The organism is Bradyrhizobium prioriisuperbiae (genome assembly GCF_032397745.1).
In the GTDB taxonomy this organism is placed as follows: domain Bacteria; phylum Pseudomonadota; class Alphaproteobacteria; order Rhizobiales; family Xanthobacteraceae; genus Bradyrhizobium_A; species Bradyrhizobium_A prioriisuperbiae.
Window position 1 is genome coordinate 57,672 of record NZ_CP135921.1, and the last position, 113,449, is coordinate 171,120.

Genomic DNA, 113,449 nt, shown 5'->3' on the forward strand with positions numbered 1-113,449 from the left:
GGGACAGACGCAATATTACGTCTCCGGCCGCTATTTCGGCAGCGATATGGGAATCGAAAATCCGACATCGAGCCGCAGCGCAATCCACGACCACACCGATCAGGGCAAGGGCTTCGTCTATCTCTCCACCATCCTTGATTCGACGTCGCGCCTGGTCTTCATCGGTGGCACCTCGACCAGCTCCTATCAGATCCCGAACAATCCGGGACAACCGCCGGGCACCTCCAGCGGCGGCAACAACTTCGTCACCTATCCGTTCGACTCGGCGAACCTCAACGAGCGGCAAACCGAGAACAACCAGTTCGGTGTGCTGGCCTACCAGAAGTCGATCGACGGGCTCGACCTGCAGCTGGCCTATTTCACCCGCTACAGCACGCTGCATTTCATGCCGGATTATGTCGGCGACCTCGCCTTCAACGGCGTGGCGTCCGATGTCTATCGCCGCAGCCTGACCAACGGCATCCAGGCGGATTCCTCCTACAGGCTCACCGACAGCCACACACTGCGGTTCGGCTTCCAGGTCAGCGGCGAGAGATCGTTGGTCAGCAACACCTCCGCCGTGCTGCCGGTCGACGCGGCCGGCAACACCACCACCGACACGCCGTTCATGATCAACGATTCCAGCTCCAAGCTCGGCTGGCTACTCTCCACCTACGCCTCCGACGAGTGGAAGATCACCAACCAGCTCACGCTGAACACCGGCCTGCGCTTCGACCAGATGTATGCGTACACTGATGCGAACCAGCTCTCGCCGCGGGTCAGCGTGACCTACAAGCCGTTCGACGGCACGACATTCCATGCCGGCTACGCGCGCAACTTCACGCCGCCGCCGCAGGTGCTGGCCGCGCCGACCAACCTTGCGCTGGTCAACGGCACCACCCAGCAGCCGGCAACGAGCCAGAACGATCCGGTGCTGCCGGAGCGCTCGAACGTGTTCGACGTCGGCGTGGTGCAGAAACTCGGCCCCGGCCTCGAGGTCGGCATCAGCGCCTATTACAAGACCGCGAAGGACTTGCTGGACGACGGCCAGTTCGGCGCGGCCTACGTGCTCACCGCCTTCAATTACGCCAAAGCCAACAATTTGGGCGTCGAGCTGTCGGCGAAATACGTCAATGGCGGCTTCAGCGCCTATGCAAATTTCGCCGCCGCACGGCAGATCGCCACCAACGTCGTGTCCAACCAGTATCTGTTCGATCCGGACGAACTGGCTTACATTGCCGGCCACTATGTCTATACCGACCACAGCCAGATCATCTCCGGCTCGGCCGGCGCCTCCTATCTGTGGGACGGCACGCGCTTCAGCGCCGACCTGATCTACGGCAGCGGCTTGCGCAGCGGCTTTGCCAACCAGGACTCGCTGCCGTTCTACACCCAGGTCAATCTCGGGGTGTCGCGGGAGTTCTTCACACCAGCCTCGACCAAGCCGCTCACCGTGCGCTTCGACGTGGTCAACCTGTTCGACAAGATCTACGAAATCAGGGACGGCTCCGGCATCGGCGTGTTCGCACCGCAGTTCGGGCCACGTCGCGGATTCTTTGTGGGGTTATCGCAGAAGCTGTGAGGGGTGGGCGAGAGTAGGATGCTGGCGACTCGGCGGAGCCGAGTCGCTGGGGTTAATCCCGCGTATGACGCGGACGCTGGAGCAGCGCGCCGCTACGCTCCCGCGTTCGCTTTCGCCGCCCAGTCCGGACGGACCCTGCCGCTGACGCCGTCGAAAGCGCCCTCAGTGAGTTCGAGCACCAGCAGGCGGTTGTGATCGACCGGGCCCGGCATGGTGGCACGGCCCTTCGGGATCGCCTTGAACTGGAAGCGGCCGTAATACGGCTCGTCGCCGACCAGCACGATCAGTTTGTGGCCCGCATTTTTGGCCTCGGTCACCGCACGCTGCATCAGCGCGGTGGCGATGCCACGGCTGCGGAACGGTGGTTCCACGGTCAGCGGCCCGAGCAGCAGCGCCGGCGTGTCACCGATGCAGATCGGCAGCTGCCGCACCGAGCCGACCAGAAGCGTACCGATCCGCGCCGTGAAGGAAAGTGACAGCGTGTGATCGATATCCTCGCGCAGCCGGTAGGCGCTGAGCACGAAACGTCCGGGTCCGAAGGTGCGTTCCAGCAGCCGCTCGATGGCCTGGGCGTCGTTGGTGGTTTCCGGCAGAATGGTCAGCGAAAGATCGGTCATGGCAGCGCGCAATAGCATCTGGCGGCGGGGTGGTCCATCGTCGAGATGACCGTTTTTTTACCCTTAAGCGCGGGGTTTCCGGCCGACCGGCGACTGCGCCAGATAGGCGAGCAGCTTCATTTCGCGCCGTCCCCGGGTCACGGTATCCAGCACGAGGCCGGAACTGATCGCCAGCATCGCCAGGATCATCAGGCCGGTGGAGAGCACGGCGGTGGGCAGCCGCGGCACGATCCCCTCTTCGAGATATGTCACTGCCAGCGGCACCGCGAGGGCGATCGCGGCCAGCGCCAGCAGCGCGCCGATCAGGCCGAAAAACCGCAGCGGCTTTTCCGAACGATAGAGCCTGACGATGGTGCCGAGAATGCGGAAGCCGTCGCGCCAGGTGTTGAGCTTCGACACCGAGCCTTCATGCCGCGCATAATAGGGTGTCTCGATCTCCGCCACCGGCAACGCCAGTTCGAGCGCATGCACGGTCAGTTCGGTCTCGATCTCGAAACCATCCGACAACACTGGAAAGGATTTCACGAACCGGCGCGAAAACACCCGATAGCCGGAAAGAATGTCGTGACATTGCTGCCCGAACACGCCGGACAGAAAGCCCGTCAGCATCCGGTTGCCGAGCCTGTGGCCGGGACGATAGGCGGCATCGGCCTGCTCGACACGCAGGGCGACCACCATGTCGAGATGCTCATCGCGCAGCCTCGCGATCATCGCCGGCGCGCTGGCCGCATCATAGGTGGCATCGCCATCGACCAGCAGATAGATGTCGGCATCGACATCGGCGAACATGCGGCGCACCACATGGCCTTTGCCCTGGCGTCGCGCTGCGCGCACCGTGGCGCCGGCATCGCGCGCGATCGCACGGGTGCGGTCGGTCGAATTGTTGTCGTAGACATGGATTTCCGCTGTCGGCAGCGCGCTGCGGAAATCCGCGACCACTTGCGCGATCGCCACCTCTTCGTTGAAGCACGGCACCAGCACGGCGATGCGCGGCTGCTCCGCGGCACGCCGTTCGTCCTGCGCGAACTGTTGCAACGCCTGCGCCATGCCGGCGATGTCGCCGCGCAAATCCTGCCGGTTTAAGTCCTGCTGTTTCAGATCCGCCGCTGCAGTCATGGATGCGTCCCGATGATGTCCGCCGGGAGTATAGGGAGCGATGCCTAACGATCCCTAAGCCGGATCCCCCTCATGGTGAGGGGAAAGTCGACGACGGGTCAACTCCAATCGCGGGATGCCTCCGCTTTTTCAAAGACTTCCGCGATCCGTTGCCGGGTGCCTCGGGTGGTGTCCGGGGGCAAATTGTCGAGCGCATAGAAGCCGCAGGCGACGATTTCCCGGTTCGGTTCGGGCTGCCCCTGCTGGCGAAACTGGCGCACCACATAAAGCGCGACATGGTCGCGGCGGGAGATCCGGCGGTTGAAGAAGATGCCGTGCAGCACCGGCGGCCCGGTGAGCTCGATCTGCCCCTCCTCCCACACCTCGCGCTTGAGCGCATCAGCCACGGTTTCGCCGACCTCCACCCCGCCGCCCGGCAGATGCCAGCCCGCCACATAGGTGTGCTTGACCAGGAACACGCGGTTGGTGTCGTCGAGCACCATGGCACGTACGCCCAGCGTCATGCCGCGCGCGAAGCGCCAGTAGAAATGCAGCACGCCGCGAATATACGGCTCGAGCGCGGATCGGAGGTTTTGCAGGTTCATCGCAGCAGCAATCCACCAAGTTCGGCGCGCGCGCAACCCTTTGTCTCATCCCGCAGACTGGTGCTTGCGTCGCCTGCGGCATCTTGCCAAAACCATTGTCATGACTGCCTTCGTGCTCGCCCATTTGTCGGATCCGCATCTCGCGCCGCTGCCGCGGCCGCGGTTGCATGAACTCGCCGGCAAACGCGCGATCGGTTACATGAACTGGACGCGCAACCGGCATCGCATTCACCGCCGCGAGGTGATCGACGCGCTGGTCGGGGATCTGCACGCGCAGGCCACGGACCACATCGCCGTCACCGGCGATCTCGTCAACATCGCGCTGCCGGCGGAAATCGCACAGGCGCGGACGTGGCTGGACTCGGTCGGCCCGCCAGCCGATGTCACTTTGGTGCCCGGCAATCATGACGCCTACGTGCACAGCGCGATCGCGCGCTTTTCCGATGCATGGGGTGACTACATGCGTGGCGACGCCGCATCGGATACGACGTCGCTGTTTCCATTCGTGCGCCGGCGCGGACCACTGACGCTGATCGGCGTGTCATCGGGCGTGCCGACGCGGCCGTTCATCGCCACCGGCACACTCGGGCGCATTCAGCTGGCAGCGCTCGACGCCATCCTGCACGGGCTCGCTGCAGCAACGACGTTTCGCGTGCTGCTGATCCATCATCCGCTGCAATCGCAGGAACGCCGGCGCCATGCGCGGCTGACCGATTCGGATCTGCTGTGCGAGCTGCTGCGCCGCCACGGCGTCGACCTGGTGCTGCACGGCCACGACCACCGCCATGCGGTGACCTGGTTCGACGGCCCCACCAGCCGCATTCCTGCGATCGGTGTCCCCTCCGCCTCGGTCGCGGCCGGCGGCCACCGCGAAGCGGCGGCGTACAACCTGTTCGGAATCGACCACCGCGATGGCCGCTGGCATGTGGAGATGACCACCCGCGGCTTCAGCCGCGCGGGCGAGATCGGTGAGCTGCGGAGAGAGAAGCTCGTCTAGCGGCTGAGCTGCTAGAAGGTCCGCAATGCGGCGAAGAAGGCCACCGCGAACAGTGCGGCCATGCCGGCAACAAAGCCCAGTGCGAAGGTCCAGACGCCCTTGCGGCTGGTCTTCGCCACAGCTTGCACGGGCTGCGCCGGGGCGGCATTGGAATTCGCTGCCGAGGTGGCGGCGGCATAGGCCGCCTCAACCGCCTTGGCAGTCGCGGCGGGCACCGCCGGCATCGGCATGCTGACCAGGGCATGTTCGCGCTCGATGATGCGGCGGGCGACATAGTCGGTCACCGCGCTGACCATGGCTTTGACGTCGTGCGATTCGGCCAGCACGAGGCGGCCGAACCGGGTGTCCTGGACAAAACGGTAGGCCCGCTTGTCGCGGCCCATCACCACATGGGCAACGGCATCGACCCACAGCCGCGGGGTGTCGCCATGGCTGATGCCGCGGTCGAACAGCTCGACATTGCCCGGAATCTCGGAAAACAGCGGATCCAGCGCCTCGTTGAGGATCTCCAGCCGCGCCACCTCGGCGTCGCGCAGATCGACCACCACCGCGGTGCGGTCGGCGGCCTCGATCCGGGCCTTGCGGAGCGCGTCACGCAGCAGCCGTGTCGGGGTACCCTTGGTCTCGCTGTCGAGGTTTGCCACGCCCGAATCCCTCATGTCTGGCTTTCACCCGGTTGGTTTAATTTATCAGTAACCATGCCCCGGGCAAAGGCCTGGACCCTGTCCGGGCGGACAAATCCCTGTCCTAAAACGAGAAACGAGCTGCTGCTCTCACATTCGGTGTCACACCCGTCATCCTGAGGTGCCCGCGCAGCGGGCCTCGAAGGATGAACGGCCGAGGCAGCGCCGTGGCCCGCCCTTCGAGGGCCATGCTGCGCATGGCCACCTCAGGGTGACGGGATTGAGCTGAGCAGGCAGCCCAAACAAGAAAACGGCCCCACCCGGAAACCGGGCGAGACCGTTTTGTGTCCCTCCTTGGCAGGACCTCTCGCCCGACCGCTGCGGCTTTTCTCCGGCGTGTCGGTCAGGCGCTGTTCATCAGGCGGCGAGCAGGCGATCGCGCGACCTTGTCAGGCGATCGCGCGGCGTGGTTCTTCGACGATCGAGAAGCGAACGTTGCAGCGATGCCGGTTCTCTTCCGACACCGAGCGCCAGGCGTCTTCCGCCTCGCGCCTCGTAGGGAACGGGCCCTTCACCTCGGCGCTTCCATGCACGAGCGTGTGGAAGTTCAGAGAGCGAAACTCGCCGCCAACAACCCAAAAATGTGTTCCGTGCATGGTTATCTCCTAAACTTGCGACATTCGTGACATTGCGTCGCGAAACGTGACGCAGAGATAACGCGATAATCGAAAGAACGTATAGATGGCTTGTTTCCAAACAGTGATGTGATGTAACATCCATACTTGTAATAAATGTCACTTTGTAAAAATTGTCACAACCGGATTGTTACAACGAGAGTGTCACATGCCTTCCGAGACCGGTAAAAAGCTGTTTGTGGGACCTCGGTTCCGGCGGATTCGCCAGCAATTGGGGCTGTCGCAGACCCAGATCGCCGAGGGGCTGGGAATTTCGCCCAGCTACATCAACCTGATCGAGCGGAACCAGCGCCCGGTGACGGCGCAGATCCTGCTGCGGCTGGCGGAGACCTACGACCTCGATTTGCGCGACCTCGCCTCCGCCGACGAGGACCGGTTTTTCGCCGAGCTGAACGAGATCTTCTCCGATCCGCTGTTCCGCCAGATCGACCTGCCCAAGCAGGAGCTGCGCGATCTCGCCGAACTTTGCCCCGGCATCACCCACTCCCTGCAGCGGCTCTACGCCGCCTACACCGAGGCGCGCCGCGGCGAGACCATGGTGGCGGCGCAGATCGCCGACCGTGACGAGGGCACGCGGTATGAAGCCAACCCGGTCGAGCGGGTGCGTGACCTGATCGAGGCCAACCGTAATTACTTTCCCGAACTCGAGCAGGCGGCGGAAAGCCTGCGCGACGAACTGAACGTGGCGGCCCAGGAGCTGTTCGCCGCGCTGAGCACACGCCTGCGGGAAAAGCATTCCATCACCGTGCGCATCATGCCGCTCGACGTGATGCGCGAGACGCTGCGCCGGTTCGACCGCCATCGCCGGCAACTGCTGATCTCAGAGCTTGTCGACTACCCCAGCCGCTCCTTCCATCTCGCCTTCCAGATCGCGCTGTCGGAATTCGGCCCCGTTGTGGATTCCATCGTCAACCGCGCCGGCCCGCTGGAGGACGGCACGCGCCGGCTCTATCGCATCACGCTCGCCAATTACTTCGCCGCCGCGGCGATGATGCCGTATCAGGAGGTGCACGGCGCCGCCGAGACGCTGGGCTACGACGTGCACGTCATCGCGCAGCGCTTCAATGCGAGTTTCGAACAGGTCTGCCACCGCCTCACCACTTTGCAGCGCCCGAACGCCCGCGGCATTCCGTTTTTCCTGCTGCGGGTGGACAACGCCGGCAACGTCTCCAAGCGTTTCTCCTCCGGCACGTTTCCGTTTTCGAAATTCGGCGGCACCTGTCCGCTGTGGAATGTGCACTCCACCTTCGACACCCCGGATCGCCTGTTGCGCCAGATCGTGGAGATGCCGGACGGCGGCCGCTATTTCAGCATCGCGCAGATGCTGCGCCGCCCGGTGGCGCCCCATCCTCACCCGCAGCCCCGTTTCGCCCTCGCGCTGGGGTGCGAAATCCGCTACGCGCCAAAGCTCGTCTATGCAGTGGGCACCGACCTGGACAAGGCCGAAGGCACGCCGATCGGCGTCAACTGCCGCCTGTGCGAACGCGAAAACTGCGCCCAGCGCGCGGAGCCGCCGCTGACCAGGACGCTGATTCTGGATGAGACGACGCGGCGGGTGTCGAGCTTTGTGTTCAGCAATGCGCGGGAGTTGTGAAAAGGATGAACGCGCCACTCTCCATCACCGGAATATACCTACTAAGGCCGGCGAACTCATCCTCCACTGAAAGATGTGGATGGCTGGGACAGGCCCGGCCATAACGGAGAAAACCAACAAGCCCCCGATTTTATTCACGGCATTCTGAATCGAACTCAGAGCGCCGCTCCTCACAGCGCACTCCGCGGCAACAACGCCTTCGCCCTTGCCCACCCCTCGCTAATCAACCCCCAGAACAGCGCGATCAATCCCAGCGCCATGATGGTGCCAACGAGGCCGTTCGACCAGAACACGCTGAGGCTGCCCTGCGATCCCAAGAGCGACTGACGGAAGGCTTCTTCCGCGCGGTCGCCCAGCACGATGGCCAGCACCAGCGGCGCCATCGGGTAGTTGCACTTCTTCATCAAATAGCCGATGACACCGAACACCAGCATCAGGACGACGTCGAAAGCGGAGTTGTGGACGCTGTAGGCGCCGATCGCACAGAGCACCAGGATGTTCGGCGCGATGATGCTGAAGGGGACCCGCAGGATCGCGGCGAACAGCGGCACGCAGGTCAGCACCACGATGAGCCCGACCAGATTGCCTACATACATGCTGGCGATCAGGCCCCAGACGAACTCCTTCTGCTCGACAAACAGCAGCGGGCCCGGCTGCAGACCCCAGATCAGCAGCCCGCCGAGCAACACCGCGGCCGTCGGCGATCCCGGCACGCCGAGCGAGAGCATCGGCAACAGCGCCGCGGTGCCGGCGGCATGGGCCGCGGTCTCCGGCGCGATCACGCCCTCGATCTCGCCCTTGCCGAAATTGTCACCGCGCTTCGATGTCCGCTTGGCAATGCCGTAACTCATGAACGACGCCGGCGTCGCGCCCGCGGGCGAGATCCCCATCCAGCAGCCGATCAGGCAGGAGCGGATCGACGTCATCCAGTAGCGCGGCAATTCCTTCCAGGTCTGAATCACGACCTTGAGATTGATGCCGGCGGCACGCCCCCTGAAGGCAAGCCCCTCCTCCATGGTGAGCAGGATTTCGCCGATGCCGAACAGGCCGATCACCGCGATCAGGAAATCGAAACCGTTGAGCATCTCGGTGAACCCGAAGGTCAGCCGCAACTGGCCGGTGACGCTGTCCATGCCGACGGCGGCCAGCGCAAAGCCGATCATCATCGCGGCCACGGTCTTGAAGGGCGGCTCCTTGCCCATACCGATGAAGCTGCAGAAGGCCAGGAAAAACACCGCGAATTTTTCCGCAGGCCCGAACTGCAGCGCGAACTTCGCAACCAGCGGCGCCACGAGCGTAATGACGATGACGGCAAACAGCGCGCCGACGAATGACGAGGTGAAGGCCGCAGTCAGCGCCTCACCGGCCCGGCCCTGCTGCGCCATTGGATGGCCGTCGAAGGTGGTGGCGACCGACCAGGGTTCACCCGGGATGTTGAACAGGATCGAGGTGATGGCGCCGCCGAACAACGCGCCCCAGTAGATGCAGGACAGCATGATGATCGCCGAGGTCGGCGACATGCTGAAGGTGAGCGGCAGCAGGATCGCCACGCCATTGGCCCCGCCGAGCCCCGGCAGCACGCCGATCATGACACCGAGCAGAATGCCGATCACCATCAACAGCAGGTTGAAGGGCTGAACAACAACGGCAAAGCCGTGAAACAGATTGACGATCTCTTCCATTGCGAAATTCCACCGCCCCAAATGTTACAGATTCAGAAATTCTTCCAGCGGCCCCTTCGGCAGGGGCACCAGGAAGAACTTCTCGAACATCAGATAGACCGCGATCGGCACGCCGATTGCGATCGCCGCCGTCAACGGCCAGCGATAGTGGCCGAGCCAGCGCATGAACGAACCGATCAGAGCGACTGAGGCGACGTAGATGCCGATATAGGGGATCGCCACCACATAGATCGCGGTCGGCACCAGCACCGACATGACCTGGCGCAACTGGCCCCAGTCGGCGAAGCGGGAGCGGCGATCCGACGGCCACGCCTGCAGCAGGTTCATCACACTCGACAGGATGATCATCAGCCCGACACAGAACGGGAAGAACCCGGACTTCGGGCCTTCCGACCCCCAGCCGATACCGACCTTCAGGCTGCCGATGATGACGATGGCGCCGAACACGGCCGTCGCCACACAGACGCCGATTTCCATGGTCCGCTGGCTCGGACCCCCGCTATGACCAGGCGAGATATCGCTCATTGCATCACCACCATTGCAAAATCGCTATTTCGAAGCACGCGTCTCATCGCTCGCTCTCTCCTCATGATAAGGAAAACTGCGAAGCCAACTGTTTCAAGCGATATGTCTTCCCGGCCTCATCCCGTCGGGACATCCGCTTTTGCGGGTCCCCAGGATGAGGCGCTCGTATGCCCGCGTGTTACTGTGAGGCCGCCAGGAAATCGGCTTCCTTCATCAGTGCGCGGTGGCGCTCCTCTTCGCTGCCGACCCATTTGGCGTAGTCGGCGCCGGTCATGAAGCTCTGGTTGAAGGCACCATCCTTCATCAGGCTGATCCACTCCGGCGTCTCACGCACCTTTTTCATGAGGTCGACATAGTAGGCGGTCTGCTCGGCGGTGACGCCGGGCGCCATGAAGAAGCCGCGCAGCATCAGGTATCCGACATCGAGGCCCGCCGACTTGCAGGTCGGAATGTCCGCCCAGGCCTTGTCGGCGACCTTGTCGGTGTACGGAAGCGCCTTGCTGTCGAACACGCAGAGCGGCCGCACTGTGCCCGCCCGCCACTGTGCCATCGCCTCGATCGGGTTGTTGACAGTGGAGTCGACGTGCTTGCCGACAAGCTGGACCGCGACTTCACCGCCGCCCTTGTAGGGGATGTAGGTGAACTTGGTGCCGGTCGCCTTCTCGATCGCCACGGTGATGATCTGATCTTCCTGCTTGGAGCCGGTGCCGCCCATCTTGAACTGGCCGGGCGGGGCCGCCTTCACGGCGGCGATGTACTCCTGCACGGTCTTGTAGGGCGTGTCGGCATTCACCCAGAGCACGAATTCGTCGAGCGCCATCATGGCGACCGGGGTCAAGTCCTTCCAGCTGAAGGGAATGCCGGTGGCCAGCGGCGTGGTGAAGAGATTGGACAGCGTGATGATCAGCTTGTGCGGGTTGGCGCGCGAGCCCTTGACGTCGAGAAAGCCTTCGCCGCCGGCGCCGCCGGATTTGTTGACCACCACCAGCGGCTGCTTCATCAGATTGTGCTTGGTGACGATGCCCTGCACCACCCGCGCCATCTGGTCGGCGCCGCCGCCGGTGCCGGCCGGCACAACGATCTCGACGGGCCGGTTCGGCTCCCAGGCTGCCTGCGCCTGTGACAGGCCGATTGCCGACAGCATCGTGGCCGACAGCATCGCCGCGACAAGCGTCGTCACACCCCGACTTTGGTTTTTCATCGGATACCCTCCCTTAATGTCCAGCCCTAGTGTTTTGGCATCATGTCCAGATGCATTTTTATGTGCGCAATCGCCCAGCCCATGGCGTCTTCCGGCAGCGCGGATATGACCGCTGCCGAAACCGCCAAGCCCAGAGCTGAAAAGAGAACGACTACGTCTAACTCTTTGTCCCGCTCATCAGTCGTCCGCATAACGCCTCCGATGTTGGTCGAAGGGGCCATCGGTTGCCCCGATCGGTCTCGCGTCGCTGCTTCTTATTGTGCGGAGCGGTCATCCGGGATGAGGAAGCCCTTTCCGGCTGATTCACCTCCGCCGTGGTATGCCACATACTAGAAAAACTTAGAGGGAATAAAGTATTCGTAACGATCGGGTGGTAGTTCTACGGGTGTGCGATGCAAGGTAGAATGGGCCGTGGGCGCGAAGCAATGAAGCGTCTTGCCGCAGCCAATGTCGTCGCCGTTTTTTAAACGTATCTCCTCATGGTGAGGAGCGCGGCACGCGCGTCTCGAACCATGCGGCCCCCGCGCCTCGGCCTCGTCCTTCGAGACGGCGCCATGGCAGCTGAAGGCTGCGTAAACTTGCCTGCATGCGCCTCCTCAGGATGAGGGATTAAGTTTGTATACGACGCAGTTGCCGCGAGCTCGGAACGCGTCGCGACTCGCCATTGAACTTATTGAACACCCGCTCGACCAAACGATAATCGCGCGAGCGGGCTCATTCTCGACCCGGGCCAAGCCGACATAGCCCCGGCGCGGCCATCCGATGGAGAATGAGATGTTCTGGCGTTGCCTTGTCCTGACCCTGACATTGCTGCCCCTGCTCGCGCCGCCGGCCCGCGCAGCGGACGAGGCGTGGGACGATTGCGGCCAAACCGCCGATCAGGATCGCAAGATCGCCGGATGCACCAAGGTGCTGGCGCGCGGCGCGGCGGAGAGCGAGAAAGGCCGCGTCCACGCCTATATCAATCGCGGCTATGCCTACAGCACGCGCGATTACGATCGCGCCATCAGGGATTTCGACGAGACCATCCGCCTCGATCCGAAATTTGCCGAGGCCTACAGCAATCGCGGCAGTATCTATTCCGACAAGGGCGATTTCGACCGCGCGATCAAGGATCACGACGAGGCCATCCGCCTCGACCCGAGCGATGTAGAGGCCTATTTTAACCGCGGGCTGGCCCACTCCGGCAAGCGCGACTACGACCGCGCTATCAGGGATTACAGCGAGGCGATTCGCCTCGATCCCAAAAATCCGAGCAACTCCTTGCACCGCGGGGGCGCCTACTTCTTCAAGGGCGATTATAACAGCGCCATCAAGGATTACGACGAGGCGATCCGCCTCGATCCGAACTATGCGCTTGCCTATGAGGTTCGCGGACGGGCCTATAAAAGCAAGGGAGACGCCGCCCGGGCCAGGAAAGATTTCGACGAGGCGGCGCGGCGATCCGCCTCGATGCGAAAGAACTCGACCTCAAAGGATACGGGCGCCTACAACAATCGCGGACATGCCTACGCCGCCGAGGGCGATTACGACCGCGCCATCAAGGAATACGACGAGGCCATCCGCCTCGACCCGAAATATGTGATGGCCTATTACAATCGCGGGCTTGCCTACTCCGGCAAGCGCGATTACGACCGCGCCATCAAGGACTACAACGAGGCCATCCGCCTCGACCCGAAATATGCGGCTGCCTACACCAACCGCGGACACGCCTACGCCCACAAGGGCGACAACGACCGTGCCATCACGGATTACGGCGAGGCGATCCGCCTCGACCCGACATATGCGGCCGCTTATTTCAATCGCGGAGCTGCTCACTCCTTCAAGGGGCGATCATGACAGCGCCATCAAGCAGTTCAGCGAAGCGATCCGCCTCAATCCCAGAGATGCGCGGGCCTATTACAATCGCGGCAGCGTCTACTCCAGCAAGGGTGACGATAACAGCGCCATCACGGATCTCGACGAGGCGATCCGCCTCGATCCAAAACATGTGGCTGCCTATACCAATCGCGGGTACGCTTACGCCAACAACGGCGACAACGACCGCGCCATCAAGGATTTCAGCGAGGCGATCCGCCTCGCTCCGAAAGATGTGCGGGGCTATAGCCTTCGCGGCGATGCCTACCGCGGCCAAAACGATTTCGAACGCGCCGCCAGGGATTATACCAGGGCGATCGAGCTCGTCGGCAAGCCGGAGAAGGCGCACTGGACCTACTGGCTTTATCGCGGCGTCAGCTACGATCGGCTCGACAAATGGCCTCAGGCCGAGGCGGATTTCCTCAAGGCGATGGAGCTCGATCCCGATCAGCCCTCGGTTCTCAATCAGCTCGGCTTTAACTGGGTCGACCGGAATCTCAAGCTCAGGGAAGGCTTGGCGCTGCTCGAGAAGGCCGTCAAGCTCAAACCGGACGACGGCAATCTGCTCGACAGCCTCGGCTGGGCGCACTACCGCCTCGGCAGCTATCCGGAGGCGATCAAACACATGGAGCGCGCGGCCGCCCTCGAACCGAAGTACAGCGAGATCAGAGACCATCTCGGCGATGCGTACTGGCAGACGCAACGCCAGGACGATGCGCACAAATCCTGGGAGCAGGCCCTGTCGCTCAAGCCCGAGCCAACTGATGCGGAGAAGATCAAGGGCAAGATCGCGCGGGGGCTGGGGAAATGAGGTGGCTGGCTGGCGTCCTTGCAGGAGACGAAGGCGCCCATCCACTATCGTCATCAGCGGGCTTGACTCAATAGGCGCTAAGTTTCGCTGTTTGTGCGCCGAAGCGCCTCCTCACATTCTGCTGTCATGCCCGCGAACACGAACGCGGGCATCCAGTACGCCCGGTGTGAGTGGCGTAAGCGCGGAGCATATCACAAACGCTTGCGTTTACTGGGTCCCCGGTCAAGCCGGGGACGACACTGAGAGTGGGCGAGACGCTTCAATTCATCACCAGAGATGAGCCCCTCCCTACGGCGTAATCCGCCGTAATCGAATCGCCTGGCGCACCAGCACCGCCACGCTCTCGGCCTGCATCTTTTCCATGATCTCGGCGCGATAGCTCTCCACCGTGCGCACGCTGATCGCAAGCTTGGCGGCAATGGCGTGGCTGGTGAAGCCCTGCACCACCAGATCGAAGATCTCGACTTGCCGCGGTGTCAGCCGCGCGAATTGCAAAGCGAGGGCCTGCTGCGTCTTCTGGATGTCCTGCTGTTCGAACGTGCGCGCCAGCGCGCGGTTGATCGCGGCGACAAGCGCGACGTCATCGATCGGCTTCTCGATGAAATCGTCAGCGCCGGACTTGATCGCCGCAACTGCGGTGGGAATGTCGCCATGGCCGGAGATCAGAACAACCGGCAGCGCGACCTTGCGCCGGCCGAGTTCGCGAACGAGCTCGATGCCGTCGGTGCCGGGCATGCGCACGTCGGCGACCACGCAGCCTCCGCGCGTTTGCCCAACCGTGCGCAGGAAGTCGTCGGCGGATTCATGCGTCTCGACATTGAACCCGAACACCCCGAGCATCTCGCCAAGCGCATGGCGGACCGAGGCCTGATCGTCGATGACAAAGATTTGCGGGCCGGTCATGCTCACCTCTGCAATTGTTCGAGCGGCAATGAAAACCGAAATTCCGTCGTCCCCACCTCGCGCGTCTGCAACCAGACGCGCCCGCCATGGGATTCGACGATCGACATGCAGATCGGCAGGCCGAGGCCAAGCCCCTCATGCTTCGAGGTGGTCAGCGGCTGGAACAGCCGCTCGGTGGATTCGTTGCCGACGCCGGGGCCGTTGTCCGACACGCCGATCTCGATGCGTTGCGGTGCGTCGCAGCGGCAGGCCTTGATGCGAATGCAGCCGTCGCTTTGCCCTGCGTCGACAATCGACTCGATCGCATTACGGATCAAATTAAGAACCACCTGCTGCAATTGGATGCGATCGCCGCGGATGGCAGGCAGATCGTCGGAGACGTCCATGTCGATCCGGATCTGCTTCTCGAACGCTTCGGCGCGAACCAGCGTCAAGGCATCGTCGAGCATGCTGGCGATCTCGATGGCACTGACATCCGGCCGGCCGCGACCGAGAAACTCCCGGACATGGCGAACCACGCCGCTGGCGTGATCGACCTCCGCGATCATGGTGGTCAGATTGCGGTCGGCGCGCTCGAGATCCCCGTTGGGGGTCCGCAGGATATGCTGCGCGGAGCGCGCGAGTGCGCGGGCCGCCGTCATCGGCTGATTGATCTCGTGCGCCAGTGCCGACGCCATGCCGCTGACCAGATTGAAGCGCGCGGCCTGCATCGCCTCGGCTTCCTTTTCTTTCACCCGCGCTTCCGCTTCGCGGACCAGGCGATCGGAGCTCTCGCGCTCGCTGACCACGGCGCCCACGATCAATCCGGTGGCGGTGAGGACCAGCATCAGGGCCTGCAACTCCATCAGCGCCTGCGCATCGTAACCGTGAGGGTGCAACAGCCCGACCAGGCCAAGCTGTGTCACCGCAAGGCTGAGGCAGGCGCCATCGAGCCCGTGCCGAACGGCGGCGACAACGACCGGCGCGAACAGGAGATAGAACAGGCGAAAACCATACGCGCCCTCGCTGCCGATTACGGCCCAGAGCGCAGCACCGATCACGATCACATACAGCAGGCCTTCGGGTGCAAACGACATCAGCCGGCCAACAGCCAAATCGCGCCACCGGAAGGCAAAACGCAACACAAGCGGCGACAGCGCCGCGATGCCGAGGATGTCTCCGACCAGCAGGGGAACGGACGTCGCCAGGATGTCTGTGGTCCCGATCCGCCCGGCCGCGATGAGAAGCGGGTTGACGACGACAGCGACGGTGACGGCTCCGACCAGGCCGGTGCCGAGCAGCACCAGAACATCGCGAAGATGGCTGAGCGCGACGTCAAGCCGCAGCAACCGGCGCGCCGCGAAAGCGATCAGCGTATAGCCCGACGAGGTGATGGCCGCGGTAGCAATGATCAGGACCCACTCGCGCTCGCTCTGCATCACGAAGATTTCAGCGAGAATGATGCCGACAAACAGCACCAGGCCGCCCGGCCAGCCGATCAGCACGATCAGGGCAAACAACACGCCCAGGCCCGGACTCCAGGGCGTGACCGGCAGGCCGTTGTACTGATAGACCGGCCCGCCCCACTCGAGTGCGACATAGGCCGCCAGAAACGCCGCCGCGACAGCGCCCTCCAGGATCAAACGCAACCAGCGGGCCGGCGCGAGCAGGCCCGAGATATGCGGAGAACTCCTGAAAGTATCTCCTCCCCCGAAAATCGACCTCACGGACGGTTGCTCCCGTCTTCGGTGAATAGGCGTTCCTCTTTATTCTCCTAAACTACGATCGAATGGCCGGCCTGGAAAGGGCGGCGGCGGGCCAGATGCCCGATCCGCCGCGCTCAATTGCCGCGTGCCCTATCGCTGCTGCAGCAGTCTCTCGGCGTCCTGCTTGAGCAGATAAACCGACACTGCCAGCAGCACCACATCCTTCATCAGGAAGGGCACGTTGCCGGCCATCGCCGGAAATCCACCGGCCGAGGCGGCCCAGCCGTTCGGCATGAAGGGAATGATGGTGACGGTCATCAGGAAGGTGACGGTCGAGCCGAGCGCGCCAAGAAGACCAAGCCGCGTATCCCAGAAACCCGCCAGCAGCAGCGCGCCAAAAGTCCATTCGGAGACGCCGAGAAACCAGCTGGCGCCGCGGATGCCGAACACCGGATACATCCAGGAGATCAGCGGGCCGTTGCTGATGTAGGGGATCAGCACCTGGGCTTCATAGTCGAACCACTTCTGGTAACCGAAGAAGGCGAAGATGATCACCATCGACGCGCGGACGAGGTGGAGGTCGAGATCCCTGGCGAGCAGGCCAGAGGCCTCCAGGATACGGACGAGTGGAAGCATGGCTCTGTCGATGAGCGTAGACATGGTCTTATCCTTTTTGATGCTGAGGGGCCGAGGAGCGGACGCTGCGTGCGGCAAGCGCCCCGCCCTCGCTCGGGATTACGCAATCGCCGGAAAGTCGACGACAGTGTCGTTGATGCGGTTGAAGACGTTGGTGAAGGTGATGACGGCGAACGCGAGGCTGATGGCGACGAGCTGCTGGTCGGTGTAGCCGGCCTCCTTGATCGCGGCGAAGTCGCCATAGCTCAGCGTGCCGTGGGTCTGCGCCAGGGTGCGCACGAAGAGGATCAGCGCATCGCGCTTGGTGTCACCCGTCGGCTCATCCTCGCGGATCTGCTTCAGCACATCGGGCTTCAGGCCCGCGAGCTTGCCCATCTGGCTGTGCGCGGCGACACAGTAGTCACAGCCGGCGACCTCGCTGACGATCAGCTTGACGGTTTCGCGGTCCTGCTTGCTCAGCGTGCTGCCAGCCAGCGCGGCGTCGGCCGCCAGCATCGCCTTGAGCGCGGCGGGATCGAGCGCGCCGATGGCGGCATAGGCATTCGGCACGGTACCTGCGGCCTTCTTGATCTGGGCGAAGAGTTCGGCAGTGGCGCCGGTGGCGGATTCAACAGTGGGGGTGGAGATGCGGGACATGTGAGGCTCCTTCGGTGGATCGGTACCCGGGATGAGCAACGACGACGATGTGAACCTAGGCGCCGGAAATGAGATTGATAATGCCGATTAAACTCGATTATATGCTCATTCGTCTCATTTACTCGTCTCATTTTCCGGGATCGACATGCCGCCGCCGATCGACTGGCTCAGCCACCTGTTCGAGATGATGCCGGTGCGCGGGCATCTCGACCTGCGCTGCTTCTACGGCGCCCCCTGGCGCATCGATCAGCCGGCCACCGATCCCGGCGAGATCCAGTATCATGTGCTGCTCGGCGGATCGGCGATGCTGGAGGATCCCGATGGCGGTCCGCCGCTGCGGCTGAACGCCGGCGACATCCTGCTGTTGCCGCACAGCGCGGCGCATGTGCTGCATGACGGCAGCGGCAAGCGCGCGAAGCGGGCCACCAATCGCGACGGCCTCAATTTCGTCATCAGCGAGAACGCCGGCAGCGGCAGTCGCCTGGACATGCTGTGCGGCCGCTTCGTGCTGACACCACCGCACGACCGGTTGCTGCAGAGCTACCTGCCGCCGCGCCTCGTGGTGCGCGCGACCGATCACAGCGCGGCACTCGCATCGACCGGCACAGCGACACAGGTGGAGGCCCTGGTGGCGCTGATGCGAACGGAGTCGGCGCAGGACAGTCTCGGCGGCCGCGCCATGCTCAACGCGCTCTCGGCCGCGCTGTTCGCGCTGACGCTGCGGTTGGCCAGTGAAACGGACCAGGCGCCGCACGGGCTGCTCGCCCTCGCCGGCCATCCCCGTCTCGCGCCGGCACTCGCAGTGCTGTTTCATGAACCGGCGAAGCCCTGGTCGCTGCCGGAGCTGGCGAAACTCTGCAACATGTCGCGGGCGACACTGGCGCGGCATTTCCAGGAGAGTCTGGGGCGCTCGGCCAGCGAGCTTCTGACCGACATCCGCATGACACTGGCCGCGCACGAACTGAAGGCCCCCTCGGCATCGACAGGCGCGGTGGCGGAGGCGGTCGGTTATCAATCGGAAGCCGCGTTCCAGCGTGCATTCAAGGCGCACATGGGCGTGACGCCGGCACAGTGGCGACGGGGGGCAAGGGGCGGCGGTGGATAGGGCTTCGTCCGGGCAAGATCGATATACGCTGAAGAATTGAAGCGTCTCACCACTCTCAGTGTCGTCCCCGGCTTGACCGGGGACCCAGGGCGGATTCAAACAGTCGTCGCAACACGAATTGTTTTCCGCTCATGACAGCAGCTCGTCAAGCGCCTCTGCCGGCGTTTTCCAGCCCAACGTCTTTCTCGGTCGGGCATTGAGGGCCGCTGCCACGGCGGATATCTCGTCAGCGCTGTGGATGCTCAGGTCTGTGCCTTTCGGGAAGTACTGCCGCAACAAACCGTTGGTGTTCTCGTTAGTGCCACGCTGCCAAGGGCTTTGCGGGTCGCAGAAGTAGACCTGGATACCCGCATCGATCTTGAGACGATCGTGCTGAGCCATTTCGGCTCCCTGATCCCAGGTTAGCGAGCGGCGCAGCTCTTCGGGCAAGGTGATGATGGTGCGCGTGATCGCGTCGCGCACGGCCTCGGCCCCGTGTCCTGCGAGTGCAGGCCCGTTCTTCGTGCGCGGAGCTTCGCCATGCCCCGCCAACCGGGGAAGGTGCAATAGCATCGTGAAGCGCGTCGTCCGCTCGACCAGCGTGCCGATTGCCGAGCTGCCAAGACCGAGGATAAGGTCTCCCTCCCAATGTCCCGGCACCGCTCGATCGGCCGCTTCAGCAGGGCGCTCACTGATCATAATCTCCGGCGAGACGAAGCCCTTGCCTCGCCTGCGTACGCGCGCCCTGGGCATCCGTAACACACGCCCTGTTCGCAAGCAGGCCGTTAGCTCGCGGCTCAGCGCCCCACGACCCTGAACGAAGAGGGCTTGATAGATCGCTTCGTGGCTGATGCGCATCCTCTCGTCGTCCGGGAAGTCGATCGGCAAGCGTCGGGCAATCTGCTCAGGGCTCCAGGCCTTGGCCCATCGCCGTTCCTTGCGCGGGCCATGCCGGCGGCCCTTCCACGGAACGGCGGGACCATGAACGGGAGCACCGCTCGGGGCCACGACGATGCCGGCAAGTCGCTCTTCCACATAAGTGTGCAAGGCGATGTTGAGCGCAAGCTTCGTCAGCTTGGGGCGACGGGCCGATCGATCTGCATGCCACTGGGCAGTCGTCGCCCGGTACTCCAACCCGCCGCTGCGGGTGGCCGCATTGCGCCGCAGTTCACGGGAGATTGTCGAGGCAGCCCGCCCGAGGCGACGCCCAATCTCCTGTATGGAATGGCCCTGCACTTTGAGAAGCGCGATCTCCTCGCGCTCCACCAATGACAGGTACCGCCCAGAGAGCGGCTTTGCCGAAGATCTAAGCATCGCTGGTCGCATGCCGCCCGCCTGTCGGAACCATCTGGTTCCGACAGTTTGTGACACTCCGGCTTCGAGCGCAGCATCTTGGCTACTCGATCCCGTAGCGATCGCCCGCCAGAATCTGTTTTGTTCATCGCGCCCCGCAACAGGCGGCCGTCCTGGCGATGGCAATGGCGCTCGACCGGACCGGGCTGATCGCCGCTTTCGAATCTTCATCGCAACCTCCAACTTCAGAGTGTTGCGACGACTGTTTGAATCCGCCCAGTAGACGCAGGCGTTTGTGATGTGCTCCACGCTTACCCCACTCACACTGGGCGTACTGGATGCCCGCGGTCCAGGCTGTGTGAGAACTGCGGCAGGGAGAGGCAGGTGGGAAACTGGAGAGGTTAGGGCCGGCTCAAGCCTGTAGCGGGCGTAATCGCTGCAGTAGGGGGAGGACGCCGAGGGCGTTGATCGTGCGCTTGAGGTTGTAGCTCAACACGCCAAGTGCCAGTTCGGCTTTTGCCTTCTTCAGTCCGCGCAGCAGGAACCGGGGGAGACCCATCAGCCATTTCATCGTGCCGAACGGATGTTCGGCGGTCTCCCGCCGCAGCTTCATCCATGTAGGATCGGCGACCGCGCGCCGGTGCATGGCCTCGCGAGCGTCCTCATGGAAGCCGCGCACAACGACCCGGCGTTTTCCACTGGTGCATTGCGGCTTCAGCGCGCAGCCGCGGCAAGCCGCGGTCCAGTATTGATAGTTGCGGTTGGCACGCGAACGTCGGCGCCGCGTCAACATCTCTCCGGCCGGACAGCGCCAACTGTCGGTCTCGCCATCATAGGCGAAGCGCTCGCGGCTGAAGTATTGCTTACCCGCAGGATTGACCGTCTCGGCGTGCGGCACGACAGCCGTGATCCCGTCTTGCTCGCACAGAGCCCCGTGCTCGCCATTCGAATAGCCGACATCGGCGACCACCGTCAGCTCCTCGACGCCAAGGGCCTGCTTGCCCTGCATCGCCATCGGATGAAGCTGCTGATGGTCATTGCCTTCGTTGGTCAGTTCAAAGGCGGCAATCAGATGATGTTTCCCGTCCACCGCAATCTGTGCGTTATAGGCGACCTTGTGCCCCTGCGGGGTACGCATCAGTTTGGCCTCAGGCTCCGTCACCACCAACTGCTTGAGCCCGCTCGCCGCCAATTGCTGGGCCCGAGCCTGCAGCTCGACCTGCCGAGCTTTCAGCGCTTCGATCGCTCCTCTCACGTCGGCCGGCGCCTTTGCCACTGCCGGCTCTTCCCGGTCAGCGGCGTCCATCTCCGCCAGATAGTCCTCAATCTTGCGCTCGATCGCAGCGTTCATCTTCTCAAGCTTCTGCGCAGTGATCACCTGCTTGCGGCTGGCCACCGCCGCAATCTTCGTTCCGTCGATCGCCAGAAATTCGGCACCAAACAAGGCCTGCTCGCGGCAAAAGCCAATGAAAGCCCGGCACACTCCGGCAATCGCCCGCGCATGATCCTTGCGGAAGTCGGCGATCGTCTTGAACGAGGGCGTCAGCCGGTTCAGCAGCCACATCACCTGGATATTGCGGCAGGCTTCCGCTTCCAGCCGTCGGCTCGACCGGACGCGGTTCAAGTAGCCGTAAACATAAAGCTTCAGCAGATCCCCCGGCGCGTAGGGCGGCCGGCCCGTCTCTTCCGCCATCACCTTCGTGAACCCTTGCGCCGCAAGATCCAGCGTATCCACAAAGACATCAACCACCCGCACAGGGTCGTCGGCCGCAACAACCTCATCCAGAACTTCAGGAAAAAGCGCCGTTTGATAGCGCGATTGTCCGCTGACGTGCCCCATCCCAGCCCCGAATCAATTTGGCTCTCGCATAGTTCAGCACATCTGGGTTTTCACACAGCCTGGGTCGCGGGCATGACAGCAGAATGTGGAGAGACACCTCGGCACACAAGCAGGAAATCTTAGCGCCTCGACAATGACGGGAGTAGAGGGACTGCCTATGGCTGCGCCTGCGCCACAACCACCAGCACTTCGGCCTTCTGCTTGCCAAGGCTGCGCAACTCGTGCGGGGTCTCGCCGGAGAAATACAGGCAATCGCCCTTCTCCATCACGATCTCCTCGCCATCGAGCTTGATGGCGATGCGGCCGCTGACCACGAACAGCATCTCCTCGCCGGGATGCGACGCGCGGGTCGCGGCCTTCATCGGCGGGGTCAGCAAAAACGGCTCCATCATCTTGCGGGTGCGGGCGGCGGCAAGTGCGGACAGACCGAAGGTGCCGTCCCTGACCTGCTGCGCGCCCTGCTCGTTCTGGCGGAACAACGTGTAGCGCGGCTCGGGACTGGCATCGGGGTCGAACAGGTAAGTCACGTTGATCTCAAGCGCGGCGGCGAGACGCAACAGCGCCGCAATCGACGGCACTTTAAGGCCACGTTCGACCAGCGAAATGTAGCCGCGCGTCAGCTTGCTCGCGCCGGCCAGCCGGTCCAGCGTCAGGCCCTTCTCCATGCGTACCCGGCGCAGATTGAGGCCGACCCCCGCGGTCTTGCTGATATCGAGCAAAGCAACTCTCTCCGTCCTGCGCAGCTCTCCTCGCCGTGAGGGCCCGGCTGTGCGCCAGGGCCCTGAGTCGCGCCGCCCGCCAGCTATAGCACCAAATCGCGGGAGCGCTCATCGGGCGGCAAGAATGCATCCAACAGTAAACATGCCTGCGGAAATGTCAGGCAGCGCCGAAAATAATATAGGCAAATCCGGATCAAAATCAATGAAATCAGCGGTTTAATTGGGCATTTCACACATCTTGCCGATTTTGCCGCCAGATGACGATTTCAAGGCTGTTGATTTCTGACAGTAAACATGATCGATTTTCAGCTGCCAGCGACGTGCCGGGCGGCCGCGGGCGCACAGAAGAAGACCCCATGCACTTTTCGAAACCTCGACCGAGGACGTCGGTCAGGGAACGTGGCTTCGCGTCCGAATTCAACGATTTCATTGGAGAATGAAAGATGGCCATCGCAGAGGACTTCAGTGTCACGCAGACGACCGACGAGGGGGCCGACATGCGCCGCATCGTCTGGTCCAGCGTGATCGGCACAGCCGTCGAGTGGTATGACTTTCTGATCTATGGCGCGGCCACCGCGCTGGTGTTCAACAAGCTGTTCTTTCCGGTCGGCAATCCGGCGCTGGCGACGATTGCAGCGTTCGGCACTTATGCGGTCGGCTTCCTGGCGCGTCCGCTTGGGGCCGCGATCTTCGGCCATTATGGCGACCGCATCGGCCGCAAGGCGATGCTGGCGATGACCATCGTCATCATGGGGCTAGGCACCTTCCTGATCGGCCTGCTGCCGACCTATGAGCAGATCGGGATCGCCGCTCCGATCCTGCTGGTGATCCTGCGCTTCCTGCAGGGCATCGGCATCGGCGGCGAATGGGGTGGCGCGGTGCTGATGGTGGTGGAGAACGCGCCGGTGAAACAGCGCGGCTTCTTCGGCAGCATGGTGCAGGTCGGCAATCCGATCGGCAACCTTGCGGCGATCGGCGTGTTCGCGATCGCCACCCAATTGCCGGAGAGTGATTTCCTCATCTGGGGATGGCGGATTCCGTTCCTGCTCAGCATCGTGCTGATCGCGGTGGCGCTGTACATCCGGTTGAAGCTTGAGGAGACCCCGGCCTTCGTTCAGCTCAAGGCCAAGAACGAGGTCGCACCGATGCCGATTGTCGAAATCTTCCGGCATTACCGACGGCCGTTCTTCACCGCGGTCGGCCTGAAGATCTCGGAAATCGCCTATGCCAGCATCGCCGGCGTCTTCGTCATCTCCTACGCCACCACCCAGCTCGGCCTGCCGCGCGCGACAATCCTAAGCGGCGTGTTCTGGGCATCGTTCGTCGCGCTGTTCACCATCCCGCTGTTCGGCTGGATCTCCGACCGGGTCGGCCGGAAGATCATGTTCTACGCGAGCTGCCTGTTCTGCATGCTGTTCGCGTTTCCGCTGTTCTGGCTGCTGGACACCAAAAACCCCGCGATCGTGACCGCGACGGTGGTCGTGGCAATCAGCTGCGGCCAGATGGTGATGTTCGGGATCGGTGCCCCCTGGTACTCGGAATTGTTCACCGCGCGGCTGCGCTACAGCGGTGCATCCCTCGGGTTTCAGGTCGGCGCCGCAATCAGCGGCGGTCTGAGCCCGCTGATCGCGGCATCGCTCCTGAACTGGAGCGGCGGCGCCACTTGGCCGATCTCGCTGTTCCTGATCGCCTGCGCACTTGTAACCATGATCGCCACCCGCGCCGCACCGGAAATGGCGGGCAAGGAATTGACCTGAGACAAACGTAAGAGCGCCATCAAAAGGCAACCCAAGAGCGCGGCCAGCAGATAGCTGGCCGTCGCATCATCTCGGAGGACAACACATGCTCGATACGATCAACACGACGTCCAACACCGCCGGCGCAACGCTCGCCTGGTGCGGCGTGGTCCGCCATCTCCACCTCACACCGCGCGCATTCCTGCCGATGCGCGCGATGCCGCAAATCACGCTGGTCGCCGGCAAGGGCATCGAGGGCGACCGCTACATGATCGGGCGCGAGGAAGGTTTCTACTCGCACAAGCCGGAAGACGGACGCCAGGTGACACTGTTCGAATGGGAAACCCTGGTGGCGCTGAAACGCGACGCCAACATCGATCTCGGCCCGGAGGAGCATCGCCGCAATGTCACGGTGGAAGGCGTTCCGCTCAATCACCTGGTCGGACGTCGGTTCTGGCTCGGCGAGACGCTGCTGGAAGCGACGCGGCTGTCGATCCCCTGCCGGCATATCGAGGAGATCACGGGCAAGGCGATCTTCGATCCGCTGATCAACCGGTCCGGCCTCAATTGCCGGATCCTCACCGGCGGCGTGGTGCGCCTCGGCGACAGCGTCCGGAACGCCGCATGAGTAAAACAGCAATCACGACCATCAAGACAGTCGTCGTCCGTATCGACGACGTCGGCGTCGACACAAAGGCGTTCGTGCTGGAGGATCCGGATCAATGGGAGCTGCCGCCGCATCACCATGGCGCCCACATCGATTTGCACCTGCCCGGCAAAATCGTGCGCACCTACTCGCTGTGCAACGATCCGGCCGAGCGGACGCGTTATGTGGTGGCCGTCAAGCGCGAGGCGGAAGGACGCGGCGGCTCGCTGCTGCTGCATGACCGCGTCAGCGTGGGCGACGTCATCGGCGTGACGCTGCCGCGCGGCGGACTTCGCCTCGCGGAGCACGCATCGCGCCTGATCTGCGTGGCCGGCGGCATCGGCGTGACGCCGTTTCTGTCATCGGTGATGAGCCGACAGGCCGACTGCCGGCTGCATCTGATCTGCCGCGACCAGGTGCCGTTCCTCGATCAGCTGGCGCCGCTGATCCGGCGCGAGCGGGTCATCGTGCATCGGACAGTGCTGTCCGGACGCCCGGATATCGCCGCACTGCTCGGCCGCCCGCAACCCGGCATTGCGGTCGCCTGCTGCGGACCGGACAGCCTGATTGCCGACTTCGAACACGCCGCGCAGGAATGGCCCGACGAGCGCAAGCACATCGAGCACTTCGTACCGCCCCCGCTGCCGGTCGATCCCAATGCAAAGCCGTACACCCTGGTGCTGGCCCGCTCCGGCTGCGATATCGTTGTGGAGGCCGGCCAGACCATGCTGTCCGCGCTTCAGCAAGCCGAGATTGACATTCCAGCATCCTGCTGCGGCGGCATCTGCGGCTCATGCAAGGTGACGTGGCTCGAAGGGCAACCGGTGCACCGCGACCGCATCCTGTCGCCAGCCGAGCGCGAGCGGCACCTGATGGTGTGCGTTGCGGGCTCTGCATCGGAGCGATTAGTGCTGGAGTTGTGACGACCGGTTCGTTCCCGGCGCGCGATCAGCCAGGGCGCTGTCCACCATCGTTGCGTGCAATACATAACGCAGCGGCCCCTGCGTCACCGCGTCGAACGGCCAGCAGGTCGACAGCACCAGTTCGCGCTGGTCGCTGAGCGGATCGATGCCGGTGGCGTCGAAGCGCACCACCGAGCTGCTGTCGGCGCGGTAACGAAACGTGCGGCCGTCGCGGCGGGTGACGGCGATCTCGTCGCCGACCGCGACATCCTTCAGGAACGCGAAGTGGGTGTCGCGGTGGGCGGCATAAACCGCAACGCCACGCTCGCCGGCGTCCGGTGTTTGCTCGACCTGGCCGGGACCAAACGCCAGCGCCTGGCCGCTGCTGCCCGCCAGCACGATGGCGCTGGCGCCAATCCGCTTCACCTCGATGCGCGCGACCGGCCAAGTGTCGGCCCACGGCCACGGCTTGACGTCGTGGCCGGTGACGATGCTCTGCGCGAATGCGCGCTGCAGCAGCACCTGCGCGAGCAGCGCCTTGGCATGGATCCAGAGACCGCTGCCGATCAGTGCGAGGCCGGCGGTGGCGAGGAGGAGGATTACGACGCGGCGCATGAAGGGACCTGTAGCCCGGATGAGCGAAGCGATATCCGGGTAAAGTTTTTGTCGAGACTGCTCCCGGATGTCGCTTCGCTCATCCGGGCTACTTTCGTACAAGTTGCGCGCGCGGCCGGGGCGGGCCGCGCGCGCAGGGGAGGATGCGGGGACAATCATCCTTCTCTCGCCCGGCGTCAGCGGGCGGACGAACGCCGGTTGAGCATCAACAGCGTCAGGCTGAGCATCAGCAGCACCGAGCCGGCGATCAGTTGCAATTCGGCGTCGGTCGCGGTCTGCGGCAGCTTCACGACATTGGACGTGGGCGCGACGGGGGAGCGGGCGTCCGCAAGCTGGACATTGCCGGCGTCAGCACGTCGTTCGCCCGACTGTTCGCTTGGCGGCGCGAGGCGCTGCTGCGGACGGTCGCCAAAGAGCTTCGCGTAATCCCAGCCGGCCGGCAGGTTGACCGGCAGCGCGCTCAGCTTGAGCGGCTCGCCGTCGGGGCGGCTCGGGGTCTGGTCGACCGCAGCCAGGCTGGTGAGGCGCGAGACCAGCTGGTGTTCCAGCGCCAGTGACAGAATGGCCATGTCGGCATCCTCTGGTTTCATCTGCTTCATGGTGCGGGCGATCTCGGCGTCCGCGATCTTGCGCCGGGCCCAGAGCTTCGACAGACCCTTGCCTTCGGCGGCGTTGGCCAGCGGCAGCGCGACGCTCCAGGGGCGATCGCCGACGCGGCCCTTGATCGCCACCGTGCCGATCAGACGATCGAGCCGCACTGCCAGCACCAGCGGCTCGCCGCGATAGATGTCGGGGATGGCGAGCGGCGTAATGTCCGCATTGGCATCGGAGAATGTCGCCGTGAGGCCGGTGACGGCAGGGTTTTCCAGCTTGGCGAACAGACCACGCATACGCTCTTCCACCTGCTCGACCGAACCGATGTGGGTGAAGGTGCCGCGACCGAGTTCGGCGGCACGGGTCATCAGGTAGGTGTTGGGCGCCGAGCCGATGCCGACCATGAAGATGCGCGAGCGTCCCCGTGCCTGCGAAATCGCATCGAACAGCTGCTGCTCGTTGCCGATGGCGCCGTCGGTCAGGAACACGACCTGGCGCAGATAGCCGCTGTCGTTGCCATTGCGATCGTTCAGCGCCGCCTGCATCGCCGGCACCATCTCGGTGCCGCCGGCCGCCTGCAGCCGATCGACGAACGCCTTGGCCTGACCGACGTGCTCGGCATCGGCCGGCACGGCACCCTGGAACAACACGTCCATGGTGTGGTCGAAGCGGATCACATTGAAGCGGTCGCCGCGCTGCAGCCGTCCCAGCGCATAGATCAGGCTTGCCTTGGCCTGCACCATCGAGGTGCCACCCATCGAGCCGGAATTGTCGATCACGAAGATCACTTCGCGCGGCAACGGCTTCTGTTCGCTCTGATCGACGGCTGGCGGGGTGACGAATGCCAGCAGATAATCGGCGCTGCCGACATGCTCGCGGAACAGGCCGACCGACGGCGCCTTGGCCGCGGCGGGTTTCCAGGTCAGCTCGAAATCACGATCCGCCGGCACGACGCCATCGGCGAGCTTGATCACGCGAGTGCCGTCATCGGGCGTCTCCGTGGTCACCGCATGATGATGGCTTTTCACCTCGCCGAGCGGAAAGCCGGCCTGCAGGCGCACGGTGATGCTGGTAGGATTGATCGGCGCATTTACGGCCGGATCGAGCACGGGCGGCGAGATGCTGTTACGGTCCGGCACCGGATCGTTGACCGTCCGGCCCCAGCCACCACCATCGGAGCGCAAGTCGACGCTCTGCACCAGCGGCGCGGGATTGTAGCGCGGTGCGATGACCATCGGCACCCGCAGCGAGAATTCGTCGCCGGACTGTGCGACAGGCTCCTGATATTCGATCTGTATCAGCACGGTTTCGCCGGGGCCGATATTGGCCACCGAATTGGTGAACAGATTCGGTCGCTCCTGCTCAACCAGCGCCGCCTTTTGTCCGTCCGCCTTGGCGCGCTCGTAGATCACGCGCGCCTTGGCGCGCTCCTTGATGTCGCCGATGACGACACGATCGCCGATGATCATCTTCAGCGTATCGACCGCGCCACCGTCAGGCAGCGGATAGGCGTACACCGCCTCGACGAAATTCGACTTCGGGTTCTTGAAAACTTGTGTGACACGGGCACGGATGGTCGGCCCGGACACCACGAGATCAACATCGATGCCGAGCCGCACGGCTTCGGTGTAGTCATCGCCGCCGCTCTTGAGTAGCAGCGAGCCGGCACGAACGTCGCCGGGCTTCATCGCCACCGGCACCGGGCTCTCGGCGGAGCGCCCCGGCTGCACGTTCACAAAAAAAGCCGCGACCCCGAACAGGAGTGCGGCCAGGCCTCGTCTGCGGCGCCGCCACGACGGCTCCGCGGACGAGGCCTGGTTGGGTTGGTTTCCGTACTGGAAAAGTTGGCAGGTGGTCATGGGGCGCTTCCTGAGATCGGAGATTGATCGCTCCCTGTTGTCCAATGACCGGCCCGTCGTCGCGAGCGTGATGATCCGGAGAGTTCCGCCACGGTCCGTGAGGATGCGCACCAGCGACGGAAGGGACGTCCGGGTTTCTGGCTGAAATGTGCGGGTTTGTGATGAATTGTACGTCTGTTAGGATCGCGGCAGGATTCGAAGGGATTAATAATGCCGGCGTCTGACAAGGAGCTTTCGGCCCAGCAAAGCCGCGATGTGGCGGCGACCGTGCGCGAGGAGCTCGCGCGCCGCCACATCTCCCGCCAGCATCTCGCCGAGCAGGCCAAGATCAGCCTCTCCACCCTGGAAAAGGCGCTGGGCGGTCACCGCCCGTTCACGCTCGCCACCACCGTGCGGCTGGAACAGGCGCTGGGCCTGTCGCTGCGCCAGACTCAAACCGCCAATACCGCCGGCAACAGCGGCACGGCGCCGGCCGCGGCAGTCACCAACGGCGACGTCGCCCCTGATGGTCTCGGCGCCTATTCGCGCCGCTCAGTCGACTGGATCGAGGGCCGCTATGTGACCGTGCGCCCCTCGTTCGGCGACAAGGAAGCGATCTATGCCTACCTCACGGAAATCGCCTGGGACCCGACCACGTCATGCCTCACATTCCGCGAGGGCGAACGGCTCGACGCCGCGTTCACGCAATATGGCGAGGTCGCGGTGCCGAACCAGTCCGGGCATGTTTATCTCGTCACCAATCGGCACGGCCAGCATCGCCTGATCACGCTCTCGCGCCCGATCTACGGTGAGATGTATGGCATCATCACCACGCTGCTGGCGGGCCGCGGCTCGCTGCTGACACCGATCGCCGCCCCGATCGCCTTCCTGCCGATGAAGGCCATTCCTAATCCAAGCTTCGGACGCATTGCACCCGCCGATGCCAACCACGCGCTGTACCGCAAATATCTGCAACGCATCGCCGACGAACCATTCGCACTGTTCGTGCAGGGGTGAGCGCCGCCGGCGCGATCGCGGAAACGCAGCGTCAGGCCGCCGGCCAAACCTTGCCGAGAAACCCGAGCACCACATCGTTGAACAGCGCCGGGCGCTGCAGCGGCGCGAAATGGCTGACATCTTGCAACAAGATCAGATCCGCGCCGGGAATGCTGCGGGCGAGATATTGCGCATGCTCCAGCTTGATGAACTCGTCATCTTCGCTCTGCACGATGGCAACGGGAACGCGGATCTCGCCGAGCTCCCGCGCCGAATAATTCGGCTGCGTCTTCATCATCTGCCCGACGGCATCAGCAAACGCCTTGAACTGGTCCGGCGTGGCCGACAGATCGGCATAGTCTTTGGCATGTCGTCCCAGACATCGCTCAACGATTGGCTTCATCACGAACGGCTTGGTGCCGCTGGGATCCATGTTGCACGCAAAGAAGAACACGCCGGCGATCCGCGCAGGCGCCTGCATCGCAAGAACCAAAGCGACGCATGCGCCGTCGCTCCACCCCACCATGGCGGCCTTGTCGAGGTGAAGAGCGTCCATCACCGCCAGCACATCGGACGCCATCAGCTCATACAGGAAGGGCCGCGTATCACGCGTGCTGCGGCCATGGCCGCGGCTGTCGATCAGCACGACGCGCCGGCCGGCGGCGACCAGAACTGGCACCTGATAGCCCCAATTGCCGCTGTGGCCGAGGCCGCCGTGCAACAGGATCACGGGCGGTCCTGATCCATACGTTGCGTACCAGATCCGCGCACCGTCGTGCTCCACATGACCCTGGTCACCCGCGACCGGAAGCGGTGTTGCGCCATGTTCGGCGAAGTTCAGGAGATCGTCGTCGCACAGGTCCATCTTGCCGAACTTTCAGAGATCGATGCAGGGCCGCTGCATCACGCCAGAGCGCGCAGACCGGCCCGCAACATCACGCCGTCGCTCTGCGCCAGGAGTTGATCGTCGATTTGCCGATGGGTGTCCCGCCAGATCGGCACCGCCGATTGTAACAGCAGCCGCCCCGCTTTGGTCAGCGTCAACAGACGCCCACGCCGATCGGCCGGATCGACCGCGGTTTGCACCAGGCCGCGCCGCTCGAGCGGCTTCAGATTGGCCGTCAAGGTGGTGCGATCCATTGCCAGCAGCGCGGCGACCGAACCGATCGAGGGCGGGATCGCGCGGTTCAGCGATGTCAGCAGCGAAAACTGTCCACTGGTCAGGCCGAGCGGCCGCAGCGCCTCGTCGAAGCGACGCGCCAGAGTGCGGGCCGCGCGCTGGGCCGCGAGGCACAGGCAGTGGTCGCGGACATGGAGCGTGGTCTCGAAGGAGATCGACTTTGCGTTTGACATACCTTTTTATGTTGATATCAACGTATTCTGTCAAGAGATCGCAGGGAACCATCCTGCGTGCCGGACGGCGCGCCTGCCCGGGAGATCAATCATCATGAAACTGCACTATGGATGGGTGATTGTCGCCGTCGGCGCGCTGATGACCTGCGTCGGCATCGGCGCCATGTTCCCGCTCGCGGTGTTCCTGCAGCCGATATCGACGGACACCGGGTGGAGCCGCGCCGGGATCTCAAGCGCGATGACACTGGATTTTCTGGTGATGGGTGTCGCGGCCTTCGGCTGGGGTGCGCTCAGCGACCGCATCGGCACACGAATCGTCGTCCTGGCCGGTGCCGTGTTGCTGGGGTTTGGCCTCGTGCTGGCGAGCCGCTCGACCAGCCTGCTGCAGTTCCAGCTCACCTACGGCGTGCTGGTCGGCGTTGCCGCCGGCGCCTTCTTCGCCCCGATGATCGCGGCAACCACCACCTGGTTCGAGACCCATCGCAGCCTCGCGGTGTCGCTGGTCTCGGCCGGCCTCGGGGTGGCGCCGATGACAATCTCCCCGTTCGCAAGCTGGCTGGTTTCGGCCTATGACTGGCGCACGGCGCAGCTGACCATCGGCATCGCCGCATGGATCCTGCTGATCCCGGCCGCGCTGCTGGTGCGACCACCGCCCGCCCCGGCTACTGATACGGCGACAGACGCTGCGACCGACACGCCCGCGATGACGGTTTCGAGCGCACTGCGCTCACCGCAATTCCTTGTGCTCGGCCTCACCTTCTTCACCTGCTGCGCGGCGCATTCGGGACCGATCTTCCACACCGTGAGCTACGCCATGGTCTGCGGCCTGCCAGCGATGGCTGCCGTCACCATCTACAGTGTCGAAGGACTCGCCGGCCTCGGAGGTCGGCTGCTGCTCGGCATCCTCGCCGATCGTCTCGGCGTCAAACCGGTGCTGGTCACCGGGCTTTTGGTCCAGGCGCTGGCGGCAGGCAGCTATCTGTTCGTTCGCGGCCTCGGCGAGTTCTATGCCGTGGCGATGATTTTCGGCCTCGCTTATGGCGGCGTCATGCCGCTGTATGCGGTGCTGGCGCGGGAGTATTTCGGGCCGCGCATCATGGGCACGCTCTTTGGTGCCGCGGCCATGCTGTCCAGCATCGGCATGGCGCTAGGACCGCTGGTCGGCGGCTGGATCTTCGACAGCTTCAACAGCTACAGCTGGCTCTATATCAGCTCGTTTGCCATCGGCGTCGGCGCCGCTGGGATCGCACTGGCCTTTCCACCGCAACCGTCGCGGCAGGCCGCCCGTCCGCAACCGGCCTGATCGCGTGCGTCAGCTCGCCGCATCGGCGCGATCGGCGTTTGCCTAACAGCGAACAGGCGTGCTGGCGACCCGCCATCCCGGAGCAACTATAATCCCGGCGATTCGCTGCCGCCGAGAGAGCCATGAACGAAACACTGATTGCCGCCTGCCAGATGTTCCTTGTCCCTGCCACTATTCTGTTCGGGGCACTGGGGGTCGCCAACACCCGCGGGCTGAAGCTCTTGGTGTGCTTCATGGGCGTCGCCACCACCGGGCTGTGGCTTTATCGGGTGTGGTTCTGGAGCGGGCTGTCGATCATGGACCGGCGCGTCGCGCTGGGACTGGCCGGGCTCTATGCCCTGGCTTGGGTGTTCACACTGCTGGTGCAGGTGAAGAACATGGTGGCGCCGGGTTACGAGCGCCGCTGATCACCACTGCCATCCGGACATCGACGTCTGTTTTCGGACCGATCATGCCGCCCAACACAACGATGGGCGAAGCGACGACGGTCTGGCCATCATGTCAGGAGAATGGATCTCAGGCTTCCGTGCGGCGCTGGCCGGCCGCGTTCTGGAACGAGTCATAGGCATGAGCGAGGAAAATGCCTGCGCTCAGCAGGCCACAGCACATGGCAACAATCTGCAGCATCATAACGGTCCTTCAAGCCCAGCCCCGGGCCCAGCTACGTCTCCGAGCCTCATCCGATTGCGAACCGGTATTGCCCTGAGTGCATGACCACGTAACGGTACGCAGCCCCGCACAGTCAACGAGAGTCGTTTGACCACCGATGCATTCCCGTCGCAGTGTCGCATTCCTGCAACGAACCGGGATCAATTGCGCCAACGGCGAGGCAGGAATCCGCCGCAAAGCCGGCCGGCCATGCATCGCCAATCCGATTGTGGACACGGTTAGCGTTAATGCTTTTCGTCGGGCGAGATATCGATGCCGCCCGTCCTCGGCGCACCGCCGACTCAGTTGCCCACTGCGGGGACCCTCCCGGTAAGGTTGATCGGTGAGGTTAAAACCCGACTTTGGATGCCAATTTTTGCGGTCCTGCTAACGCTGACCGGGTTCCGCGCCGTTGCCGTCGACCCCAGGAATCAACGGTGACGCGTGCGGAACAGGGGCCGCCGGAGCTGCTGCTACGGCGGCCCCACTTATCTTGAGGGCGACGCCATGCGGACAACAGGCCGCAGAATAGCCTCGGTGAGTTTCGGCGTGACCACCCGGACCATCAGGAACAGCAGCAACCCGGCAGGCCCGGCCAGGGAGGTCAGGAGCAGGCAGGGCACGATCACGATCGGCGCAACACGAAGCTGGGCGCTCTCGTGCACGATCCAGGCGCCGACAAACAGATCGAACGCCAGATAGTGCAGCCAGCCGGCGACCAGCAACACGTCGCTGGCGAACAGGACGCGGATCTGGATCTGCTCGATCGAGCCGAATCCACCCCGGGCGTGCTGCCCCACCCTCCGGCAAGCAGGATGACGTAGGCGGCCGCCAGCAGACCCGGAATGATCACGGTCGCGACCCGCTTTGTCGAGGAACGCACCAATATGCTGGCGGCGATTTCCCATGACCTGCGCACGCCGCTGACGCGGCTGCGGTTGATGGCGGAATATGTTCGCGACGACGAGCAGCGCAGCGAAGTGTTGTCGGATATCTCCGAGATGGAGACCATGATCAAGTCCTCGCTGGCGTTCGGCAGCGCGGAAGCCCGGCGCGAGCCGTATAGCATGGTCGATATTGCCTCGCTGCTGATCAGCCTATGCGATAATTTTTCCGACATGGGACACGATGTCGGCTATCAGGGCGCCGACCATGCCCAGCTGTCGTGCCAGCCGGTGGCGATGCGCCGCGCACTCACCAACCTGATCGACAACGGCCAGCGTTATGGCGAGCGGGTGAACGTGCGGCTGCAAAACGAAACGCAAGCCATCGTCATCGTCATTCAGGATGTCGGCCCCGGCATCGCGCCGGACCAGGTCGAACGCGCCTTCGCGCCGTTCCAGCGCCTCGATAGTTCGCGCAATCGCTCGACCGGCGGCACCGGATTGGGATTGGCCATCGCGCGTGACGTGATCCGCGGCCACGGCGGCGAGATCACACTTGCGCCTGCGGAAACGCCGCCCGGTCTGCTGGTCACCGTGCGGCTGCCGAAACCGACCATTGATACGAAGCTGCGATAGCGGTCGAGACAACGGCCACGAGTCGCTATCACATCGCGCCCTTCAGCCGGCACGCAGTGGAGCAGGTCGCGGTGTTGCCGTTTTCGCAGATCTTGCAGGTTCGCACGCACTGATCGAACTCGCGCGGACGGGGACGGCCGGTGGCGCCGGTGGTGCATTGCTTGATCGCGTCAGCCGTTTCTGTGTCGCGCTCGCAAGCCGCGAGTGAGAACGCCAACACCACCATCAGCACGGCTGCCAAGCAGCGCATTGTCCCTCCGCACGGATTGGGCTCGCCAGGGATACGCACGGTCCCAATCCCCGACGCAGCAGCCAGAATCGGATTCCGGGCCCCCGTCCGGGCTTTTCTGTGACATTGGAGGCAAAAAGTGGTTCGAAAGCCGTAAAAACCTGCGTTCTTATTGTAGCAAACTACTGCTTAAATGCCGTCTGAAGGCCGCTAGCGCCGGAGAGATCTCGTCCGAACTTGAATGCCAGGCGAAAACAGGTATTCACGCGCCGGATCGTGCACGCGATCTGAATCGAAAGTCGTGATTAAGAGTTCGCTATGAAAAAACATGATGTTGAAGTGTTCCGCCAAGCTGTTGCCCTCGCCGCGTCGGGCGAGCACTCCGACTGGAAGAGCATTCAGGCCAAGCTTGTGGAAAAAGGTTATCGCCGGGCGCCGGATCTGCTCGACGGCCACAAGATCCGGGCCATCATCGATGCGCAATGCGACATCGGCCGCGCGTCCAAGAAAACCGATAAGAAAGCCGACAAGAAGCACTGAAGAACCACAGGCGTCGCAGCGCTCAATAGTTGCGCCGCCAGAGTTCGACCAGGGCGCCGCCGGCGCCGAACAACGGATCGGCGCCCGGCAGCGGCACCTCCGGGATCGTACGCAAAGCAGCTTTGTGATTCTCCGGCGCTGGCCGGGTGACCTGCATCGTCGGCCCTGGCGGATAGGCACCGACCACCACGAAGTCGTCGCTCGCGGTCAGGCATTGATGTCCGGTGCCGGCCGGCAAGATCACCGCATCACCGGCCGCGATATCGATCGCCGCGCCGTGGTTACCGCCGAACTGCACCCGTGCACGTCCCCGCGCAACGCCAAGCACCTCATGAACCGTCGCATGATAGTGCAGGAAATCATAAATGCCGTTGCGCCACATCGCGCCCCAGCCATTGCCGCCGAACAATTTCTCGATGGTTTCTTCCGGAGATGACGAGCCCATTTCGATCGCGCGGCGATACGCCAGCATCGGCAGCGGATTGTTCGGCACCAGACCGTCGTCGGTGAAGACATAGGTCGTCGGCCTGATGTTACGTGTCGCGCTCATGCGAAAGTCCTGTCCGATCTACACGACAACAGACATGGCGCCCGATTCGTTCCCGCCGGCCTGGAACCATGAAGAAGGCCGCTGCGTCCTCTTGACGCGATGACGGGCGAGCTCAGTGCAGCAAATGCACGCGATCACAATGCATCTGTTATAAATGACTGCGACACTCATCGCACTTTTTCTCGGGGCGGCATGCGAGCGATACGAATACTTCTTATCATCCTTGTCGTGATGCTGAGTTTCCTCGTCATCACTCTCAATCGGCTGCAACTGGCGCCGGGTAACCTGCAGATCGCGGGTTATCTCGTGTGCTTGGTCAATGCGGCGATCGCCATCATGGCGATGCCGAGTTTGGCCTGGGGCGCCTATCTCGTCATCAGCGTCGGTTGCATGGGCCTGTTCGCCGAGCCGACACCGATAACCGCCGCCTGGACGCTTGGTGCCAGGTTGCTCGATTATCTGGCCCGATAACACATGCCGCGTTCAATCGATCGGCACCAGATAAGCGATCGGCAAATCCGGAGAGGCGCGGTTGCGCAGCGTCGCCTGCAACTCATCGACGGTATCGCCATCAGCCGGCCCGACGCGCAATTTGGCCCGGCCGTTCCATAGCGGCACGCCGCCCGACGTCAGCCGTCGCAGTTCGTCGAGCAGCCAGCTCTCGCCCTGCAGTTCGCGCGCCTCGCACGCCGAGTGCGCTTCGAAGGCAAGGATCGGTTTCTGATCAATCTCGAGCACGAATAATTTCGGCGCCGCCACGAAGCGTGGCGGACGCTTTGCAGGCAGCCGCTTGGGGTCCTCGATCGTCATGTCGGCGGTCGACCTATTTCGGCGGCTGCAGCGCTTTGCTTCTGACCCAAGCCTCAACCTGATCCGGTGTCAGCGGCCGTTTGCGCGTTGCCGGTGCGGCAGGACGCGGCATCTGCTCCGGGCGAACACGGAGACCCTGCCCTTGAGAGGAGTAACAGCTGTCTGTCGTGCGCGGATTTTTATCTTCTGATTGATTGGTCATGTCCCGGCCCTTCTGGCTGAACCCGCCCGATTGCCGGAGAGCATACCATGGATCCCGCCCCGCGCACGATATAAGATATTGATTTTATTGATATTATTACTCAAATGGCAACATTCGACATTTAAAGGGAACTTACGCCAGCAATGTGAATTGAGTAGTTTACTCATTCAGCGGTCTTTGAGCGTTTTTCCTCCAACGGCCTTGGAAACCGGAGCTTGATGCCATGAACGACCTCCGCGGAGAGCGACTGCAAATCATGCTTTCACCGGAAGAATTGTCCGTTATCGACGATTTCCGCTTTCAACACCGGATGCCGACCCGCGCTGCGGCGGTTCGCGAGCTGCTCAAGCTCGGCCTCGCCTCCACGGAGAGCAAGACGGGTTCCGGCTTGAAGTCGAGCAGCTACGGCGTTTTCAGCCGCGGGCCTGATGGCCATCGCGACAGCAACGGCGGCACTGAGAATGAGTGATAATGAGTGACGAGCAGAACGACGCTGCTGGGAGCCGTCACTGGCTTCTCTCGATCCACGTTCGTACGGGCATCACCACCTAGGGCGCGAGGTATTGCAGCAGCTTGGGGTCGTCGCGCACGGCTTGCGCGGGCCCCGAAAGCGCCACACGGCCGCGATCGAGCACATAAGCCTGATTGGCGACCCGCAGCGCCAGATCGAGATGCTGCTCGACGATCACGACCGCAATGTCCTTCGCGAGTTCGATCAGCCGCTCGGTAATTTCCTCGATCACGCCGATCCACACGCCTTCAGTGGGCTCGTCCAGCAGCAGCACCTTGGGATCGGACAACAGCGCGCGGGCAACCGCCAGCATCTTGCGCTCACCGCCGGACAGCGTACCTGCGGCCTGGTTCAAACGTTGGCCGAGCTTCGGAAAGATCTGCATCACCCGGTCGAGTGCACCGCTGTCGCGGTTGGTCAGCATTCCCACCGCAAGATTGTCACGCACCGACAGGCGCGCGAACACCGCGTGTTCCTGCGGCACGTAGCCAACCCCCATCCGGATGCGCTGCTCGGTCGGCAGCCGGCCCATATCGCGGGCATCGAGGCTCACCGCACCGCCACGCAACGGCAGCTCGCCAACAATCGCCTTCATCAGCGTGGTCTTGCCGGCGCCGTTGCGGCCGAGAATGGCGACACCGCCGCGCCACGGCACGCTCATCGAGACGCCGAACAGCACCTGGCTGCGGCCGTAACCGGCGTCGAGATTCTGAACGTCGAGGAATTTATCGTCAAGCACGGCGCAGATAAACCTCGTGGACCTTCTGGCTGGACTGGATCTGCTGCACCGACCCGGTGTCGAGCACGCTGCCCTGGTCCAGCACGGTGAGGCGATCGCAGATGTCGCGAATGAAATCGAGATCGTGTTCGACGATCACCAGCGAGCAACGCGCCTTGATCGGCTGCAACAATTCGCCGGTGACGCGGCGCTCCTCCAGGCTCATGCCCCCGGTCGGCTCGTCCAGCAGCAGCAGTTTCGGCTCCGCCGCCAGCGCCATCGCGATCTCCAGCCATTGCTGCTGGCCATGGGAGAGTGCGGACGCCGGATCGTCGGCGCGATCGGCCAGGCGAAATTGTTCAAGCATCGCCATGACGCGATCGTGCAGCGCCCCGCGGCTGCGCGAAAAGATCAATCCAACGAGCGAGGTCTTCGCCTGCAGCGCCAGCAGAATGTTGTCGTAGAGGGTCAACGCCGGCAGCACGCTGGTGATCTGGAATTTGAGACTCATGCCGGCACGGGCCCGCTCGGCCGGCGATACGCCGGTGATGTCGGCACCCGCGAAGCTGATCGTGCCCTTCGTCGGCACCTCGGCGCCGGCCACGCATTTCATCAGCGTGCTCTTGCCGGAGCCGTTCGGCCCGATCAAACCATGGAATTCGTTTTCGGCGACCGTGAGCGCGGCACCGTTCAGAGCAGTCAGCTTGCCAAAGGTTTTGACGATGCCCTGGGCTTCAAGCAGCGCCATCGCAGCCTCCCGCTTCCGAAGCTTTGCCCTGACGGCCGAAACGGCCGACCCGTTCGCGTTCGCCCAGCACCAGGCTGATCAACCCCGCCGGGCGGAACATGATCACAAGCAGCAGCAGCACGCCCAGAATGATCGGCCAGATGTCCTGATAGCTGTTCGAGAGCCAAAAGCTCAGGGCCTCGATGACAATCGTGCCGATGATGGCCCCGATCAACGTGCCGGCGCCGCCGAACAGGACGTACAGCACCACCTGGGTCGACATCACCACGCCAAGCATGTTCGGCCAGACGAAGCCTTCATGGAACGCATAGAGGCTGCCGGCGAGCCCGGCGATGGCACCACCGAGGGCGAACACGATGGCTTTCAGATGCTGGACCTTGTAGCCAAAAAAAGTGATGCGCTGCTCGTTCTCGCGCAGCCCCGCGAGCGCAAGGCCGAACTGCGAGCGCACCAGGAAGCGGCAGAGCAGATAGACCACCAGCAGAAAACCGAGCGCCAGATAATAGAAGGCCGGCCCTTCGGTGAAATCATAGGAGCCGACTGTCATCGGGGGAATCGAAGGAATGCCATTCTGCCCACCGAGATAATACCAGCCCCGTGCCAGTCGATCGGCGGCATAACCACCGGTAAGGGTTCCCAGCGAAACAAAGATCACGCTGGCCGGATGCCGCCCGAGCAGCAGAAAGCCGCCGAGCAGCAGCGCACTCACCAGCCCGATCAGCACGCCGGCCGGCAAGACAACCAGCAGCGAGGCGATGCCGAGATCGCGGGTGATCAGCGCCACGCCATAGCCCGCGGCGCCAAAAAACAACGCCTGGCCGAAACTCATGATGCCGGCATAGCCCCAGACCAGATCGAACGACAGTGCGAACAGGCACAGGATCAGCACCCTTGTCGCATAGACCGTCAGATAGTCCTGCAGCACTAACGGCGCGAGCAGCACGATCATCAGTACCGCGAGTTCGATCAAGGGCAGGATCGCGCGGCGGTGCATGGTGCGGGCGGGCGTGGATGCCGCGAACGAAAGAGGTTGCGATGAGGTGGTTTCGGTCATTGCGAGATCCGACGCGGGTGCGGGAAAGGACGCTGCGCCTCACCACCCACCGTCATGCGCGAGCTTGCCCCGCGCATCCAGCTTTCTGGCAGACGCCGCGAAGGAAGCTGGATTGCCGGGTCAAGCCCGACAATGACGCGGAGTTTGGTGCAACGTGACAACAAACCGAACGCCATCAGCATTCCTTCGGATCCACCAGCCCCGCACTGCGGGCGACCAGCTCGTAGTTGCCGTTCTTCGCCACGGCCGTGTACATCTTCATCTTGCAGTGACGCTGCCCCGGAACCATTTCGGCGGGGCCGCCGGGACCCTCGGCGATCTTGGCGTGGTCGAGCGCCGCCGCCACCGCATCGCGGTCCGCTTTGCCGGCCTCCTTGACGGCCGCCTCCCACAACTTCAGGCCGCGATAGGTGCCGGTTGCAGCACTGCCGGCCGCGAACAGGAAGGTGCCGGGAAACTGCTTGTCGTATGCGGCCTGGATCTTGGCACTGACCGGATCCTCCGGCACCAATGCCTTGAAGTAGTCGAGGCAGCTCGCCAGCCCCTCGATCTCGTTCGGTTGATTGATGCCGAGCGTGTTCTCGTCATAATAGACGCAGGCGAGCCGGCCGCCGTTCTTGAGAAAGCCCGCTTCATAAAGCTGCTTGAAGAACGGGCCGACACCGGGCGGGATCACGGTGTTGAAGACGACGTCGACCTTGTTGGAGATGATACGGTTGACGGTCGCGGAAAAATCGATCTGGTCCAGCGGATAGTATTCCTCGAACACCACCTCGCCGCCGCTCGCCTCGATAACTTTGCGGGCGTAGGTGTTCAACGTGTGCGGCCAGACATAGTTGGCGCTCGGCAGCGCGAACCTCTTGCCGCCATTCTTCACCAGCCATGGAATGAACTCATCGCACTGCTGCGCCGGCGTCGGCCCGGTGCAGAACAGATGCGGCGTGCACTCCTTGCCCTCGTAGAGCTGCGGATAGATATAGAGCGTCTTGCCGCGTGCGACGATGACGTCCTTGATGGCGTTGCGCATCGAACTGGTGATGCCGCCGAGCACGACGTCAACTTTGTCGCGCTGGATCAGCTTGCGCACATTACCGACCGCGACCGACTCGTTCGATGCGGTGTCTTCGATCAGCAGCTCCAGCGGTCGTCCCAGCAGGCCACCGCCATCGTTGATCTCCTTCACCACCATGCGCGCCACATTGGCGTCGGCATTGCCGGCGTAGCCGATCGGACCGGTGAGATCCGTCGCAATACCTACCTTGATCGGCCCCGCCGCGGCATTGGCCCAGTCGGGGCTGATCACCCAGCTTCCGGCGCCGGTGGCGATCGCAGCGCTGGCGAAGGCGAAATTGCCGAGGAACCGGCGGCGATTGAGCTCACGCTTGTCGTTGAACATCGGATTAGACCCCTCTTCCCGATACAAGGCCCTGCGGCCGGAATTTGATGAAGATGATGGCGAGCACGAACACCAGCACATCGGCGACCACCGGCGACATCACCCAAGGCAATGCGGCGCTCAGCGTACCGATCAACCCTGCGCCGGCGACAGGCCCGGCGAACGATCCGATGCCGCCGACCATCACGGCGACGAAGCCCTGAATGAGAAAGCGAATGCCGAGATCGGCGAACAGCGAGAATACCGGCACAATCAGTGCACCGGCAAGCCCCGCAAGGGCCGCGCCAAACGCGAAGGTCGCGCTGTAAATCATGGGCGTGGAAATGCCGGACGCACGGGCCAGCGCAGGATTCTCCAGCGACGCGCGGATCCGCAGGCCGAACGAGGTATGCGCCAAGAGCGCGTAGCTGCCGGCCATCACCAGCGCCGTGATCACAATGATCACGCAACGCCAGGTGGAAAAATGAAGGGCGCCGAGGGTGAGCGAACCGCCGACCGGCTCCGGCACCGAAATGTAGAGCCCGCCGATCAAACCACGCACGACTTCCCGGATGATCAATCCCAGCGCATAGGTGCCGAGCATGGCGACAATGGGCGCGGCATAGAAACGGCGCACGACGAGGCGCTCCAGCACAAATCCGAGCGCACCAACCGCGAAGGGAGCGGCCACCATGCCGAGCCAGACCGGCAGACCGGCGGTGTGGGCGAGATACGTCACATAAGCGCCGAGCAGCACGAACTCGCCCTGGGCGAAATTGAAGATGCCCATCATGCTGGCGATGATGCCGAGCCCGAGCACGACCAGAACCACGATTGCGCCGAAGCTCAGGATCTCGAACAGGGCGATGAAGAGGCTATCCATGGAAACTCAATTCATGTGCCTTGGGCCCTCCCCTCATCCTGAGGAGCCCGCGAAGCGGGCGTCTCAAAGGATGAGGCCGAGGCATTGAGAGAATCCGAACCCAGCCTCATGGTTCGAGACGGCGCTGCGCGCCTCCTCACCATGAGGGTCGGGCTCAGAGGCAACAAGATGTCGGAGCAAATTTTCACCCTCACATCTTCTTCCAGTCGCCGGCCTGCTCGAAGGCATGCGCGGCGCGGTAGATGGTCATCTCGTCAAAATGCTTGCCGATCAGCATCAGCCCGACCGGAAGCCCGTCGACCATGCCGCAGGGCAGCGACATCGCCGGGTGATGAGTGATGTCGAACGGCGCGGTGTTGGAGATCATTTCCAGCGCGCGGGCGATCACCTCCTCACGCGGCGCGCCCGGTGCCGGCAGTTTGGTCGCCTTCATGGGCGTGGTCGGCATCAGCAGCAGGTCGTAGCTCGCCAGCGCCTTGTCATAGGCGGCGGTGAGCCGGCGGGAGATATTCAGCGCCTTGCCGTAGTAGCGCGGGCCGAAATTGTTGTTGATGTAGGTGCCGATCATCAAGAACAGCTTGGTCGTTTCCGACAGCGAATCCGCCTGACGGCGCCAGCCGCGATGGGCTTCCATCAGTGATGTTGAATAGAGATCGCCGCGGCTGAGCCCATAGCCGTCGCCCCACATCATGGTCGCGGTCAGACCTTCAGTGCCGATCGGCGTCCAGATCGCGGGACCCGCGAGATGCATCGGAATCGAGACTTCCTCGACCACAGCGCCCAGGTCCTTCAGCCGCTTGACGGCCTCGCGCACGCTTTCGTTGACGGCAGCCTCCGCCGTCGCCTGCTCGAAGCCTTCTTTCACCACGCCGATCTTCAAGCCCTTGATGTCGCCGGTCAGCGCCTTGGTGTAATCCTGCACCTTGGGCGATTTGATGCGGGGGTCGTAACCGTCATCGCCGGCAATCACCTCCAGCAGCAGCGCATTGTCCTCCACCGTCGCCGTCATCGGGCCGGTGTGGTCGACATAGACCTCGATCGGCATGATGCCGGTGTAGGGGACGAGCCCCCAGGTCGGCTTCATGCCGTAGGTGCCGCAGAACGACGACGGCATGCGGATCGAACCGCCCTGGTCACCACCGATCGCCATGTCGACTTCGCCAAGCGCCACCACAACACCGCTGCCCGACGACGAACCGCCAGCGGAGTAGCCCATCTTGTGCGGATTGTGCACCGCCCCGGTGGAATTGGTGTGGCTGCCGCCGGACAGGCAGAAGTGTTCGCAATGCACCTTGCCCATGATCTCGGCGCCAGCATCGAGCATGCGGGTGACGATGGTGGCGTCGAAGTCCGGCACATAACCTTCGAGCGTCGAGGAGCCGTTCATCATCGGCACGCCGGCCAGCATGATGTTGTCCTTCAGCGCCACGGTCTTGCCCTTCAGCTTGCCGCTTGAGGCGCCCTTCACGCTCGACTTGTAGTACCAGGCGTTGCGCGGATTTTCGTCGGGCCCCGGGCGATAGCCGGGCGTGCGCGGATACTTCACCGCGGGGATTTCGTCAGGCATCGACGCGATGGCGTTGTAGGCATCGATCGAACCCTGCATCAGACCGCGGAACGAGCCGACGTCATCGTCGGTCAGCGACAGGCCGCACTGGTCGGCGATGGCACGCAGTTGATCGGGCGTGGGAAGCGTGACGGTCACGGGCGTTCTCCTGATGGCTTTTTGCGAAACGATGGAGTGCAGACACCCGGGGTCGTCCCGCCGCATGGGATACGGACGGCTGGAGGCAGACAGCAACTTTCGAACGCCCCGGCGGCGTGTCTCCAAATAGAAACGGAAATATTTTCCTTTTCAAGCATTATTTTGTGACAGAACGCCGGATCAACGACAAAAGGCAGCGCTGACGCACGGGCAGCGCCCTCGCGTAGGCCCAAAAAGACCAGACACGCCGCGACAAATGTCCGCTTCGCACCGAGTCAGAACCGCTTGATGACCTGGAAATCCAGCCCCGAGGCCTGCGCCAGATAAATCGGCATCCGCGCGCCGCCGTTTCGGATCACGATCTCGCCGCGAGCGGCGCGGTAGGAAATGTTCTTCGCCGCCGCCTGCAGCGGCCGGCCCGCGAGCGATCCGGCAGAACCGGCGATCGTTTCGAGGAACTTCAATCCCTCGTAATTCGACTGCGCCACCGAGCCGACCGGCGGCGCGGCACGGCCGAACGCATCCTCGTACTGGGTGTGAAACGCATCATTGTCCCTGGATGCGATATCCGAGAAATAGCCTGACGAACAATACAGGTTTTCGGAGTTGTCGGCGCCGATACCCAGCAGCACGGTTTCGTCCATGGCGCCGACGAACCGCAGCATCTTCCGCGCCAGGCCGTGCTCGGCAAAAGCGCGGTTGAAAAGGATGCTGTTGGTGCCGATCAGGGACACCAGCACCACATCGGGCTTGGCCTTCTTGATGCGGGCGAGATGCTCGTCATGATCATGCAGTCCCATCGGCACGAACTCTTCGCCGACCACCTGCCCGCCGGCTTGCGCGATGTAGCGCTTGATAGCGCGGTGCGACAGCCAGGGCCAGACATAGTCGCTGCCGATCAGGTACCAGCGTTTGGCGCGTTTGACCTCGGACAGCCACTGGATCGCCGGGCGCGACTGGCCGCGCGGGGTCTCTCCGATCGCCATCACCCCGGGCGTGCGTTCGCCCCCCTCATAGACCGGCGTGTAGATATAGGGCACGCGACCGGCGATGACCTTGCGCAGCGCCACCCGCACGGCGCTGATGTGCGACCCCATGATGATATCGGCATCGTCACCTGCGACGATCTCGGAGGCTTTATCGACGACGTCATCGATATCGCCGCCCGTATCGTGAAACGTCACCTCGATTTCGCGGCCCAAGATGCCGCCGCGCCGATTGATCTCGGAAACCGCCAGCAAGGTGGCATTGATCGACGCAGGCCCCCAGATGCCCGGCGTTCCAGACAGGCCGATGAAGTTGGCAACGCGAAGCTTGCCGCGGTCCCTGCGAGCCCGCAGCAGTCCGAAATCCGGGGCGTCGGCAAGGCCGCTGATTGCCGAAAAATCAGGCAGCTGCTTCATCAGGCCGGGCGGCATCGGCAGGCCACCGGGTGTCGCGGTCCACCTCATTCCGGCCGACATGGATGAGAGCACGCGCACTTTCTCTCCGTTTTCCCGGCTTATTGCGACCTCAACAGGCCACCACCGCGGGGCCGGCATGTGACCAAGGAATATCGTAAGGGAAAATATTGAAACTTCAACAATTGCCGTGCATATAGAACCGGCATGTCGTGCCGAAGATTCATCAGGGCTGACGCACGGCGCGCCGAGAACGCTTGATCATCAACAACTCTGCATTGTGAAGTCCGAACCGTGGCCAAATCTCCTTCGCGCATCGCAGCAGCGCGCGACATCCCGATCACCGAGCATCTCGCCTACCTGCTGGCGCAGGCGAGCCGCGAGATCAACCGGCAGCTCGAGGCGCGCCTGCGCCAGGAAGGCGTGCCGGTGGAGCAGTGGCGCATCCTGAAGGTGCTGTCTGACGGCAGCGGCCGCTCGATGGGTGAACTGGCCGATGCGGTGCTACTCAATCATCCGACCCTGACCAAGATGATCGACCGCATGGTGTCTGACTCGCTGGTCTATCGCGCCCAGGATGCCGACGACCGCCGCAAGGTGCTGATGTATGCCTCCGACCGCGGCAAGGCGCTGACCCAGCGGCTGAACTCGCTGGCGCAAAGCCAGGAAGCCTTCATCGCCGAGAGCTACGGAAACCGCGCCACCGCGGAATTGAAACGACTGCTGGAAAACCTGGTCGACAGCGCCACGCCCGTCGGGTGACGGCCGTATTCAAGATCCCTCGACAGCTCACAACAAAATGCCCGGCACGAGGCCGGGCGAGTCGTTGCAGGGAGGATCGATCACTCACACACGCGCAGAACTCAATACTTGGCGACGACCGGGCCGCCGAACTTGTAGTTGATGCCGGCGCGGACAATGTGTTCCTGGGTCTTCCAGTCATAGCCGACCTGGAACGGCGGCAACGCAATGGTGGGATTGGCAATGGCGGACTGGCTGCCGAGATCGAGATAAAGATACTCGAGCTTCGCCGACCAGTTCTGCGTGAACGCCCATTCGGCGCCGGCGCCGGCGGTCCAGCCGACCTTGGTCTTGCCGAAGGCCGCGGGATACGACGCGGTGCCGGTCGGCCTGAAATCGGTGATCGCAGAGTAGTCAACGTGACCATAGGCGAGACCGCCGGTTGCGTAGAGCAACAGCCGATCTATCGGCGAGAAGCCTAAACGACCGCGCACGGTCCCGAACCACGTCAACTTCTCGGTTGACTGCAGGGAGGATCCGGCACCAAACGGCGTCCCGTTGTTCTGAATGATCGGAGACAGGAGCGCCGTGCCTTTGATATCCGCGCCCTGAATATCCGCTTCGAGGCCCCAGACGAACCGGTTAACTTGCCAGTTGAAGCCAATCTGCCCGCCTCCGATCACGCCCTTCGGATCAGGCGACAGCGTGGTCGGCGCGAGGTTGATAAACTGTGCTGCAGTGGGCAGCGGCGTCACCTGCGTGTCGGCATTACCCCAGCCATAACCGACGTTGCCGCCGATGTAGAAGCCCGTCCAATTGTAGATGGGCTCGGCGATCACCGGCGGCGCCTTGGTGTAGGGCCGCGCGGCGAGATCGGCCGCGGAGGCAGAGACGATACCGGCGAATGCAAAAGCAGTCGTGAGCAGAACCTTTTTCATGACAACCCTAATGCTTCTGAAAAGATGGATTCAACAATTGACTTGCAGCGAACTGTACGGGCGAAAGCTGCACAAGTCTGTGTGCTGCGGGTCACACCGGCCGAGTTCCGTATAGGTCCAGCATGCGCTAACGACATCAAACATGCGCAGGCTGCATCATTCGATGTCGGAAACCGGACATAAGCAGCCACAACGCTCTGCAACTGCTGCACGTGCGACCGGCCTCGCTGCGATACCGCCATTGCTTCGTGAACAGCCGACAGCAAAAAGCCCCGGTTGTAGAGACCGGGGCTTTTCAGTCAGGATCAGATAACACGCTCTCGTAAACCCGCCCACCGGCTGACCGATGCCGGCCCGCGAGATCATCGTCCAGGACTGCTGTCCTGATCTCCCCAAGTTCAAAAATCAGGTTCAAAAACTCAACTGTGAAAGCCTGCTTTCGAAACCCCCATTTCGAAAGTCACCTTCTCGAAAAACCCTTTCCCCAAAGTCTTTTTCGAGACGTCCCCTTCGCGACCCCCTCGCGAATATGGTTTCACCATAGCAGGCGAAGACGCGAAAGTCTGTGGACTGGCGGCAACACCGGCGGACTTTGCGAAGCAGTCGGCAGCGGTAAGGAGATGCGGCATCGTTGACGACTGCTACAATTTTCGTATCTCATGAAATTCGCTGCCGCGCAGTACCGCCGTTCATCCCGCGGCCTCGCGCATCATCGCCTTCAGCATTTCGGCGAGCACGCTGGCGATGGCGCTGGTGCCGCGCTCGTGCCCGATCAGCATCAGGGTCTGCGTTTCGTGCGACAGTTCACGCACCGGCACATAGACCAGCCGGCCAAGGCGCCGCTCGAACTCGATGTCGAACGGCGTGAGAAAGGTAATGCCGTTGTCGAGAATAGCGGCATGGCGCATGATTTCGATAGCATTGGTTTCGATGATCGGCAGCGGCTCCAGTGACGCTTTCGCAAATGCTGAATCAAGGTAAGGCCGGATCACCGTCGACCCGTCGGCAATCACCAGCGGATAGTCGACGCAATCGCTGAGCCGGATCTGGTTGCGCTTGGCGAGCGGATGGCTCGGCGCCATCACCGCGCCCAGCTTGCCGGCGGCCCGTGCCAGCACTTTCAGATGGCTGCCGCGGGTGAAATCGAAGCCGATGCCGAGATCGGCCTCGCCGCTGGCGACCGCGGATTGAATATCTTCGCCGGTGGTCAGCAGCGTCAGGCAGAGCCGCACCCGAGGATTCGACACCCGAAACTGCTTGACGGTGCCGGGCACCAAGTTCGAGGCGAGCCCGCTCATCATCGCCACCGTGATCTCGCCCCGGCGCAGTCCCTTCAGTTCCTCGATCTTGCCCTGGGCCCGGGTCAGGTCCTTGAGGGTCTGGCGGATGTGGCCGATCAGCACCTCACCCGCCGCGGTCAGGATCAATTTGCGCGGCAGCCGCTGGAAGATCGGCGTGCCGAGCTCGGTCTCGAGCGCGAGAATCTGCCGGCTGATGGCGGAGGCCGCGACATTGAGATGGCCCGCCGCCTTGCGGATCGATCCGGTGCGCGCCACCTCGTCCACATAGGTCAGCAGCCGGCCATGCAGCATCGCGTTGCTCCCGCTTGGAAAAATCCTCGCTTTCGAGGATGTGGGGACGTTGCCTGAAAGGCAACAGTGTTTGCGAAATAAAGCGCTTTTATGCAAGCCGTCCAGCGTGCTCAATCCAACGTGGCTCGTCGCATGGCCGGGCCAACCGCAGTCAGGAGTCCCTTCATGGCGTTCAGCGTCGAAAACCTCACGCAGGCCAAGGCCTTCCGCATCTCGCCGACGGACACCAACTATTTCGTGATGCTGTTCGACCGCGAGAGTGCGGGGATCGACAACATTTTCGTCATCGAGATCTTCCGTCCCGGCGGCGCGACGCCGCCCAACGAGCACGCGGCCGCGCACGAATTCTTCCATGTGCTGCATGGAGAAGGCATCGCGCGCTGCGATGGCAAGACGCTGCCGATCCGGAAGGGCGACTCGCTGCTGCTGCATCCCGGCTCCGAGCACGTGGTCGAGAACACCGGCAAGGGCAAGCTCTACTGTCTGACCGTGATGACGCCTAACGAAGGCTTCGCCGAACTGATCCGCGGCGGCGAAGCAGTGGACATCGAGGCCGATGACATCGCAGTGCTGCAGGGGCGCGACGTGGCGGATCAGCGATGACCGACACCAGCCTTCAACCGGTCGATGACCTCACGCCGCTCGGCGCCAGTCCGCGCAACCGCTGGTCGGTCTCGGTGACACAGGCGAACCTCGTTCGGCCGCCGGTCGAGCCGCAGCCGGTGACGATCGATACCGGCGCCAAGCTCGTGACTTTCGACCTCGCGCGCACCGCCACGATCGTCATCGACATGCAGAATGACTTCTGCCATCCGGCCGGCTGGCTCGGCCACATTGGCGTCGACGTGACGCCAGCGCGCGCACCGATCGCGCCGCTGCAACGGCTGTTGCCGGTGCTGCGTGGGCACGATGTGCCGGTGATCTGGCTCAACTGGGGCAACCGGCCCGACCGGCTCAACCTCAGCCCGGCCCTGCTGCATGTCTACAAACCATCCGGTACCGGTGTCGGGCTCGGCGATCGGCTGCCGGACTCCGGCGCCCGGGTGCTGGAGCGCGGCAGCTGGTCGGCGTCGATCGTTGCGGAGCTTGCGGTCGACCCCACCGATATCCATGTCGCCAAATATCGCATGTCGGGCTTCCAGGACACTGAGCTCGACAGCATCCTGCGCAACCTCAATGTCACGACCCTGTTGTTCGCCGGCGTCAATGCCGACCAGTGCGTGCTCTGCACGCTGCAGGACGCCAATTTCCATGGCTACGACTGCATGCTGCTGCGCGACTGCGCGGCCACCACATCGCCGGACTACTGCATGGCCGCGACGGTCTATAATGTGAACCAGTGCTTCGGCTTCGTGCTGGAGTCTCCCGTCCTTGCCGCCGCGATTGCCGAGGTCGATTGAGCCATGAACGATCTCGCTCCCCTTGACGTCACATCCGACCGGCCGTCGGCCGACACGCTGAGGTCGCTGATCGTCGATCTCGGCGATATCCCCATCGTCACCGATTCCACCATTGTGCGCCGGCGCTCGCGCGATTTCTTCTGGTACAGCCCGATCCTCAACGACCAGCTCAACGGCAAGTCGGCCGACCTGATCGTCGCGCCGCGCGACGAGGCCGACGTCGTGCGGGTCGCAGCCGCCTGCGCGCGCCACCGTGTGCCATTGACGGTGCGGGCCGGAGGCACCGGCAATTACGGCCAGGCCGTGCCGCTCGCCGGCGGCGTGCTGCTCGACATCACCGCCCTCGACACGATCGAATGGATCAAACCCGGTCAGATCCGCGTCGGTGCCGGCGCCAAGATGAACGCGATCGACGCGGCGACCCAGCCCATGGGCTACGAACTGCGCATGCATCCCTCCACCAAGCGCACCGCGACCATCGGCGGTTTTGTCGCCGGCGGATCCGGCGGCATCGGCTCGATCACCTATGGCGGCCTGCGCGAGCGCGGCAACATCCTTGCCGCCCGCATCGTCACCATGGAACCAGAGCCCCGCATCATCGAGCTGCGCGGCGATGCGGCCCAAAAAATCAACCGCGCCTATGGCACCACCGGCATCATCACCGCACTCGAAATGCCGCTGGCGCCGGCCTGGCCATGGATCGATGTGGTGGTCGCCTTCGACGACTTCACGGCCGCGGTTGAATTTGGTCATGCCGCGGCGCTTGCCGACGGCATCGTCAAGAAGCTGCTGGCGCCTATCACCTGGCCGCTGCCGTCCTATTTCGGCGCGCTGAAATCCTGCTGCCCCGAGGGCAAGAGCATCCTGATCGCGATGATCGCAGAGCCGTCGCTGGAAAGCTTCCGGGACCTGCTCGGCGGTCGCGGCACCATGACCCTGGAAACGCCGACCGATGATGGCCCCGGCAAGGTGCCGCTGTACGAATACACCTGGAACCATACCACTCTGCAGGTGCTCAAGAGCGACCGCACGGTGACCTACCTGCAATGCCTGTACCCGCACGACCGTCTGCCGCAGAAGGTCGAGGAGATGCGCACGATGTTTCCCCGCGAGGTGCTGCAGCATCTCGAATTCATCCGCTTCAACGGACAGGTCACCTGCAGCGGACTGCCAGTGGTGCGTTACAGCAGCCCGGAGCGGCTGAACGAGATCATTCGCCTGCACGAGGCGCACGAGGTCTATATCGCTAATCCGCATGTCTACACGGTCGAGGACGGCAGCCGCTACAAGCGCGTCGACGTCGATCAGCTCGGCTTCAAGCACGAGGTCGACCCCTGCGGCCTGCTCAACCCCGGCAAGATGCGCAGCTTTATCCCGGAGCGATGACGTGCGCGTGCTGTACGTCTACTGCCATCCGCTGGACGACAGCTTCCATGCCGCGATCCGCCACGAAGCGTTGGCCGGCCTCGCACTGGCCGGGCATACGGTCGACCTGCTCGATCTCTATGCCGAGGACTTCGATCCTGTACTCACCGCCGAGCGTCGCCGCGACTATCACGATCCCGCACGCAACCGCGCCAACAATCAGGCCCATGTCGACCGGCTGATGGCCGCGGACGCGCTGGTGCTGCAGTTTCCGACCTGGTCGTTTGGACCGCCGGCCATGCTGAAAGGCTGGTTCGATCGTTTGTTCGGCCCCGGCATCGCGATGGATCTGTCCGATCCGGCTCATGCGAAACCGCTGCTGCAGCACATCAGGCACATCACCGGCATCTCGACCTATGGCCGCCAGCGCTGGAAAGCGATCGCCATGGCCGACCCGCCGCGCAGAATCATCAAACGTTACCTGCCCTGGTTCACCGGCTTCAAGGCCAAGGTGCGCTATCACGCACTGTACCACATGAACACAGCGACTGCTGACCGGCGCGGCCGCTTTCTCGCGCGAGTGCGACGCGCCATGGAGCAGTTCTGAGTTGCCCGCTGCAATCGCAGCAGCAATGACGAGTCCAGCCTATGAAAAACGATATTTTCAGGCAAAGTGGATTCGCGACCAACAGCGTTTGAAGACCCCTCCAAGGACACCCCATGGCGACGATATTCGGCGAGACGGACTGGCGATCGATGAGCCAGGAGCAGCGCGACCTCGGGCTCAACAACAGTGCCGCCGTCGCGGGCAGCGCGGAGATGGTCAACGGCTGGGAGCAGCGCTCCGCCGCGGTGCGCGAACGGCATTCCGCGCAGCTGAACCTCAGATACGGCCCGCGGGACCGCAACCGTTTCGACTTCCTGAAAGCCGCTGACGGCGGGCCGACGCTGGTGCTGATCCATGGCGGCTACTGGCAGATGCGCTCGAAGGAAACCCTCACCTGGTTTGCCGAGGGGCCGATGGCGCACGGCATCAATGTCGCATTGATCGGCTACACCCTGGCGCCGGAAGCGACCATGGACGAGATCGTGGCCGAGATCCATCGCGGCCTCGACACCCTGGTTGAACAGCTTCCCGCCCTCGGCGGCGATCCCGACCGTATTATCGTCACCGGCTGGTCCGCAGGCGGACATCTGACCGCGATGGCGCTGTCGCACCCGAAGGTGAAGGCCGGCCTCGCGATCAGCGGCATCTTCGATCTCGAACCGATCCGCCACAGCTATCTCAACGTCAAGCTTAAGCTTGACGAAGCCATGTCGCGGCGAAACTCGCCGCTGCTGCAATCCGCCGGCCCGGCCGCGCCACTGGCGCTGGTGGTCGGCGGCGCCGAACTGCCGCAGTTGCGCCAGCAGACCGCCGACATGGCCGCGTTTCGCGCCAGCAATGGATTGCCGGTGAGTTATGAAGAAATACCCGGCGCCGATCACTTCTCCATCATGCTCGAGCTGGGATCGCCGACCGGCCGGATCACGACCCTGATCCGACAGTTGTTCGAAAACGTCTGATCAGGCCGGCAGCTTCGCCGCCTTCACGTCGTACAGCAGCCTGATGAATTCCACAGCAGTATGCGCGGCGGTGAGCCGGCCCTTGTCAGCCGTGGCCTTGTGGGCCTCGCCGACGGCACCCGCGGGATTGAGGTCGCCGGCGATCCAGGCATAGGCGATGAATCCGGTCGGCCTGAGATGGTCGAAGGCGGCCTCATCATCCTCGGCAACCGACCGGAAATCCTGCGCCCGCGTCATATCGACCAGTTCCGGACGGAAGGCCAGCATCAGCGACGTCTCGACGTCGCCACCATGGATTCCGAATTTCAGCTCACGCTCGCTGTAGAGGCCGGCGGGCTTGCCAAGCCGCGACCAGGCGGATTTGACCACCAGCATATCCGCCCGCACCCGCAGTTCGCGCGCGACAATGCCCATCACCTCGTCGTTGCCTCCATGGGAGTTGACGATCACGAGTTTGCGCACGCCCGCGCGCGCGACTGACAGTCCGAGTTCGGTCCAGGCCTCGATCAGCGTCGTCGCCGGCAAGGTCAGGGTGCCGGGCATCCGCAGATGCTCGTTGGATTTTCCGACCTGCTGGATCGGCAGAATCCGAACGTCGAGATCGTCGGGCAGACGTTCGATCAATGTCTCAAGCATGCCGCGATTGATCGCCGCGTCGACACCCACCGGCAGATGCGGCCCGTGCTGCTCGATGGCGGCAATCGGCAGGATGGCGATGGTGGTCTGAGGATCGAGGCCTTCGAATTCACGCGAGGCGTATTCATCCCACCAGGCCCGACGACGCAACGTGTCCATGTTCGCTTCCTTTCATGCCGCGCGGCGAGGCTGCGGCGCACGACCATGATGTCGACTATGACATCGCGAGAGCGTTGACAATGCTGCACGCATGGGTGTGATCGAGCTTTTCCTGCGTTGCCTAAAAGGCAACGTATGCCTCGAATCAAAATGCTTCCGGATGACAGACAGCGCGTGCATCTTTTGTGGTGCCGGGAACGCTGTCATCGGGATTCCGTCCCATCGAGATCACACCGAGGTTGCCATGAACGCCGTCATGACCATCGTGTCCCGTGCCCTGCTCATAACAGCGGCCTGTCTTGTCTCCATCACCCCGTCGAACGCCGCCGACAAGGTGACGCTTCTGACCAGCTGGTTCGCTCAGGCCGAGCATGGCGGTTTCTACCAGGCCAAAGCGACCGGGCTTTACGAGAAAGCCGGGCTCGACGTCACCATCAAGATGGGCGGCCCGCAAGTGAACGGCTCGCAATTGCTGTTGGCCGGCGAGACCGATTTCCAGATCGGCTACGACATCCAGGTGCTGAAGGGTCGCGAGCAAGGCCTGCCATTGGTGATGGTGACATCTTCGTTCCAGTTCGACCCCCAGGGCATCATGGCCCATGACGACGTGGCGGATCTCGCCGCGCTCAAGGGCAAGCCGATCCTGATTGCCGGCTCGTCACGGACCACGTTCTGGCCGTGGCTGCGCGCCAAATACGGCTACACCGACGACCAGATCCGCGCCTACACCTTCAACCTGCAGCCGTTCTTCGCCGACCCCACCGTGTCGCAGCAGGCCTATCTGTCATCGGAGCCGTTCCAGGCGCAGCAGCAGGGCGTCAAGGCGAAGTTCTTCCTGTTCGCAGACGGCGGCTATCCGCCTTACGGCGGGGGAGTTGTCACCACGGAAAAGATGGTGGCCGAGAAGCCCGAATTGGTGGCGCGCTTCGTCAAGGCCTCGCTCGAAGGCTGGCGCGACTACATCAACAATCCGGCCCCGGGCAACGCCCTGATCAAGGTCGACAACCCGAAGATGACCGACGCGCAGATCGCGTTCGCGATCGAGAAGCTGAAGCAAACCAAGGCGCTCGAAGGCGGCGACGCCGCCACCCAGGGCATCGGCATCATGACCGCCGCGCGGTGGAAGCAGACGTATGATTTCCTGGTCGCAGCCAACCTGCTCGATCCAAAAACCGACTGGCAGAAGGCGTTCACCGACCGCTTTGTCAAAGACCTGAAGATCGGGTTCTAGAGCATGATCCGGACGCCGCTGGCGCGACATTTGCAATGAACCATCTCATGAAAGCTTCATTGCCGAGCGACCTTCGGAACAACCACGACAACTCCGCCGGCGACCGTCCGCCGGCGGTGGAGGTACTGTCGGCAGAAAAGATTTTCGCCAATGGCACCCGTGCCCTGGCGCCGATCGATCTCACGATCGCCGATGGCGAATTCCTGACCCTGATCGGCCCCTCCGGCTGCGGCAAAAGCACGCTGCTCAAACTGATCGCCAACCTGATTCAGCCGTCCGACGGGCGACTCTTGTGGTGGCGCGGCGATTTCGGGCAGGTGGGCCAGGACGGCCGCCGTTTCGCCTTCGTGTTCCAGGAGCCGACTCTGATGCCATGGGCGCGGGTCGACACCAACGTGCGGCTGCCGCTCGACCTCGCCAACGTGGCACGCGACACGGCCGATCCACGGGTCACCGACGCGATCGCCCGCGTCGGCCTCTCGGCTTTCGCCCGGCATTTTCCGCGCCAGCTCTCCGGCGGCATGAAGATGCGGGTGTCGATCGCACGCGCGCTCGCCACCGACCCGAACCTGCTGTTGATGGACGAGCCGTTCGGCGCACTCGACGAATTCACGCGCAACAAGCTCGACGACGATCTGGTGCGGCTGTGGTGGGAGCGCAAGCTGACCACCGTGTTCGTCACTCACTCGATCTATGAAGCGGTGTTCCTGTCGACCCGGATTGTGGTGCTCGCGGCCAACCCCGGCCGCATCTTCCGCACCATGACCATTGATGAGCCACAGCCGCGCAACCAGGATTTTCGCGACAGCGCCCGGTTCGCTGCCTACTGCCGCGAACTGTCGACCTGGCTCGCCGAAGCCTCATTGCCGTCCGCATCGGGAGCCACGCCATGAAGCCCCTGCTGCAATCGGAAACCTTCGTGCGGATCGCGGCCCCGCTCGCAGTCGGCGTGGTGCTGGTCGCGGTCTGGGAGATCGGCTGCCGTCTCGGCTCGGTCCCGGTGTATCTGTTCCCGAAGCCGAGCGACATTGTCGCCAGCCTGATCAAGGACGGCCCGTCGCTGCTGCGGGCGCTGATGATCACGCTGCGCATCACCCTGCAGGCGTTCGCCGCCGCCGTCGTGCTGGGAACGCTGATCGCGTTCATGTTCGTGCAGAGCCGTGCCATCGAGGTAAGCTTGTTTCCTTATGCAGTGTTGCTGCAGGTGACGCCGATCGTGGCGATCGCGCCATTGATCATCATCCTGGTGAAGAACACGCAACTCTCGCTGACGGTGTGCGCGACGCTGGTGGCGCTGTTCCCCATCATCTCCAACACCACACTGGGCCTGCGCAGCGTCGATCCCGGGCTCGCCAGCTATTTCCGCATGAACCGCGCCAGCCGATTGAAAACCCTGTTGCGGCTTCGGATCCCCGGTGCGCTGCCATATTTCTTCGGCGGCTTGCGCATTTCCTCCGGGCTTGCGCTGATCGGCGCGGTGGTTGCGGAGTTCGTCGCCGGCACCGGCGGCCGCTCGTCCGGATTGGCCTACCAAATTCTCGACGCCGGGTTCCAACTGGACATTCCCAGAATGTTCGCCGCACTGTTCCTGATCACCGTCACCGGCGTGCTGCTGTTCGGCGCGATGGTGGGATTGTCGACACTCGCGCTATCGAACTGGCACGAGAGCGAGATCGGATCCGAGGCATGAACGCATTGCTGATCGAGAACGCCGAGGGGATTTTCACCGGGCTTGCCGGCGACGCCATGCGGGCCCGCGGATCGATCCGGATTCGCGATGGCATCATCACAGCGATCGGCGCGCTTACGCCGGAGAGCGGCGAACGACGGCTGGATGCCTCCGGCTGCGTGATCTATCCCGGATTGATCTCGACTCACCACCATCTGTTCCAGAGCGTGTTGAAGGGCGTGCAAGCCGGCATCAACCAGCCGCTCGCCGGCTGGCTGCGATCGGTGCCGTATGCGTACTGGTCGAAGATCGACGAAGAGGCGCTGGCGGTCGCGGCCCGGATCGGCCTTGCCGAGCTGCTGCTGTCCGGCACCACGACAGTGGCCGACCATCATTATCTGTTCAGTGACACCTATCGTTTCGATCCCGCGGCAGTCATCTTCGAAGTCGCGCGCAGCCTCGGGCTGCGGCTGGTGCTATGCCGCGGCGGCGGCACCAAGACCAGCCATGTCAGCGGCGGCGCAGGCGCACCGACGCCGGTTGAACCGCTCGAGCGCATGCTGGCCTCGGTCGAAGCCTGCGCCCAGCGTTTTCATGACCCTTCTCCCGCCGGCCTGACCAAGGTGGCGATGGCGCCGACCACACCGACGTGGTCGCTGGAGCCGGGTGAACTGCGCGAAGTGATCGCTGCCTCGCGCCGCATGAAGCTGCGGCTGCACAGTCACTTGTCGGAGACCTCGGACTATGTCGATTTCTGCCTGTCGGTGCATGGCAAGCGCCCGGTGCACTGGCTGGCGGACCACGATTGGCTCGGCCCCGACATCTGGTACGCGCACATGGTGCACCTCGACCATGACGAGGTGAAGATCCTCGCCGACACCGGCACCGGCATGGCGCACTGCCCGCAATCAAATTGCCGACTTGGCTCCGGTGTCGCACCGGCGGACGCGTTGGCGGCGCTGGGCGGCGCGGTGTCGCTAGGCGTCGACGGCGCCGCCTCCAACGAGGCCGCCGACATGGTCTGCGAGATGCACAGCGCCTGGCACACCCATCGCGCGGTCAAGGGCGCAAATGCCGTCACCGCCGAAGACGTGGTGCACTGGGCCACCGCCGGCGGCGCACGGGTGCTGGGTCTGCCGCAGATCGGGACCCTCGCCCCCGGCCAGCAAGCCGACATTGCCGTGTTCGATCTCGATCAGCCCCGCCACTTCGGCATGCATGACCGTTTAGTGGCGCCGGTCACCTGCGGCGGCGCCCGGGTGCGCCACCTGCTGATCGGCGGGCGGACTGTCGTCGATGATGGCGCCATCCCGGGCCTCGATCTCGTTCGCCTTCGATCCGACGCGGCGCGCGTGGTGACGCGCATCGCCGCATGACCTGACAGGGAGATACCTCATGCTGGCCACCCAACAACCGGTGCTTCGCCGCTTCTGGTACGCGATCATGCCGACCGAACGGCTCAAGGGCGGCCCGCAGCCGTTCACCCTGCTCGGCGAGCCCATCGTGTTGTTTCTCGATGCCAAGGGTGAGCCGGCGGCGCTGGAAGACCGCTGCTGCCATCGCACCGCGAAACTCTCCAAGGGCTGGTGCCGCAACGGCAACATCGTCTGCGGCTATCACGGCTGGGAATACGACCGCGACGGCAAACTGGTAATGATCCCGCAATTTCCGTTCGAGCAGCCGATCCCCGATGCCAAGGCGCGCGCGTTCCGCACACAGACCCGCTACGGCTATGTCTGGGTGGCGCTGGACGAGCCGCTGCGCGACATTCCCGACATTCCCGAGGACAGCGATCCCGCCTATCGCCGCATCTTCCAGTTCTACGACACCTGGAACACGGCGGCGCTGCGGCTGATGGAGAACTCGTTCGACAACGCGCATTTCGCCTTTGTGCACAAAAACACGTTCGGCGACATCGACCAGCCGCGGCCGGAGAAATACGAGATCGTCGAGACCGACTACGGCTTCGAGGCGGAGACCCTGATCACGGTGAAGAACCCGCCGATCGCGGCGAAGATCTCGGGCACCAGCGAGCCTTACACCAAGCGACACATGCGCAACAAATGGTTCATGCCGTTCTGCCGGCGGCTCGACATGGAATACCCTTCCGGCATCCGCCACATCATCTTCAACTGCGCCACCCCAATCGCCGACGGCAAGATCCAGGTGGTGCAGCTGTTGTTCCGCAACGACACCGAGGCGGACTGCTCCGCCCAGGAGCTGATCGACTGGGATGCCGCCATCATCGCCGAGGATCGCGATATCCTGGAATCCACCGATCCCGACGCCATCGTCGACATGGGCCGCAAGATCGAGAAGCACATGCCGTCCGATCGTCCCGGCATGCTGATGCGCAAGCGCCTGCTTGACCTGCTGCACGAACATGATGAGGAAGAAGTGCCAAAGCCGATGGCCATGGACACCGGCGCGCTGGAGCGGAGTCACCTGGCGGTGTAGCCGGCGCTCAGTCTACCTCTTTCGATCGCCGGTACCGAAAATCGCAATGGCCGGCGCCCTGCATGATCGTCTGCGTGCGGGCGAGCTTGATATCGGGATCGAACCCCTCGGCTGTGTCGAAGTCTGCACTGCAGACCAGCAGGAAGCCAAGCTCCGGCTCGCCCAGTTCCTTGTAGAATTCGGCGTACCGGCATCCCGTCACATCGATCTCGAAGGCGTCCTGCGACTGGGTAACCACGCGATAATCAAGCGCATCGTCTCGGGCGTAGGTGGCGAATGCGGACGCCATGGTCTTGCCGAGATTTGCCTTCCCTAGATTTTCTTTGCCGAGATTTTTCTCGTTTTTCGCCCGCCAGAATTCTTCACCGTGGCGCCGGTAAGTTTCACCCAGGGCCTTTCGAACGAGGCTGTTGGCGCGCGCCTCGCCCAATTCCGCCTGCAAGGCTTTGATCAACGGCACCAGGACCTGAGCCTGGATCTTGGCCTGTTCGATGACGGTTATGCCCACGGACGATCTCCCGTTCCTGCACTCGCCTCACCATCATAGCGCGAATGGTGGCGGCACTGAAGAACGGGCTGCCGTCGCACGGGACGACTCGCCTTGACCTGGAGTGCCCTCTCCTCAGGCCGTCATCACCCGGGGCTGGTCGCCACCACCGGGGCCGGCAAACAGCCGGCGGCCGGGAATCGCGTCCAGCAGCGCCTGGGTGTAGGCATGCTGAGGATTGCGAAACACCGACAGTGTCTCACCCTGCTCGACGATCTCGCCGCGGCGCATCACCACGATGCGGTCGGCGATCTCAGCCGCCACCCGCAGATCGTGGGTAATGAACAGCATCGCGAGGTTCATCTCCTCACGCAGCTCGGCGAGCAACTCCAGGATATGCGCCTGCACCGAAACATCGAGCGCCGACACCGCCTCGTCCGCCACCAGCACCAGCGGCTTCAAGGCGAGCGCGCGTGCGATGCAGATGCGCTGGCGCTGGCCGCCGGAGAACTCGTGCGGGTAACGCTCGGCGGCGCTATCCTTCAATCCGACGCGGGCAAGCAGCCACTTTGCGTCCGCCTTGGCCTCCGCCGCCGGCACGCCATAGGCCATCGGGCCGCGGGCGATGGCATCGCCAACCTTCTGGCGTGGATCCAGCGCCGCGAACGGATCCTGGAACACAATCTGCACCTTGCGGCGCATCGCCCGCAGTTGCGCGCCATGCACCGAGAGGAAATCCGTGCCACCGAAATCCACCGTGCCGCCATCGGGCTCGATCAGCCGCATCACGATTCGACCGAGGGTCGACTTGCCGGAACCGGATTCCCCGACCACCGCCACCGTTTCCCGCGGCTTGAGCGACAGCGCCACATCGCGCACCGCCGGCACACGTCGCGCCGGGCGAAACAAACCCTGGCGGGTGACAAACGTTTTGTTCAGGCCACGCGCCGTGAGCAGCGGCTCGCCACTGATGGCACGGCCGCTCGCTGCCGGACGCGAGCCCGGCACCGCCGCGATCAGCGCCTTGGTGTAGGCATCCTTCGGAGCGCGCAGCACGTCATCCACGGTACCCTGTTCCACCACGCGACCATTACGCATCACCACCACGCGGTCGGCGATATCGGCGACCACGCCGAAATCATGGGTGATGAACAGCACGCCCATGCCGCGCTCGGCCTGCAACTGACGGATCAGGTTCAGGATCTGCTTTTGCGTCGTGACGTCGAGTGCGGTGGTGGGCTCGTCGGCCAGCAGCAAGGCCGGATTGTTCGCCATGGCGATGGCGATCATCACACGCTGGCGCTGACCACCGGAGAGCTGGAACGGATAGCTTCTTCGCAGCGTCGCCGGCTCCGGCAACCCAACCGCGGCTATCAGTTCCTCGACACGGGCCTCAAGCGCCGCCCGCGCCGGCCGCGGCCGTGCGTGGGTGATGATCGCCTCAGTGATCTGGTCGCCGACCCGCGCCAGCGGATTGAGCGCGCTGAGCGGCTCCTGGAAGATCATGGAGATCTCGCCGCCGCGCAGCTTGCGCATCTCGGCATCATTCGCGGTCGCGATATCCGTGCCCTTGAAGCGGATGCTCCCGGACGCGACACTGACATTCGGCGGCAGCAGACCCAGCATGGCATGCGCCGTGATCGACTTGCCGGAGCCGGATTCACCAACCAGGCAAACCAGCTCGTTGCGGCGGACCGACAGGGAGACGTCCTCGACCGCGAACGCGCGATCCGCGCCGTGCGGCAGTGCAACCGACAGCTTCTCGACCGTGAGCAAAGTGTCTGATGTCACGATATTGCTCATGCCGGCCGCCATTTGCGCGCGATGCGCGGATTCAGAGTATCGTTCAATCCCTCGCCGACCAGATTGATGGCCAGCACGGTGAGCAGGATGGCGATGCCCGGAAACACGCTCATCCACCAGGCCTGACGGATCACAGTGCGCGCGGCGCCGATCATGAAACCCCAGGACATCAGGTTCGGATCGCCAAGGCCCATGAAGCTCAGCGCGCTTTCGATCAGGATTGCGGTGGCGATGGTCAGCGAGCCGGTGACGATGATCGGCGAGATCGCATTGGGCAGAATGTGGCGCAGCACCACCGCCAGAGGTGCCTGCCCCTGGCAGACTGCGGCCTGCACGAATTCCCGGCCGCGCAGCCGCAGGAACTCCGCCCGCGTCAGCCGCGCCAAGGGCGGCCAGCTCACCGCTGCGATGGCGATGATGACGTTGGTCAAGGTCGGTCCCAGTGTCGCCACCAGAAGAATGGCCAGAATGAAGCCGGGAATGGTCTGGAACAATTCGGTGAGACGCATCATCACGTCGTCGACCTTGTCGCCATAATAACCGGCGATGGCGCCGATCAGGACGCCGACGCAGACCGCAGCCATGGTAGAAACAAGGCCGATCAACAGCGACACCCGCGCGCCATAGGCGATGCCGGCGGCGACATCGCGTCCCAGCATGTCGGACCCAAGCCACAGCCCTTCGCTCAGCGGCGGCTGGAATGGCGCGCCAACCATGTCCCAGGGATCGTCGGGAAACAGCAGAGGGGCCGTGACCGCCAGCGCGACAACGGCGGCGAGAATGACGAATCCGATCACACCGGTCGGATGGCGGAAGAAGGCTTTGAGCGTATCCATGCTGTTCCTCCGCTCAGGACGCTGCGCGCAGACTGACGCGGGGATCGATCAGCCGGTAGATCGCATCGGTGACGAGGTTGAGCACGATGACGATCACCGACATCACCAGGAAGATGCCGAGCAGCACGGGATAGTCGCGCTGCAGCACTGCGTCATAGGTCAGCCGGCCGAGGCCGGGCCAGGCGAACACGGTTTCGATCACCACCGCGCCACCGACCAGCGCTCCCGCCTGCATGCCGGCAACGGTCACCACCGGCAGAATGGCATTGCGCAGGATATGGCGGGCAATGATCCGGCCCTGTTTCAGGCCCTTGGCGCGCGCGGTCTTGATGAAATCCTGGTGCGTCACCTCGATGACGGAGGAGCGCATCAGCCGCGCATAGATCGCGAGATACACTGCGGCGAGCGAGATCGCCGGCAAAATGAGATGAGCACCAATATCGCCGATCCGCTGCAAGGGCGTCATCTGCACGCCGATGGTGACGTAACCGAAGGCCGGCAACCAGTCGAGCCGCACCGAAAACAGCAACACCAGCATCAGCCCGAGCCAGAACACCGGCATGGCATAGAGAAACAGCGAGACGATGGTCAACGCCGTATCCGACCACTTGCCGGCGCGCACACCCGCCAGCGTGCCGAGCACGATGCCGAGAAACAAAGCGGTCAGGAACGCGGTGCCAGTGAGCAGCAGGGTCGCCGGCAGCCGCTCAGCCAGCAGCGCCCGCACCGGTCGCTGCTGGCGGTAGGAGTAGCCGAGATCGAGAGTGACGATCCGCTTCAAATAGGTCCCAAGCTGAACGATATAAGGTTTGTCGAGGCCATACTCCTCGCGCAACTGGGCCAGCAGCTTTTCGTCGGACGCACCGCTTTGTCCGGCGATCACCTGGGCGGGATCGCCGGGCGCCGCATGAACCAGCACGAAATTGAAGGTGGCGATCACCAGCACCACCGCGACAAACTTGGCGACCCAGGCGCCAATGGCAAGGGCGGCGGCAACCACGCCGCCTCCCTTCGCGTCGAGGGCGAGCAAACTCATCCCAGCGACACCGTGCCGAACGTCTCGTGCACGCCGATCGCCGTCGTGATCACATTCTTCAGCTTCTTATCGATGAAATTCGGATAATCCTGCTCAAGCAGCCAGACCACCGGGACATCCTCGACCACGAGCTTCTGCACGGCGCTGTAGTGCTCCTGCCGTTTGGCGTCGGAGGTCGCCACCGCCGCCTCTTCGAACAACCGGTCGACGTCCGGATTGGAATAACCGGCGGTGTTGGAGAACAGGATGCCCTTGCGGATGTTGGAGGAGATGTAGGTGCGTGACACGCCGAGCGCCGGATCTCCGAACTGGTAGACCAAGTTCATGGTCATCGAAAAATCCCAGTTGCTGCATTTCTCTGCCCAGCCAGCCATATCGATGCCTTGCAGCTGCAGGTCGATGCCGACCCGTCCCAGCGACTGGCGCAGGAACTCCGCGGAGCGCTGATAGATCTCGCCATACGGTGGAACGAGATAGGGGATCGTCACCCGTTTGCCGTCCGCGCCCGGCTTCAGGCCCATCTCGTCGAGCAGCGCCTTCGCCTTGTCGAGCGAATATTCGTACTGCTTGACGTCTTTCTCATAGAAGCGCGTCTTCGACGAGATCGGACCAGTGGCGATCTTGCCGAGGCCGAAATAAACCCGCGCCAGCATCGCCTTGCGGTCGATGGCGTACATCACCGCCTGGCGGAAACGCTTGTCGTTCATCGGCGCGATGCGGTTGTTCAATTCCAGCCATTGATGCGGAGCGAAGAACTCGTAACCCTTGGTAGTCATGTCGAGGTTGGGCAGCTTCGCCAGCCGCTGCACATCGAACGATTCAACATCCGACCACTGGGTCAGCTGCACAGTGCCCTGTTCGAGGGCCACCGAGCGCGACGCGGCGTCCGGGATCACCCGGTAGATGATCTCGTCCAGATACGGCTCGCCCTTGCGATAATAGCCTTCGTGCTTGACCAGATGCACGTGCGAGCCGCGCACCCATTCCTTCAGCTTGAACGGCCCGCAGCCGATGGCCTGCGCATTGGCAGGATTCTTGCGGTAATCGGTACCGTCATAGATGTGCTTCGGCACGATCGGCGCGGTGGTGCAATCGAAAGCGCCGAGGAAGGGTGCAAACGGTGCCTTCAACTTGAACACCACGGTGAGCGGATCCGGCGCCGTCGCACTCTCCGCCCGGGCAAAGGTGCCGCGGGCGCGAGCGTGGGTTTCCATCAGCATCTTGGTGGTCGAGAAGATGACGTCGTCAGCGGTCAGCGGCGTGCCGTCGTGGAAGGTGATATTGGGGAACAGCTTGAAGGTATAGGTCAACCCGTCCGGCGACACCTCCCAGGATTGCGCTAGCCCCGGCATCGGCTTCAGATTGAAGTCGTAGCGCAGCAGGCTTTCGTAGATCTTGCCGCCCAGCGTCAGTGTCGGCTGCTGCTGGTTCAGCGCGGTGACGAGAATCGGCGGCTCGGGCTGGATGATGGTATTGAGCGTTCCCCCGCGGGTCTGCCCCGCCGCGCGTTTCAGCCCGAGCGGAATACCGCTGCCGGCCATCACACCCGTCATCAAACTCAACTTGGCGAATTCACGTCTGTTCATGCCCCGTCCCTCGCGATGATCACACATTGAAACTCAGTCGGCTTGCCGAAAAATAGATGCAAGAATGAATCCAGAAGCGGTATTGAGGCGTCCCCGGTTACGATCATTTTTTGTTGTTGGTTTTCGCGCGGCGAGACTCGACTGTCCCGAGTTCGATCGTTCATCCTTCGAGGCGCGTTCGCAGCTCGGGACAACGGGATATTCATAGAGCTTGGTTTTATCGGTGAAGAGTCGTCGGCGGCCGCCCCGCGGATGATGCGAACGCAGCGCGGTCGCGACGACGGCATCATGCGGTGACTTCGATCGGAGACATCACAGCTTTCTCAGGCCGCACCAATTGGCCACGAACAGCGCGATACTCAGCGTGGTCTTGCGGATGCTCTCCAGTTCGACCCGCTCGTTGAAGGCGTGCGGCCCGATGCCGTATGGCCCATAACACAGCGCCGGAATGCCGTAGTCGACGCAGTAGTAGCGGGTATCGTTGACGGCAGTGGAGAGGCGATCTTCAAGGGTGGCACCGAAGGCCGTCTGGTGTGCGACGCCGAGCACGCCTTCCGCCGCGCTGCCTGGCTCGCACACCGCGGCGTCGGCCTGAAAGCCGCTCCACACCAGCTCAGCCGGATTTTCCGACAGGAAGGTATCGTTCTTCTGCGCCTCGGCCAGACATTGTTCAATGCCGCGCATCGCCTCTTGCGGCGACGAGTTCGGCAGCAGCCCGAGCCGACAATCCAGCTCGCACCAAGCAGCAGTGGAACTCGCCCAGTCACCGCCCTTGATGATGCCGACATTGAACTTGATCGGATCCTTGACGTCCTTGAACCAGGAATCCTCGACCGCTTTGGCGTTCAATGTCTTGGTGTACTCCTGGAATGCGCGGATCAGATGGGTGGCGGAGAGGATCGCGCTGGTCCCGGTCTGGGCGTAAGCGACATGCACCGGCGTGCCGCGCACCCGCAGCCGGAACCAGACCGCGCCGACCTGGGCACGGGTCAAGGTATGTCCGGTCGGTTCGGGAATCAGGCAAGCGTCCGCGCGATAGCCACGCACCAGGGTCGACAGCGCACCGTTGCCGGTGCTCTCTTCTTCTGTAACGGTTTGCAGATGAATCCGTGCATCGGGCGCGTAGCCAGCCGCGCGGATGGCGTCGAGGGCGAAGATCATGGCGGAGACGCCGGATTTCATGTCCTGCGCACCGCGGCCGAACATCCAGCCGTCACGCACGACCGCCGCATACGGCGGATCGCTCCACAGGTCGACCGGGCCTTCCGGCACCACATCGATGTGTCCCTGCAGGATCAGGCTGCGGCCATGCCCGTTGTTGTCATAGGTGGCGACGACCTGCCTGGAGCCGGCGGGATCGATGTTATCCATCGGCGCGGCTTTCGGGTGTTCATGCAGTTTGACGTCCGCCAGACTGAACTCATCAACCTTGTAGCCCCGCTCGGCAAACTGCGACGCCAGCCACTGCTGCACCGGCGCTTCCTCGCCACGCAGGCTGCGGAACTGCACCAGCCGCTGCAGGAAGGCGACCTGCTTGTCGAAATTGCGATCGATGGCGGAACTCAGCTCTTCAAGAAGAAGACGATCTGGTTCTGCTTTTGCCTGTTGCGCCGAGGTCGTTGTCGCCAAGGGTCGCCTCCCGTCAATACAATGAAGATATCGCTGCGATCAATGCCCGGCTTACTCTATCGGTCGAGTCCGCCGAGCAGGATATATTTGATGTCGACATATTCCTCGATGCCATGACGCGATCCCTCGCGCCCGAGGCCGGATTCCTTGACGCCGCCGAACGGAACCACATCGGCACCCAGCAGCGCGGAATTGACGCCAACCATGCCCGACTCCAGCGCTTCCGCGACCCGGAACACCCGGCCGAGGTCACGAGCGTAGAAATACGCCGCCAGCCCGAACGGCGAGGCATTGGCCTGCGCGATCACGTCAGCTTCGTCGCTAAAACGATAGATCGGGGCCACCGGACCAAAGGTTTCCTCGTTGGTGATGACCATCTCGGTGGTCACCTCCGACAGCACCGTCGGCTGGAAGTAGGTCCGTCCGAGTTCGTGCCGCTTGCCGCCGGTAACGATCTGCGCGCCCTTGGCGGCGGCGTCCGCCAGATGCCGCTCCACCTTGTCGATCGCCTCGCTGGTGATCAGCGGCCCCTGGGTCACGCCGGCGTCGAGGCCGTTGCCGACCTTGAGGCCTTTGACCTTCTCCGCGAGCTTCTGCACGAACGCGTCGTAGATCCTGTCCTGGGCGTAGATGCGATTGGCGCAGACGCAGGTTTGACCCATGTTGCGAAACTTCGACACCATGGCGCCTTCGACGGCGGCATCCAGGTCCGCATCATCGAACACGATGAACGGCGCGTTGCCGCCGAGTTCAAGTCCGACTTTCTTCACGGTCGATGCGGCCTGGCGCATCAGGATCTTGCCCACTTCCGTCGAGCCGGTGAAGCTGATGGCCCGCACGGTGGAGTGTTCAGTCAAGACCTTGCCGATCGCGGGCGCGTCGCCGGTGATGATGTTGAGGACGCCGGGCGGAATGCCGGCCCGCTGCGCCAGCACGCCGAGCGCCAGCGCGGTCAGCGGCGTTTCCGGCGCCGGCTTGACGATCACGGTGCAGCCGGCCGCCAACGCCGGCGCGACCTTGCGCGTGATCATCGCCGCCGGGAAATTCCACGGCGTGATCGCGGCCACGACGCCGACCGGCTGCTTGATGACGAGGGTGCGGGAATCAGCGCGATGCGACGGAATGGTCTCGCCATAGATGCGCCGGGCTTCCTCGGCATAGAACTCGACGAAAGAGGCCGCATACTCGATTTCACCCTTGGCTTCCGTCAGCGGCTTGCCCTGCTCCGAGGTCAACAGCAGCGCGAGATCTTCGCGATGGGCAAGGATCAGGTCGTTCCAGCGGCGCAGGATGGTCGCGCGCTCCTTGGCGAGCAGCTTCGACCATTTCGGAAAGGCGGCGCCGGCCGCGCGTACGGCCGTCAAGGCTTCGCCGGCGCCGAACTGCGGCACCTTGCCGACGAGGTCGCCGGTGGCCGGATTGTGCACGGGATCGACGGGGCTGCCGGTCCATTCGCCGCCAATCAGGCAACGATCAACCAGCAAAGCGGGATCAGTCAGTTTCAGCATATCAAATCATCCCGATACTTGAGGAAAAGTCCTAGGCCACGAGGCATTCTTCCAGAATGGCAAGCCCCTCATCGACGATCTCATCCGAAGCCGTCAGCGGCACCAGGATGCGAATGGTGTTGGCCGCGGTGCCGCACGACAGCAGGATCAAGCCGTTTTCGTGGGCACGCTGCGTGATGCGCCGGGTCGCTTCGGCATCGGGCTCGTTGCTGCCGCGCTGCTTGAGCACGTCGAAAGCGACCATCGCGCCGGGGCCGCGGGCGGCCGACATCGGCACCAGATGGTTGGCACGGGACATCCGGTCGATCGCGGCGCGCAACCGTGCACCGATGGCATTGGCCCGTCCCAGCAGATCCTCGCTCTTGAAAATATCCAGCACCGCGAGCGCCGCGGCACAAGCGAGCGGATGGCCGGCATAGGTGCCGCCAAGACCGCCGGGTTCGGCGGCGTCCATGATCGCGGCACGCCCGATCACGCCCGACAGTGGCAGGCCGCCGGCGAGGCTTTTCGCCACACAGATCAGGTCGGCCTGAACGTCGTAATGCTCCATCGCGAACATCTTGCCGGTGCGGCCGAAACCGGTTTGCACCTCGTCGGCGACCAGCACGATGCCATGCTCGTCGCAAATCCGACGCAGACCGCGCATCAGCTCGGCCGGCACCTGATGGAAACCGCCCTCGCCCTGCACCGGTTCGATGATGATTGCGGCGACGCGCGAGGCGTCGATATCGGCCTTGAAGATGAAGTTGATGTAGCGCAGCGCGTCCTCGACGCTGACCTCGCCGCCCGCAACCGGGAAGGGCACATGCCAGACGTCCGGCAGCGCCGGTCCCAGGCTCTTTTTATAGGGCACGACCTTACCGGTCATGGTGGATGCGAGCGCCGTGCGGCCGTGGAAACCACCGGTAAACGCGATCACGCCGTTGCGGCCGGTGGCAGCGCGGGCGATTTTGACGGCGTTTTCGGTGGCCTCCGCGCCGGTGGACAGCAGGATCGACTTGGCTGGGCCGTGCAGCGGCGCCAGGGCGTTCAGCCGCTCGGCGAGTTCGATGTAGGATTCGTAAGGGAGCACCTGAAACGCGGTGTGGGTGAAGCGTTCGAGCTGGTCGCGTACCGCCTGCATGATCAGCGGGTGGCAATGGCCGGTGTTGAGCACCGCAATGCCGCCGGCGAAGTCGACATAACGCTTGCCTTCGACATCCCAGATTTCGCTGTTTCGTGCCTTCGCCGCGAAAATCGGTGTGGCGTGGCTGACCCCGCGCACAACTGCCGTCTGCCTGCGCGCCAACAATTCCGCATTCGCCGTCATCAGCCATCCCCTGCAACTGACGAGCAGCGTATGACGCCAATGCGAAGGAACAATCAGCTTGTTGGTTGGGTCTGGTGACTCTGATGCACCAATCGGGAGGTGCCATGGCCTCTGAATTAGCCCGGATGAGCAGAGCGATATCCGAGGGCTTGCCACCTATTCAACCCTGGTCTCGCTACGCTCACCCGGGCTACAGCAATCGTTTATGTTGTCGCCAGCGTCCGCTTCAGCCAGTCGCGCAAGGCGACGATGGCCGGGTCGCTCCAGCGCTCCTTCAGCGCCACCAGCTGATAAGTCTCCATATAAACCGAGGTCGGGATCACTTCGACCAGCGCGCCGGCGCGCAGATCGTCGTCAACCAGCACGTCGTTGCCGATTGCGATGCCCTGCCCCAGCCGCGCCGCCTCGATGGCGAGATGGGCGTGCCAAAGCCGCTGACCGCGCAGCGGTGGCAGGTCATCGACCCCGGCGAGCTCGAACCAGCGCTCCCACTGCTCGGTGGATTCCTCGTGAATCAGCGTGGCGTTTGCCAGATCGGCCACACAGGTGATGGCCGGATAACGCGCGAGATAGGCCGGGCTCGCCACCGGAAACACCCGTGGCCGCACCAGCGCCTCCGCCATCAATGCACCGCGGGAATCCACCACATCTGCATAGACAATCTCCGCGTCGGCCTCGGCCCGCGACAGATCCGGGTGCGACAATGTGGGCTGCAGGTTGACATCCCAGTTACGCGGCGGCCCGGTCAATTCCGGCAGACGGGACAATAGCCTGCGGTTGGCAACGCCGGGGATGCACCAGATGTTCAGCGCCGGGCGCGAGGCCGGGCGAACCGTCGTGGTGGCGCGGGCGATGATGTCGAACGCCTGCGAGATCTGGGCATGGAACGCGAGGCCGGCTTCGGTCAGCATCACGCCGCGCCCCTCGCCGCGCACTAGCACCACTCCGAGGCTTTTCTGCAGATTCTGCAGATGGCGTGACACCACGGTGTGGCTGACCGCAAGCTCATCGCCCGCGGCGCGCACGCTGCCGGTGCGGCCGACGGCTTCGAATGCGCGGAGCGCTATGAGAGACGGCAAACGAGGTCGAGTCATAGCCAGATCAGTGCAATTTCGGGACCAGCGCCGCACATTATCAATGTCTCACCTTAATGTATCCCTCTCGCCCGGTTCGCGGATCCGGTCAGAATCGATCATACCGTCCGCGCGGCTCAGGTCTGCAGCAACGGTACGGCATTTCACAACGTGTCTAAAGATCAGCACTTGCCGTATCAGCCAATTCGGTGCTGACTGAGCAGCCGGACGTGACACCAATGTCGGAGCGATCGATGGACCAGAAGACACCGCCACAGCCGTGGAGCCCGCACAGCGCGCACTGGGGTGTGTTTTCGGCGCGGTGGAACGGCGAGACGGTCGATGTCGCGGCCTATCCCGACGACCCGGCGCCATCACCGATCCTGGGCAATTTCACCAACGCGCTGCGCCACAAGGCGCGCATCCTCAAGCCGATGGTACGGCGGAGCTGGCTGGAGAAGACACCGGGCCACACCAGGACCCTCGACGGCGAGTTCGTCGAACTCAGCTGGACCGCGGTGCTCGATCTGCTCGCCGACGAATTGTCGCAGGTCCACAAGCAATACGGCGCAAGCGCGATCTATGGCGGCTCCTATGGCTGGGCCAGCGCCGGCCGCTTCCACCACGCCCAGAGCCAGATCCACCGTTTTCTCAATGTCGCATTCGGCGGCTATGTCCGCTCGGTCAACAGCTACAGCGCCGGCGCCTCCGCGGTGATCCTGCCGCACATCCTGGGGCAGTTCGAAAATATCTCGCGGCGCAACGTCACCTGGGACCAGATCTCCACCTATACCGACACCGTGCTGGCCTTCGGCGGCATGGCGCTGAAGAACTCGATGGTCGCCAGCGGCGGCATCAGCCGGCATATCGAGCGCGACGCCATGCAGAAGGCGGCGCAGCGCGGCACCACATTCCACAGCATCAGTCCGCTGCGCGATGATCTGCCTGACGAGGCCGCCGCGCGCTGGTGGCCGATCAAGGCCGGCACTGACGTCGCCTTCATGCTTGCGCTGGCGCACACGCTGATTGTCGAGAAACTCTGCGACCGCGCTTTCCTCGATCGCTACTGCACCGGCTTCGACCTGTTCGAACGCTATGTGCTCGGCCGCGATGATGGGCAACCGAAGGATGCGAGCTGGGCGTCGCCGATCACCGGCTTTACCGCGTCACACATTGTCGATCTCGCGCGCGAGGCGGCGCGCGGCCGCACCCTGGTCACGGTGTCGCATTCGCTGCAACGCGCGCAGTATGGCGAGCAGCCGGTGTGGATGGGTGCGGTGCTGGCGGCGATGCTGGGACAGATCGGGCTGCCCGGCGGCGGCTACAATTATGCGCTGGGCGCACTCGGCCACACCGGCCGTCGCGTCAATGCGGTGGCGATCCCGACCATGCCACAAGGCAAGAACGGCGTGGAAGAATTCATCCCGGTCGCCCGCGTCAGCGACATGCTGCTCAATCCGGGACAGCCGTTCGACTACAACGGTCGGGCCATGCATTATCCGGACATCCAGCTGGTGTACTGGGCCGGCGGCAATCCATTCCACCATCATCAGGACATCAACCGGCTGCGCGAGGCCTTCAACAAGCCGCGCACCATCGTTGTGCACGAGACCGCCTGGACGCCGATGGCCCGCTTCGCCGACATCGTGCTGCCAGCGACCATGACACTGGAGCGTGACGACATCGGCGCCGCCGCCACCGATCCGGTGCTGGTGGCGATGCGCAAGCTCGCGCCGCCGGTCGGAGAGGCCCGCGACGATTTCGACATCTTCGCGGACCTCGCGCGCCGGCTCGGGGTCGAGCAGGCGTTCACCGAGGGGCGCAACAGCCAGCAGTGGCTCGCACATCTCTACGACACCACACGCCGCGCACTCGACGCCAAGGGACTCGACGCACCGGACTTCGAGGAGTTCTGGCAGCGCGGTGAACTGGCGCTGCCGTCCGAGCCGGACGATGGCGGCTTCCTGCGCGCGTTCCGTGACGACCCCGAAACCAACAGTCTACCGACTCCCAGCGGCCGGATCGAGATCTTCTCCAAAACCATCGCGGACTTCGATTATGACGATTGCCCCGGGCATCCGACCTGGATGCCCTCGACCGAGCCGGCAACACCGGATCATCCACTCACCCTGATCGCCAACCAGCCGGCAACGCGGCTGCACAGCCAGCTTGATTTCGGCGGTTACAGCCAGTCGCAGAAGGTCGCGGACCGCGAGGTGGTGCGGCTCAATCCCGTGGATGCCAAACAACGCGGCATCGTCAGTGGCGACATCGTTCGCCTGTTCAATGACCGTGGCGCGTGCCTTGCCGCGGCGGCGGTCTCCGACCGTGTGATGGAAGGCGTGATCCATCTGCCGACCGGGGCCTGGTATGATCCGGATCCCGCCGCCAACGACACGCCGATGTGCGTTCACGGCAATCCGAACGTCCTGACCCGCGACATCGGCACATCGAAACTGGCCCAGGGATGCTGCGGCCAGGTCACGGTGGTCGAGTGCGAGAAATACAGTGGACCACTGCCCATGGTGCGCGCGTTCGATCCACCGGAGCCGGTGGCGCGGCTTGAAGCTGCCGAGCTGGAACGAATCTCATGACGGCCAACACGCTGGCTTGAGATAATGAAACGACCTGCAACGACAATCACATCAAGAAACCTGCATCAGGGATCATCATGGGCCCGCTCGACGGTTTACGCATTCTCGATCTCACCTCGGTGCTGATGGGGCCCTACGCCACCTCGATCCTCGGCGACATGGGCGCCGATGTGATCAAGCTGGAGAGCCCGCAAGGCGACATGACCCGCGCGGTGGGACCAAGCCGCGGCGGAACCATGGGCGGCATGTTCATGCATGCCAACCGCAGCAAGCGCAGCATCGTGGTCGATCTGAAAACTGCGGCCGGACTCGACGTGGCGCTGCGGCTGGCGGAAAAATCCGACATCCTGATCTACAATGTCCGCCCGCAGGCGATGGTCCGGCTCGGCCTCGGTTATGACGACGTCGCCGCCGTCAATTCCGGCATCATCTATGTCGGCGCCTTCGGCTTCGGCCAGGACGGCCCCTATGCCGCACGGCCCGCCTATGACGATCTGATCCAGGGCATTTCCACGGTGCCGCATCTGCTGGCGGAAACCGGCGATGGCACACCACGGTATGTCTCGGTGAACATCGCCGATCGCATCGTCGGGCTGCATGTGGTCAACGCCGTGCTCGCCGCTGTGCGCCACCGCGACAAGACCGGGCGCGGCCAGAAGATCGACGTGCCGATGTTCGAGACCATGGCGAGCTTCGTGCTGGGCGATCATCTCGGCGGTCTCAGCTTCCGGCCGCCGCTCGACCAGGGCGGCTATGCGCGCCTGATGGCGAAAAACCGCAAACCCTACCGCACTGCCGACGGCCATCTCTGCGTGCTGCTCTACACCGACAAGCACTGGCGCGATTTCCTGACCATGAGCGGCCACGCCGCGAAGCTCGACGACCCGCGCTTCGCCAGCCATCCGGACCGCCTCGCCCATATCGATGCGATCTACCAGGAGGTGGCCGAGATCATGCGCGAGCGCACCTCGGCCGAATGGGAAGGGATGCTGCTCGCCTGCGACATCCCGCATACGCCGGCGCACACGCTGACCTCGATCATGGACGACCCGCATTTGAACGCGGTCGGCTTCTTCCAGCCGGTCGAGCATTCCTCGGAGGGCCCGGTGCTGTCGATGCGGGTGGCCTCGACCTGGAGCGACAGCCAGCCACAGCCGCAGCGGCTGGCGCCGCTGCTTGGCGAGCATACAAGGGAGATCCTGACAGAGATCGGCTGCGACGAGGCGGAGACGGAACGCCTTGTTGCCAGCGGCGCCGTGGCTCAATTGCCGCCAAAGGATTGAGGTCGAGCCGGAACGTCGGCCCGACGTCGCGATTGCGGCCATCGCCCGGACTGTGGCAAGACCAGTGCGACAGACGAGCCGAACATGACACGTTGCGACTATCGAACCGCCTTGGACACCGCCGGGGTCATGACCGCGCTTGCCGCGTATCGACCCGAGATCGCCGGCACGCCCCCGCTTGGTCTTGACCTGCCGGACAGCGACATCGACGTGCTGTGCGAGGTGACGCCTGCAGCGCGTGAGGCATTCCTCATCACGCTGTGGACCACATGGTCGTACGCGGCCGGCTTCCGGGTGCATCAATGGCGTGACAATGAGCGGCCGATCATTGCCGGATTCGATGCGTCGGGATGGAGCTTCGAGATTTTTGCCCATCCCTTGCCGGTGGCACAACAGGTCGCGATGCGTCATTTCAATATCGAACAGCGACTGCTGCGGCTGGGAGGACCGGCGCTTCATGCGCGCGTTTTGGCGGCGCGCCGCAACGGGCTGAAGACCGAGCCGGCCTTTGCGGCGGTGCTCGGCCTGGCTGGCGATCCCTTTGCAGCCTTGCTTGCACTTGAACGGGAAACCAATGCCGGCCTTGAGGCGCTGCTGTTGCGCATCTGACGGCGGAGATCCGGCACGAAGAACTGGCGCAGGGACGCGCGGATCGCGCCCGCGCAGCCCGGCGTCGGATGGTCACGCGCATCGTGTACGCGCTCACTTCGATGTGAGGTGGTGGATCGCATTCTCGAGGGCGAAACTCGCGTTTTGAACACCGTGCCGCTGGCGCTGGCCACCACCAACCGCATCGCCGAGGTCGCGGGTGTCGGCATCGGCTCGCTGTATCAGTATTTCGACAGCAGCAGGCGATAGCCACAGCCCTGCTCCACAGGCATCTGGAGGAAACCGTTGCGCTGCTGCAGGCCGCACGCATCGCCTCGCGGGGCAGGCGGTGCCCGCAACTTCTCACACCTGAATATCGTAGGATATGTCGATGTCGCAGGCTGCGCGACCACCACGCATTCCGACATTCGCCAGCGGCACCTCCTTCAGCACGATCTTGATATCATGCGCCGAAATGCCGAACGGCTCCAGATGCCGCACCATCGCCCTGTAAAGCATCCGCTTGGTGTCGATCGAGCGCCCGACGAACTGAGTGATCTCGATATGAGTAAAGCGATCGCTGGCTTGCGCCGGAATTAGAAAATCGACGGACGCGTGCTCGATCAGACGAACCACCTTGTCCTCAGGATCGCTTTTCAGCGCCTCGATCACCGCATCATGAATGGCCAGCAAGAAGGATCGCTTGCGGGCACCGAGCCAGGATCCGCGCACCTCGACAAGAATGTCCGGCATGGCGCCGCCTCCATTTGCAAGATAGAGGAAGGCTAGGCGCGTCCTTCACGGAGACAATTCGGATCTCACGAATCATGGATTCGCGTGGACCGAAGCTACCTATCAACCCCCACATCCACGCAAAAAAAGCGCGGCACAGTGGTGGGCGCGCTCGGCGATGGCTTCGTGCGACGGCGCCGGCTGATGGCCGAACAGTGCGGCACGCTGCGGCTCGAACACCATCATGCCGAGCAGCATGCCGGCAGCTTCGTCGACATCGTCGAGCACGATGGCGCCATTGTCGCGCCGCACGCGCAGCCAGTCGGCAAACGCCGCCACCGTCCGCCGCATCGCCTTCTGGTAGAAGGTCGCGCTGATCTCGGGAAAGCGGTCGCTTTCAGCGATCATCATGCGGTTGAGCGAGATCACTTCCTCGTCGAGCACGAGTTCGGCGCAGGTCAGCAGTGCGGTCCGCAGCGCCACCTCGATGTCTTCATGCTCCGCTGCGCGCAGATTCACCGCCGACAAAAACCGGTCCATCCGGTCCGACACGGTGCCTTCGAACAGCGCCGACTTGTTCGGCACGAGACGGTACAGCGTCTTGGTCGACACGCCGGCACTGCGCGCCACCATCTCCATGCTGGTCGCGGCAAAACCGCCGACCGCGAACAGATGGCGCGCGGCTTCATAAATGATGATGCGCGTTTCCTCGTCCGGCCGCGCCTGCGGCCGGCCGCGAAAGCGGCGCTCGTCAGTCTCCGCGCTGCCGTCCTGTGTTGCCTTCATGTCAATCATCCTCGCATTTATGTGATTGCATGATGGTCATAATCCTATTGACAGTCCGATGATCGTCTCTATTTTGATTTTGGAAAATATCAAGTTTCCTAATTCAGATCAAGCCCGTCGCGTGACAAATTTATCGTTATTTTACAGCTAGATAGGCTTTGAGGAGCGCCGCCATGACCCGCCATTCCCCGTCTTTCGAGGTCGACCGCACGCTGCCGCCGGATGCGGCGGAGGATCTGCTGCAGCAGCCCGCGTCCGATCCGATCTCATCTCCTGTGGCTGAGACTGCCCATAACAAAAGCAACGTCTCCCCCACCGCAGCCCCGGCGCCACGCACCAACCGTCTTCGCCGCGTGCTGTTGGCCGGTGTGGCGGTCGCTGTGCTGGCCGGCGCATCCTGGTACGGCTTCGACTATTGGACATTCGGCCGCTTTCAGGTCTCGACCGACGACGCCTATGTGAAGGCCGACAACACCACCATTGCACCGAAAGTCTCCGGCTATTTGCGCGAGGTGCTGGTCGGCGACAACGAGCGCGTCGCCGCGGGCCAGACGCTGGCGCGGATCGACGAACGCGATTTCAAGGTCGCGCTGGATCAGGCCAAGGCCGACGTGGAGGCCGCCCAGGCCGCCATCGTCAGCAAGCAGGCGCAGCTCGACGCGCAACAGGCCGTGATCGACGCGGCACGCGCCACCATCGATGTCGACAAGGCCAACGTCACTTTCGCCGACCAGGAAAACCGGCGCTACTCGGACCTGGCCAAGACCGGCTTCGGCAGCGTGCAAAACGCGCAGCAGGCCGCCTCGCGCATCGCCGGTGCCAACGCCACCCTGCAGCGCGACACCGCCAATCTTGCCTCCGCCCTGAAGCAGGTCGATCTGCTCAGGGCCGATATCAGCCAGGCCAAGGCAGCGCTCGCCAAGACACAGGCAACGCAGGAGCAGGCCGAACTCAATCTCAGCTACACCACCATTGTCGCCCCGATCGACGGGGTGGTCGGCAACCGCACACTGCGTGTCGGCCAGTATGTCACGGCCGGCACCCAGCTGATGTCACTGGTGCCCGCTGACGGCGCCTACATCATCGCCAATTACAAGGAAACCCAGCTCACCGACGTCAAGAAGGGCCAGCTCGTGGCGATCGACGTCGACATGTTCCCGGGACAGACCGTGCATGGCCGCGTCGACAGCATCGCGCCGGCCAGCGGCCAGGAATTCGCGCTGCTGCCGCCTGATAACGCCACCGGCAACTTCACCAAGGTGGTGCAGCGCATTCCGGTGAAGATCGTTCTCAACCACGACAATCCGCTGATCGCGTTGCGCCCCGGCATGTCGGTGATCCCGACCATCAACACCCTGACGCCGGCCCCCATCGCGGCCGCAACGCCAAAGACCCCTTCGAACGTGTCCAGCAAGGTTTCCGAAGGCAAGATTTCGGAAGGATCATGCCATGTCAAATCCCGCCCCGTCCGCCTCGATCGCGCAGCCGATCTCTGGCAGAACATCTGAACGTAGCGTCGCGGTCGACCCCAACCGCGCCAGCACCACCACCTGGATCGCCGTCCTCGCCGCCATGATCGGCGCCTTCATGGCGATCCTGAACATCCAGATCACCAATGCATCGCTGCTGAATATCGAGGGCGGCATCGGGACAGGCGTCGATAACGGTTCCTGGATCTCGACCTCCTATTTGATCGGCGAGATCGTGGTGATCCCGATGACCGACTTCCTCAGCCGGGTGTTTTCGTTCCGCCGCTACATGCTGGCCAGCGCCGCGCTGTTCGCTGTGTTTTCGGTGGCCTGCGCCTTCACCCACGATCTGGGCTCCATGATCGCGATGCGCGGGCTGCAGGGCTTTGCCGGCGGCGTGCTGATCCCGATGGCCTTCACCCTGGTGCTGACCAAGCTGCCGAAGTCGCAGCAGCCGATTGGCCTTGCGGTCTTCGCCCTCTCGGTCACCTTCGCTCCCGCAATCGGCCCGACCATCGGCGGCTATCTCACCGAGAATTACGGCTGGCAGACCATCTTCTTCGTCAACGTGCTGCCGACCATCGTGATGCTGATCGCGCTGTTTTTCACCCTCGAACGCCAACCCATGCAGTTGGGACTGCTCAAGGAGGGCGACTGGGCCGGCATAGTCACCATGGCCGTCGGGCTCTCCGCACTGCAGACCGTGCTGGAGGAAGGCAACAAGGACGACTGGTTCGGTTCGCCCTTCATCGTCAAGCTGGCGATCGTGGCCGTCATCAGCCTGTCGCTGTTCATCTGGATCGAGCTGACGGTGAAGAAGCCGCTGATCCGGCTGCGGCTGCTGACGCAACGCAACTTCGGCTTCGGCACGATTGCATTGACCCTGGTCGGCTTCGCGCTGTTCGGTTCGGTCTATATCCTGCCGGCCTATCTCGGACAGGTGCAACGTTACAACGCCGAGCAGATCGGCACAGTGATGGCATGGACCGGACTGCCGCAGTTGATCCTGATCCCGCTAATCCCAATGCTGATGCAGCGATTTGATACCCGCGCGATCGCCTTCATCGGCCTGATGATCTTCGCCTACAGCTGCTTCATGAACACCGCGATGTCGCTCGACTATGCCGGCGACCAGCTCTGGATCCCGAACATCGTCCGCGCCGTCGGACAGGCCATGGTTCTCACCCCGCTGACCTCGGTGTCTACCGGCGGTATCGCCCCGCAGGACGCCGCCGCGGCCTCGGGCATCAGCAACATGCTGCGCAATCTCGGCGGTGCGATCGGCACGGCGATGCTCGCCACCGTGATCACCAAGCGCGAGCAATATCATTCCAACATCATCGGCCAGTCGGTGACACTGGGACGCGAGGAGGTCCGTTCCCGCCTCGCCCAGATGCAGAACTACTTCATGGCGCATGGCGTATCGGATCCAGCCGCCGCTCATCAGCAAGCCGTCATCGCGCTGGGACAGACCGTCAAACGCCAGGCACTGGTGATGGGTTTCAGCGACACTTTTGCGGTGATCGGCCTGGTGCTGGTGCTCGCCGGAATAGCGATCCTGTTCACGCGAAAGGTACGGAGCGCGGGTGGTGCCGGAGCACACTGAAATTTGAAAGGATTCTAGCCCGCTGCAGGTAGCGCCTGACACATTGCTTCGGCATAACGACGCCAACTCTCGGGACGCTCGTCGTCTCGGAGTTCCACTCTCTCCGAAAGATGCCCCCCTCCGGAGAGCTGGTTGGCGTCGCAATCCGGGTCCGCCTGGATTGCACGGGCTTGCCGTTCCCGAACCGAAAACCTCCCGGTTCGCGGCGCGGCAAGCCCGGCCAAGATCTCACGCAAGACCGAAACGGTTCCGCCACTCTCAAATGTCCTATCTTTTGCCGACGTGAAAACGGCAATGGCCGGGATTGAGCCCAGCCATCACGCAGATCAGTTGATCCAGACGAAGTCTCTCATCCCGACTTCAGGAGGTTGGCGTCCACTGGCAGCCGGCGCAGCCGCTTGCCGGTAGCTGCAAAGATGGCGTTGGCAAGTGCCGGCATGATCGCGGAGGTGCCGGGTTCGCCCATGCCGCCGGGATCCTCGGTGTTCCTGACGATATGCACCTCGATCGCCGGGGCCTCGTTGATCCGCACCACCTGATAGTCGTCGAAATTGCTCTGCTGGACCCGGCCGTTCTTCAGGGTGATCTCGCCGTACAATGCCGCCGAAATTCCGAAGATCACCGCGCCCTGCACCTGCGCCTCAATGGTGTTCGGATTGATCGCACTACCGCAATCGACCGCACAGACCACCCGCCTCACCCGAACGCTGCCGTCCTTGGCGACCTCAACCTCGGCAACCTGCGCCATGTAGCTGCCGAACACATGCTGCAGCGAAACACCACGGCCGACACCGTTCGGCAGCGTCCCGCCCCAGCCGGCCTTGGCCGCGGCGAGATCCAGCACAGCCTTGGCGCGCGGCTCCTTGTCGAGCAGCGCGCGGCGATAGTCGACCGGATCGCGCTTGGCGGCCGCCGCCAGTTCGTCAATGAAACTCTCGACCACGAACACGCTGTGGGACGGACCAACACTGCGCCAGAAGGCCGTCGGGATTCCCGGCGGCTCCTTGCGGACATATTCGACATGGAAGTTCGGCAGCCCATAGACGAGGTGGACGGCGCCATCGATGGTCTCCGGATCGATGCCATCCTTGAACAAGGGCGGCAGCCACCGCGCCAGGATCGACGATCCGGCAAACCGGTGCCGCCAGGCCACCGGCAATCCCTTCTCATCAAGCCCTGCCATGAACGTATCCGAGAAGAACGGCCGGTACATGTCGTGCTGGATATCTTCTTCGCGGGTCCAGATCACTTTCACCGGTCCATCGACCTGCTTGGCGATCTGCACCGCGCGGGTCACGCCGTCGATCTCCAGCCGGCGGCCGAAACCACCGCCGATCAGGTAATTGTGCACCGTGACTTTTTCCAATGGTAAACCGGTGACCTCGGCCGCGGTCGCCTGGGCTCGCCCCAGGATCTGGTTGCCGACCCACACCTCACAGCTGTCCTTGCGGACATGCACCGTGCAGTTCATCGGCTCGAGCGCCGCGTGCGCGAGAAACGGCACGTGATATTGCGCCGAGACTTTGGTCACGGCGGTTGCCACGGCGCCGTCGACGTCGCCGCGGGTTTCCGCCACCGCACCCGGACTGTCCAGTGCCGCTGCATAGTCCCGAGCGATATCGTCAGTGTTCAGCGCCGCGTGCGGGCCATCGTCCCATTCGATCACCAGCGCGGCGAGGCCTTTCTTGGCCGCGCCCATATGGTCGGCGACAACAGCCACCGCATCGTCCAGCCGCACGATCTGGCGCACACCACGCACCGCTTTGGCCTTGCTGTCGTCGAGGCTTTTCAGCTTGCCGCCGAACACCGGCGATTGCGCCAGGGTCGCGATCTTCACACCGGCCGGGCGCGCGTCGATGCCGAACATCGCGCTGCCGTTGACCTTCGCCGGGGTGTCGAGCCGCTTGGCCGGCGTGCCGATCAGCTTGAAGTCTTCCGGCCGTTTCAAGACGACCTTGTCGGGCACCGGCAATACCGCGGCGGCTTCTGCCAGCTTGCCATAACCGAGCTTGCGGCCGCTGGCCGCGTGAACAACCACACCATTTTCGGCCCGGCATGATGCGGGGTCGACAGCCCAGCGCTGCGCGGCGGCGGCAATCAACATGGTTCGTGCGGCTGCGCCGGCTTGGCGCATCGGCACCCAGACCGCGCGAATCGTGGTGGAGCCGCCGGTGACTTGCAGGCCGCCGAGCGCCGGATTGCCGTAACGCTTGGCGTCCGGCGGCGCATGTTCGAGCGTGATCTGGCCGAGATCCACTTCAAGCTCTTCCGCAATCAGCATCGGAATCGACGTGTAAGTGCCCTGCCCCATTTCGACATACGGCATGGTCAGGACAATCCGGCCGCTTGGCGGGATTCGGATAAAGGCGTTGGGAACAAAATCGGTGGCGGGCGTTGCCGCGGTCGCCGCCAGCGCCGGCATGCCAATGCTGAGCAACAGGCCGCCGCCACTGGCGACGCCGGCTTTCAGCAGAGCTCGTCGCGACAGGCCCGGGTCTGTGCCATTATCCAGGGCGAGCGCCGCTTTCAATCGGTCGATGATCATCCGCGTGCTCCCGGTTTAGCCGGCGAGGCAGCCGCATGCTTGATCGCGTCACGAATGCGCACATAGGTGCCGCAGCGACAGATATTGCCGGCCATCGCATCGTCGATGTCGGCATCGGTGGGCTTTGGGTTGCTTGCCAGCAATGCGGAGGCCGACATGATCTGGCCGGACTGGCAGTAGCCGCATTGCACGACCTCGCGCTCCAGCCAGGCCTGCTGGATTTTCTGCCCCGCCGGCGTCTGACCGATCGCTTCGATGGTGGTCACCGCGGATTTTCCGAGGCTGTCGATGGTGGTAATACAGGATCGTGTAGCAACGCCGTCGACCTGCACGGTGCATGCGCCACATTGGGCGATGCCGCAGCCGAACTTGGTTCCGGTCATGCCCAGCACGTCGCGCAACACCCACAACAATGGCGTGTCGCCATCCACATCGACGGCCTGTTGCCGCCCATTGATCAATACGGTGAAAGCCAAGGCCATCTCCTGTGACAATCGCGCGAACAACCGCGCCGAACATGGCGGGAGGCTAGGAGCGCGCTGCATTGCGACAAAGGTCATAAACCCATCGTTTTGGGACATGCGGCGGCGACATCGAGATGGCACGGCCGATCGGCCGCCAAACCGATCAAATCGTCGTCTGACGCGATCGCTCGCGCAAAGTTGAAGGCAAGCCGTAACAACGGCGCGGTACATCAATCGAACGTCGCATCGCGCGTCGAACGGAGCGGACACAAATGATCAAGCGAGCCCACATCATCATGGCCGCCCTGCTGGCACTGGTCGTCCCGACGGCAATCATCCCCGCCCGCGCTGCCGGCGTCGACCGGCTGTACATTCTCAATTGTGGCGAAGGCACCGCCGGCGATATCTCGATGTGGTCGCCCGGCGTCAACGAAGGCAAGTCGATGCCGTTCGTCGACAATTGTTACCTGATCAAGCATGGCGCGGACTGGTTCATCTGGGATACGGGTCTGGCCGACAGCATCGCGGACCTGCCGGATGGGCAAAAGCCTGCCGATCCGCGCTTTCTGACCTGGCGCCGTCCGAAAACGCTGGCCTCTCAGCTGACGCAGCTTGGCCTTAGCCCCGCAGACATCAAAAGCATGGCGGTGTCCCACACCCATCCCGACCATGTCGGCAATATCGAGATGTTCCCCAATGCTATGCTCTTTGTGCAGAAAGCCGAATACGACTGGCCGGGCGCCAACAACGCGCCACGATTTGTACCGAGCCACCCGGTCACCAAGCTGGACGGCGACCACGATGTGTTCGGCGACGGCAGCGTCACCATTCTCTCGACTCCGGGCCACACGCCCGGTCACCAGTCTCTGCTGGTGAAACTGCAGCACACCGGCGCGATCGTGCTGTCAGGCGACGCGGTTCATTTCAAGGGCAACTGGGACAACCGCGGTGTGCCGGCCAATAATTTCAGCAAGGAAAAGACCCTGGCCTCGATGCAGCGCATCTCCGATGTTCTCACCGAGGAGAAGGCGCAGCTGTGGATCAACCACGACAAGGCACAGCGCGACACTCTGAAGATGTCACCGGAGTTCTACGACTAGGCTCTCGCGCCCTATCCGACCAGAAAGAAGTCCGCCATCAGCGTGATCGAACTCTCAAACATGCCAACGCCGGTGAGGGTGCTGCACCCCTTCGCGCGCGCAATCTGAAGCAGCGGTGTGATCTCCGGAACGGTGATCACGTCGCCGACGAAGCAGGTTTTCTCAATTCGGTCGGCCTCGATCGGCAGCGGATCGTCGGGCCGCATGCCACGCGGCGTGGCATTGATCGCAAGATCAAACCCGATCGGGTTCGCCGCCCCCGTGGACACCTTCCCGGCGTGAGCGTTTGCCAGCCGCGCAATCAAGGCATCGCGCTTGGCCAAATCAGCGTCGTGGACCGCGAGCTCCGTCACGCCGCTGTCCAGCAAGGACAAGGCGATGGCGCTGCCGGCACCGCCGGCGCCAACCAGCAGGGCCCGGCGCCCCCAGACGTCGCACCCCGCGGCCGCGAGGCCGCGCACATAACCGAGCCCGTCCAGCATATCGCCGTGCCAGCCGCCGTCGCCGTTTCTGCGCACGACATTGGCGACACCGAGAAATTTCGCACGCGGCGACAGCGTGGTGCATGACGCGCAAGCGGCGAATTTATGCGGAATGGTGGCAATGAAGCCGTCGACATTTTGAACAGCACCGAGCGAAACCACCACGCTGTCGAAATGATCAGGCGTCACATGAAACGGCACGACCATCGTGCTGCGCCCGCGCCGTGCGAATTCAGCCGTCAGGCCGGCCGGTGCTTTGACCTGGGCGATCGGGTCACCAAAAATCGGAATCAGGCGTGTCGCGCCATCGAGTTGAATCGGCATCAGGATCATCCATTGTCTGGCTGATGAAGCACACTGAGCGTCGCGGCGCGAGCGAGATGAGCCTGCTCCGCAAACGACAGCCCGGCACGGCGGCCGTCGGGCGCTTCGATGCCGACGGGAACATCCGGGAATGCAGCGAGAAGCGCGGCGAGCGGCAATTGGCCCTCGCCCGGATAAAGCCGCTCTCCGCGCGCCTCGCGCCTGATAGCAGCGACATCCGGCGGCAGCGCAGCCGGCGCGTCACACAGATGCAGATAGTGAACCAGTCCCGCCGGCAAGTGCGCCAGATCCGCGGGCGAACCACCGGAGCGGCTGAGATGCAGCGCATCGACCAGCAGGCCGGCACCCGCCTGCCCCGACGCGCGCACGATATCTGTCGCGTCCGCGATGGTTTTGACTTCGCTGTAGGGAATGAATTCGAGAGAGGTCTTGAGGCCGTGCGCGGCAGCAAGCTCGGTCAGCCGCGCGTGATTGTCGATCAGGCGCGATCGCTCCGGATCGTTGCCGACCACCACCACATAGGTCGCCCCGAGTTCGGCGCCGAAAGCGAATGCCGGCGCGATCGCAGCGACACCCGTCTCCGCGGTCAGCCAGAACGCCTCGATATCCAGCACCTTGAGACCCGTCTCAGTCAGCCGCTGCTTGATCTGGCGCTGATAGGGCACGTCCCCGATCACCGGCCGCATCCGCGCATCCGGCGTCGGCGGCACGATTCGCATCCCGATATGGCTGAACTGCGCGGCTGACGCGGCATCGATCAGGGCGATCGGATCGGCCACCATCAGCGTCAGATGTGCGAGAGACAGACGTCGCAATAAAAAACTCCGGCAATCCCTGGTGACAACGCCGGACCATCCCGATGCAGGACATCAAGGTCAAGGCGGTTCATCCGACGAAACCAGCCGGGAAACTGCTGATACAGCGCGGGCCGCTCACCCCGGCGACACCGGATCATTTGGTTAACGTTTTGTTGCTAGGATCCACCCGTCGCGGATTGGTTTCGCGTACCGCGAACATATGAGGTGTGCCATGCACACGATTACCACCACTGATCCGACCGTCGCGCGCCGCTGCCGCTTTGCGCTCTACAAGGCAGGAAAGGCGACACTAGCCATTGATGGCTCATCCGTCACCGGGCAGGTGCGGTCTGTCAAAGAAGACGGCGCCAGTATTCCGAAGCGATGGGTGATTACGTTGATCGCCAAATCCCACGACTGAAGTCCGGCATCGCGCTTGCGCAGCTGCCCAAGAGCTGGTCAGGGATTCGTACGCGGACTTTAAGTCCGCGTCACAACCTGCAACGCCCTGAAAGTCAGGCGTTTGGGATCGCGGATTCCGGACAGATAAAGCTTCATGATGAAATCGGACGCCGTCTTGCGGTCGCAACCAGTCAGCGACACCACGGCGTCGACGGCAATTTTCTGGGCGTCCATTAGGCTTCCTCAGGGGTCGCCCGGCAGGCTCACCCTACGATCGCGTGGTTAACGGATCGTAAATGGCCGACTCGGGCCCCTTCTCGCCATACGCGAAATCACCCATTGGCCCAGTGGCCTGGACGCCACCGGCCCCGGCCGCCCCAGTGTCCGCAACCAGTGTCCGGATTTGTTGTGCGAATGCCGTCAGCGAGGAAACCGCGGCCACGCTCGCCGCCACATAACGATCGGGCCGGACCAGCAGCAAGGATGCGACCGGCAGCACCGGGGCGAGCAAGTCCGCGATGTCGCGCACGGTCTCGATCTCACCCGCATCCGGCTCGCCCGATCGACCCGGCTCCGGATTTTGCCAACTCGGCAGGATGGCCACGCGCCGAAGGGGGACTCCGAAATCCAGATCGCGGCCATTATCAAGCGCACGCTCCGCATCCGGCCCGTAGGCGACCAGCGCAAAACCATCGCCGAGCACATCATCCAGCATGATCCGCCGCCTGTCGACACGCTCGACTTCCGGCTGCGGCAACATGCTGCCGACCAGCACGGCCGTCGAGGACAGCAGGAAGCCATCTTTGTAATGCGGCTTCGGCTTGTGTTTCATCTGCGCGAAATAGGCCTGCACCGCCGGCACGATGGCGGCGGCACGAAACGCGCCTTGCACCAACCAGGCCTGCAGCGGCGAAGTCGGCATCATCACCCGGCCCATATTGATCGCAAGCTGAACCAGTGCGCGGGCGTGCGGCTCGCGCTCGGCCTGATAGCTGTCGAGCAGGCCCGGCCCGAGCCGTCCCTGCACCACCTCGGCAAGTTTCCAGGCCAGATTGTGCGCATCGCGAATGCCGCTGTTCATGCCCTGCCCCGCGAATGGCGGTGACAGATGCGCGGCGTCCCCGGCGAGGAAAACGCGCGGCGTGTTCCAGCGATCGGCGATGCGCGCATGAAACGTATAGACTTGGCGACGCACGACCGGCGCATCCGCATCCGGGCCGCTGTCGGCCAGCAATATCCGCACAAACGCGGGATCGATCGCGCGTTCCTCGTCCTCATGATCGTGCAGCATGAACTCGTAACGGCGGATGCCGCCGGGTCCAGGCAACGTGATCAGCGGACGGCGCGGATTGCAGACCACTCGGGTCTGGCGCAGCCGCTCGCTGGTCGCAGCGAGATCGACGATCAGCCAGCGCTGCCGGTAGGTCGAGCCGGTGAGTATCGCACCGACATGCTTGCGGATGACGCTGCGGGCACCATCGGCGCCGACCAGATAGCGGGCGCGCAGCAGCCGGTTGCCGCCCGCCGGCCCGCGCAGTGTCAGCTCGACACTGTCGGCATGTTCCGTCACCGTCTCGCAGCTGTGCTGAAACAACGTCTGCACGGTCGGAAATCGATCGAGCCCGCGACGCAGCTTCGCCTCGAGCCTGGGCTGGGTAAAGGCACTGCGTTTGGGAAAGCCGTAGTCCCGCGCGGTCGGCTCGACCCTAGCAAAACAGATGCCGGCCGTCGTGAAATAGCGAGAGCCATAATCGAGTGCGACATCGATCATCACCTCGTCGGCCAGGCCGATCGCCTGCATGGTGCGCAGCGATTCGTCGTCGATCGAGACCGCACGCGGCTCCAACACCGTCGTTGCATTGCGCTCGATCAGCGCCACGCGAACACCCTGTTGTCCCAGAATATTCGCCGTGGTCAGCCCGGTCGGGCCGGCGCCGACGATGGCCACATCGACATCAACATCAACATCAACACTGGTATCGACCGCCGCGGTCATGAGGTGGCGCGGCGGGCGCCATCCAGCGTTACCGCAAGCTTCAGCTCTTCGGTCAACAGGCTTGCGGTCGAGACCACCAGCAGCACCAGCCGACGCTCGGCGGCATCGTCGATTGCCGCCGACTCCACGATCAGGCTGAGGCTCGCGATCAGCCCACGCTCGGGCAGCGACACCGGCGCCGCGATCCCCATCAGTCCGGCATCAACCTCGCCGCGGGTCACGCAATAGCCGCGCTTGCGCGCCGCCACAAGCTGCTCACGCAACTGTTCCGGCGTTGGATCGAACTTGCGCCGCGGCGTGTGGTCCGCCAGCAGGCGGTTGAGCTTGCGCGTCGGCAGTTGCGCCAGGATCGCCTTGGAGGTCGCGCCCTGCAGCAGCGGACGGGGACGGCCACGCTCATAACTGGTGCGAACGGTCGAATCCCGCGCCACCACGTCCGCCACACACATCACCGTGTCGCCATAGAGCCGCGCCAGCACCGCGGCGCACGGCGCCCGCGCCTGGATCGCACATTCGCGCAGCAGCGAGATGCCGATGCCCGCAAGCGGATCGGTCAATCGGATCAGCCGATCGTATTCGATGAAGGCCGGCCCCAGCCGGTAGTTCGCCTCAGTCGATGGCTCCAGAAAATTGTCCGCCACCAGTTCGCGCACGGTGCGATAGATCGTGCTGGCCGGTACGTTGAGGGATGTGGCAATCTCCTGCACCGTCCATTCGCTTTTCTGTTCGCCGAACAGGCGCAGCACATGAACGTAGCGGCTCAGTCCCGACATCTCAGGCTCCGGCTGTTTCCCTGACGACGACTGCAGCCATGCGCGCCCCCTTCATGCGCGCATGATGGCGTTGCCCCACAGATTGAGCGTGCGCTCGGCGTGGGGCCAGTGCTTGACCGGACGATCGTGGATCACTTCGAGTTCGGCCGAGATCTCGATCCAGTTGCCGTCCGGATCGGCGATGAACACAAACAGATTGTTGCCCGGGCCATGGCGGCCCGGCCCCCACATCAGCTGAATGTCCTGCGCGGCGAGGCCGTCGCACCAGTCGCGCAAGGTGTCCCACTCCCCGGCCTCATAGGAGTGATGATCGATGCCTTGCCGGTCCTGATAAAAGCAGGCGAGGTTGTGGTGCTCGTGATTGCCGCGCATGAAGCAGGTCATCACCTTGCCGTCGTCGCGCAGCACCCGATCGGACACGCCGAAGCCGAGCTTGCCGGCATAAAAATCCTCGATCGCGGGCACTTTGCGGGTCGCAAGCGTCAGGTGCTGCAATGGGGCACGCAGCCGCTTGTCGGCGGACACCGCATCCTGCTTCGCCAGACCGAAAACCACGACGTTTCCGTCCGGGTCGACCACGCTGAATGCGCCATCGGCGAACAGCGGGCTGTCAAACGCCTGCGGTGTGAGTTGATTGCTGCCCGCATACGCGCGCAGACCCGCAAGGCCATCCGCATCGCGCACAGCGAACGCCGCGTGCGCAAGATGTTTGGCCGGACCCCGGCTGATCACTAAGCGTCGTGACGGTCCCCGCACCTGCCAGACATTGTCGCCAGCGGGGATCGCCGTCATCTCCATGGCGTTGGCATAAAACGTCGCCAGCCGCTGCGGATAGGGGCTGTGCAGATGCAGGTGATGCAGATAGGCGCTCGCCTGCAGGGCGGTCATGAACATCGGCTATTCCTCCCCACGCGACAGTGATCGCATCGCCACCGTCATATCCCCACAATAGCAGCAGCAGCTTCAAAATCAAAATAATTATCAAAATATGATAATTATGTACGTAAAATGGCAAGCCATTAAGCTATTGAGCAAATTCGGCGGACATCTGAATTGGCCATGGCGAGCGGAGATCGATGATTTCAAGTCACAAATCATGTTCCTGCAGGACGTCTGGCTATCGGGCACAGACACCGTCATCTCATCGGTGACACCAGGGCTCGCACCCGGGATTTCAGTTTCCGAGGAGAATGATCATGGACTACCGCACGCTTGGCGCCTCCGGGCTCAAGGTCCCCGCCCTCAGTTTTGGCGCCGGCACCTTCGGTGGGACGGGACCCTTGTTCGGCGCCTGGGGCACAACGGACGCAGCGGAAGCCCGACGCCTGATCGACATCTGCCTCGATGCCGGCGTCACGTTGTTCGATACTGCCGACGTCTATTCCAACGGCGCCTCCGAACAGGTGCTCGGCGAAGCCATCAAGGGCCGGCGCGACCAGGTGCTGATCTCCACCAAGACCTCGCTGCCGATGGGCGACGGCCCGAACGATGCGGGCTCGTCGCGGTCGCGGCTGATCACTGCGGTCGAACAGGCACTGCGCCGCATGGGCACCGACCATATCGATCTGCTGCAGCTTCACGCCTTCGATGCCGGCACGCCGATCGAAGAGGTGCTGTCGACACTCGACACGCTGGTCCGCGCCGGCAAGCTGCGTTACGTCGGCGTGTCCAATTTCTCCGGCTGGCATCTGATGAAGTCGCTCGCGATCGCGGATCGCCATGGCTATCCGCGCTATGTGGCGCATCAGGTCTATTACTCGCTGCTCGGGCGTGATTATGAGTGGGAGCTGATGCCGCTCGGCCTCGACCAGAATGTCGGCGCGCTGGTGTGGAGCCCGCTCGGCTGGGGCCGGCTCACCGGCAAGATTCGTCGCGGCGCGCCACTGCCGGAGCAAAGCCGCCTGCACCAGACCGCGGAGTTCGGGCCGCCGATCGATGACGAGCGGCTCTATGCCATCGTCGACGTGCTTGATGCCATCGCCGCGGAGACCGGCAAGACCGTGCCGCAGATCGCCCTTAACTGGCTCCTGCAGCGCCCGACCGTATCCTCGGTGATTATCGGCGCGCGCAACGAACAGCAGTTGCGTCAAAACCTTGGTGCGGTGGGCTGGGCGCTCACGCCCGAGCAGATTGCGCGGCTGAATCAAGCAAGCGCCGTGACCGCGCCTTACCCGTATTTCCCGTATCAGCGACAGGCAGGCTTCGCGCGGCTCAATCCACCGGTGGTGTGAGGCATCGTCTCAGTAGCCCGGATGAGCGAAGCGATATCCGGGATCCGGTTGTTGATCCCGGATGTCGTTCCGCTCATCGGTGCTATGGTTCACGGGTAGCCTGTCTCTCACCTTACCGATGAAGGATCGCGTGCGGGCAAATTTGTCTGATGCGCTGCAACCAGCTCGTCCAGCCAGGTCCTTCAAAAGCGATACACACGAGCGTTCCACTCGGCGCGAGCATCGGGCACAAGTCCCTGAACAAGCGAGGCGCTTGGGCCAAAAGGTCGATGATCGGCAGATCCGGCTGAACCACCAGCTCTCGCATGCCCCAGACATCCCGGCGCTGCCTCAACTCGTTAATCATCCGCTCCACAGTCAACGCCCCGGTGATCGGTATCGCGCGATTGGGCGACCTATCCCAGAGAGCGTCATAGTTCTGCTGCCGCATGAAAACGATCTGACCCGGTTGCACCGGCGCGCGTGGCGGGGTGGCCGGACGCGGGCGTCGCGACATGGCGAATCCTCCAACTTGCGATCGGCCGCGATCGTTTCCACGGTCGCGACCTCCATCAAGTTGGTTGCGCGCATATACTTGTCAGTTCACCGATGGGCGCGCGACTCTTCGACACGTCAAGCCGATGTGTGTTCGGCCGAATTCCGATGATCTGGCAAGGCGCGAGCAAGATCGGCTTACCGATGCTCGCGAAACGCCGCGGCGATGGTGCGCAGCGCGCCGCGCGAGCGCGTATCGGTGAGGGTCGAATGCAGCACCACGGTGGATGGTGGCAGCGACGGCAGGCCCAGCCGTTCGCCGACTTCCACCGTGCCGACCGGCGCGACGCGATGCGCCAGCGCCGCAACGGCAAGACCGGCTGACGCCGCGGCCGCAACTGCGGCCGTACCACCGCCAACGAAAACTTCAGCCCAGCCGATGCCGGCGGCATCGAGCTTGCGCATCGCGATATTGCGCACGCCGCAGGACGGCGCCAGCGACGCCAGCCGCACCGGATCGCCTTGGCGGCGTTCGAAGCCGGGCGCGGCGAACCAGCCGAAACGCTCCCGCGCCAGCACCTCGCCGTCGCGGCGATCATCCTCGCGCCGCACGATCACCGCATCCAGCGTGCCGCGATCGAACGCATCGAGCAGCGCCCGCGAGGCGCCGATCTCGACCGTGATGATCAGCGATGGATCATAACCGTGCAGCCGCGCCAGCAGTGCCGGCAATTCGGGTCCGGCCACATGATCGCTGATGCCGAGGGAAAAGCCCTGCGGCTCGGACGACAGTCCGGCCACCGCACGTTCATGAGCGGCAATGAAATCCCGCGCCACATCGAGGAAAGCAGCGCCGCGCGCCGACAACCGCACCGAGCGCGGCGTGCGCTCGATCAACTTGTGGCCGAGCCGCTCTTCCAGCCGCTTCAATTTCACGCTGACCGCGGCCTGCGAGGTGTCGAGCGCTTCGGCCGCGCGGGTGAAGCTTTGCAGATCGGCCACCAGCACAAACGCCTGCACCGCATCGACATCCAGGGAGGTCATCTCAAGCATTCCATATTGTTATCTCTGATATAGAAATGGATATCATTTCAATATGGTCAAGCCCTCACTAGCTTCGCCCTCACCACCCTTGCATGCCGCCCGGCCGATCGCCGCGGCAGCCGGCTTTTGATGAGGACGACCATGACCGATCTGCCCTACGCCACCCTGCTCGAGACCTCCGATGCGCTGAAGGCACGCAAGATCTCCCCGACGGAACTGACCCGCGCCATGCTGGATCGCATCGCGCGCCTCGAGCCGCAGTTGCATTCCTACGCCACCGTCACAGCCGAGCATGCGATGGCGCAAGCAGCAATCGCCGAGGCAGAGATCAACAAGGGTATCAGTCGCGGACCGCTGCACGGCGTGCCGGTGGCGGTGAAGGACATCTGCGATACGGCAGGGATTGTCACGGCCGCGGGCATGCCTGTTCATGCCAGCCGTGTGCCGGCCCAGGACTCCACCGTGGTGAAGAGGCTGGCGGATGCCGGCGCGGTGCTGCTCGGCAAGCTGCAGCTCACCGAAGGCGCATTCGCCAAACATCATCCGACGATCACGCCGCCGCGCAATCCCTGGAATGCGGACTATCATGCGGGCGCGTCGTCCAGCGGTTCAGGCGTGGCCACGGCCGCCGGGCTCTGCTTCGGCGCACTTGGCAGCGACACCGGCGGCTCGATCCGCTTTCCAGCATCGGCCAACGGCATCACCGGCTTGAAACCAACATGGGGCCGCGTCAGCCGTCACGGCGTGTTCGCACTCGCCGGCAGTCTCGATCATATCGGCCCGATGACCCGCAGCGCCGCTGATGCCGGCGCCATGCTCGGCGCCATCGCCGGCCGCGATCCGAACGATCCGACGACACTCGGCGCGCCGGTGCCGGACTATCTCGCCGGCCTCGGCAGCAAATTGCGCGGCCTGCGGATCGGCATCGACACGACCTACAACGAGACCAACGTCGACGCCGACATCGTCGCGACCGTGCGCGATGCGCGTTTGGTGCTGGAGGAGCTCGGTGCCAGCATCAAGCATGTGACATTGCCAGATCCGGCAGCCGTGATGGCGGCGTGGGGCCCCTGCTGTTCGGTGGAAACGGCCATCGTCCATGAGACGACCTATCCCTCCCGCGCGTCGGAGTACGGGCCGCCGGACTCCGGCACCATCGCCGGCCTGATCGAGGCCGGCCGCAGCGTGACCGCACGCGAATTGATGGCGGCGCAACAGGCTCGCCTCGCGTTCAGTGGCGCGCTGGCGCTGCTGTTTGCCGACATCGACCTGCTGCTGATCCCGACCCAGCCGCTCGCCGACTTCACGGTGGCACAAGAGGCCGAGCTGTTCGCCGAGCCGGAGGGACTTGCCGCCTTCTTGCGTTACGTCACGCCGTTCGACATGTCCGGCAGCCCGACCATCACCCTGCCAGGTGGCTTCACGGGGAGAGGCCTGCTGCTGTCGTTCCAACTGGTGGGGCGGCATCTTGAAGAGGCGCTGCTGGTGCAGGCCGGCCACGCCTTTCAGCAGGCGACCGACTGGCATCGTCGCCATCCCGCGCTTTGAGCCGACGGGAGCGAGTCATGACTGTTGCAGATATCGAACAGGCCGCATCCAACATTGCGGCCCCGCCAGCCGGCGATCCGCGACGCTGGTTTGCGTTGCCGGTGCTGTTGACCGGCGCGTTCCTGCCGATCCTGGATTTCAACGTGGTGAACCTGGCGCTGCCGGAGATTCGGGCCAATCTCGGCGCCACAGCGAGCGACATCCAGTTCGTGATCTCGGCCTATGCCGCCACCTATGCGGTGTTCCTGATCACCGGCGGCCGGCTCGGCGACTGGCTGGGGCGCAAGCAGATGTTCATGACGGGTGTTGCCGGCTTCACCATGGCGTCGGTGCTGTGCGGTTTCGCATGGTCACCACACGTGCTGATTGCCGGTCGCATCCTGCAGGGCCTCACCGCTACCATCATGGCGCCGCAGGTGCTGGCCTCGATCCGGGTGTTGTTTCCGCCTGCGGAGCAGGGCCGCGCGCTGGCGCTCTATGGCGCCACCTTCGGCCTCGCCAACATCGTCGGCCAGATCCTCGGCGGCGTGCTGGTGTCGGCGCATCCGCTGGGCTTCTCCTGGCAGGCCATCTTCCTGATCAACATTCCGATTGGGCTGGTGGCTTTTGTCGGCGGCCTGCTGTTCCTCGGCGACTCGCGGGCCGATCACGCCCAGCGGCTCGATCTCGGCGGCGTGCTGCTGCTGTCGGTGACCCTCGGCCTGCTGGTCTATCCGCTGGTCGAAGGACGCGAAAGCGGATGGCCGACCTGGATCGTTGCCATGTTGCTGGTTTCGCCGGTGGCGCTTGTCGCCTTCATATGGTTTGAGCGGCGATTGAGCCGGCGCGGCGGCGCACCACTGGTGGAGCTGGCGCTGTTTCGCAATGGCGGCTTTGTGCTGGGCGTGCTGATGGCGCTGGCGCTGTATCTGCTGTCGTCATTTTATCTCACCTTCGCGGTGTATCTGCAGAATGGCCTGCACATGACGCCACGCGACGCCGGCTTTGCCACACTGCCCTATGCGATCGGATATTTCCTCGCATCGCTGGTCTCGGCGTCGATCATGCAGCGCCTCGGCGGCAAGGCCCTGACCCTGGGATTCGCGCTGCAGGTGATCGGCTTCGGCGCGGTTGCGCTCACGGTCGATGGCCGGCTTTCGGGCAGCCTGTTGCCCGGCCTGGTCTGCGCAGGGCTCGGTTTCGGCATCGTGATGCCGATGGTGATCAAGGTGGTGATCGGCAACGTGGACCCGCGCCACGCCGGCCTCGCCTCGGGCATCGCGATCTCGACCTTCCAGATCGCCTCCGCGCTCGGCATCGCTGTCATCGGCGGCGTGTTCTATAGCGTGCTGGGTGATCGCCCGGACGCCAACACTTACGCCCAGGCCTTTGCCGTGGCGCTCGGCTGCAATGTCGCCGTCCTGGCGCTGGGAGGTGTCCTGTCGCTGTGGTTGCGCAGCGACACCAGATCATGACCCGCCGGCGCGACGGGCTTCGCGTGATCGCCGTCGCGCCGGTAACGTCAGCCCTGAACCGGGCGGATCAGGACGGGGACCGACTTGTAGGACGGCGTCCCCGACTTCTCATCATAACTTTCCAGCGCCACCAGCACATTGGCTTCCGGATAATACGCCGCGATCGATCCCTCGGCGATGGCATGGGCCGCCGCCGTCTGCCGCGGCAACACCCGCGGCTTGGCGCCGTCGGCCGTCGGCACCACGACATCGATTACATCGCCATGCTTGAGGCCGCGCCGCGCAAGGTCTGCGGCATTGACGAACACCACGTCACGGCGGCCGGTGATGCCGCGGTAACGGTCGTTCAAGCCATAGAGCGTGGTGTTGTACTGATCGTGGCTGCGGATGGTGGTGAGGGTGAGAATGTCGCCGCCGGTCGAGGCGGAATCCTCTTCCAGGCCCGAATACAGCAGGAAGTTCGCCTTGTGGTTCGGCGTCAGCCACTCCCGCTCGGAGGCCGCATTGCGCAGCCAGAAGCCGCCGGGCTTGGCCACGCGCTGATTGAAATCCTTGAAGGCGGGAAACACGCCTTCGATGCCGTCGCGGATCCGGCCGTAGTCGGCAATCAGCTCGGTCCACGGCACGCGGGTTTGCGGCAGCGTCGCCATCGCCAAGCCGGCAATGATCGCAGGCTCCGAGCGCAGATGCTCCGATGCCGGCTTCAGCCCACCGCGCGACGCATGCACCATCGACATCGAATCCTCGACGGTGATGGATTGGGGTCCACCCGCCTGCAAGTCGATCTCGGTGCGGCCAAGGCAGGGCAGAATGAAGGACTGCTTCGCCAGCAACAGATGCGAGCGATTGAGCTTGGTCGCGATATGCACGGCGAGGTCGAGACCACGCATCGCTTTAAACGTAACGTCCGGGTCGGACATCGCCACCGCGAGATTGCCGCCGAGACAGACCAGCGCTTTCGAGCGTCCGTCCCGGATCGCCTTGACCGCCTCAACGGCATCGTGGCCCTTGGCCCGCGGCGGCTGGAAGCCGTATACGCGCGCAATGCCATCGAGCAGCGCATCGTTCGGAATCTCGGTGATGCCGACGGTGCGGTCGCCCTGGACGTTGGAATGGCCGCGCAGCGGTGAGATGCCGGCGCCCTGCCGGCCGATATTGCCGCGAAGCATCAGCAGGTTTGCAATCTGCTGCACATTGCCCGTGCCATGGCGGTGCTGGGTGATACCCATGCCATAATTGATGATGACCCGCTTGGCATTGGCGTACAGGTTCCCGACCGCCTCGATCTCCGCCCGCGACAGGCCCGAGGCCAATTCAATCGCCTCCCATGAGGTCGCCGCGAGATCGGCCACCAGCGCCTCGAAGCCGGTGGTATGCTCGGCGATGAAATCGCGGTCGAGCACACCGGAACCGCCGGCCGCGAGGCTCTCAGTGTCCCGCGCCAGCACGGTCTTCATCATGCCTTTCAGCACGGCGATGTCGCCGCCGACCTTGACCAGATAGTAGGACGAGGCGATCGGAGTCGACGACAGCGTCAGCATCTCCAGCGGGTCCTGCGGTGCGGTGAACCGCTCCAGCCCGCGTTCGCGCATCGGGTTGATGGCGATGATCGGTACGCCGCGTTTGGAGGCCGCACGTAGCGTGCTCAGCATGCGCGGGTGGTTGGTGCCAGGATTGTGCCCGATACAGAAGATCGCGTCGCTGTGGTCGAAGTCTTCCAACTGGACCGTGCCCTTGCCGACGCCGATCGAGACTGGCAGGCCGACACTGGTCGCCTCATGGCACATGTTTGAGCAGTCGGGAAAGTTGTTGGTGCCGTATTCCCGCACGAACAGCTGATAGAGGAATGCTGCCTCATTGGAAGCCCGGCCAGACGTGTAGAACTCCGCCATGTTCGGATCCGGCAAGGCGCGCAGTGCCGCGCCGATCCGGTTCAGCGCCTCGTCCCACGACACCGCGACATAACGATCGCTGTTCCTGTCATAGGCCACCGGGTGGGTCAGGCGCCCCTCGTTCTCCAGATCGTAGTCCGACCAGTTCCATAGTTCGCTGACCGAATGGGCGGCAAAGAACTCCGGCGTCGTGCGCTTGGAGGTGGCCTCCCAGGTGACGGCCTTGGCGCCATTTTCGCAGAATTCGAACGAAGACGTATGCTTCGGGTCCGGCCACGCACAGCCGGGACAATCGAACCCGTGCGGCTGATTCATGGTGAGCAAGCCGCGGGTTTCGCTGACCACGCCCATCTGGCCGCGAACGGCGTCGGCAACGGCCTTCAACGCGCCCCATCCGGCGGCTGCGCCCTGATAATCGCCAACGCCTTCGACGACTTGATCTTCACTCACGGGGCTCTCCATGGTTACGCCAAGGCGATGCCGAAATCCGCCGCACGGCCCGTCGCAAGCGACGCAACTGGACCGGAAACATGTTTTCCATCCAGAGCCGGGCGGCGTCCCACCATCGGAAATTAAGCCCGCCCCATCAAGTAAACTTGCGTTTAATTGCCGGCAGGCGCCTGGCCGAAAGACCGGATGAAAAATTGCGCAAGCGGCGCCAGTTCAGCGGCTGCGGCTGAGCCAGCGCTGGGTGGGGAACAGCCGCACATTCCAGCGCCGCGCGATCGTGCCCCAGACGCCCCTGGGCATGAACAGCATGATCAGGATCGCGAGCGCGCCGAGCACGACGAGATAGAGACTGCCGTATTGCGCGAGGTAGGTGATGAGCCCCCACAGCAGCAGCACGCCCAGCATCGGCCCTTCGATGGTGCGCACACCGCCGATCACCACGATGAAGATCACATAAGCCGTCCAATCGGTGACACTGAAGGCAGCGTCGGGCGAGATCCGCGCCTTCTGCAGGTAGACCAGCGCGCCGACCATCCCGGTGGCGAAGGCAACGATCACCCACAGGGCGTAACGAATGCGGCCGGTACGCACACCGACACTGCGCGCCGCCAGCGCGTTGTCGCGGCTGGCGGCGAGTGCCAGCCCCATGCGCGAGCGCACGAAGCCATAGATCGCGAGCGTCACCACCACGACAAGCAGAAGTGCCAGCCAATAGATCAGCACGTCGCGTGCCGCCGCCGGGCGCAGGCCAAACAGCGCCTGCACCCACTTCACCCCGATCATCTGCGATAGCTCCGCCGGCGAGATCGACATGCCGGTGCCGCCACCGAGCGACTTGACCTGTGCGCAGACCAGCCGCAGCGCTTCCGTCGCCACCCAGCTGCCGATCGCGAAATACGGTCCCTCCAGGCGGAACAGCAGCGGCCCCAGCGCCGCGGCGACCACCGCTGCAAAAATGCCGGCCAGCGGCACGGCCAACACCGGATCGAAACCGAGCGTCACGACGGCAGCAAACAGTGTATAGGCGCCGAGCCCGACAAAAGCCTGCTGCCCGACCGACACCAGGCCGCCCCAGCCGGCCAGCACATTCCACAGCTGCGCGAGCGCCAGCATGGTGAAAACAAAGATCAGATCCTGGATCAGGTTGCGCGAGGCGACGATCGGCAGCAGCGCCAATGCGATGACGATGGCAAAACCGACCAGTGCCGCGGCGCGCGACAGCGTCGTGCCGACGTGCACCACCCAGATGGTGGGCTTAAGGATCTTGTCGTTGAGGGCGGCCGGCATGGGCACGCTGTCGACGGTCATGGGCGCCTCGACGGGAAAAGTCCGTGCGGTCGCACCATCAGCACCGCGAGAAAGGCAAGATGTCCGGCCAGGATCTGCCACTCCGGATTGATCCGTGCGCCGATGGTCTGCGCCAACCCGAGCACGATGCCGCCAGCCAGCGTACCCCACAGGCTGCCAAGGCCGCCGATGATCACGGCCTCGAAAGCATAGAGCAGCCGCGCCGGACCGATCGAGGGATCGAAGTTGGCGCGGATGCCGAAGGTGATCGCCGCGATCACCGATACCGCCAGCGATAGTCCCACCGCGACGGCATAGACATTACGTTCGTTGACGCCCATCAGCTGTGCGATCGCCGGATTGTCCGCAGTGGCGCGGAACGCGCGTCCCAGCGACGTGCGATAGAACACGAGCTGCAGCAGCGCCACCGCCGCGATCGCCGTCACCAGTGCGACCAGCGGCGCCAGCCCCACACTGAGCCCCGGTGCGAGTGTCACCGAGGACGATTCAAACAGCCCCGCTTGCAGACGGCGGCTATCGGCGCCATAGCCGAGCAACAGCCCGTTCTGGATCACGATGGACAACCCGAACGTCACCAGCAGCGGCGGCAGAATGTCGTCACCGAGCACCCGCTCCAGCACCAGGCGCTGCAGCAGGAAACCGAGAATGAACATCGCGACGATCACCAGCAGCGCCGCCACGACCAGCGGCAGGCCGAGCGCGGTGGTGATGCTGAGCACCAGATAGGCTGCAAGCAGAATGAGATCGCCGTGGGCGAGATTGACCAGGCGCATGATGCCGAAGATCAGCGACAGCCCCAGCGCAAACAGCGCATAGACTCCGCCGAGCAGCACGCCTTCGATGATGGTGTCCAGTCCGGTCATCGTGTCCTCATGCTCCGAAATAGGCGTCGCGGATCGCATTCTGATCCACATCACCGGGACGCCCCTGCAGCGTTACCCGGCCCTCCTGCAGGCAGTAAAAACGATCGGTCGCGCGTAGCGCCCGGGCAATGTCCTGCTCCACCACCACAATGGCGGTGCCGGTCTCGCGGATTTTCGGCAGCATGCGGTAGATGTCTTCCACGATGATCGGCGCGAGCCCGAGGCTGATCTCGTCACACAGCAGCACCGAGGGGTTCGACATCAGCGCACGGCCGATCGCCACCATCTGCTGCTGGCCGCCCGAGAGCACGGTCACCGTGCTGCGCCGGCGCTGCTCCAGCACCGGGAACATCCGGTAGACGGCCGTAAGATCCCAGGGCGTGGTGCGCTCGCCGCCATAGGCGCCGATCAGGAGATTTTCCTCGACATTGAGTGAGGGAAACAGCTGACGCCCTTCCGGCACCAGCGCAAGCCCTAGTCGCACGATCTGCGCGGCGGGGCTGTTGCCGATAGCGCGGCCACCAAGCCGAATGGCGTCTGGCTGGTTACGCACCAGTCCCGCCAACGATTTTAGGAAAGTGGATTTGCCGGCGCCGTTGGCGCCGATCACTGCCACGGCTTCGCCCTGCTTCAACTCGAAATCGATGCCGAACAGAGCCTGGAAATCGCCGTAGAATGCATCGAGCGCCGTGACCTCGAGCAGCCTGGTCATGCCGGCACGCCCATGTAGATGGTCTGCACCTCGCGCGAACGCATCACCTCAGTGGGGACGCCCTGCGCCACCACCCGGCCGAAATCCAGCACCATCAGCCGCTCGACCACCGCCAGCAGCGCATGCACCACATGTTCGATCCAGATAATGCCCGTGCCTTCCGCATGAATGCTGCGGATGGTTTCAACCAGTTCATGGCATTCCGCATCGGTCAGCCCGCCCGCGATCTCGTCAAGCAGCAGCGTGCGCGGTTTGGTGGCGAGCGCACGTGCCAGCTCCAGCCGCTTGCGATCGAGCAACGGCAGGCTGCCGGCGAGGCGGTTGGCCTTTGCTTCGAGACCCGTGAGCGCCAGCGTCCGTCCACAATGCTGCACAGCGTCCGCTTCCGACAGGCCACCGCCGAACAACGCGGCCACCGACAGATTCTCGAACACCGAGAGATGATCGAACGGCAGCGGGATCTGGAACGAACGGCCGATGCCGGCACGGCAGCGCGCCTCCGGCGAAAGTTTGGTGATGTCGGTGCCATCGAGCACGATGCGGCCGGTGTCCGGCCGCAGCATTCCGGTGATCAGGTTGAACAGGCTCGACTTGCCAGCGCCATTCGGCCCGATCACGCCAAGCGCCTCGCCAGGCGCAAGCGTAAGGTCGATCTTGTCGGCGACAACAATGGCGCCGAAGGATTTCGAGACCGCGGTGAGTTCGAGCATGGGTGTCACCACAAACCATGCCGCCAACGGATGCGAAGCACATCCTCACTCTCAGCGTCATACGCGGGCTTGACCCGCGTATCCAGCTTCGCCTCCGCAAGGCAGGAAGCAAGCTGGATTGCCGGGTCAAGCCCGGCAATGACGCAGAGTGAACCAAGAAGCACCGGTATCCGCGCAGCGTGGGACATCTCTAACTCAACGCCTGCATCTCGCCACCAAGCGGAATCTGCGTCGCCTGCTTGTTCTCGGTGATCACCATGTCGTACTTGTCGCCGTTGAGCCGCCACTGGCCGCCGACCAGCGGCGTCTTGGCGATATTCTTCGCGGCAAACGGCGGCACCTTGTCGGAGCCGAACGCCACCTCGCCGACGACGGTGTCGAGCCTGGTCGCACCGATCGCCTTCGCCAGCGCCGCGCCATCAGTTGGATCGCTCGACCGCCTGATGGCATCGACGGCGACCTCGAACAGCGAATGCACAAAGCCGATCGGCTGGGTCCACTGCTTGCCAGAGGCCTGCTCGTAGCCTTTGGCGAGATCGGTCGCGCTGACGCCATTCAAGCTCGACTTGTAGGGATGCTTCGGCGTCCACCAGACCTCGGTGGAGATATTGTGGCCGCCCTTGCCCAGCGCCTGCACCGTGGTGGGAAACAGCAGCGCCTTCGCCACCGACACCACCTTGGGCTTGAGGCCCTTCTGGCGCGATTGATTCCAGAAGGTAGTGAAATCCGGCGGGATGATCACGCCGGTGACAATCTCGGCATCGGCGCCGCGGAATGCCGCGATCTGCGAACTAAAATCGTCGGTCAGGTTCTGGAAGCGACCGGGATCGGTCAGCTTGAAGCCCTGCTTGGCCAGCACCGGCGGGAAGCCGATGGTGCCGTCGCCCCAGGCATTGCCGTCGGCATCGTTGGGAAACAGTGCGCCGACCGACTTGTTGGTCGTCACCTGGTTCCACATCCCGGTAAACACACCGATGACGTCTTCCAGCCCCCAGAAATAGTGGAAGGTGTAATCGAACGGCTTCCAGCTTTTCGGATCCGCCGGATTGGCCTGCCGACCAATGAAATTGGTCTGCCACGGCGCGACGCTGGAGATACAAGGCACCTGTTCCAGTTCGCACTGGGTCGCCACCGGATTGTTGGTCTCGGGCGTGGCGCCGACCGCGATCAGCGCGACGTTGTCGCGGGTGATCAGCTCCTTCGCGACTTCGGCGGCGCGGTTCGGATTCGACTGGCTGTCCTTGGTGACGACCTCGACAGGATAGGTCTGCGATCCGACCTTGATGCCATCCTTGATGAACTTGCGGAATTCACCGAGCACAAAATCGTCGGCCTCGGCAAAGGCGGCCAGCGGGCCGCTCTTCGGCGAGACATAACCGATCTTGATCGGCTTGGTGGCCGCCCGCACCGCCGGCGCGAACAACGGCAGCGTGCCGGTTGCCACCGCACCTCCGGCAAGGGACTGCAGCACGCGGCGGCGACTCACACCTGTCATGTTCTGGAATTGCCTGCTCATGATTCCCTCCTTGCTGGTGCGCCGGTTCATGGCCGGCCGCTGTTCATTTCCAATTCGTCTATGCGGCGGCAACCGAAGCCTGCTTGCCGGCTTCCGCCTTGCGGCCGAGAATCTGTCCGAACACCTCAACGAGCACATCGGACGCATTCGCCACCGCCTGCTCCGCCCGCCAGCCGACATACATGTCCGGACGCACCAGCACACAGCCATCCTCGTCCACCTCGCTCTGGCGATACCAGTCGGCATAGATATCGAGCGCATCGCAGCCCGAAGGACCGATGGTGACGACATCGACCGGCAAGCCGTACGCCTTCTCCACTGCGGCAGCCGCCGCTTTCCAGCCGTCACCGCCGATACCGGTGAGCAGCGTGAAACGGCCCTTGCCGGCGAGATCCAGCGTCGACTTGCGCTCTCCCCGGTGCTCGACCCACACATGCAGCAGATGTGCGCCAGGCCAGGTGGTGGCCTGGTAATACAGCTCGTGATCGCGCACGAAGGCCGGCATCGGCGTGCCGTCGCTCGCCACCGCCGACGACGCATAACGCTGGTTCATCTCAACGCCATGGCAGTTGAATTCATAACTCTTGTTGGCGATCGCCTCATTGAGCTTCTTGCGTCGCGCCTTGCCTTCCGGTGTCGCCTCCTTGCGCGCCGCGATGGCCTTGCGGGCCTCTGACGGATCAGTGGAGGCCAACAAGCCCAGCGCCTCGAAGATCGGCGGGAAATCGCCAATGCTTTTGTTGGCGCGAGTGACGATCTGCTTGCCGACCGGCTGGCGCTCCGCCGAATAACTGTCGAGCAGCGAAGGCGCGGCCCTGCCTTCCAGCACCAGCTTCAGCTTCCAGCACAGATTGTAAGCGTCCTGGATCGAGGTGTTGGATCCGAGCCCATTGGTCGGCGGATGGCGGTGCACGGCATCGCCCATGCAGAACACCCGGCCCGAGGAATAGTGTCCGGCATACATTTCGTTGACGGTCCAGGTCGAGGTGGAGGTGACTTTGACCTCCAGCGTCTCATCGCCGACCAAGTTGCGCACGATCGAAATCGCCTCATCGTCGGCCAGCTTGCGTTCGCCCTGCTCGATGTCGTAGCCCCAGATGATCAGCCATTCATTCCAGGGGCGCACCATGCGGATCAGCCCGGCACCGATGCCGCCGATCTGCGCCCCCGGCTGCAGCACCCAGTACAGCACGCTCGGCCGGTGCGCGACGTACTTGCTGAGGTCCGCCTGCACGATGATGTTCATGCTGCCGGCGCGGCCCATCTGGCCTTCCATCGGCAGACCGATCACCTCGGCCACGCGGCTGCGGCCGCCGTCGGCGCCGATCAGGTATTTGGCGCGGATCTGAGAGATCTCGCCGGAGATCCGGTCCTTCACCGTGGCCGTCACGCCGTCCTTGTCCTGCACCAGGTCAAGGAATTCGGTGTTAAAGCGCAATGAGCTGCCGCGCTGCCCGGCGGCCTCGATCAGGATCGGCTCGAGCAGGTTCTGCGGCAGGTCGCAGATCCGGGTCGGACTGGCGAGGTCATAGTCTGCCTTGCGCGCCGGATGATTACCCCAGGAATATAGCCGGCCGAATTCTTCACCGGCCAGGCTTTCGCAGAACACATTGTTGGCCATCAAATGCTGCGGCACGCCCTGGTTGGTGGCTTTGCCCTCGAGACCGAGATCGCGCAGCACCTCCATGGCGCGCTGGTTGGTAATGTGGGCGCGCGGCGTATCGGCCAGCCAGCCGTATTTGGTGATGAGGATGTGCTTGACGCCGTAGGTGCCGAGCAGCGCTGCGGAGGTGGCGCCGGCAGGGCCGCTGCCAACGACAAGCACGTCGGTCTCGATCACAGGTTTGCTGATCTCGGTCATGTCCTCTCCTCGATGGTCATTTTTTGCTGTAATGGGATCAGGTCGTCACTCCGCAGCCGACATCATCGGCTGCGGCACCATGCCGGCGCCCGGCTTCATCTGAAAATCGTAAGTCATCAGGTGCCAGGGGCCCGTTACGGCGTCGCCGTTGGGCAATGTCGGCTCGGTGCGTGGCTGAACCTTTGCAATGAGTTCATCCTTGACGCCGAACACCACGTCGGAGCGCAGATACTCGTCGCCATCCAGGAACACATGGGTGATCAGCGGCTCGTAGCCTTCCGCCTTTACCAGGAAATGGACATGGGCCGGCCGCATCGGATGGCGGTTCGTGGCCGTGATCAGGTCGCCCACCGGGCCATCGGCCGGAATCGGATAACTGCACGGCAGGATGGTGCGGAACGAGAAACGTCCCTCGGCATCGGTGATGAAACGTGCGCGCAGCGACGGGCCCAGCTGCGCGTAATCCGCTTTCTGGGAATCATAGAAGCCGTCGTCGTCCGCATGCCAAACATCGATCTCGGCGCCCACCAGCGGCTTGCCGGCCAGATCCGTAACCCGGCTCTGCACGAACATCGGCTCGCCGGCGATGCCCTTGGTGATGTCGGCGCCATGCGGCATCGGCTTGTGCTCGCCGACATAGAACGGGCCGAGCACCGTGGTCTCTGTCGCCCCCTCGCGCTCCCGATGGTTGACCGCATCCACCAGCATGGAGACACCGAGCACGTCGGACAGCAGAATGAATTCCTGACGCAGCGGCGTGCAGGTCTGCCCGGTGCGGGTGAGGAATTCGATCGCCTGCTTCCACTCCTCGAAGGTCAGTTCGGTGCGGCGCACCAGGTCGTGCAGTGCCTTCACCGTTTCCTGAATGACGAATTTCAGCCGCGTGTTGGGCGTATTGGCGAAACTCTCGATCACTTCGCTGGTGAGAGCCTGGTCGTCAAAGTGGGGCATCAGTGCTGTCCTTCGATACGATGGATCAATTGAGAGTCGGCGCGTCGCCGCGCCATGCGGCAGCGATCAGCGCCTGGATGGAGACGCGGTCGACCGGGCGAGGATTGGCGTAAGGAAACTGCACCGCCATCTCGGCGGCGCGGGTTATGCCGGCTTCCGGCATGCCGATGTCGGCGAGCCCACGGGGCAACCCCAGCCGGCGTCCGAGATCATAAAGCCCCTGCGGCGCAGCGGCGGTCCTGAGCGCCCGCGCCACGCGCGCCATCGCTTCCGGTGCGGCGGCGGCGTTGTAGGCCGCCGCATGCGGCAACACGATCGCATGGGTTTCGGCATGCGGCAGATCGAAGGCGCCGCCAAGCACATGGCACAGCTTGTGGTGCAGCGACATGCCCACGGTGCCGAGACAGGCGCCACACAGCCAAGCGCCGTACAACGCGTCGCGACGCGCACCGAGGTCGCCGGGGGCGGACATGATCGGCGGCAGCGCCCGCGCCAGCGCGGCAATGCCGTCCTCGGCCATCAGCGAGGTCAGCGGATTGGCATCCGGTGCATACAGCGCCTCGACGGCATGCGCGATGGCGTTCAGCCCACTGGCGGCGGAAATCCTCAGTGACAGGCCGACGGTGAGATCCACGTCGTAGATCACGGTGTCGGGAACGAGGTCCCGCGACATTTGCGTGGTTTTGATGCCCTGCGCGGTCTCGCCGAGGATCGGAGTCATCTCCGAGCCGGCATAGGTGGTGGGCATGGCGATATGCGGCAGCCCGGTGCGCAGCGACAGCGCCTTGCCGAGCCCGACCGTAGAGCCGCCGCCGATTGCAACCAGGCCGTCGATATCCTGGGATTCGACAATGGCCAGGGCTTCGCTGGTGATTTCAATCGGCGTGTGCATGCGAGCCCGGGAAAACAGGCCGGCCAGCCGCTGCTCCAGGCGCGCGCCGAGCCGGCGCCCCTGCTCCTGCTGTTCGGGCATGGTGAGACCAGCGCCCGGCGGATGCCGAGGCGCTCGGCCTCCTCGCCGAGGCGTGCCGAGGTGCCGGCTCCGAACACCACTCGGCACTGCTGCGAGCAGTAATCAAACGTCTCCTGTCCGGCCGAGCCGGGGCCCGGACGCGCGATGTCGGACGCACGAGTGGCATCGATTTCGGCGATGCTCATGGCGTTTCTCCCAAGCCGGTGGTCCGGCCATCTTGTTTTGTCGGGAGGACGTTAGCCGCGAGGCCCCGCCGCCGGCCTGCACGAAACCGGGGGAATTTTGCACAAAACCGGAAAAATGATGAGTGGGCGGCCCGGGCGCCTCGGAAAGCCTGTGCTCGTCACCGTGAGGATAACGGATAGATCTAGTGGCTGCGCCGATAGCGCCCCGGCGTCACGCCGGTGAAACGACGGAACATCCGGGTGAGATGTTCCTGATGCGAGAAGCCGCAGGCAAGCGCTACATCGGCGATGCTCTGCACCTCGTCGCGCAGCAGCAGCTTGGCACGCTCGATCCGCATTGCGAGCACATACTGATAGGGCGAGACGCCGGTGGTGGCCTTGAACAGCCGTACGAAATACTCGGTGCTGCGGCCGCACAAGCCCGCCAGCATGTCCAGCCGGATGTCGGTATCGAGATTGGTCTCGACGAACTCGCGGACGCGCTGCATCTGACGGCTGCTCAGCCGCTGCGGATGTTTCTCGGAGTCGCCGGCCGCTAGCGGCTTGTGGTAATTGATGGCGATGAAGCGATTGGCGATCGCCTGCGCGATCGGATCGATGAACAGCGACGACGCCGGCAGTCCACCGGTGATGGTCTCGCCCACCGCCGCCGCCAAGTGCTCCAGCACCACATCCCGCTCGCCCAGCATCGGCGCGAGTCCGTTGATCAGCCGGTCGGCGCCACCCTCATGATCCGCGAACAGATCGGAGCGCAGATAGATGTGGGTGGAATCGAGCACGGCATGCAGAGCCACGTTGCACTCGTGCCCGGCCGGCAGGAAGAACACGCCGCCGCGCGGGATGTGACGGGCCACGGATTTGCCGTCCACCGTGTAGGTGATGTCGACCGGCCCCCCGCGATGCAGCACCATCAGGTTGTCGGACAGCGCATGGAATCGCCCGTCGAACGGACGCTCGCGCTGGACCGAGGCAAACACCTGGGACCAGCCGAGCCCTTCGCTCGAACCGCGAAAATCGGCTTGAAACCGATGCAGGACACCGTGAGTGTCCTCTATGCCAAAAGCGGATTTCGCGTCCATGGGGCTAGTCTACAGGATCCCGGCATCATACGTCGGCGAGTGAAACCCAAAGGCCGGATAAATTCAACAAGACAACACCACAACCGGCGCTCCCGAACGGTTTGCGATGCAATATATGTAAAGAATCGCCTCGACTCGCTCGCCTACCGGCAAAGGTGCTGTTCATGAAACGACGCGCTCTGGTCACCCCCACCGCCACCATTGCGGAGTGCCTGTGCGGCAGCGTGCGCCTGTCGATCGACACGCCTGCGCGCTGGGCCTGGCACGACCACACCGCGGCCAGCCGGGCCGCGCATGGCGCCGCCTACGCGACCTATGTCGGCAGCTGGCGCAAACGGTTCCGCGTGATCGCGGGCGAGGAGCACATCCAGCGCTACGAGGACAAAACGACCGGCACGGTGCGCAGCTTCTGCAAGCGCTGCGGCACGCCGCTCACATATGAGCGCGCGCGCTCACCGCACATGGTCAACATTCCCCGCGCACTGTTTCGCAGTCGCACCGGCCGTCAGCCACTTTACCACATCGGCATCTCGGAATTGCAGGAGTGGACCTACACCGGCGAGCCACTGGTGCCGCTGAAGGGCTTTCCCGGCGTGGTGTGGGAGCGGCCGCGGAAAACCAAACAGCCACCCGAGGGAATGTTTTAGCCAGGCAACCCCTGCGGTTTCAGCAGCACGGATGATCCGGCTCGTAACATTGCGCGATTACCCGATCGAGCGCGGGCAAGGCCGCGGCCAACGCATCGTTGGCCGCCATGCCCGCACGCATCTGCGCCAGCACGTCGCGGCGCGCGGCATCGAGATCGATACCAAGAACGCGCCGATCCCGGACAATGCTGCGTCCACCGACGATCACCTCCCGGATATGGCGGGCGGTCGCGCGCGAAAACAGCAGGTCGACCGGATCGAGATTGTCGCGCAAGCCATCGTCGTCGAGCGCGGCCCAGTCCAGCAGCAGCAGATCAGCCGGAGCGCCCGGCTCGACCGCGCCACCTCGGAGCGAATTCGTCACGGACAGACGGCCATTGCCGAAAGCCACCTGCAGAATCTGCTTCTCGCTCACCACTGTGCGAAAACCGGTGCCGACATGCAGGAGATGCGCCAGCCGCAGTTCACGCAAGCTGTCGTCGTCATCGTCCAGCGCCCGGCCATCGATGCCGAGCGCGACCCGGCAGCCGCTTGCGACCATCGCCGCGGCCGGCGCGATACCGGACCGCAGATGCAGATTGGAGCTGGTGTTGACGGAAATGGTCACGCCGCGTTCAGCGAGCAATTCCAGTTCATCCGGCCGCGCCCAGGCACAGTGCGCCAGTGTCAGGCGCGGCGATAACAGCCCGATGCTGTCAAGATAACGTACACCACCATCCGGATAGGCGGCATCCAGCCATGCCCGCTGATAACGTGTTTCCAGAAGATGCATGTGCACCCGGCGCCCGGTGCGATGCGATGCCTCCGCGATCGCTTCCAGCAGCGCTTCGCTGCACCACTGCACGCCGTTCGGGCCATATTGAACGTCGAACATCGGCCCGGCCGCAGCATCGGCCACCGCATCCACCAGCGCGATTTGGTCCTTTGGTGACAGCGGCTGGCGCAGGAACCTGCGCTCGATCTCAGCGCGCGAATCGGGCGGAAGCGCCGACAACACCGGCTCGGACGCGCCGTAAACCAGCGGATTGCGATCCCTCATCGACACCGCGAAGCCGACGCGCACACCAACATCCCGCGCCGCCCGCGCGACCTCCGTCGCTTCGGTCGGCAAATCCGTGAAGCCTTGCACGCGGGTGTAATGCATCATCACCACGCCGGCACCACCCAGTGCGCTGTTGCCCAGCGCCACCGCGGCGGCCAGATAAGGATCCACCGACGGAAACAGCGCGCCATGATGCAACCATGATTCCAGCGGCTTACCGGCGGCGCCGATCGAACTGGTGCGGATCGCGCGTCCGTGGTCATGGGCGTTGACCAGCACCGGGAGCACCAGCAGCGGGTCGATGTTTCCGCCGTCCGCAGCGCCGACCGACCGAATATCTTCACCGGCGATCATGATCCGCCGTGCCTTTGTCGACCATTCGGCAGCGCTCCCGATCAGGTGGGCGCAGGTGATCGTACGGGACGCAGTGTTCATCAAGCCGGCTCCTCCATCAGGGGGCAATCACGGGTGGTGTCCGCTCCGCTTTGTCCGGAAGAAAGCCGCGATCGAACACCTCGCCGGCGTTCGGCGAACGCGGCAGCTCGAACGAGGTCACAATGGTCGAGATCGCCGATTTGAGACGTGTCTCGCCGACGTCGCCAAGGCCGAGCTCGCGCGCCTCCGGCGTGTCCATCAGCGACTGGTAGACATACAGCAGCCGGCGCCTCTCGATGTCTTTCTTGATCAGCGGCTCGTATTTCGCCAGCAGTGCGATAGCGGCATCGGGATCAGCCAAGGTTTCCTTGATCGACCGGTTGATGGCGCGCAGCAGTCCCCTGACCGCGTCCGGGCGTTCCTTCGCGAGCTTCTGCGAGACCATGATGCCGTTGGAATACAGATCGAGGCCGAGGTCCGAATAGAACATCCAGCGGAAATCCTTGTCGGGATCGAGCTTGAGCGACACCAGATTCATGTAGCTGGTGGCGGAAAAGACCGCAACCGAATCCACTTGGCCCTGCAGCAGCAGCTGTTCCTGCAGGTTCGGGGCAATCTGGGTGATCTTGATGGACGCATAGTCGACGCCGTTTGTCCTGGCGAGCAGCGGCAGCAGCTTGAACGCGGCGCCGCCCGCCGGCGATCCCAGCCGGGTGCTCGGCAGATCTTTCAGCGATTTGACCGGACCGTCGGCCTTGGTCAGCAGCGCGAACGGGGCCTTGCTGTAGACCATGTAGACCATCAGCGGCGTCTCAGCGGGTTTCACCGCGGCGTTCTGGATGATGGCATTGATGTCGCCAAAACCCGCATCATAGGCGCCCGACATGATGCGCGTAACCGTCGCGGCCGATCCCTCGCCCTGATCGATGCTGACATCGAGCTTTTCGCCGGCGAAGTAACCTTTGTCCAAGGCCCAGTAGCACCAGGCGTGGATGCCCTGCAGCTTCCAGTCCAGGGTGAACTTGATCTTTGTCACGTCCTGCGCACTGGCACTGCCACCCAGCAAGCAGAACGAAAGCATGGCGGCTGTCAGAATTTGGCGCATGAGGCTGTCTCCGGTTGAAACTGGGATTTGCTCGACGTCCATCGCCCTACCCGCCGATGGAAAAATTCTCCTGGCGGCGGGTCCAGCCGGTGATCCGGCCTTCGATCAGGGAAAACACGGCGTAGAGCGCGACACCCATCACGGCGAGGATCAGCAGACCGGCAAACACCAGCGGCACGTCGAAGCTGGAACTGGCGATCATCATCAGATTGCCGATGCCGCGATTGGAGGCCACGGTTTCCGAAATCACCGTGCCGACAAAGGCGAGTGTCACCGCCACCTTCAGCGAGGCAAAGAAATACGGCATGGCGCGCGGCAGGCCGACATGGACAAGGATATCGAGCTTGCCGGCGCGTAGCGTGCGCATCACGTCCTCCAGCTCCGGCTCGGTGGTGGCGAGGCCGGTGGCGACATTGACCACGATCGGAAACACGCAGGTCAGCGCCGCGGTGATGATGGCGGGCACGGTGCCGGCGCCGAACCACAGCACCAGCACGGGCACGACGGCAACCTTGGGGATGGAGGCAAAGCCGATCAACAGCGGATAGGCAACGTCATACGCCAGCCGCGACGAACCGATCACCACACCGAGCAACACACCACCGACGATGCCGAGCCCGAAGCCGATCAAGGTGGTATAGGTGGTCTGCAACGCATGCGGCCAGATGCCGGGCGCATCGGCCCACAGCGTATAGAGAATCTGCGACGGCCGCGGCAGCACGATGTCGCGGACATGGAACATGACGCAGGCGAGCTCCCAAAACAGGAAGAACCCGATAATCAGCGAGCTGGAAGCGAAACGGCGGCGGCCCTGATCGGTCATGCGTGTTGCTCCCGCTGGGCGCGGCCGGCGATGATCAATTCGCGCAGGCGCTGGGTCAGCGCGGTGAAATCGGCGGAATAAGTGAAGTCGATGGTACGGGGACGGGCGAAGGTGACCGGGCAATCCTCGATGATGTGGCCGGGACGCGCCTGCATCACGCAGATCCGATTGGCGAGATAACTCGCCTCCTTCAGGTCATGGGTGACCAGCAGCACCGTCGGCTTCCGCGCCAGCCACAGCTCCTGCATGATCGCCCACAATTCCTCGCGGGTGAACTGGTCGAGCGCGCCGAACGGCTCGTCCAGCATCAGCAGCTCCGGCTCGTGGATCAGCGCCCGGCACAGCGACGCCCGCTGCAGCATGCCGCCCGAGAGCTGCCAGGGATATTTGTCGGCGAAACCGGCCAGGCCGACCTGCTTCAGCAGATCGTCGGCGCGATCGCGAAATTCGGTGTTGCGCTTGGCGCGAAACTCGGCGCGGAACGGCGGCACGATACGCAGTGGCAGCATGATGTTGTCGCGGATGCGCAGCCACGGCAGCAGGGTCGGATTCTGAAACGCCATGCCGACCCGCACCGGCTCGGCGCCGACCTCGCGCCCCGCCACGAACACCCAGCCGGACGAGGCCTGGATCAGCCCCGATACCAGGCGGAGAATGGTGGATTTGCCGCACCCGGACGGACCGACCAGAGCGACGAAATCGCCCTTGCCGATCATCAGGCTGGTTTCCGCCAGTGCCGCCACACTGCGTTCGCCTTGCCCGTAACTCAGCGTCGCCTGCTGCAACTCAACAAAAACATCGGCGCGCGCGCTCGCGGTCATGTGACGGCTCCTCGCGCCGGCGCCTTGAGCACGGCCTGCATGGTCTGATCGGCATTCCTAACCACCGCCGGCGGCATCGCCTGGATGGTATGGACCGAGCGGCCCCAGCCCTTGGTCGCCGGCACCAGTTCGCGATTCTTCATGGCAAAGCGGCCGCGCACCAAAGTGTGGATCGGCAGGCCGCACACCTTGCGACCGTCCCATGGCGAGATTTTTGAGCGCGACTGCAGCTGCGAATCCTGCAGCGCCCATTGACGCGTCAGGTCCACCAGCGCGATGTCGGCATCCGCACCGGGCTGGATCACGCCCTTGCGCGGATAGAGGCCCCAGGTCTTCGCCGGATTGACCGCACTCCAGCGCACATAGTCGCTGATCGATGCGCGGCCGGCGGCCACCTCGGTCAGCATCAGCGGCATCTGGCTCTCGACGCCGGGAAAGCCGCAATCGACGCTCCAGATGTCGTTGCGGGTCTTTTCCTCCGGCGTATGCGGCGCGTGATCGGTGGCTATCATGTCGATGGTGCCGTCGACCAGCGCGTTCCAGATCGGCGCCTGGTTCTCCTGCTCACGCACCGGCGGATTGAGGCGAATGATGCCGCCGAGCCGGGCGTAGTCGTCGCTGGACAGAAACAGATATTGCGGACAGGTCTCGCCGGTGATGTCGACACCGCGGGCTTTCGCCGCCGCCAGCGGCAACAGCTCCGCGGCCGAGGAGATATGCAGCACATGGATGCGCGCACCGGTCCATTCGGCAAGAATGGCGGCGCGGGACACCGCCTCCACCGCGACCACCGCGGGCCGTGCGGCAAGATGCGCCAGCGGATCGCTGCGGCCGGCCGCGGTCAGCCGCGCCTGCCGCCGCTCCATGATGGAATTGGTCTCGGCGTGC

At 63.7% G+C, this 113,449-nt stretch carries 109 protein-coding genes and 1 pseudogene (2 of these 110 only partly in view); 39 read left to right on the plus strand and 71 right to left on the minus strand.

The features are described from left to right. On the plus strand, positions 1–1,561 hold the 3' portion of the coding sequence (locus tag RS897_RS00255) for a TonB-dependent receptor (protein WP_315834626.1). The gene continues 746 nt to the left of window position 1, outside the view; 1,561 of the gene's 2,307 nt are visible here — the last part of the coding sequence; its start codon lies beyond the left edge, outside the window; the stop codon is at positions 1,559–1,561. A 92-nt stretch (positions 1,562–1,653) separates the two neighbouring features. Here RS897_RS00255 and RS897_RS00260 read toward each other — a convergent pair whose 3' ends face one another. The 3 genes from RS897_RS00260 to RS897_RS00270 all read right to left on the minus strand — a co-directional run bounded on the left by RS897_RS00260 (position 1,654) and on the right by RS897_RS00270 (position 3,878). Then, on the minus strand, positions 1,654–2,178 hold the full coding sequence (locus tag RS897_RS00260; protein WP_315834627.1) for a GNAT family N-acetyltransferase: 525 nt from the start codon (positions 2,176–2,178) through the stop codon (positions 1,654–1,656). A gap of 63 nt (positions 2,179–2,241) precedes the next feature. Then, positions 2,242–3,225 (minus strand): glycosyltransferase family 2 protein, encoded by a 984-nt coding sequence (locus RS897_RS00265; protein ID WP_315838926.1) that lies wholly within the window; start codon positions 3,223–3,225, stop codon positions 2,242–2,244. Positions 3,226–3,392: 167 nt separating this feature from the next. Continuing rightward, the gene (locus RS897_RS00270; RefSeq protein WP_315834628.1) at positions 3,393–3,878 is read right to left on the minus strand and encodes an NUDIX domain-containing protein; all 486 of its coding nucleotides are present in this window, start codon (positions 3,876–3,878) and stop codon (positions 3,393–3,395) included. Positions 3,879–3,978: 100 nt separating this feature from the next. Here RS897_RS00270 and RS897_RS00275 point away from each other — a divergent pair, with 100 nt between their 5' ends. Then, entirely contained in the window at positions 3,979–4,875 is an 897-nt protein-coding gene (locus RS897_RS00275) for a metallophosphoesterase family protein (RefSeq protein WP_315834629.1), read from the plus strand. 11 nt (positions 4,876–4,886) lie between these two features. Here the strand turns inward: RS897_RS00275 and RS897_RS00280 are convergent, their stop codons facing one another. Beyond that, positions 4,887–5,534, minus strand: a complete 648-nt coding sequence (locus tag RS897_RS00280) for a hypothetical protein (protein WP_407654406.1) — start codon at positions 5,532–5,534, stop codon at positions 4,887–4,889. Between the two features lie 413 nt (positions 5,535–5,947). Further along, positions 5,948–6,154 carry a DUF4170 domain-containing protein gene (locus RS897_RS00285; protein ID WP_315834631.1) on the minus strand — a complete coding sequence of 69 codons (207 nt, stop codon included), beginning with the start codon at positions 6,152–6,154 and terminating at the stop codon, positions 5,948–5,950. A 187-nt stretch (positions 6,155–6,341) separates the two neighbouring features. Between RS897_RS00285 and RS897_RS00290 the strand changes: the two genes are divergently transcribed. Then, positions 6,342–7,787, plus strand: coding sequence for a helix-turn-helix domain-containing protein (locus tag RS897_RS00290; protein WP_315834632.1), 1,446 nt, complete (start codon positions 6,342–6,344; stop codon positions 7,785–7,787). A 170-nt stretch (positions 7,788–7,957) separates the two neighbouring features. Here RS897_RS00290 and RS897_RS00295 read toward each other — a convergent pair whose 3' ends face one another. The 4 genes from RS897_RS00295 to RS897_RS00310 all read right to left on the minus strand — a co-directional run bounded on the left by RS897_RS00295 (position 7,958) and on the right by RS897_RS00310 (position 11,386). Then, on the minus strand, positions 7,958–9,469 hold the full coding sequence (locus tag RS897_RS00295; RefSeq protein ID WP_315834633.1) for a tripartite tricarboxylate transporter permease: 1,512 nt from the start codon (positions 9,467–9,469) through the stop codon (positions 7,958–7,960). A gap of 24 nt (positions 9,470–9,493) precedes the next feature. Beyond that, positions 9,494–9,994 carry a tripartite tricarboxylate transporter TctB family protein gene (locus RS897_RS00300; RefSeq protein ID WP_315834634.1) on the minus strand — a complete coding sequence of 167 codons (501 nt, stop codon included), beginning with the start codon at positions 9,992–9,994 and terminating at the stop codon, positions 9,494–9,496. A 178-nt stretch (positions 9,995–10,172) separates the two neighbouring features. Then, complete coding sequence (locus tag RS897_RS00305) at positions 10,173–11,153, minus strand: Bug family tripartite tricarboxylate transporter substrate binding protein (RefSeq protein WP_315838927.1); 981 nt, start codon at positions 11,151–11,153, stop codon at positions 10,173–10,175. Positions 11,154–11,221: 68 nt separating this feature from the next. Beyond that, complete coding sequence (locus RS897_RS00310; RefSeq protein WP_315834635.1) at positions 11,222–11,386, minus strand: hypothetical protein; 165 nt, start codon at positions 11,384–11,386, stop codon at positions 11,222–11,224. A gap of 583 nt (positions 11,387–11,969) precedes the next feature. Between RS897_RS00310 and RS897_RS00315 the strand changes: the two genes are divergently transcribed. Both RS897_RS00315 and RS897_RS00320 read left to right on the plus strand, forming a co-directional pair. Further along, positions 11,970–13,034 carry a tetratricopeptide repeat protein gene (locus RS897_RS00315; protein WP_315834636.1) on the plus strand — a complete coding sequence of 355 codons (1,065 nt, stop codon included), beginning with the start codon at positions 11,970–11,972 and terminating at the stop codon, positions 13,032–13,034. After that, positions 12,979–13,863, plus strand: coding sequence for a tetratricopeptide repeat protein (locus tag RS897_RS00320; protein WP_315834637.1), 885 nt, complete (start codon positions 12,979–12,981; stop codon positions 13,861–13,863). The genes RS897_RS00315 and RS897_RS00320 overlap by 56 nt, the downstream gene beginning before the upstream one ends. Before the next feature lie 288 nt (positions 13,864–14,151). Here the strand turns inward: RS897_RS00320 and RS897_RS00325 are convergent, their stop codons facing one another. From RS897_RS00325 to RS897_RS00340, 4 genes are all read right to left on the minus strand, one after another. Further along, positions 14,152–14,766 (minus strand): response regulator transcription factor, encoded by a 615-nt coding sequence (locus RS897_RS00325; protein WP_315834638.1) that lies wholly within the window; start codon positions 14,764–14,766, stop codon positions 14,152–14,154. A 2-nt stretch (positions 14,767–14,768) separates the two neighbouring features. Further along, complete coding sequence (locus RS897_RS00330) at positions 14,769–16,472, minus strand: ATP-binding protein (RefSeq protein WP_315834639.1); 1,704 nt, start codon at positions 16,470–16,472, stop codon at positions 14,769–14,771. Positions 16,473–16,601: 129 nt separating this feature from the next. After that, positions 16,602–17,111 (minus strand): YkgB family protein, encoded by a 510-nt coding sequence (locus RS897_RS00335; protein ID WP_315834640.1) that lies wholly within the window; start codon positions 17,109–17,111, stop codon positions 16,602–16,604. 75 nt (positions 17,112–17,186) lie between these two features. Further along, entirely contained in the window at positions 17,187–17,723 is a 537-nt protein-coding gene (locus RS897_RS00340) for a carboxymuconolactone decarboxylase family protein (RefSeq protein ID WP_315834641.1), read from the minus strand. 145 nt (positions 17,724–17,868) lie between these two features. On the opposite strand from RS897_RS00340, the gene RS897_RS00345 reads away from it, so the two are divergent. After that, positions 17,869–18,828 carry an AraC family transcriptional regulator gene (locus RS897_RS00345; RefSeq protein WP_315834642.1) on the plus strand — a complete coding sequence of 320 codons (960 nt, stop codon included), beginning with the start codon at positions 17,869–17,871 and terminating at the stop codon, positions 18,826–18,828. Between the two features lie 129 nt (positions 18,829–18,957). Here the strand turns inward: RS897_RS00345 and RS897_RS00350 are convergent, their stop codons facing one another. The 3 genes from RS897_RS00350 to RS897_RS00360 form a co-directional block, all read right to left on the minus strand. Further along, positions 18,958–20,331: an IS30 family transposase gene (locus RS897_RS00350; protein ID WP_315834643.1), complete on the minus strand. Its 1,374-nt coding sequence runs from the start codon at positions 20,329–20,331 to the stop codon at positions 18,958–18,960. 181 nt (positions 20,332–20,512) lie between these two features. Next, the gene (locus tag RS897_RS00355) at positions 20,513–21,940 is read right to left on the minus strand and encodes an IS1182 family transposase (protein ID WP_315831270.1); all 1,428 of its coding nucleotides are present in this window, start codon (positions 21,938–21,940) and stop codon (positions 20,513–20,515) included. Positions 21,941–22,095: 155 nt separating this feature from the next. After that, positions 22,096–22,659 carry a helix-turn-helix domain-containing protein gene (locus RS897_RS00360; RefSeq protein ID WP_315834644.1) on the minus strand — a complete coding sequence of 188 codons (564 nt, stop codon included), beginning with the start codon at positions 22,657–22,659 and terminating at the stop codon, positions 22,096–22,098. Positions 22,660–23,102: 443 nt separating this feature from the next. On the opposite strand from RS897_RS00360, the gene RS897_RS00365 reads away from it, so the two are divergent. The 3 genes from RS897_RS00365 (at position 23,103) to RS897_RS00375 (ending at position 25,964) form a co-directional block, all read left to right on the plus strand. Continuing rightward, positions 23,103–24,416, plus strand: a complete 1,314-nt coding sequence (locus RS897_RS00365) for an MFS transporter (protein ID WP_315834645.1) — start codon at positions 23,103–23,105, stop codon at positions 24,414–24,416. 85 nt (positions 24,417–24,501) lie between these two features. Continuing rightward, complete coding sequence (locus tag RS897_RS00370) at positions 24,502–25,023, plus strand: MOSC domain-containing protein (protein ID WP_315834646.1); 522 nt, start codon at positions 24,502–24,504, stop codon at positions 25,021–25,023. Next, entirely contained in the window at positions 25,020–25,964 is a 945-nt protein-coding gene (locus tag RS897_RS00375) for a PDR/VanB family oxidoreductase (protein WP_315834647.1), read from the plus strand. The genes RS897_RS00370 and RS897_RS00375 overlap by 4 nt, the downstream gene beginning before the upstream one ends. On the opposite strand, the gene RS897_RS00380 is transcribed toward RS897_RS00375, so the two are convergent. Both RS897_RS00380 and RS897_RS00385 read right to left on the minus strand, forming a co-directional pair. Further along, positions 25,947–26,558 carry a class GN sortase gene (locus tag RS897_RS00380; RefSeq protein ID WP_315834648.1) on the minus strand — a complete coding sequence of 204 codons (612 nt, stop codon included), beginning with the start codon at positions 26,556–26,558 and terminating at the stop codon, positions 25,947–25,949. The genes RS897_RS00375 and RS897_RS00380 overlap by 18 nt on opposite strands. Positions 26,559–26,734: 176 nt before the next feature. Then, positions 26,735–29,011 carry a marine proteobacterial sortase target protein gene (locus RS897_RS00385; protein WP_315834649.1) on the minus strand — a complete coding sequence of 759 codons (2,277 nt, stop codon included), beginning with the start codon at positions 29,009–29,011 and terminating at the stop codon, positions 26,735–26,737. A gap of 210 nt (positions 29,012–29,221) precedes the next feature. Between RS897_RS00385 and RS897_RS00390 the strand changes: the two genes are divergently transcribed. Then, on the plus strand, positions 29,222–30,007 hold the full coding sequence (locus tag RS897_RS00390) for a helix-turn-helix domain-containing protein (protein ID WP_315834650.1): 786 nt from the start codon (positions 29,222–29,224) through the stop codon (positions 30,005–30,007). 31 nt (positions 30,008–30,038) lie between these two features. On the opposite strand, the gene RS897_RS00395 is transcribed toward RS897_RS00390, so the two are convergent. Further along, positions 30,039–30,851 carry an alpha/beta fold hydrolase gene (locus RS897_RS00395; RefSeq protein ID WP_315834651.1) on the minus strand — a complete coding sequence of 271 codons (813 nt, stop codon included), beginning with the start codon at positions 30,849–30,851 and terminating at the stop codon, positions 30,039–30,041. A 38-nt stretch (positions 30,852–30,889) separates the two neighbouring features. Next, on the minus strand, positions 30,890–31,339 hold the full coding sequence (locus RS897_RS00400; RefSeq protein ID WP_315834652.1) for a MarR family winged helix-turn-helix transcriptional regulator: 450 nt from the start codon (positions 31,337–31,339) through the stop codon (positions 30,890–30,892). 94 nt (positions 31,340–31,433) lie between these two features. Here RS897_RS00400 and RS897_RS00405 point away from each other — a divergent pair, with 94 nt between their 5' ends. Both RS897_RS00405 and RS897_RS00410 read left to right on the plus strand, forming a co-directional pair. Beyond that, on the plus strand, positions 31,434–32,642 hold the full coding sequence (locus tag RS897_RS00405) for an MFS transporter (protein WP_315834653.1): 1,209 nt from the start codon (positions 31,434–31,436) through the stop codon (positions 32,640–32,642). A 122-nt stretch (positions 32,643–32,764) separates the two neighbouring features. Then, a complete protein-coding gene (locus RS897_RS00410; protein ID WP_315834654.1) occupies positions 32,765–33,049 on the plus strand; it encodes a hypothetical protein in 285 nt (94 codons plus the stop codon). 729 nt (positions 33,050–33,778) lie between these two features. On the opposite strand, the gene RS897_RS00415 is transcribed toward RS897_RS00410, so the two are convergent. Next, positions 33,779–34,090 carry an abscisic acid-deficient protein Aba4 family protein gene (locus tag RS897_RS00415; RefSeq protein ID WP_315834655.1) on the minus strand — a complete coding sequence of 104 codons (312 nt, stop codon included), beginning with the start codon at positions 34,088–34,090 and terminating at the stop codon, positions 33,779–33,781. A 45-nt stretch (positions 34,091–34,135) separates the two neighbouring features. On the opposite strand from RS897_RS00415, the gene RS897_RS00420 reads away from it, so the two are divergent. Next, positions 34,136–34,810, plus strand: a complete 675-nt coding sequence (locus tag RS897_RS00420) for a sensor histidine kinase (protein WP_315834656.1) — start codon at positions 34,136–34,138, stop codon at positions 34,808–34,810. Between the two features lie 28 nt (positions 34,811–34,838). On the opposite strand, the gene RS897_RS00425 is transcribed toward RS897_RS00420, so the two are convergent. Beyond that, entirely contained in the window at positions 34,839–35,060 is a 222-nt protein-coding gene (locus RS897_RS00425; RefSeq protein ID WP_315834657.1) for a hypothetical protein, read from the minus strand. A 297-nt stretch (positions 35,061–35,357) separates the two neighbouring features. On the opposite strand from RS897_RS00425, the gene RS897_RS00430 reads away from it, so the two are divergent. Further along, positions 35,358–35,579 (plus strand): hypothetical protein, encoded by a 222-nt coding sequence (locus RS897_RS00430; RefSeq protein WP_315834658.1) that lies wholly within the window; start codon positions 35,358–35,360, stop codon positions 35,577–35,579. A gap of 22 nt (positions 35,580–35,601) precedes the next feature. Here the strand turns inward: RS897_RS00430 and RS897_RS00435 are convergent, their stop codons facing one another. After that, on the minus strand, positions 35,602–36,129 hold the full coding sequence (locus RS897_RS00435) for a hypothetical protein (protein ID WP_315834659.1): 528 nt from the start codon (positions 36,127–36,129) through the stop codon (positions 35,602–35,604). A 192-nt stretch (positions 36,130–36,321) separates the two neighbouring features. Here RS897_RS00435 and RS897_RS00440 point away from each other — a divergent pair, with 192 nt between their 5' ends. After that, the gene (locus tag RS897_RS00440) at positions 36,322–36,600 is read left to right on the plus strand and encodes a hypothetical protein (protein ID WP_315834660.1); all 279 of its coding nucleotides are present in this window, start codon (positions 36,322–36,324) and stop codon (positions 36,598–36,600) included. 12 nt (positions 36,601–36,612) lie between these two features. Here the strand turns inward: RS897_RS00440 and RS897_RS00445 are convergent, their stop codons facing one another. Further along, positions 36,613–36,939: a hypothetical protein gene (locus RS897_RS00445; RefSeq protein ID WP_315834661.1), complete on the minus strand. Its 327-nt coding sequence runs from the start codon at positions 36,937–36,939 to the stop codon at positions 36,613–36,615. 425 nt (positions 36,940–37,364) lie between these two features. On the opposite strand from RS897_RS00445, the gene RS897_RS00450 reads away from it, so the two are divergent. Further along, positions 37,365–37,610: a hypothetical protein gene (locus tag RS897_RS00450; protein WP_315834662.1), complete on the plus strand. Its 246-nt coding sequence runs from the start codon at positions 37,365–37,367 to the stop codon at positions 37,608–37,610. 79 nt (positions 37,611–37,689) lie between these two features. Here the strand turns inward: RS897_RS00450 and RS897_RS00455 are convergent, their stop codons facing one another. The 8 genes from RS897_RS00455 to RS897_RS00490 all read right to left on the minus strand — a co-directional run bounded on the left by RS897_RS00455 (position 37,690) and on the right by RS897_RS00490 (position 45,586). After that, positions 37,690–38,391: an ABC transporter ATP-binding protein gene (locus tag RS897_RS00455; protein ID WP_315834663.1), complete on the minus strand. Its 702-nt coding sequence runs from the start codon at positions 38,389–38,391 to the stop codon at positions 37,690–37,692. Next, positions 38,384–39,118 carry an ABC transporter ATP-binding protein gene (locus RS897_RS00460; protein ID WP_315834664.1) on the minus strand — a complete coding sequence of 245 codons (735 nt, stop codon included), beginning with the start codon at positions 39,116–39,118 and terminating at the stop codon, positions 38,384–38,386. Before RS897_RS00460 ends, RS897_RS00455 begins: the two co-directional genes overlap by 8 nt. After that, positions 39,105–40,112: a branched-chain amino acid ABC transporter permease gene (locus RS897_RS00465; RefSeq protein WP_315838928.1), complete on the minus strand. Its 1,008-nt coding sequence runs from the start codon at positions 40,110–40,112 to the stop codon at positions 39,105–39,107. Before RS897_RS00465 ends, RS897_RS00460 begins: the two co-directional genes overlap by 14 nt. A 56-nt stretch (positions 40,113–40,168) precedes the next feature. Then, entirely contained in the window at positions 40,169–40,354 is a 186-nt protein-coding gene (locus RS897_RS00470; protein WP_315834665.1) for a hypothetical protein, read from the minus strand. After that, positions 40,348–41,568 carry a substrate-binding protein gene (locus RS897_RS00475; protein WP_315834666.1) on the minus strand — a complete coding sequence of 407 codons (1,221 nt, stop codon included), beginning with the start codon at positions 41,566–41,568 and terminating at the stop codon, positions 40,348–40,350. The genes RS897_RS00470 and RS897_RS00475 overlap by 7 nt, the downstream gene beginning before the upstream one ends. 4 nt (positions 41,569–41,572) lie before the next feature. Next, positions 41,573–42,430 (minus strand): branched-chain amino acid ABC transporter permease, encoded by an 858-nt coding sequence (locus RS897_RS00480; RefSeq protein ID WP_315834667.1) that lies wholly within the window; start codon positions 42,428–42,430, stop codon positions 41,573–41,575. Positions 42,431–42,620: 190 nt separating this feature from the next. Then, entirely contained in the window at positions 42,621–44,135 is a 1,515-nt protein-coding gene (locus RS897_RS00485) for an amidase (RefSeq protein WP_315834668.1), read from the minus strand. Positions 44,136–44,410: 275 nt separating this feature from the next. Beyond that, positions 44,411–45,586: a substrate-binding domain-containing protein gene (locus RS897_RS00490; protein ID WP_407654606.1), complete on the minus strand. Its 1,176-nt coding sequence runs from the start codon at positions 45,584–45,586 to the stop codon at positions 44,411–44,413. A gap of 243 nt (positions 45,587–45,829) precedes the next feature. Between RS897_RS00490 and RS897_RS00495 the strand changes: the two genes are divergently transcribed. Then, a complete protein-coding gene (locus RS897_RS00495; RefSeq protein ID WP_315834669.1) occupies positions 45,830–46,297 on the plus strand; it encodes a MarR family winged helix-turn-helix transcriptional regulator in 468 nt (155 codons plus the stop codon). A gap of 101 nt (positions 46,298–46,398) precedes the next feature. Here RS897_RS00495 and RS897_RS00500 read toward each other — a convergent pair whose 3' ends face one another. Both RS897_RS00500 and RS897_RS00505 read right to left on the minus strand, forming a co-directional pair. Then, positions 46,399–47,214, minus strand: coding sequence for an outer membrane protein (locus RS897_RS00500; protein ID WP_315834670.1), 816 nt, complete (start codon positions 47,212–47,214; stop codon positions 46,399–46,401). A 689-nt stretch (positions 47,215–47,903) separates the two neighbouring features. Continuing rightward, positions 47,904–48,806: a LysR family transcriptional regulator gene (locus RS897_RS00505; protein WP_315834671.1), complete on the minus strand. Its 903-nt coding sequence runs from the start codon at positions 48,804–48,806 to the stop codon at positions 47,904–47,906. A 165-nt stretch (positions 48,807–48,971) separates the two neighbouring features. Between RS897_RS00505 and RS897_RS00510 the strand changes: the two genes are divergently transcribed. The 5 genes from RS897_RS00510 (at position 48,972) to RS897_RS00530 (ending at position 53,137) form a co-directional block, all read left to right on the plus strand. Further along, positions 48,972–49,409, plus strand: a complete 438-nt coding sequence (locus RS897_RS00510; protein WP_315834672.1) for a cupin domain-containing protein — start codon at positions 48,972–48,974, stop codon at positions 49,407–49,409. Next, the gene (locus RS897_RS00515) at positions 49,406–50,206 is read left to right on the plus strand and encodes a cysteine hydrolase family protein (protein WP_315834673.1); all 801 of its coding nucleotides are present in this window, start codon (positions 49,406–49,408) and stop codon (positions 50,204–50,206) included. The genes RS897_RS00510 and RS897_RS00515 overlap by 4 nt, the downstream gene beginning before the upstream one ends. A gap of 3 nt (positions 50,207–50,209) precedes the next feature. Then, positions 50,210–51,592: an FAD-binding oxidoreductase gene (locus tag RS897_RS00520; RefSeq protein WP_315834674.1), complete on the plus strand. Its 1,383-nt coding sequence runs from the start codon at positions 50,210–50,212 to the stop codon at positions 51,590–51,592. Position 51,593: 1 nt separating this feature from the next. Continuing rightward, positions 51,594–52,178, plus strand: a complete 585-nt coding sequence (locus RS897_RS00525; RefSeq protein ID WP_315834675.1) for an NAD(P)H-dependent oxidoreductase — start codon at positions 51,594–51,596, stop codon at positions 52,176–52,178. Positions 52,179–52,291: 113 nt separating this feature from the next. Further along, positions 52,292–53,137, plus strand: coding sequence for an alpha/beta hydrolase (locus tag RS897_RS00530; RefSeq protein ID WP_315834676.1), 846 nt, complete (start codon positions 52,292–52,294; stop codon positions 53,135–53,137). Here the strand turns inward: RS897_RS00530 and RS897_RS00535 are convergent, their stop codons facing one another. Then, the gene (locus RS897_RS00535; protein ID WP_315834677.1) at positions 53,138–53,932 is read right to left on the minus strand and encodes a creatininase family protein; all 795 of its coding nucleotides are present in this window, start codon (positions 53,930–53,932) and stop codon (positions 53,138–53,140) included. Positions 53,933–54,176: 244 nt separating this feature from the next. On the opposite strand from RS897_RS00535, the gene RS897_RS00540 reads away from it, so the two are divergent. The 5 genes from RS897_RS00540 to RS897_RS00560 are packed head-to-tail and all read left to right on the plus strand — an operon-like array spanning position 54,177 to position 59,289. Further along, positions 54,177–55,163 carry an ABC transporter substrate-binding protein gene (locus RS897_RS00540; RefSeq protein ID WP_315834678.1) on the plus strand — a complete coding sequence of 329 codons (987 nt, stop codon included), beginning with the start codon at positions 54,177–54,179 and terminating at the stop codon, positions 55,161–55,163. A 47-nt stretch (positions 55,164–55,210) separates the two neighbouring features. Next, on the plus strand, positions 55,211–56,056 hold the full coding sequence (locus RS897_RS00545) for an ABC transporter ATP-binding protein (RefSeq protein ID WP_315834679.1): 846 nt from the start codon (positions 55,211–55,213) through the stop codon (positions 56,054–56,056). After that, complete coding sequence (locus RS897_RS00550; protein WP_315834680.1) at positions 56,053–56,853, plus strand: ABC transporter permease; 801 nt, start codon at positions 56,053–56,055, stop codon at positions 56,851–56,853. The genes RS897_RS00545 and RS897_RS00550 overlap by 4 nt, the downstream gene beginning before the upstream one ends. Further along, the gene (locus RS897_RS00555) at positions 56,850–58,208 is read left to right on the plus strand and encodes an amidohydrolase family protein (RefSeq protein ID WP_315834681.1); all 1,359 of its coding nucleotides are present in this window, start codon (positions 56,850–56,852) and stop codon (positions 58,206–58,208) included. Before RS897_RS00550 ends, RS897_RS00555 begins: the two co-directional genes overlap by 4 nt. Before the next feature lie 19 nt (positions 58,209–58,227). Continuing rightward, the gene (locus RS897_RS00560; RefSeq protein WP_315834682.1) at positions 58,228–59,289 is read left to right on the plus strand and encodes an aromatic ring-hydroxylating dioxygenase subunit alpha; all 1,062 of its coding nucleotides are present in this window, start codon (positions 58,228–58,230) and stop codon (positions 59,287–59,289) included. A gap of 7 nt (positions 59,290–59,296) precedes the next feature. On the opposite strand, the gene RS897_RS00565 is transcribed toward RS897_RS00560, so the two are convergent. The 9 genes from RS897_RS00565 to RS897_RS00605 all read right to left on the minus strand — a co-directional run bounded on the left by RS897_RS00565 (position 59,297) and on the right by RS897_RS00605 (position 70,577). Beyond that, positions 59,297–59,797 carry an L-2-amino-thiazoline-4-carboxylic acid hydrolase gene (locus RS897_RS00565; RefSeq protein ID WP_315834683.1) on the minus strand — a complete coding sequence of 167 codons (501 nt, stop codon included), beginning with the start codon at positions 59,795–59,797 and terminating at the stop codon, positions 59,297–59,299. Positions 59,798–59,911: 114 nt separating this feature from the next. Continuing rightward, positions 59,912–61,567 (minus strand): ABC transporter ATP-binding protein, encoded by a 1,656-nt coding sequence (locus tag RS897_RS00570; RefSeq protein WP_315838930.1) that lies wholly within the window; start codon positions 61,565–61,567, stop codon positions 59,912–59,914. 8 nt (positions 61,568–61,575) lie between these two features. Next, complete coding sequence (locus RS897_RS00575; RefSeq protein ID WP_315834684.1) at positions 61,576–62,415, minus strand: ABC transporter permease; 840 nt, start codon at positions 62,413–62,415, stop codon at positions 61,576–61,578. Between the two features lie 13 nt (positions 62,416–62,428). Next, positions 62,429–63,451: an ABC transporter permease gene (locus RS897_RS00580; RefSeq protein ID WP_315834685.1), complete on the minus strand. Its 1,023-nt coding sequence runs from the start codon at positions 63,449–63,451 to the stop codon at positions 62,429–62,431. Then, on the minus strand, positions 63,448–65,037 hold the full coding sequence (locus RS897_RS00585) for an ABC transporter substrate-binding protein (RefSeq protein WP_315834686.1): 1,590 nt from the start codon (positions 65,035–65,037) through the stop codon (positions 63,448–63,450). Before RS897_RS00585 ends, RS897_RS00580 begins: the two co-directional genes overlap by 4 nt. A 312-nt stretch (positions 65,038–65,349) precedes the next feature. Beyond that, positions 65,350–66,603 (minus strand): ArgE/DapE family deacylase, encoded by a 1,254-nt coding sequence (locus RS897_RS00590; protein WP_315838931.1) that lies wholly within the window; start codon positions 66,601–66,603, stop codon positions 65,350–65,352. Between the two features lie 119 nt (positions 66,604–66,722). Beyond that, the gene (locus tag RS897_RS00595; RefSeq protein ID WP_315834687.1) at positions 66,723–68,174 is read right to left on the minus strand and encodes an NAD-dependent succinate-semialdehyde dehydrogenase; all 1,452 of its coding nucleotides are present in this window, start codon (positions 68,172–68,174) and stop codon (positions 66,723–66,725) included. Between the two features lie 31 nt (positions 68,175–68,205). After that, positions 68,206–69,483, minus strand: a complete 1,278-nt coding sequence (gene gabT / locus RS897_RS00600) for a 4-aminobutyrate--2-oxoglutarate transaminase (protein WP_315834688.1) — start codon at positions 69,481–69,483, stop codon at positions 68,206–68,208. Between the two features lie 203 nt (positions 69,484–69,686). Beyond that, positions 69,687–70,577: a LysR substrate-binding domain-containing protein gene (locus RS897_RS00605; protein WP_315834689.1), complete on the minus strand. Its 891-nt coding sequence runs from the start codon at positions 70,575–70,577 to the stop codon at positions 69,687–69,689. A gap of 233 nt (positions 70,578–70,810) precedes the next feature. Here RS897_RS00605 and RS897_RS00610 point away from each other — a divergent pair, with 233 nt between their 5' ends. The 4 genes from RS897_RS00610 (at position 70,811) to RS897_RS00625 (ending at position 75,291) form a co-directional block, all read left to right on the plus strand. Further along, positions 70,811–73,150 (plus strand): molybdopterin guanine dinucleotide-containing S/N-oxide reductase, encoded by a 2,340-nt coding sequence (locus tag RS897_RS00610; protein WP_315834690.1) that lies wholly within the window; start codon positions 70,811–70,813, stop codon positions 73,148–73,150. A gap of 77 nt (positions 73,151–73,227) precedes the next feature. Next, positions 73,228–74,433, plus strand: coding sequence for a CaiB/BaiF CoA transferase family protein (locus RS897_RS00615; RefSeq protein ID WP_315834691.1), 1,206 nt, complete (start codon positions 73,228–73,230; stop codon positions 74,431–74,433). An 84-nt stretch (positions 74,434–74,517) separates the two neighbouring features. Then, on the plus strand, positions 74,518–75,042 hold the full coding sequence (locus tag RS897_RS00620; RefSeq protein ID WP_315834692.1) for a DUF4269 domain-containing protein: 525 nt from the start codon (positions 74,518–74,520) through the stop codon (positions 75,040–75,042). Positions 75,043–75,153: 111 nt separating this feature from the next. Further along, complete coding sequence (locus RS897_RS00625; RefSeq protein WP_315834693.1) at positions 75,154–75,291, plus strand: TetR family transcriptional regulator; 138 nt, start codon at positions 75,154–75,156, stop codon at positions 75,289–75,291. Between the two features lie 93 nt (positions 75,292–75,384). Here RS897_RS00625 and RS897_RS00630 read toward each other — a convergent pair whose 3' ends face one another. Together RS897_RS00630 and RS897_RS00635 are read right to left on the minus strand one after the other, a co-directional pair. After that, positions 75,385–75,774 (minus strand): tautomerase family protein, encoded by a 390-nt coding sequence (locus tag RS897_RS00630; RefSeq protein ID WP_315834694.1) that lies wholly within the window; start codon positions 75,772–75,774, stop codon positions 75,385–75,387. A gap of 102 nt (positions 75,775–75,876) precedes the next feature. Continuing rightward, positions 75,877–76,539 carry a TetR/AcrR family transcriptional regulator gene (locus tag RS897_RS00635; protein WP_315834695.1) on the minus strand — a complete coding sequence of 221 codons (663 nt, stop codon included), beginning with the start codon at positions 76,537–76,539 and terminating at the stop codon, positions 75,877–75,879. Positions 76,540–76,712: 173 nt separating this feature from the next. On the opposite strand from RS897_RS00635, the gene RS897_RS00640 reads away from it, so the two are divergent. Continuing rightward, entirely contained in the window at positions 76,713–78,047 is a 1,335-nt protein-coding gene (locus RS897_RS00640; protein WP_315834696.1) for an HlyD family secretion protein, read from the plus strand. Beyond that, positions 77,989–79,614 carry a DHA2 family efflux MFS transporter permease subunit gene (locus RS897_RS00645; RefSeq protein ID WP_315834697.1) on the plus strand — a complete coding sequence of 542 codons (1,626 nt, stop codon included), beginning with the start codon at positions 77,989–77,991 and terminating at the stop codon, positions 79,612–79,614. Before RS897_RS00640 ends, RS897_RS00645 begins: the two co-directional genes overlap by 59 nt. Before the next feature lie 349 nt (positions 79,615–79,963). Here RS897_RS00645 and RS897_RS00650 read toward each other — a convergent pair whose 3' ends face one another. Continuing rightward, complete coding sequence (locus RS897_RS00650; protein WP_315834698.1) at positions 79,964–82,159, minus strand: xanthine dehydrogenase family protein molybdopterin-binding subunit; 2,196 nt, start codon at positions 82,157–82,159, stop codon at positions 79,964–79,966. Beyond that, positions 82,156–82,641: a (2Fe-2S)-binding protein gene (locus RS897_RS00655; protein ID WP_315838932.1), complete on the minus strand. Its 486-nt coding sequence runs from the start codon at positions 82,639–82,641 to the stop codon at positions 82,156–82,158. The genes RS897_RS00650 and RS897_RS00655 overlap by 4 nt, the downstream gene beginning before the upstream one ends. 278 nt (positions 82,642–82,919) lie before the next feature. Here RS897_RS00655 and RS897_RS00660 point away from each other — a divergent pair, with 278 nt between their 5' ends. Further along, positions 82,920–83,723, plus strand: coding sequence for an N-acyl homoserine lactonase family protein (locus tag RS897_RS00660; protein WP_315838933.1), 804 nt, complete (start codon positions 82,920–82,922; stop codon positions 83,721–83,723). A gap of 11 nt (positions 83,724–83,734) precedes the next feature. Here RS897_RS00660 and RS897_RS00665 read toward each other — a convergent pair whose 3' ends face one another. Continuing rightward, the gene (locus RS897_RS00665; RefSeq protein WP_315834699.1) at positions 83,735–84,529 is read right to left on the minus strand and encodes a shikimate dehydrogenase family protein; all 795 of its coding nucleotides are present in this window, start codon (positions 84,527–84,529) and stop codon (positions 83,735–83,737) included. 5 nt (positions 84,530–84,534) lie between these two features. After that, the gene (locus RS897_RS00670) at positions 84,535–85,344 is read right to left on the minus strand and encodes a sugar phosphate isomerase/epimerase family protein (protein ID WP_315834700.1); all 810 of its coding nucleotides are present in this window, start codon (positions 85,342–85,344) and stop codon (positions 84,535–84,537) included. Between the two features lie 214 nt (positions 85,345–85,558). Here RS897_RS00670 and RS897_RS00675 point away from each other — a divergent pair, with 214 nt between their 5' ends. Further along, entirely contained in the window at positions 85,559–85,747 is a 189-nt protein-coding gene (locus RS897_RS00675; protein WP_315834701.1) for a hypothetical protein, read from the plus strand. Positions 85,748–85,806: 59 nt separating this feature from the next. On the opposite strand, the gene RS897_RS00680 is transcribed toward RS897_RS00675, so the two are convergent. The 4 genes from RS897_RS00680 to RS897_RS00695 are packed head-to-tail and all read right to left on the minus strand — an operon-like array spanning position 85,807 to position 89,391. Further along, entirely contained in the window at positions 85,807–85,962 is a 156-nt protein-coding gene (locus tag RS897_RS00680; RefSeq protein WP_315834702.1) for a hypothetical protein, read from the minus strand. A 34-nt stretch (positions 85,963–85,996) separates the two neighbouring features. Then, a complete protein-coding gene (locus RS897_RS00685) occupies positions 85,997–87,724 on the minus strand; it encodes a bifunctional 3-(3-hydroxy-phenyl)propionate/3-hydroxycinnamic acid hydroxylase (protein ID WP_315834703.1) in 1,728 nt (575 codons plus the stop codon). Further along, positions 87,721–88,497, minus strand: coding sequence for an IclR family transcriptional regulator (locus RS897_RS00690; protein ID WP_315834704.1), 777 nt, complete (start codon positions 88,495–88,497; stop codon positions 87,721–87,723). Before RS897_RS00690 ends, RS897_RS00685 begins: the two co-directional genes overlap by 4 nt. A gap of 51 nt (positions 88,498–88,548) precedes the next feature. After that, on the minus strand, positions 88,549–89,391 hold the full coding sequence (locus tag RS897_RS00695) for a VOC family protein (protein ID WP_315834705.1): 843 nt from the start codon (positions 89,389–89,391) through the stop codon (positions 88,549–88,551). A 302-nt stretch (positions 89,392–89,693) separates the two neighbouring features. On the opposite strand from RS897_RS00695, the gene RS897_RS00700 reads away from it, so the two are divergent. Then, positions 89,694–90,728 carry an aldo/keto reductase gene (locus RS897_RS00700; protein WP_315834706.1) on the plus strand — a complete coding sequence of 345 codons (1,035 nt, stop codon included), beginning with the start codon at positions 89,694–89,696 and terminating at the stop codon, positions 90,726–90,728. A 112-nt stretch (positions 90,729–90,840) separates the two neighbouring features. On the opposite strand, the gene RS897_RS00705 is transcribed toward RS897_RS00700, so the two are convergent. Both RS897_RS00705 and RS897_RS00710 read right to left on the minus strand, forming a co-directional pair. Continuing rightward, entirely contained in the window at positions 90,841–91,224 is a 384-nt protein-coding gene (locus RS897_RS00705; protein WP_315834707.1) for a hypothetical protein, read from the minus strand. Between the two features lie 176 nt (positions 91,225–91,400). Next, positions 91,401–92,246, minus strand: a complete 846-nt coding sequence (locus RS897_RS00710) for a LysR family transcriptional regulator (protein WP_315834708.1) — start codon at positions 92,244–92,246, stop codon at positions 91,401–91,403. Between the two features lie 141 nt (positions 92,247–92,387). On the opposite strand from RS897_RS00710, the gene RS897_RS00715 reads away from it, so the two are divergent. Together RS897_RS00715 and RS897_RS00720 are read left to right on the plus strand one after the other, a co-directional pair. Then, positions 92,388–93,794: an amidase gene (locus tag RS897_RS00715; protein WP_315834709.1), complete on the plus strand. Its 1,407-nt coding sequence runs from the start codon at positions 92,388–92,390 to the stop codon at positions 93,792–93,794. Positions 93,795–93,811: 17 nt separating this feature from the next. Beyond that, positions 93,812–95,248 (plus strand): MFS transporter, encoded by a 1,437-nt coding sequence (locus RS897_RS00720; RefSeq protein ID WP_315834710.1) that lies wholly within the window; start codon positions 93,812–93,814, stop codon positions 95,246–95,248. 47 nt (positions 95,249–95,295) lie between these two features. Here the strand turns inward: RS897_RS00720 and RS897_RS00725 are convergent, their stop codons facing one another. From RS897_RS00725 to RS897_RS00770, 10 genes and pseudogenes are all read right to left on the minus strand, one after another. Continuing rightward, positions 95,296–97,590: an FdhF/YdeP family oxidoreductase gene (locus RS897_RS00725; RefSeq protein WP_315834711.1), complete on the minus strand. Its 2,295-nt coding sequence runs from the start codon at positions 97,588–97,590 to the stop codon at positions 95,296–95,298. 213 nt (positions 97,591–97,803) lie between these two features. Next, a complete protein-coding gene (locus RS897_RS00730; protein ID WP_315834712.1) occupies positions 97,804–98,898 on the minus strand; it encodes a branched-chain amino acid ABC transporter permease in 1,095 nt (364 codons plus the stop codon). Continuing rightward, positions 98,895–99,761, minus strand: coding sequence for a branched-chain amino acid ABC transporter permease (locus RS897_RS00735; protein WP_315834713.1), 867 nt, complete (start codon positions 99,759–99,761; stop codon positions 98,895–98,897). Before RS897_RS00735 ends, RS897_RS00730 begins: the two co-directional genes overlap by 4 nt. Positions 99,762–99,768: 7 nt before the next feature. After that, the gene (locus RS897_RS00740; RefSeq protein ID WP_315834714.1) at positions 99,769–100,473 is read right to left on the minus strand and encodes an ABC transporter ATP-binding protein; all 705 of its coding nucleotides are present in this window, start codon (positions 100,471–100,473) and stop codon (positions 99,769–99,771) included. Next, a complete protein-coding gene (locus RS897_RS00745) occupies positions 100,470–101,183 on the minus strand; it encodes an ABC transporter ATP-binding protein (RefSeq protein ID WP_315834715.1) in 714 nt (237 codons plus the stop codon). The genes RS897_RS00740 and RS897_RS00745 overlap by 4 nt, the downstream gene beginning before the upstream one ends. 190 nt (positions 101,184–101,373) lie before the next feature. Next, on the minus strand, positions 101,374–102,699 hold the full coding sequence (locus RS897_RS00750; protein WP_407654407.1) for an ABC transporter substrate-binding protein: 1,326 nt from the start codon (positions 102,697–102,699) through the stop codon (positions 101,374–101,376). 58 nt (positions 102,700–102,757) lie between these two features. After that, on the minus strand, positions 102,758–104,560 hold the full coding sequence (locus tag RS897_RS00755) for an FAD-dependent oxidoreductase (protein WP_315834716.1): 1,803 nt from the start codon (positions 104,558–104,560) through the stop codon (positions 102,758–102,760). Between the two features lie 45 nt (positions 104,561–104,605). Beyond that, positions 104,606–105,511, minus strand: a complete 906-nt coding sequence (locus RS897_RS00760; protein ID WP_315834717.1) for an intradiol ring-cleavage dioxygenase — start codon at positions 105,509–105,511, stop codon at positions 104,606–104,608. 25 nt (positions 105,512–105,536) lie between these two features. Continuing rightward, positions 105,537–106,630: pseudogene (locus RS897_RS00765) on the minus strand (maleylacetate reductase). 221 nt (positions 106,631–106,851) lie between these two features. Then, positions 106,852–107,748: a helix-turn-helix domain-containing protein gene (locus tag RS897_RS00770; RefSeq protein ID WP_315834719.1), complete on the minus strand. Its 897-nt coding sequence runs from the start codon at positions 107,746–107,748 to the stop codon at positions 106,852–106,854. Positions 107,749–107,912: 164 nt separating this feature from the next. Between RS897_RS00770 and RS897_RS00775 the strand changes: the two genes are divergently transcribed. After that, positions 107,913–108,395, plus strand: coding sequence for a GFA family protein (locus RS897_RS00775; protein WP_315834720.1), 483 nt, complete (start codon positions 107,913–107,915; stop codon positions 108,393–108,395). A 19-nt stretch (positions 108,396–108,414) separates the two neighbouring features. Here RS897_RS00775 and RS897_RS00780 read toward each other — a convergent pair whose 3' ends face one another. The 5 genes in view from RS897_RS00780 to allB are tightly spaced (at most 46 nt apart) and all read right to left on the minus strand, a layout consistent with a single transcriptional unit that may run on beyond the window. Then, positions 108,415–109,872 (minus strand): amidohydrolase family protein, encoded by a 1,458-nt coding sequence (locus RS897_RS00780; protein ID WP_315834721.1) that lies wholly within the window; start codon positions 109,870–109,872, stop codon positions 108,415–108,417. A gap of 16 nt (positions 109,873–109,888) precedes the next feature. Then, entirely contained in the window at positions 109,889–110,917 is a 1,029-nt protein-coding gene (locus RS897_RS00785; RefSeq protein ID WP_315834722.1) for an ABC transporter substrate-binding protein, read from the minus strand. A gap of 46 nt (positions 110,918–110,963) precedes the next feature. After that, complete coding sequence (locus tag RS897_RS00790; protein ID WP_315834723.1) at positions 110,964–111,740, minus strand: ABC transporter permease; 777 nt, start codon at positions 111,738–111,740, stop codon at positions 110,964–110,966. Next, entirely contained in the window at positions 111,737–112,561 is an 825-nt protein-coding gene (locus RS897_RS00795; RefSeq protein WP_315834724.1) for an ABC transporter ATP-binding protein, read from the minus strand. The genes RS897_RS00790 and RS897_RS00795 overlap by 4 nt, the downstream gene beginning before the upstream one ends. Next, positions 112,558–113,449, minus strand: the 3' portion of a protein-coding gene (allB, locus tag RS897_RS00800) for an allantoinase AllB (RefSeq protein ID WP_315834725.1). The gene runs 542 nt beyond the window's last position; only the last 892 of its 1,434 coding nucleotides appear in the window; the start codon falls outside the window, past its right edge; its stop codon occupies positions 112,558–112,560. Before allB ends, RS897_RS00795 begins: the two co-directional genes overlap by 4 nt.

What these genes read in the sequence shown, in the direction of transcription:
- RS897_RS00260 (WP_315834627.1), bottom strand. Translation starts at nt 2,178, where the DNA reads ATGACCGATCTTTCGCTGACCATTCTGCCGGAAACCACCAACGACGCC.
- RS897_RS00265 (WP_315838926.1), bottom strand. Translation starts at nt 3,225, where the DNA reads ATGGCGCAGGCGTTGCAACAGTTCGCGCAGGACGAACGGCGTGCCGCG.
- RS897_RS00270 (WP_315834628.1), bottom strand. Translation starts at nt 3,878, where the DNA reads ATGAACCTGCAAAACCTCCGATCCGCGCTCGAGCCGTATATTCGCGGC.
- RS897_RS00275 (WP_315834629.1), top strand. Translation starts at nt 3,979, where the DNA reads ATGACTGCCTTCGTGCTCGCCCATTTGTCGGATCCGCATCTCGCGCCG.
- RS897_RS00280 (WP_407654406.1), bottom strand. Translation starts at nt 5,534, where the DNA reads ATGAGGGATTCGGGCGTGGCAAACCTCGACAGCGAGACCAAGGGTACC.
- RS897_RS00285 (WP_315834631.1), bottom strand. Translation starts at nt 6,154, where the DNA reads ATGCACGGAACACATTTTTGGGTTGTTGGCGGCGAGTTTCGCTCTCTG.
- RS897_RS00290 (WP_315834632.1), top strand. Translation starts at nt 6,342, where the DNA reads ATGCCTTCCGAGACCGGTAAAAAGCTGTTTGTGGGACCTCGGTTCCGG.
- RS897_RS00295 (WP_315834633.1), bottom strand. Translation starts at nt 9,469, where the DNA reads ATGGAAGAGATCGTCAATCTGTTTCACGGCTTTGCCGTTGTTGTTCAG.
- RS897_RS00300 (WP_315834634.1), bottom strand. Translation starts at nt 9,994, where the DNA reads ATGAGCGATATCTCGCCTGGTCATAGCGGGGGTCCGAGCCAGCGGACC.
- RS897_RS00305 (WP_315838927.1), bottom strand. Translation starts at nt 11,153, where the DNA reads ATGCTGTCGGCCACGATGCTGTCGGCAATCGGCCTGTCACAGGCGCAG.
- RS897_RS00310 (WP_315834635.1), bottom strand. Translation starts at nt 11,386, where the DNA reads ATGCGGACGACTGATGAGCGGGACAAAGAGTTAGACGTAGTCGTTCTC.
- RS897_RS00315 (WP_315834636.1), top strand. Translation starts at nt 11,970, where the DNA reads ATGTTCTGGCGTTGCCTTGTCCTGACCCTGACATTGCTGCCCCTGCTC.
- RS897_RS00320 (WP_315834637.1), top strand. Translation starts at nt 12,979, where the DNA reads ATGCGGCCGCTTATTTCAATCGCGGAGCTGCTCACTCCTTCAAGGGGC.
- RS897_RS00325 (WP_315834638.1), bottom strand. Translation starts at nt 14,766, where the DNA reads ATGACCGGCCCGCAAATCTTTGTCATCGACGATCAGGCCTCGGTCCGC.
- RS897_RS00335 (WP_315834640.1), bottom strand. Translation starts at nt 17,111, where the DNA reads ATGTCTACGCTCATCGACAGAGCCATGCTTCCACTCGTCCGTATCCTG.
- RS897_RS00340 (WP_315834641.1), bottom strand. Translation starts at nt 17,723, where the DNA reads ATGTCCCGCATCTCCACCCCCACTGTTGAATCCGCCACCGGCGCCACT.
- RS897_RS00345 (WP_315834642.1), top strand. Translation starts at nt 17,869, where the DNA reads ATGCCGCCGCCGATCGACTGGCTCAGCCACCTGTTCGAGATGATGCCG.
- RS897_RS00350 (WP_315834643.1), bottom strand. Translation starts at nt 20,331, where the DNA reads ATGAAGATTCGAAAGCGGCGATCAGCCCGGTCCGGTCGAGCGCCATTG.
- RS897_RS00355 (WP_315831270.1), bottom strand. Translation starts at nt 21,940, where the DNA reads ATGGGGCACGTCAGCGGACAATCGCGCTATCAAACGGCGCTTTTTCCT.
- RS897_RS00365 (WP_315834645.1), top strand. Translation starts at nt 23,103, where the DNA reads ATGGCCATCGCAGAGGACTTCAGTGTCACGCAGACGACCGACGAGGGG.
- RS897_RS00370 (WP_315834646.1), top strand. Translation starts at nt 24,502, where the DNA reads ATGCTCGATACGATCAACACGACGTCCAACACCGCCGGCGCAACGCTC.
- RS897_RS00375 (WP_315834647.1), top strand. Translation starts at nt 25,020, where the DNA reads ATGAGTAAAACAGCAATCACGACCATCAAGACAGTCGTCGTCCGTATC.
- RS897_RS00380 (WP_315834648.1), bottom strand. Translation starts at nt 26,558, where the DNA reads ATGCGCCGCGTCGTAATCCTCCTCCTCGCCACCGCCGGCCTCGCACTG.
- RS897_RS00385 (WP_315834649.1), bottom strand. Translation starts at nt 29,011, where the DNA reads ATGACCACCTGCCAACTTTTCCAGTACGGAAACCAACCCAACCAGGCC.
- RS897_RS00390 (WP_315834650.1), top strand. Translation starts at nt 29,222, where the DNA reads ATGCCGGCGTCTGACAAGGAGCTTTCGGCCCAGCAAAGCCGCGATGTG.
- RS897_RS00395 (WP_315834651.1), bottom strand. Translation starts at nt 30,851, where the DNA reads ATGGACCTGTGCGACGACGATCTCCTGAACTTCGCCGAACATGGCGCA.
- RS897_RS00400 (WP_315834652.1), bottom strand. Translation starts at nt 31,339, where the DNA reads ATGTCAAACGCAAAGTCGATCTCCTTCGAGACCACGCTCCATGTCCGC.
- RS897_RS00405 (WP_315834653.1), top strand. Translation starts at nt 31,434, where the DNA reads ATGAAACTGCACTATGGATGGGTGATTGTCGCCGTCGGCGCGCTGATG.
- RS897_RS00410 (WP_315834654.1), top strand. Translation starts at nt 32,765, where the DNA reads ATGAACGAAACACTGATTGCCGCCTGCCAGATGTTCCTTGTCCCTGCC.
- RS897_RS00420 (WP_315834656.1), top strand. Translation starts at nt 34,136, where the DNA reads ATGATCACGGTCGCGACCCGCTTTGTCGAGGAACGCACCAATATGCTG.
- RS897_RS00425 (WP_315834657.1), bottom strand. Translation starts at nt 35,060, where the DNA reads ATGCGCTGCTTGGCAGCCGTGCTGATGGTGGTGTTGGCGTTCTCACTC.
- RS897_RS00430 (WP_315834658.1), top strand. Translation starts at nt 35,358, where the DNA reads ATGAAAAAACATGATGTTGAAGTGTTCCGCCAAGCTGTTGCCCTCGCC.
- RS897_RS00435 (WP_315834659.1), bottom strand. Translation starts at nt 36,129, where the DNA reads ATGAGCGCGACACGTAACATCAGGCCGACGACCTATGTCTTCACCGAC.
- RS897_RS00440 (WP_315834660.1), top strand. Translation starts at nt 36,322, where the DNA reads ATGCGAGCGATACGAATACTTCTTATCATCCTTGTCGTGATGCTGAGT.
- RS897_RS00445 (WP_315834661.1), bottom strand. Translation starts at nt 36,939, where the DNA reads ATGACGATCGAGGACCCCAAGCGGCTGCCTGCAAAGCGTCCGCCACGC.
- RS897_RS00450 (WP_315834662.1), top strand. Translation starts at nt 37,365, where the DNA reads ATGAACGACCTCCGCGGAGAGCGACTGCAAATCATGCTTTCACCGGAA.
- RS897_RS00460 (WP_315834664.1), bottom strand. Translation starts at nt 39,118, where the DNA reads ATGGCGCTGCTTGAAGCCCAGGGCATCGTCAAAACCTTTGGCAAGCTG.
- RS897_RS00465 (WP_315838928.1), bottom strand. Translation starts at nt 40,112, where the DNA reads ATGCACCGCCGCGCGATCCTGCCCTTGATCGAACTCGCGGTACTGATG.
- RS897_RS00470 (WP_315834665.1), bottom strand. Translation starts at nt 40,354, where the DNA reads ATGCTGATGGCGTTCGGTTTGTTGTCACGTTGCACCAAACTCCGCGTC.
- RS897_RS00475 (WP_315834666.1), bottom strand. Translation starts at nt 41,568, where the DNA reads ATGTTCAACGACAAGCGTGAGCTCAATCGCCGCCGGTTCCTCGGCAAT.
- RS897_RS00480 (WP_315834667.1), bottom strand. Translation starts at nt 42,430, where the DNA reads ATGGATAGCCTCTTCATCGCCCTGTTCGAGATCCTGAGCTTCGGCGCA.
- RS897_RS00490 (WP_407654606.1), bottom strand. Translation starts at nt 45,586, where the DNA reads ATGAGGTGGACCGCGACACCCGGTGGCCTGCCGATGCCGCCCGGCCTG.
- RS897_RS00500 (WP_315834670.1), bottom strand. Translation starts at nt 47,214, where the DNA reads ATGAAAAAGGTTCTGCTCACGACTGCTTTTGCATTCGCCGGTATCGTC.
- RS897_RS00505 (WP_315834671.1), bottom strand. Translation starts at nt 48,806, where the DNA reads ATGCTGCATGGCCGGCTGCTGACCTATGTGGACGAGGTGGCGCGCACC.
- RS897_RS00510 (WP_315834672.1), top strand. Translation starts at nt 48,972, where the DNA reads ATGGCGTTCAGCGTCGAAAACCTCACGCAGGCCAAGGCCTTCCGCATC.
- RS897_RS00515 (WP_315834673.1), top strand. Translation starts at nt 49,406, where the DNA reads ATGACCGACACCAGCCTTCAACCGGTCGATGACCTCACGCCGCTCGGC.
- RS897_RS00520 (WP_315834674.1), top strand. Translation starts at nt 50,210, where the DNA reads ATGAACGATCTCGCTCCCCTTGACGTCACATCCGACCGGCCGTCGGCC.
- RS897_RS00530 (WP_315834676.1), top strand. Translation starts at nt 52,292, where the DNA reads ATGGCGACGATATTCGGCGAGACGGACTGGCGATCGATGAGCCAGGAG.
- RS897_RS00535 (WP_315834677.1), bottom strand. Translation starts at nt 53,932, where the DNA reads ATGGACACGTTGCGTCGTCGGGCCTGGTGGGATGAATACGCCTCGCGT.
- RS897_RS00540 (WP_315834678.1), top strand. Translation starts at nt 54,177, where the DNA reads ATGAACGCCGTCATGACCATCGTGTCCCGTGCCCTGCTCATAACAGCG.
- RS897_RS00545 (WP_315834679.1), top strand. Translation starts at nt 55,211, where the DNA reads ATGAAAGCTTCATTGCCGAGCGACCTTCGGAACAACCACGACAACTCC.
- RS897_RS00550 (WP_315834680.1), top strand. Translation starts at nt 56,053, where the DNA reads ATGAAGCCCCTGCTGCAATCGGAAACCTTCGTGCGGATCGCGGCCCCG.
- RS897_RS00555 (WP_315834681.1), top strand. Translation starts at nt 56,850, where the DNA reads ATGAACGCATTGCTGATCGAGAACGCCGAGGGGATTTTCACCGGGCTT.
- RS897_RS00560 (WP_315834682.1), top strand. Translation starts at nt 58,228, where the DNA reads ATGCTGGCCACCCAACAACCGGTGCTTCGCCGCTTCTGGTACGCGATC.
- RS897_RS00575 (WP_315834684.1), bottom strand. Translation starts at nt 62,415, where the DNA reads ATGGATACGCTCAAAGCCTTCTTCCGCCATCCGACCGGTGTGATCGGA.
- RS897_RS00580 (WP_315834685.1), bottom strand. Translation starts at nt 63,451, where the DNA reads ATGAGTTTGCTCGCCCTCGACGCGAAGGGAGGCGGCGTGGTTGCCGCC.
- RS897_RS00585 (WP_315834686.1), bottom strand. Translation starts at nt 65,037, where the DNA reads ATGAACAGACGTGAATTCGCCAAGTTGAGTTTGATGACGGGTGTGATG.
- RS897_RS00595 (WP_315834687.1), bottom strand. Translation starts at nt 68,174, where the DNA reads ATGCTGAAACTGACTGATCCCGCTTTGCTGGTTGATCGTTGCCTGATT.
- gabT (WP_315834688.1), bottom strand. Translation starts at nt 69,483, where the DNA reads ATGACGGCGAATGCGGAATTGTTGGCGCGCAGGCAGACGGCAGTTGTG.
- RS897_RS00605 (WP_315834689.1), bottom strand. Translation starts at nt 70,577, where the DNA reads ATGACTCGACCTCGTTTGCCGTCTCTCATAGCGCTCCGCGCATTCGAA.
- RS897_RS00610 (WP_315834690.1), top strand. Translation starts at nt 70,811, where the DNA reads ATGGACCAGAAGACACCGCCACAGCCGTGGAGCCCGCACAGCGCGCAC.
- RS897_RS00615 (WP_315834691.1), top strand. Translation starts at nt 73,228, where the DNA reads ATGGGCCCGCTCGACGGTTTACGCATTCTCGATCTCACCTCGGTGCTG.
- RS897_RS00620 (WP_315834692.1), top strand. Translation starts at nt 74,518, where the DNA reads ATGACACGTTGCGACTATCGAACCGCCTTGGACACCGCCGGGGTCATG.
- RS897_RS00630 (WP_315834694.1), bottom strand. Translation starts at nt 75,774, where the DNA reads ATGCCGGACATTCTTGTCGAGGTGCGCGGATCCTGGCTCGGTGCCCGC.
- RS897_RS00635 (WP_315834695.1), bottom strand. Translation starts at nt 76,539, where the DNA reads ATGAAGGCAACACAGGACGGCAGCGCGGAGACTGACGAGCGCCGCTTT.
- RS897_RS00640 (WP_315834696.1), top strand. Translation starts at nt 76,713, where the DNA reads ATGACCCGCCATTCCCCGTCTTTCGAGGTCGACCGCACGCTGCCGCCG.
- RS897_RS00645 (WP_315834697.1), top strand. Translation starts at nt 77,989, where the DNA reads ATGTCAAATCCCGCCCCGTCCGCCTCGATCGCGCAGCCGATCTCTGGC.
- RS897_RS00650 (WP_315834698.1), bottom strand. Translation starts at nt 82,159, where the DNA reads ATGATCATCGACCGATTGAAAGCGGCGCTCGCCCTGGATAATGGCACA.
- RS897_RS00655 (WP_315838932.1), bottom strand. Translation starts at nt 82,641, where the DNA reads ATGGCCTTGGCTTTCACCGTATTGATCAATGGGCGGCAACAGGCCGTC.
- RS897_RS00660 (WP_315838933.1), top strand. Translation starts at nt 82,920, where the DNA reads ATGGCCGCCCTGCTGGCACTGGTCGTCCCGACGGCAATCATCCCCGCC.
- RS897_RS00665 (WP_315834699.1), bottom strand. Translation starts at nt 84,529, where the DNA reads ATGCCGATTCAACTCGATGGCGCGACACGCCTGATTCCGATTTTTGGT.
- RS897_RS00675 (WP_315834701.1), top strand. Translation starts at nt 85,559, where the DNA reads ATGCACACGATTACCACCACTGATCCGACCGTCGCGCGCCGCTGCCGC.
- RS897_RS00680 (WP_315834702.1), bottom strand. Translation starts at nt 85,962, where the DNA reads ATGGACGCCCAGAAAATTGCCGTCGACGCCGTGGTGTCGCTGACTGGT.
- RS897_RS00685 (WP_315834703.1), bottom strand. Translation starts at nt 87,724, where the DNA reads ATGACCGCGGCGGTCGATACCAGTGTTGATGTTGATGTTGATGTCGAT.
- RS897_RS00690 (WP_315834704.1), bottom strand. Translation starts at nt 88,497, where the DNA reads ATGTCGGGACTGAGCCGCTACGTTCATGTGCTGCGCCTGTTCGGCGAA.
- RS897_RS00695 (WP_315834705.1), bottom strand. Translation starts at nt 89,391, where the DNA reads ATGTTCATGACCGCCCTGCAGGCGAGCGCCTATCTGCATCACCTGCAT.
- RS897_RS00700 (WP_315834706.1), top strand. Translation starts at nt 89,694, where the DNA reads ATGGACTACCGCACGCTTGGCGCCTCCGGGCTCAAGGTCCCCGCCCTC.
- RS897_RS00705 (WP_315834707.1), bottom strand. Translation starts at nt 91,224, where the DNA reads ATGTCGCGACGCCCGCGTCCGGCCACCCCGCCACGCGCGCCGGTGCAA.
- RS897_RS00710 (WP_315834708.1), bottom strand. Translation starts at nt 92,246, where the DNA reads ATGACCTCCCTGGATGTCGATGCGGTGCAGGCGTTTGTGCTGGTGGCC.
- RS897_RS00715 (WP_315834709.1), top strand. Translation starts at nt 92,388, where the DNA reads ATGACCGATCTGCCCTACGCCACCCTGCTCGAGACCTCCGATGCGCTG.
- RS897_RS00720 (WP_315834710.1), top strand. Translation starts at nt 93,812, where the DNA reads ATGACTGTTGCAGATATCGAACAGGCCGCATCCAACATTGCGGCCCCG.
- RS897_RS00730 (WP_315834712.1), bottom strand. Translation starts at nt 98,898, where the DNA reads ATGACCGTCGACAGCGTGCCCATGCCGGCCGCCCTCAACGACAAGATC.
- RS897_RS00735 (WP_315834713.1), bottom strand. Translation starts at nt 99,761, where the DNA reads ATGACCGGACTGGACACCATCATCGAAGGCGTGCTGCTCGGCGGAGTC.
- RS897_RS00740 (WP_315834714.1), bottom strand. Translation starts at nt 100,473, where the DNA reads ATGACCAGGCTGCTCGAGGTCACGGCGCTCGATGCATTCTACGGCGAT.
- RS897_RS00745 (WP_315834715.1), bottom strand. Translation starts at nt 101,183, where the DNA reads ATGCTCGAACTCACCGCGGTCTCGAAATCCTTCGGCGCCATTGTTGTC.
- RS897_RS00750 (WP_407654407.1), bottom strand. Translation starts at nt 102,699, where the DNA reads ATGAGCAGGCAATTCCAGAACATGACAGGTGTGAGTCGCCGCCGCGTG.
- RS897_RS00755 (WP_315834716.1), bottom strand. Translation starts at nt 104,560, where the DNA reads ATGACCGAGATCAGCAAACCTGTGATCGAGACCGACGTGCTTGTCGTT.
- RS897_RS00760 (WP_315834717.1), bottom strand. Translation starts at nt 105,511, where the DNA reads ATGCCCCACTTTGACGACCAGGCTCTCACCAGCGAAGTGATCGAGAGT.
- RS897_RS00770 (WP_315834719.1), bottom strand. Translation starts at nt 107,748, where the DNA reads ATGGACGCGAAATCCGCTTTTGGCATAGAGGACACTCACGGTGTCCTG.
- RS897_RS00775 (WP_315834720.1), top strand. Translation starts at nt 107,913, where the DNA reads ATGAAACGACGCGCTCTGGTCACCCCCACCGCCACCATTGCGGAGTGC.
- RS897_RS00780 (WP_315834721.1), bottom strand. Translation starts at nt 109,872, where the DNA reads ATGAACACTGCGTCCCGTACGATCACCTGCGCCCACCTGATCGGGAGC.
- RS897_RS00785 (WP_315834722.1), bottom strand. Translation starts at nt 110,917, where the DNA reads ATGCGCCAAATTCTGACAGCCGCCATGCTTTCGTTCTGCTTGCTGGGT.
- RS897_RS00790 (WP_315834723.1), bottom strand. Translation starts at nt 111,740, where the DNA reads ATGACCGATCAGGGCCGCCGCCGTTTCGCTTCCAGCTCGCTGATTATC.
- RS897_RS00795 (WP_315834724.1), bottom strand. Translation starts at nt 112,561, where the DNA reads ATGACCGCGAGCGCGCGCGCCGATGTTTTTGTTGAGTTGCAGCAGGCG.